At 73.0% G+C, this 115343-nt stretch carries 95 protein-coding genes, 2 tRNA genes and 3 pseudogenes (1 of these 100 only partly in view); 52 read left to right on the top strand and 48 right to left on the bottom strand.

Features of this window, described 5'->3' with window-relative positions; all coding sequences use genetic code 11:
* The first annotated feature begins 213 nt into the window (after positions 1 to 213).
* The 3 genes from fbaA (at position 214) to IH44_RS0101780 (ending at position 2964) form a co-directional block, all read left to right on the top strand.
* Positions 214 to 1236, top strand: a complete 1023-nt coding sequence (fbaA, locus tag IH44_RS0101770) for a class II fructose-bisphosphate aldolase (protein WP_030457555.1) — start codon at positions 214 to 216, stop codon at positions 1234 to 1236.
* 162 nt (positions 1237 to 1398) lie between these two features.
* The gene (locus IH44_RS0101775; protein WP_030457556.1) at positions 1399 to 1824 is read left to right on the top strand and encodes a DUF3151 domain-containing protein; all 426 of its coding nucleotides are present in this window, start codon (positions 1399 to 1401) and stop codon (positions 1822 to 1824) included.
* Positions 1825 to 2124: 300 nt separating this feature from the next.
* Positions 2125 to 2964, top strand: coding sequence for a DUF3152 domain-containing protein (locus tag IH44_RS0101780; RefSeq protein WP_035953559.1), 840 nt, complete (start codon positions 2125 to 2127; stop codon positions 2962 to 2964).
* A 269-nt stretch (positions 2965 to 3233) separates the two neighbouring features.
* Here the strand turns inward: IH44_RS0101780 and IH44_RS0101785 are convergent, their stop codons facing one another.
* A complete protein-coding gene (locus IH44_RS0101785; protein ID WP_157852060.1) occupies positions 3234 to 4961 on the bottom strand; it encodes a hypothetical protein in 1728 nt (575 codons plus the stop codon).
* Positions 4962 to 5095: 134 nt separating this feature from the next.
* Here IH44_RS0101785 and IH44_RS0101790 point away from each other — a divergent pair, with 134 nt between their 5' ends.
* The 4 genes from IH44_RS0101790 to IH44_RS0101805 are packed head-to-tail and all read left to right on the top strand — an operon-like array spanning position 5096 to position 8451.
* Positions 5096 to 5893: a hypothetical protein gene (locus tag IH44_RS0101790; protein WP_063759534.1), complete on the top strand. Its 798-nt coding sequence runs from the start codon at positions 5096 to 5098 to the stop codon at positions 5891 to 5893.
* The gene (locus tag IH44_RS0101795) at positions 5890 to 6837 is read left to right on the top strand and encodes a nucleic acid/nucleotide deaminase domain-containing protein (RefSeq protein ID WP_030457560.1); all 948 of its coding nucleotides are present in this window, start codon (positions 5890 to 5892) and stop codon (positions 6835 to 6837) included. The genes IH44_RS0101790 and IH44_RS0101795 overlap by 4 nt, the downstream gene beginning before the upstream one ends.
* A gap of 37 nt (positions 6838 to 6874) precedes the next feature.
* Positions 6875 to 7567 (top strand): SUKH-4 family immunity protein, encoded by a 693-nt coding sequence (locus tag IH44_RS0101800; RefSeq protein WP_030457561.1) that lies wholly within the window; start codon positions 6875 to 6877, stop codon positions 7565 to 7567.
* 17 nt (positions 7568 to 7584) lie between these two features.
* Positions 7585 to 8451, top strand: coding sequence for a nucleic acid/nucleotide deaminase domain-containing protein (locus IH44_RS0101805; RefSeq protein WP_030457562.1), 867 nt, complete (start codon positions 7585 to 7587; stop codon positions 8449 to 8451).
* 3 nt (positions 8452 to 8454) lie between these two features.
* On the opposite strand, the gene IH44_RS0101810 is transcribed toward IH44_RS0101805, so the two are convergent.
* A complete protein-coding gene (locus IH44_RS0101810; RefSeq protein WP_030457563.1) occupies positions 8455 to 9267 on the bottom strand; it encodes a maleylpyruvate isomerase family mycothiol-dependent enzyme in 813 nt (270 codons plus the stop codon).
* A gap of 485 nt (positions 9268 to 9752) precedes the next feature.
* Here IH44_RS0101810 and IH44_RS0101815 point away from each other — a divergent pair, with 485 nt between their 5' ends.
* Positions 9753 to 10814 carry an iron-containing redox enzyme family protein gene (locus IH44_RS0101815; protein ID WP_107066454.1) on the top strand — a complete coding sequence of 354 codons (1062 nt, stop codon included), beginning with the start codon at positions 9753 to 9755 and terminating at the stop codon, positions 10812 to 10814.
* Between the two features lie 173 nt (positions 10815 to 10987).
* On the opposite strand, the gene purL is transcribed toward IH44_RS0101815, so the two are convergent.
* Genes purL through purS form a run of 3 tightly spaced genes read right to left on the bottom strand, consistent with a single transcriptional unit; the run spans position 10988 to position 14174 of the window.
* Positions 10988 to 13243, bottom strand: a complete 2256-nt coding sequence (gene purL / locus IH44_RS40460) for a phosphoribosylformylglycinamidine synthase subunit PurL (RefSeq protein ID WP_035953562.1) — start codon at positions 13241 to 13243, stop codon at positions 10988 to 10990.
* Positions 13243 to 13920, bottom strand: coding sequence for a phosphoribosylformylglycinamidine synthase subunit PurQ (gene purQ / locus IH44_RS0101825; protein ID WP_030457565.1), 678 nt, complete (start codon positions 13918 to 13920; stop codon positions 13243 to 13245). The genes purL and purQ overlap by 1 nt, the downstream gene beginning before the upstream one ends.
* The gene (purS, locus tag IH44_RS0101830; protein WP_030457566.1) at positions 13917 to 14174 is read right to left on the bottom strand and encodes a phosphoribosylformylglycinamidine synthase subunit PurS; all 258 of its coding nucleotides are present in this window, start codon (positions 14172 to 14174) and stop codon (positions 13917 to 13919) included. Before purS ends, purQ begins: the two co-directional genes overlap by 4 nt.
* Positions 14175 to 14596: 422 nt before the next feature.
* Between purS and IH44_RS0101835 the strand changes: the two genes are divergently transcribed.
* From IH44_RS0101835 to IH44_RS0101865, 7 genes are all read left to right on the top strand, one after another.
* The gene (locus IH44_RS0101835; RefSeq protein ID WP_014136949.1) at positions 14597 to 14914 is read left to right on the top strand and encodes an Lsr2 family protein; all 318 of its coding nucleotides are present in this window, start codon (positions 14597 to 14599) and stop codon (positions 14912 to 14914) included.
* A 151-nt stretch (positions 14915 to 15065) separates the two neighbouring features.
* Positions 15066 to 15138 (top strand) — tRNA-Gly (locus tag IH44_RS0101840).
* 52 nt (positions 15139 to 15190) lie between these two features.
* Positions 15191 to 15266 (top strand) — tRNA-Gly (locus IH44_RS0101845).
* Positions 15267 to 15483: 217 nt separating this feature from the next.
* A complete protein-coding gene (locus IH44_RS0101850) occupies positions 15484 to 16473 on the top strand; it encodes an ABC transporter ATP-binding protein (RefSeq protein WP_030457567.1) in 990 nt (329 codons plus the stop codon).
* Positions 16470 to 17282 carry an ABC transporter permease gene (locus tag IH44_RS0101855; RefSeq protein WP_030457568.1) on the top strand — a complete coding sequence of 271 codons (813 nt, stop codon included), beginning with the start codon at positions 16470 to 16472 and terminating at the stop codon, positions 17280 to 17282. Before IH44_RS0101850 ends, IH44_RS0101855 begins: the two co-directional genes overlap by 4 nt.
* A gap of 47 nt (positions 17283 to 17329) precedes the next feature.
* The gene (locus tag IH44_RS0101860) at positions 17330 to 18571 is read left to right on the top strand and encodes a sensor histidine kinase (protein ID WP_030457569.1); all 1242 of its coding nucleotides are present in this window, start codon (positions 17330 to 17332) and stop codon (positions 18569 to 18571) included.
* Positions 18568 to 19182, top strand: a complete 615-nt coding sequence (locus IH44_RS0101865; RefSeq protein WP_030457570.1) for a response regulator transcription factor — start codon at positions 18568 to 18570, stop codon at positions 19180 to 19182. The genes IH44_RS0101860 and IH44_RS0101865 overlap by 4 nt, the downstream gene beginning before the upstream one ends.
* Before the next feature lie 31 nt (positions 19183 to 19213).
* On the opposite strand, the gene IH44_RS0101870 is transcribed toward IH44_RS0101865, so the two are convergent.
* The 4 genes from IH44_RS0101870 to purD form a co-directional block, all read right to left on the bottom strand.
* Positions 19214 to 20113, bottom strand: coding sequence for a phosphoribosylaminoimidazolesuccinocarboxamide synthase (locus IH44_RS0101870; protein ID WP_030457571.1), 900 nt, complete (start codon positions 20111 to 20113; stop codon positions 19214 to 19216).
* Positions 20114 to 20171: 58 nt separating this feature from the next.
* Complete coding sequence (locus tag IH44_RS0101875; protein ID WP_030457572.1) at positions 20172 to 21713, bottom strand: N,N-dimethylformamidase beta subunit family domain-containing protein; 1542 nt, start codon at positions 21711 to 21713, stop codon at positions 20172 to 20174.
* 163 nt (positions 21714 to 21876) lie between these two features.
* On the bottom strand, positions 21877 to 23367 hold the full coding sequence (locus IH44_RS0101880) for a hypothetical protein (protein WP_030457573.1): 1491 nt from the start codon (positions 23365 to 23367) through the stop codon (positions 21877 to 21879).
* 428 nt (positions 23368 to 23795) lie between these two features.
* Positions 23796 to 25085 carry a phosphoribosylamine--glycine ligase gene (gene purD / locus IH44_RS0101885; RefSeq protein ID WP_030457574.1) on the bottom strand — a complete coding sequence of 430 codons (1290 nt, stop codon included), beginning with the start codon at positions 25083 to 25085 and terminating at the stop codon, positions 23796 to 23798.
* A 485-nt stretch (positions 25086 to 25570) separates the two neighbouring features.
* Here purD and IH44_RS0101890 point away from each other — a divergent pair, with 485 nt between their 5' ends.
* Positions 25571 to 26356 carry an SLATT domain-containing protein gene (locus tag IH44_RS0101890; RefSeq protein WP_030457575.1) on the top strand — a complete coding sequence of 262 codons (786 nt, stop codon included), beginning with the start codon at positions 25571 to 25573 and terminating at the stop codon, positions 26354 to 26356.
* Between the two features lie 19 nt (positions 26357 to 26375).
* On the opposite strand, the gene IH44_RS0101895 is transcribed toward IH44_RS0101890, so the two are convergent.
* From IH44_RS0101895 to IH44_RS0101905, 3 genes are all read right to left on the bottom strand, one after another.
* Positions 26376 to 27023, bottom strand: a complete 648-nt coding sequence (locus tag IH44_RS0101895) for a hypothetical protein (protein ID WP_030457576.1) — start codon at positions 27021 to 27023, stop codon at positions 26376 to 26378.
* 44 nt (positions 27024 to 27067) lie between these two features.
* Entirely contained in the window at positions 27068 to 27964 is an 897-nt protein-coding gene (locus IH44_RS0101900) for a GntR family transcriptional regulator (RefSeq protein WP_063759535.1), read from the bottom strand.
* A gap of 131 nt (positions 27965 to 28095) precedes the next feature.
* Complete coding sequence (locus IH44_RS0101905) at positions 28096 to 28893, bottom strand: carbon-nitrogen family hydrolase (RefSeq protein ID WP_030457578.1); 798 nt, start codon at positions 28891 to 28893, stop codon at positions 28096 to 28098.
* Positions 28894 to 29052: 159 nt separating this feature from the next.
* On the opposite strand from IH44_RS0101905, the gene IH44_RS0101910 reads away from it, so the two are divergent.
* Positions 29053 to 29880, top strand: coding sequence for a maleylpyruvate isomerase family mycothiol-dependent enzyme (locus IH44_RS0101910; RefSeq protein ID WP_030457579.1), 828 nt, complete (start codon positions 29053 to 29055; stop codon positions 29878 to 29880).
* A gap of 4 nt (positions 29881 to 29884) precedes the next feature.
* Here the strand turns inward: IH44_RS0101910 and IH44_RS0101915 are convergent, their stop codons facing one another.
* Together IH44_RS0101915 and IH44_RS0101920 are read right to left on the bottom strand one after the other, a co-directional pair.
* Positions 29885 to 31246, bottom strand: coding sequence for a nitrate/nitrite transporter (locus IH44_RS0101915; protein ID WP_030457580.1), 1362 nt, complete (start codon positions 31244 to 31246; stop codon positions 29885 to 29887).
* A gap of 65 nt (positions 31247 to 31311) precedes the next feature.
* Positions 31312 to 32535, bottom strand: a complete 1224-nt coding sequence (locus IH44_RS0101920; protein ID WP_081966679.1) for a M64 family metallopeptidase — start codon at positions 32533 to 32535, stop codon at positions 31312 to 31314.
* 266 nt (positions 32536 to 32801) lie between these two features.
* Between IH44_RS0101920 and IH44_RS0101925 the strand changes: the two genes are divergently transcribed.
* Positions 32802 to 33068, top strand: coding sequence for a helix-turn-helix domain-containing protein (locus IH44_RS0101925; protein ID WP_030457582.1), 267 nt, complete (start codon positions 32802 to 32804; stop codon positions 33066 to 33068).
* Positions 33069 to 33183: 115 nt separating this feature from the next.
* Here IH44_RS0101925 and IH44_RS0101930 read toward each other — a convergent pair whose 3' ends face one another.
* From IH44_RS0101930 to pdhA, 3 genes are read right to left on the bottom strand one after another with little or no spacing between them, the layout of a single operon-like run.
* Entirely contained in the window at positions 33184 to 34620 is a 1437-nt protein-coding gene (locus IH44_RS0101930; RefSeq protein WP_030457583.1) for a dihydrolipoamide acetyltransferase family protein, read from the bottom strand.
* 13 nt (positions 34621 to 34633) lie between these two features.
* Entirely contained in the window at positions 34634 to 35608 is a 975-nt protein-coding gene (locus IH44_RS0101935; protein ID WP_030457584.1) for an alpha-ketoacid dehydrogenase subunit beta, read from the bottom strand.
* Positions 35608 to 36759, bottom strand: a complete 1152-nt coding sequence (pdhA, locus tag IH44_RS0101940; RefSeq protein ID WP_030457585.1) for a pyruvate dehydrogenase (acetyl-transferring) E1 component subunit alpha — start codon at positions 36757 to 36759, stop codon at positions 35608 to 35610. The genes IH44_RS0101935 and pdhA overlap by 1 nt, the downstream gene beginning before the upstream one ends.
* 311 nt (positions 36760 to 37070) lie before the next feature.
* Between pdhA and IH44_RS0101945 the strand changes: the two genes are divergently transcribed.
* The gene (locus tag IH44_RS0101945) at positions 37071 to 37730 is read left to right on the top strand and encodes a response regulator transcription factor (RefSeq protein WP_030457586.1); all 660 of its coding nucleotides are present in this window, start codon (positions 37071 to 37073) and stop codon (positions 37728 to 37730) included.
* A gap of 58 nt (positions 37731 to 37788) precedes the next feature.
* On the top strand, positions 37789 to 38874 hold the full coding sequence (locus IH44_RS0101950; RefSeq protein WP_030457587.1) for a phosphotransferase enzyme family protein: 1086 nt from the start codon (positions 37789 to 37791) through the stop codon (positions 38872 to 38874).
* 14 nt (positions 38875 to 38888) lie between these two features.
* On the opposite strand, the gene IH44_RS40465 is transcribed toward IH44_RS0101950, so the two are convergent.
* From IH44_RS40465 to IH44_RS0101975, 5 genes are all read right to left on the bottom strand, one after another.
* Entirely contained in the window at positions 38889 to 40592 is a 1704-nt protein-coding gene (locus IH44_RS40465) for a protein kinase (protein WP_051816439.1), read from the bottom strand.
* A gap of 179 nt (positions 40593 to 40771) precedes the next feature.
* Complete coding sequence (locus IH44_RS0101960; RefSeq protein WP_030457589.1) at positions 40772 to 42085, bottom strand: protein kinase; 1314 nt, start codon at positions 42083 to 42085, stop codon at positions 40772 to 40774.
* A 103-nt stretch (positions 42086 to 42188) separates the two neighbouring features.
* Entirely contained in the window at positions 42189 to 42809 is a 621-nt protein-coding gene (locus tag IH44_RS0101965; RefSeq protein ID WP_030457590.1) for a proteasome activator, read from the bottom strand.
* A gap of 120 nt (positions 42810 to 42929) precedes the next feature.
* Positions 42930 to 43898, bottom strand: coding sequence for a hypothetical protein (locus tag IH44_RS0101970; RefSeq protein WP_030457591.1), 969 nt, complete (start codon positions 43896 to 43898; stop codon positions 42930 to 42932).
* Between the two features lie 103 nt (positions 43899 to 44001).
* Positions 44002 to 44994, bottom strand: coding sequence for an NAD(P)H-quinone oxidoreductase (locus IH44_RS0101975; RefSeq protein ID WP_030457592.1), 993 nt, complete (start codon positions 44992 to 44994; stop codon positions 44002 to 44004).
* Positions 44995 to 45220: 226 nt separating this feature from the next.
* Between IH44_RS0101975 and IH44_RS0101980 the strand changes: the two genes are divergently transcribed.
* Complete coding sequence (locus tag IH44_RS0101980; RefSeq protein WP_051816469.1) at positions 45221 to 46279, top strand: NAD-binding protein; 1059 nt, start codon at positions 45221 to 45223, stop codon at positions 46277 to 46279.
* Positions 46280 to 46366: 87 nt separating this feature from the next.
* Here the strand turns inward: IH44_RS0101980 and IH44_RS0101985 are convergent, their stop codons facing one another.
* From IH44_RS0101985 to IH44_RS0102000, 3 genes and pseudogenes are all read right to left on the bottom strand, one after another.
* Positions 46367 to 47599: a molybdopterin molybdotransferase MoeA gene (locus IH44_RS0101985; RefSeq protein ID WP_030457594.1), complete on the bottom strand. Its 1233-nt coding sequence runs from the start codon at positions 47597 to 47599 to the stop codon at positions 46367 to 46369.
* Positions 47596 to 48589: pseudogene (locus IH44_RS47570) on the bottom strand (NTP transferase domain-containing protein). Before IH44_RS47570 ends, IH44_RS0101985 begins: the two are co-directional and overlap by 4 nt.
* Positions 48590 to 48599: 10 nt before the next feature.
* Complete coding sequence (locus IH44_RS0102000) at positions 48600 to 49562, bottom strand: MBL fold metallo-hydrolase (protein ID WP_051816441.1); 963 nt, start codon at positions 49560 to 49562, stop codon at positions 48600 to 48602.
* 200 nt (positions 49563 to 49762) lie between these two features.
* Between IH44_RS0102000 and manA the strand changes: the two genes are divergently transcribed.
* Positions 49763 to 50965: a mannose-6-phosphate isomerase, class I gene (gene manA, locus IH44_RS0102005; RefSeq protein WP_030457598.1), complete on the top strand. Its 1203-nt coding sequence runs from the start codon at positions 49763 to 49765 to the stop codon at positions 50963 to 50965.
* On the opposite strand, the gene IH44_RS0102010 is transcribed toward manA, so the two are convergent.
* A complete protein-coding gene (locus tag IH44_RS0102010; protein WP_030457599.1) occupies positions 50962 to 51513 on the bottom strand; it encodes an HD domain-containing protein in 552 nt (183 codons plus the stop codon). The genes manA and IH44_RS0102010 overlap by 4 nt on opposite strands.
* A gap of 104 nt (positions 51514 to 51617) precedes the next feature.
* On the opposite strand from IH44_RS0102010, the gene IH44_RS0102015 reads away from it, so the two are divergent.
* Positions 51618 to 52829, top strand: a complete 1212-nt coding sequence (locus IH44_RS0102015) for a GNAT family N-acetyltransferase (RefSeq protein WP_030457600.1) — start codon at positions 51618 to 51620, stop codon at positions 52827 to 52829.
* Between the two features lie 27 nt (positions 52830 to 52856).
* Here the strand turns inward: IH44_RS0102015 and IH44_RS0102020 are convergent, their stop codons facing one another.
* Together IH44_RS0102020 and dnaB are read right to left on the bottom strand one after the other, a co-directional pair.
* Positions 52857 to 54284, bottom strand: coding sequence for an acyltransferase (locus tag IH44_RS0102020; protein WP_081966680.1), 1428 nt, complete (start codon positions 54282 to 54284; stop codon positions 52857 to 52859).
* Positions 54285 to 54357: 73 nt separating this feature from the next.
* Positions 54358 to 55899 (bottom strand): replicative DNA helicase, encoded by a 1542-nt coding sequence (gene dnaB / locus IH44_RS0102025; protein WP_030457602.1) that lies wholly within the window; start codon positions 55897 to 55899, stop codon positions 54358 to 54360.
* 520 nt (positions 55900 to 56419) lie between these two features.
* Here dnaB and IH44_RS0102030 point away from each other — a divergent pair.
* Positions 56420 to 57772 (top strand): MATE family efflux transporter, encoded by a 1353-nt coding sequence (locus tag IH44_RS0102030; protein WP_030457603.1) that lies wholly within the window; start codon positions 56420 to 56422, stop codon positions 57770 to 57772.
* A gap of 73 nt (positions 57773 to 57845) precedes the next feature.
* On the opposite strand, the gene rplI is transcribed toward IH44_RS0102030, so the two are convergent.
* The 4 genes from rplI to rpsF form a co-directional block, all read right to left on the bottom strand.
* Positions 57846 to 58292 (bottom strand): 50S ribosomal protein L9, encoded by a 447-nt coding sequence (gene rplI / locus IH44_RS0102035; RefSeq protein ID WP_030457604.1) that lies wholly within the window; start codon positions 58290 to 58292, stop codon positions 57846 to 57848.
* 17 nt (positions 58293 to 58309) lie between these two features.
* Positions 58310 to 58546 carry a 30S ribosomal protein S18 gene (gene rpsR, locus IH44_RS0102040; RefSeq protein ID WP_030457605.1) on the bottom strand — a complete coding sequence of 79 codons (237 nt, stop codon included), beginning with the start codon at positions 58544 to 58546 and terminating at the stop codon, positions 58310 to 58312.
* A gap of 68 nt (positions 58547 to 58614) precedes the next feature.
* Complete coding sequence (locus IH44_RS0102045; protein WP_030457606.1) at positions 58615 to 59211, bottom strand: single-stranded DNA-binding protein; 597 nt, start codon at positions 59209 to 59211, stop codon at positions 58615 to 58617.
* 101 nt (positions 59212 to 59312) lie between these two features.
* Positions 59313 to 59603, bottom strand: a complete 291-nt coding sequence (gene rpsF, locus IH44_RS0102050; protein ID WP_030457607.1) for a 30S ribosomal protein S6 — start codon at positions 59601 to 59603, stop codon at positions 59313 to 59315.
* Positions 59604 to 59840: 237 nt separating this feature from the next.
* Here rpsF and IH44_RS0102055 point away from each other — a divergent pair, with 237 nt between their 5' ends.
* The 3 genes from IH44_RS0102055 (at position 59841) to IH44_RS0102065 (ending at position 62595) form a co-directional block, all read left to right on the top strand.
* On the top strand, positions 59841 to 60161 hold the full coding sequence (locus IH44_RS0102055) for a hypothetical protein (RefSeq protein WP_030457608.1): 321 nt from the start codon (positions 59841 to 59843) through the stop codon (positions 60159 to 60161).
* Between the two features lie 189 nt (positions 60162 to 60350).
* Entirely contained in the window at positions 60351 to 61469 is a 1119-nt protein-coding gene (locus IH44_RS0102060) for a peptidoglycan bridge formation glycyltransferase FemA/FemB family protein (protein WP_030457609.1), read from the top strand.
* A 94-nt stretch (positions 61470 to 61563) separates the two neighbouring features.
* The gene (locus IH44_RS0102065) at positions 61564 to 62595 is read left to right on the top strand and encodes an alanine racemase (RefSeq protein ID WP_030457610.1); all 1032 of its coding nucleotides are present in this window, start codon (positions 61564 to 61566) and stop codon (positions 62593 to 62595) included.
* A 91-nt stretch (positions 62596 to 62686) separates the two neighbouring features.
* Here the strand turns inward: IH44_RS0102065 and IH44_RS0102070 are convergent, their stop codons facing one another.
* The 4 genes from IH44_RS0102070 to IH44_RS0102085 form a co-directional block, all read right to left on the bottom strand.
* Entirely contained in the window at positions 62687 to 64258 is a 1572-nt protein-coding gene (locus IH44_RS0102070) for a glycosyltransferase family 87 protein (protein WP_369794877.1), read from the bottom strand.
* 49 nt (positions 64259 to 64307) lie between these two features.
* Positions 64308 to 64754 (bottom strand): hypothetical protein, encoded by a 447-nt coding sequence (locus IH44_RS0102075; protein ID WP_157852061.1) that lies wholly within the window; start codon positions 64752 to 64754, stop codon positions 64308 to 64310.
* Between the two features lie 68 nt (positions 64755 to 64822).
* On the bottom strand, positions 64823 to 68677 hold the full coding sequence (locus IH44_RS0102080) for an SGNH/GDSL hydrolase family protein (RefSeq protein ID WP_081966681.1): 3855 nt from the start codon (positions 68675 to 68677) through the stop codon (positions 64823 to 64825).
* Between the two features lie 27 nt (positions 68678 to 68704).
* Entirely contained in the window at positions 68705 to 69442 is a 738-nt protein-coding gene (locus tag IH44_RS0102085; RefSeq protein WP_157852063.1) for a hypothetical protein, read from the bottom strand.
* Between the two features lie 608 nt (positions 69443 to 70050).
* On the opposite strand from IH44_RS0102085, the gene IH44_RS0102090 reads away from it, so the two are divergent.
* From IH44_RS0102090 to IH44_RS0102105, 4 genes are all read left to right on the top strand, one after another.
* Complete coding sequence (locus tag IH44_RS0102090; protein ID WP_232794783.1) at positions 70051 to 71376, top strand: peptidoglycan-binding protein; 1326 nt, start codon at positions 70051 to 70053, stop codon at positions 71374 to 71376.
* Entirely contained in the window at positions 71373 to 72068 is a 696-nt protein-coding gene (locus tag IH44_RS0102095; protein WP_030457616.1) for an ABC transporter ATP-binding protein, read from the top strand. Before IH44_RS0102090 ends, IH44_RS0102095 begins: the two co-directional genes overlap by 4 nt.
* Positions 72065 to 73300, top strand: coding sequence for an ABC transporter permease (locus IH44_RS0102100; protein ID WP_030457617.1), 1236 nt, complete (start codon positions 72065 to 72067; stop codon positions 73298 to 73300). The genes IH44_RS0102095 and IH44_RS0102100 overlap by 4 nt, the downstream gene beginning before the upstream one ends.
* 124 nt (positions 73301 to 73424) lie before the next feature.
* A complete protein-coding gene (locus IH44_RS0102105; protein WP_030457618.1) occupies positions 73425 to 73931 on the top strand; it encodes a hypothetical protein in 507 nt (168 codons plus the stop codon).
* A 65-nt stretch (positions 73932 to 73996) separates the two neighbouring features.
* Here IH44_RS0102105 and IH44_RS0102110 read toward each other — a convergent pair whose 3' ends face one another.
* On the bottom strand, positions 73997 to 76498 hold the full coding sequence (locus IH44_RS0102110) for a transglycosylase domain-containing protein (RefSeq protein WP_051816446.1): 2502 nt from the start codon (positions 76496 to 76498) through the stop codon (positions 73997 to 73999).
* 533 nt (positions 76499 to 77031) lie between these two features.
* Between IH44_RS0102110 and IH44_RS0102115 the strand changes: the two genes are divergently transcribed.
* Complete coding sequence (locus tag IH44_RS0102115) at positions 77032 to 77694, top strand: PadR family transcriptional regulator (protein ID WP_030457620.1); 663 nt, start codon at positions 77032 to 77034, stop codon at positions 77692 to 77694.
* A gap of 145 nt (positions 77695 to 77839) precedes the next feature.
* Entirely contained in the window at positions 77840 to 78922 is a 1083-nt protein-coding gene (locus tag IH44_RS0102120; RefSeq protein ID WP_014136999.1) for an inositol-3-phosphate synthase, read from the top strand.
* 223 nt (positions 78923 to 79145) lie between these two features.
* Here IH44_RS0102120 and IH44_RS47100 read toward each other — a convergent pair whose 3' ends face one another.
* A complete protein-coding gene (locus IH44_RS47100) occupies positions 79146 to 79916 on the bottom strand; it encodes a peptidoglycan-binding protein (protein WP_051816447.1) in 771 nt (256 codons plus the stop codon).
* Between the two features lie 163 nt (positions 79917 to 80079).
* Here IH44_RS47100 and IH44_RS0102130 point away from each other — a divergent pair, with 163 nt between their 5' ends.
* Positions 80080 to 81372: an MFS transporter gene (locus IH44_RS0102130; protein ID WP_232794784.1), complete on the top strand. Its 1293-nt coding sequence runs from the start codon at positions 80080 to 80082 to the stop codon at positions 81370 to 81372.
* A 65-nt stretch (positions 81373 to 81437) separates the two neighbouring features.
* On the top strand, positions 81438 to 82178 hold the full coding sequence (locus IH44_RS42325) for a hypothetical protein (RefSeq protein WP_051816448.1): 741 nt from the start codon (positions 81438 to 81440) through the stop codon (positions 82176 to 82178).
* Positions 82179 to 82184: 6 nt separating this feature from the next.
* Here IH44_RS42325 and IH44_RS0102140 read toward each other — a convergent pair whose 3' ends face one another.
* Positions 82185 to 83621, bottom strand: a complete 1437-nt coding sequence (locus tag IH44_RS0102140) for a CCA tRNA nucleotidyltransferase (protein ID WP_030457624.1) — start codon at positions 83619 to 83621, stop codon at positions 82185 to 82187.
* A gap of 263 nt (positions 83622 to 83884) precedes the next feature.
* Here IH44_RS0102140 and IH44_RS0102145 point away from each other — a divergent pair, with 263 nt between their 5' ends.
* From IH44_RS0102145 to trxA, 7 genes and pseudogenes are all read left to right on the top strand, one after another.
* Positions 83885 to 86248 carry a DUF6049 family protein gene (locus tag IH44_RS0102145; protein ID WP_051816449.1) on the top strand — a complete coding sequence of 788 codons (2364 nt, stop codon included), beginning with the start codon at positions 83885 to 83887 and terminating at the stop codon, positions 86246 to 86248.
* Positions 86249 to 86299: 51 nt separating this feature from the next.
* The gene (murJ, locus tag IH44_RS0102150; RefSeq protein ID WP_030457626.1) at positions 86300 to 88705 is read left to right on the top strand and encodes a murein biosynthesis integral membrane protein MurJ; all 2406 of its coding nucleotides are present in this window, start codon (positions 86300 to 86302) and stop codon (positions 88703 to 88705) included.
* A 287-nt stretch (positions 88706 to 88992) separates the two neighbouring features.
* Positions 88993 to 91107 carry a protein kinase family protein gene (locus tag IH44_RS46165; RefSeq protein ID WP_051816450.1) on the top strand — a complete coding sequence of 705 codons (2115 nt, stop codon included), beginning with the start codon at positions 88993 to 88995 and terminating at the stop codon, positions 91105 to 91107.
* Between the two features lie 115 nt (positions 91108 to 91222).
* A pseudogene (gene sigM / locus IH44_RS47575) lies at positions 91223 to 91924 on the top strand (RNA polymerase sigma factor SigM); the annotation flags it as partial.
* Positions 91925 to 92088: 164 nt separating this feature from the next.
* Complete coding sequence (locus IH44_RS42330) at positions 92089 to 93009, top strand: hypothetical protein (protein ID WP_051816451.1); 921 nt, start codon at positions 92089 to 92091, stop codon at positions 93007 to 93009.
* A gap of 153 nt (positions 93010 to 93162) precedes the next feature.
* A complete protein-coding gene (gene trxB, locus IH44_RS0102170) occupies positions 93163 to 94134 on the top strand; it encodes a thioredoxin-disulfide reductase (RefSeq protein ID WP_030457630.1) in 972 nt (323 codons plus the stop codon).
* A 174-nt stretch (positions 94135 to 94308) separates the two neighbouring features.
* Positions 94309 to 94635, top strand: coding sequence for a thioredoxin (gene trxA, locus IH44_RS0102175; RefSeq protein WP_014137010.1), 327 nt, complete (start codon positions 94309 to 94311; stop codon positions 94633 to 94635).
* 210 nt (positions 94636 to 94845) lie between these two features.
* Here the strand turns inward: trxA and IH44_RS49295 are convergent, their stop codons facing one another.
* The 9 genes and pseudogenes from IH44_RS49295 to rpmH form a co-directional block, all read right to left on the bottom strand.
* The gene (locus tag IH44_RS49295; protein WP_030457631.1) at positions 94846 to 95463 is read right to left on the bottom strand and encodes a GNAT family N-acetyltransferase; all 618 of its coding nucleotides are present in this window, start codon (positions 95461 to 95463) and stop codon (positions 94846 to 94848) included.
* A 119-nt stretch (positions 95464 to 95582) separates the two neighbouring features.
* The gene (locus tag IH44_RS0102185) at positions 95583 to 96635 is read right to left on the bottom strand and encodes a ParB/RepB/Spo0J family partition protein (RefSeq protein WP_030457632.1); all 1053 of its coding nucleotides are present in this window, start codon (positions 96633 to 96635) and stop codon (positions 95583 to 95585) included.
* Positions 96632 to 97691: pseudogene (locus IH44_RS0102190) on the bottom strand (ParA family protein); the annotation flags it as partial. The gene IH44_RS0102185 and the pseudogene IH44_RS0102190, both read right to left, overlap by 4 nt.
* Positions 97692 to 97875: 184 nt before the next feature.
* Positions 97876 to 98652: a 16S rRNA (guanine(527)-N(7))-methyltransferase RsmG gene (gene rsmG / locus IH44_RS0102195; protein ID WP_030457634.1), complete on the bottom strand. Its 777-nt coding sequence runs from the start codon at positions 98650 to 98652 to the stop codon at positions 97876 to 97878.
* 139 nt (positions 98653 to 98791) lie between these two features.
* The gene (locus IH44_RS0102200) at positions 98792 to 99313 is read right to left on the bottom strand and encodes a R3H domain-containing nucleic acid-binding protein (RefSeq protein ID WP_030457635.1); all 522 of its coding nucleotides are present in this window, start codon (positions 99311 to 99313) and stop codon (positions 98792 to 98794) included.
* A gap of 56 nt (positions 99314 to 99369) precedes the next feature.
* Positions 99370 to 100536, bottom strand: a complete 1167-nt coding sequence (yidC, locus tag IH44_RS0102205) for a membrane protein insertase YidC (RefSeq protein WP_030457636.1) — start codon at positions 100534 to 100536, stop codon at positions 99370 to 99372.
* Positions 100537 to 100539: 3 nt separating this feature from the next.
* On the bottom strand, positions 100540 to 100854 hold the full coding sequence (gene yidD, locus IH44_RS0102210) for a membrane protein insertion efficiency factor YidD (protein WP_030457637.1): 315 nt from the start codon (positions 100852 to 100854) through the stop codon (positions 100540 to 100542).
* Complete coding sequence (rnpA, locus tag IH44_RS43855; RefSeq protein WP_081966685.1) at positions 100851 to 101279, bottom strand: ribonuclease P protein component; 429 nt, start codon at positions 101277 to 101279, stop codon at positions 100851 to 100853. Before rnpA ends, yidD begins: the two co-directional genes overlap by 4 nt.
* 19 nt (positions 101280 to 101298) lie before the next feature.
* Complete coding sequence (gene rpmH / locus IH44_RS0102215) at positions 101299 to 101436, bottom strand: 50S ribosomal protein L34 (RefSeq protein WP_030457638.1); 138 nt, start codon at positions 101434 to 101436, stop codon at positions 101299 to 101301.
* A 428-nt stretch (positions 101437 to 101864) separates the two neighbouring features.
* Here rpmH and dnaA point away from each other — a divergent pair, with 428 nt between their 5' ends.
* The 10 genes from dnaA to IH44_RS0102265 all read left to right on the top strand — a co-directional run.
* The gene (dnaA, locus tag IH44_RS0102220; RefSeq protein WP_081966686.1) at positions 101865 to 103730 is read left to right on the top strand and encodes a chromosomal replication initiator protein DnaA; all 1866 of its coding nucleotides are present in this window, start codon (positions 101865 to 101867) and stop codon (positions 103728 to 103730) included.
* Between the two features lie 1203 nt (positions 103731 to 104933).
* Entirely contained in the window at positions 104934 to 106064 is a 1131-nt protein-coding gene (dnaN, locus tag IH44_RS0102225; RefSeq protein WP_030457640.1) for a DNA polymerase III subunit beta, read from the top strand.
* A 144-nt stretch (positions 106065 to 106208) separates the two neighbouring features.
* Complete coding sequence (gene gnd, locus IH44_RS0102230) at positions 106209 to 107084, top strand: phosphogluconate dehydrogenase (NAD(+)-dependent, decarboxylating) (RefSeq protein ID WP_030457641.1); 876 nt, start codon at positions 106209 to 106211, stop codon at positions 107082 to 107084.
* A 36-nt stretch (positions 107085 to 107120) separates the two neighbouring features.
* On the top strand, positions 107121 to 108257 hold the full coding sequence (gene recF, locus IH44_RS0102235) for a DNA replication/repair protein RecF (protein ID WP_030457642.1): 1137 nt from the start codon (positions 107121 to 107123) through the stop codon (positions 108255 to 108257).
* A 273-nt stretch (positions 108258 to 108530) separates the two neighbouring features.
* The gene (locus IH44_RS42335) at positions 108531 to 108899 is read left to right on the top strand and encodes a hypothetical protein (RefSeq protein ID WP_051816452.1); all 369 of its coding nucleotides are present in this window, start codon (positions 108531 to 108533) and stop codon (positions 108897 to 108899) included.
* Positions 108900 to 108914: 15 nt separating this feature from the next.
* Entirely contained in the window at positions 108915 to 109427 is a 513-nt protein-coding gene (locus tag IH44_RS0102245; protein WP_030457643.1) for a DUF721 domain-containing protein, read from the top strand.
* A gap of 274 nt (positions 109428 to 109701) precedes the next feature.
* Entirely contained in the window at positions 109702 to 111693 is a 1992-nt protein-coding gene (gene gyrB / locus IH44_RS0102250) for a DNA topoisomerase (ATP-hydrolyzing) subunit B (RefSeq protein WP_232794786.1), read from the top strand.
* A gap of 38 nt (positions 111694 to 111731) precedes the next feature.
* Positions 111732 to 114332: a DNA gyrase subunit A gene (gyrA, locus tag IH44_RS0102255; protein ID WP_030457645.1), complete on the top strand. Its 2601-nt coding sequence runs from the start codon at positions 111732 to 111734 to the stop codon at positions 114330 to 114332.
* 148 nt (positions 114333 to 114480) lie between these two features.
* Positions 114481 to 115119: a DUF3566 domain-containing protein gene (locus tag IH44_RS0102260; RefSeq protein ID WP_063759536.1), complete on the top strand. Its 639-nt coding sequence runs from the start codon at positions 114481 to 114483 to the stop codon at positions 115117 to 115119.
* Between the two features lie 222 nt (positions 115120 to 115341).
* Positions 115342 to 115343 carry a 2-nt sliver of a cyclopropane-fatty-acyl-phospholipid synthase family protein gene (locus tag IH44_RS0102265; RefSeq protein ID WP_030457647.1) on the top strand. 1381 nt of this gene lie beyond the right edge of the window, so only 2 of the gene's 1383 nt are visible here; the start codon is cut by the window's right edge — 2 of its three bases fall inside, at positions 115342 to 115343; its stop codon lies beyond the right edge, outside the window.

Raw genomic sequence — 115343 nt, forward strand, 5'->3', positions numbered from 1 at the left:
GCGGCGCGCGGGGGTTCCACCGGTCGGCCGTCCCAAGTGGCGGGCCGCTGGGTGTGTCCGGAGGGGGAGTCTGGGAGGATGGCCGAGGTGTCCGGCCCGCGGTCGAGCTGCCACCCTCTATCGCTCGTACCGCATCGATGTCGTGAACCACAGGCGTATCGAGCCTTCGGACAGCGTCGTCCGATCGCCCCACACCGACAGGAGCGGATTCGCATGCCCATCGCAACTCCCGAGGCCTACAACGAGATGCTCGACCGGGCCAAGGCGGGCAAGTTCGCCTACCCGGCCATCAACGTCACCTCGACGCAGACCCTGCACGCCGCCCTGCGCGGCTTCGCCGAGGCCGAGAGCGACGGCATCATCCAGATCTCCACCGGTGGTGCGGAGTTCCTGGGTGGCCAGTACAACAAGGACATGGTGACCGGCGCCGTCGCGCTGGCCGAGTTCGCGCACATCGTCGCGGCCAAGTACGACATCACCGTGGCCCTGCACACCGACCACTGCCCGAAGGACAAGCTGGACGGCTACGTCCGCCCGCTGCTGGCGATCTCCGCCGAGCGCGTGGCCCGCGGCGAGAACCCGCTGTTCCAGTCGCACATGTGGGACGGCTCGGCCGAGACCCTGGCCGACAACCTGGCCATCGGCCAGGAGCTGCTGGCCCAGGCCGCCGCCGCCCGGATCATCCTCGAGGTCGAGATCACCCCGACCGGCGGCGAGGAGGACGGCGTCACCCACGAGATCAACGACGAGCTGTACACCACCGTCGCCGACGCGGTGCGCACCGCCGAGGCCCTCGGCCTGGGCGAGAAGGGCCGCTACCTGCTGGCCGCCTCGTTCGGCAACGTGCACGGCGTCTACAAGCCGGGTAACGTCGTGCTCCGCCCGGAGCTGCTCGCCGACCTGCAGGCCGAGATCGGCAAGCAGTACGGCAAGCAGGACCCGTTCGACTTCGTCTTCCACGGCGGCTCCGGCTCCACCGAGCAGGAGATCCTGACCGCGCTGGAGAACGGCGTCGTCAAGATGAACCTCGACACCGACACCCAGTACGCCTTCACCCGCCCCGTCGTGGACCACGTGTTCCGCAACTACGACGGCGTGCTGAAGGTCGACGGCGAGGTCGGCAAGAAGAGCACCTACGACCCGCGCACCTGGGGCAAGCTGGCCGAGGCCGGCATGGCCCACCGCGTCACCGAGGCCGCGCAGCAGCTGCGCTCGGCCGGCAAGCGCATGAAGTAAGGCGCCCGCGCGCCCGCCGCCGGAGCCCCCGCGTCCCCGCCCCGGGACGCGGGGGCTCCGCCGTTCCCGGGCCCGGACCGCCCCACCGCCGCCCGCCCCCGGAGCGGAAGTTCCGGTCGGACCCGGTCGGACCGGCCGGGGCGGGTGGCAGACTGGCACACCATGGAGATGCACAAGAACCTGCTCGACGGCCCCGAGCCGACCCTCCTGCCCGAGGAGGAGCAGCCCTACCGGATGCTCGCCGAGGAGTCCGCCTCGCCGACCCAGGTCGCCGCCGAGTACCCGGCGTTCTGCCTGGCCTGGGCGATGCTCGCGGACGACGCCTTCGCCGCCGGCCGGACGGTGGAGTCCTACGCCTACGCCCGCACCGGCTACCACCGCGGCCTGGACGCGCTGCGCCGCAGCGGCTGGCGCGGACACGGCCCCGTCCCGTGGGAGCACCGCGGCAACCGCGGCTTCCTGCGCTGCCTGGCGGCGCTCGCCCGGGCCGCCGGGGCGATCAAGGAGACCGAGGAGGAGGCCCGCTGCTGGCAGTTCCTGAAGGACAGCAGCGCCGAGGCGTACACCGTGCTCAAGCAGGAGCACTGAGCGACGGCCCCGTGCCGACCGGACGGGCCGCCCCCCACCAGGGGGGCGGCCCGTTCCCATGAGCGGGCCGTTCCGTGGGCGGGCCGTTCCGTGGGCGGGCCGTTCCGTGGGCGGGCCGTTCCGTGGGCGGGCCAAGGAACGATCGGGCAGGCCTCGGCGGACGTTCGGGCAGGCCCCGGCTGCCCGGACGACCGGACCGGGGGCCGGCCCGGAACCAAACGGGGCCATACCGCGTATGTTCTCGATGCGGCCCGCTCCCGGGTGGACCGTCCACACTGTCACCGCCCCGGGGGGAACCAGATGCGCGCAGCCCGCAGGAGCATCCGCCGTCGGCGTGCCCGCCGCCGGGCGGTCCTCGCCGTGGGCTGCGTCCTGGCCTTCGGGGTGCTGGGCACCGCCGGATACGTCGCCCTGCGGCCCGCCGTCGCCGGGCGGGCCGACGACGCGTCCCTGCAGGCCCGTCCCGTCACCCCGCCGCTGACCGACTCCCCCTCCCCCACGCCGTCCCCGACACCGTCCCCGACGCCTCCGCCGAGCGCGTCGCCACCCGCCTCCAGCGCGCCGCCGCAGATCGTCGGGCACGGCAGCGGCGACTTCACCATCGCCACCGCCTCCGGCGGCCGGGTCGGCAGCGGCGCGACCCTGCGCCGCTACCGGGTGGAGGTGGAGGACGGCATCGGCATCGACCCGAACGGCGCCGCGGCCGCCGTCCAGGCCGTGCTCGCCGACCCGCGCAGCTGGACCACCGACAAGCGCGACAGCTTCCAGCTGGTCTCCTCCGGCAGCTACGACTTCACCGTCAAGATCGCCTCACCCGACACCGCGGACGCCATCTGCGCGACCGGCGGCCTCGACACCCGCGGCGAGGTGAACTGCGACGTCGGCAAGCAGGTGGTGGTCAACTCCAAGCGCTGGCTGACCGGTTCACCCGAGTTCGACGGCCCGCTGGCCGACTACCGGGCCCTGATCATCAACCACGAGGTCGGCCACCGGATCGGCCACGGCCACGAGACCTGCCCCGGCAAGGGCAAGCCCGCCCCCGCGATGATGCAGCAGATCTACGGCCTCAAGGGCTGCACCGCCAACGCCTGGCCCTACGACGCCGACGGCAGCTACCTGAGCGGCCCGTCCGTCCCCTGACCGGCCGTCCTCCGGCTTGTCCGCCCGCCGAGAACCGTCCGCCCGCTCCCGCACCCGCCAGGCCCCGAGCCTGGTCGGCAGCCCCAGCTCCCGCTCCCCCGGGCCCAGCACCACCCTCCGGAGCGCCCCGGTCTGCCCGGCCAACGCCGCGCGAACTGCCGAAGCATCATGCGCGCCAAGGGAGTTCGTCACAGCCGGTGGTCCTGTCCCGCGCCCCGCCCGGCACGGCCCCGGACCGAGAGGCCGAGAGGCCGAGAGGCCGACGGTTCTCAGAGCTGGTGCAGATCGACCGCGAGCAGACCGTCGTCGAGGGCGGCCAGCAGGGCCCCGCTGTGGAAGTCGAGGGCGCGGGCGGGTGACCCCAGGCGGAGGTCGAGCGGGCCACCCGGATGCTCGGGGCGGCGGACCCGGACCAGGCCGTCGGCCCAGGCGGCGGCCAGCAGCAGGCCGTCGGGGCCGGTGGCGAGGGCGACGGCGGTCACGGGGGCGGGGCGGCGGTCGACGGGGGCGGCCATCGGCTCCTCGCCGGGCCCCCAGAGCCGGACGGTGCCGTCGTAGCCGCCACCGGCCAGCAGCGGCACCCCCTCCGGGCCGAGGGCGAGGGCCGCGAGGGCGGTGACCGGGCCGGTGTGCAGCGAGGCGCTGTGGACCTCGCCCGCCCCGTACCAGTGGACCGCGCCGACCGCGTCGCCGAGGGCCGGCGCGTCCTCGGCGAGGGCGGTGGCGGCCACCGCGGTGGGCACGGCGGCGGCCGCGCCCAGCCGGGCGAGCGCCTCGTCCAGGGCGTACGGTTCGAGGCCGGGCGCCGGGTGGACGGGGGCGAGGAGTTCGGTGCCGCCCCAGGTGTCGAGCAGGACCAGGGTGCCGCCCGCCGTGACGGTGAGCGCCTGGAGCGGCCGGGGTTCGGCCACCGGGACCAGGCCGACCACGGCACCGGTGGCGGCGGAGTACCGGCGGACGGTGCCGTTGCGGTCGGCGACCAGCCACTCGTCGCCCCGGGTGGTGCCGATGGCCGCGCCCGGCTCCCAGCGGGCCCAGCGGGCCGACCAGGGGGCGGGCACGGTGGCGAGCCGGGCGGCGGCGTCGGGGGCGGTGGTGAGCAACCGGGCCCGCAGGGTGTGGGCCCGGCCCGCGACGTCGGGGAGGTCGATCAGGGCCGGTCCGGCGGCGTCCCACGCGGTGGCGACCGGGTCGGTGCGGCCGGTGAGCGCGGCGGTGACGGCGGCGGGCCGGGCGCGTACGTGCAGCAGCGGGTCGGCGGCGAGCGGGCCGAGGTCGCCGGCCCGGGCGGCGGCGATCCACAGGCCGGTGAGCACGTCCTCGTCGGCGGCGGGCAGGTCGAGCGTGCCGTCGCCGGTGCGCGGCACCCGGGCGAGCAGGCCGGCGGGGTCCGTCGGCCGCCCCGCCGGGAGGCCGACGGCCCGACCGGGGCTGGGATAGCCGGCCGGATCGTGGCCCGCGCGGGCGCACCAGGCGTCGAAGCGTTCGCGGTCGGTCCAGCGCGGGTCATCCAGGTCGAGGACGGCCGGCTCGGCGACGCCGGCGAACGACACCTCCGCGCCGCCGTCCACCACCAGCCGGAAGTGCGGCAGTCCGAGCAGCGGGTCGAGGAGTTCGGCGGCCAGCCGGGCCGGGTCCGGGGCCAGGTCCAGCTCGGGCACGCAGATGACGGTCCGTCGGCCGTCCTCGTCGAGGGCGGCGCACAGTTCCTCGGGGGTGCGGGCGACGTAGCCGAGCTGGCTGCCGAGCAGCCAGAGCGCGCCGCGCACGTCGAGGCCCTCGGCCGGCAGCGCGGCGTGCACCCGCCGCCCGGGCGGGGTGTCCGGGGCGGTGCCGAGCGCCAGCAGCCAGGCCAGCAGGTGGCTCTTGCCGGCCCCCGGGCCGCCGGTGATCCGGCACAGGCGCGGCGCGCGCGGGTCGTCCAGCCAGCCGAGCAGCGCCGTTCCGGCCATCCGGCGTCCGGCGTTCAGCGCCGGTGCTCGACCGTCCGTACTCATGCCCTGCCCCCGTTTCCGAACGACTGCCCGCCGAGAGCGTACCCAGCCGGTAACGGTCACCGGCCGGGAGTTGACCGGCTCTCACATATCAACTGATAGTCGTACGAGCAGAATTCGGGGGAAGGATATTCGACATGGGCGTGGTACTGCCCGACGAACTCGCCTGGGTGCTCGACCTGATCGGCATCAACTGGCCCAACGTCGACGAGGACGAGTACCGCGAGATGGCGGACGAACTCCGCGACCTCGCCACCTCCCTGGCCTCCGACGGCCGACAGATCGAAGGCGCGGCCCAGGAGTTCCTCGGCATCACCGAGGGCGCCGGCGCCGAGGCGTTCCAGGCCCACTGGGACAAGGTCATCGGCACCCACATGCCCCAGGTCGGCCGGGCGATCGAACTGTTCGCCACCGGCCTGGACGGCGCGGCCCTGGTGATCACCGGCGCGAAGATCGCCGCCGTGGTCCAACTCGGCATCCTGGCCGCCGAGGTGATCGCCGCCCAGGCCGCCGCCCCGTTCACCTTCGGCCTGTCCGAGGCCGGCGCGCTCGGCGCCACCCAGGCCACCCGCGTCATCGTCCGGCGCCTGCTCAAGGAGGCCGAGCAGCAGCTGCTCTCCGAACTGCTCTCCCTCGTCGAAGGCCCGGTCTTCGCCGCCCTCGGCAGCATCGCCCAGGACCTCGTCGTCCAACTCGCCCGCAACGCCCTCGGCGCCCAGCAGGGCATCAACTGGGGCGAGGCCGCCAACGCCGGCAAGTCCGGCTTCAAGGACGGCGTCCAACAGTCCGTCGACCAGGTCAAGGGCTACGCGGACGACCCGCTCGGCGCGGCGAAGCAGTTCGGCGAGAACACCCTCATGGGTGCCGCCCAGAACGCCGGCCGACCGGACCGAGCCCCCTCCCACACCCCGAGCACCCACCGGAGCGGGCGATGAGCGACACCGTCAAGCACGACTTCGACGCCGCCGAGACCCTGTCCCGCCAGTTCGACGCGCACTTCACCACCATGAAGGACCACCACGCCCGCACCACCCGGGCCAGGACCCGGGCGGTCAGCGGGCGCGGCGGCGACAAGCTGGGCCAGATCGTCTCCGACATGGCGGACCGAGCCCTCGGCGCGATCGAGACCGCGCTCGACAGCCTGGCCGACCACGCCAAGGACGTCTCCAAGGGCCTCAAGAAGATGAACGAGAACCACCAGGCCCTGGAGAAGAAGCTCGCCGACGACTACAAGAAGATCATCAGCGGCCACGACACCACCCCGGTGTACCTCCTCGACCACAAGGGCGACCTGCACCGCCTGCACGCCGACGGCTCCAAGACCCGGGTCGACAAGGACACCAAGGACGACAGCGGCATCAAGGACTTCATCCCGAACGGCAACCACCCGCGGTTCAAGGTGGACCCGAAGAGCGTCCCGCCGGTCGGCTCGCCCGCGGTGAACTCCCGCAAGGTCCGCACCGGCGGCTCCGAACTGGCCCGGGCCACCGAACGGGCCCGGCAGGCCCAGGGCGACTACGGCACCCCCGTCTCCACGCGGGCCCCTGTGGACAAGGCCCGGAGCAACTACGCCTCGCTCCACTACCAGGACGGCGAACGGAACTTCATCCTGGTCGCCCGCAGCGACTTCATGAAGGCGCACTCCGAGCAACGGATCGCCGCTCCGATCCTGGACCAGCTCCAAGGCCCCAACATCCGCTCCCTGTACACCGAGAGAGCCCCCTGCAACGCGAAGGGCTCCAACTGCGGCGCCTGGATCCACACGACGTTCCCGGGCCTCACGGACGTCAGTCACAGCTTCGACTACAGCGACGACCACACCGACCACACGAACTACCTGGCCCGCCTCAAGCAGCGCCGACGCCAGCTCCACCCATGACGCCCTGGCCCCGGGGCACCCGAGTTAGGGTGGCCACATGACCTCCGCCGTGCCCCTGCCTCCGGTTCGACCCGTCACCCGCGCCGAACTGGAGCAGGTCTACGGCGCCGACGGGCTCCGCCGCGTCCCCGAGGCCGAGCTGCCCGCCGTCATCACCGACCCGGCCGCCCGCGCCTTCCTCAGCGGGATCGGCCTGATCGACGCGCCCAGCGCGATCGTCTACCCCGTGGAGCCGCTGCTCGTCGGCCTGCCCGAGGCGTGCGCGCCGGAGAGCCCCGCCCAGCACTGGCCCGGCCTGCCGGACGACGGCGCCGCCATGGTGGTGATCGGCTCCTCCATCGCGGGCACCTTCGCCCTCGACGGCGCCACCGGCGAGGTGTACGCCCTCGGCGCGCACCAGCCGCCGACCGTCGACGGCCGCCCCGCCCACCGCAGCCTGCACTCCCTGGCCCGCTGCCAACTCTCCTTCGGCGGACGGGAGATGTGGACGGCCGTCGCCCGGCTGGACCCGGAGGACATCGACTGGTGCCGGGCCCACCTGCCGGAATTCGCCGAGCTGTACCCCGCCGCCCTCGACGAGGACGGGTACGAGGAGGACCCCGACCTCGAACTGCCGAGCGACGACGAGGTCTTCGACGAACTGTCCGCCAAACTGCGCGCGGTCGAACCCGGCCTGCTCGACCAGCCGGTCTGGCAGAACATCCTGCACGAATTCCGCTACGGCTACTGAACCGAAACGACGGAGCCATGACCACCGACCTCACCCAGCGCCTGCTCGACCGCTTCGGCCCGTCCGGCCTGCGTCGCCCCGCACCCGCCGAGTTCGCCGGCACTGCCGCGCCGGCGGAGGCGGTCGCGCTGCTGGCCTCCGCCGGGGTGCCGCTGCAGGTGGGGCCGTACTTCAGTGCTGCCCGTGAGGACGAGCCGCTGCGGCTCGCCGACTGGGCCCGCGGCGTGGGCCTCGCGGTGGACGACCGGCCGGAGGCGGGGTGGGCGCGGCTCGGCAACGACCGGGGCGCGGAGCTGTGCCTGGACGGGCAGGGCCGGGTCTGGGCGGTGTACGTGACCTTCCAGGGGCCGTCGGTGCCGGTGAACGGCGGCCTGGCGGCGTTCCTCGACAACCTGTGCGAACTGGACGACAACCTGCGGGCGTTGGGCGCGGCCGGGAACCCGGACGAGGTCTTCCGGCTGTTCTCGGCGGCGGAGAGCCGGATGCGCGGCACCGACCTGCGCGCGTTCGAGAGCGACGAGCAGTGGTGGCCGCGGGTGCTGGAGGACGTCCGGCACACCCGGGGCGTGCCCGGGTACGCGGCGTTCAAGGTGCGCGGCCGGGACGGCGAGCCGCAGATCGTCACCGCCGACGGCTCGCTCGCCCTGCACGCCGAGGAGGCGCTGTGGCACCGGCTCTCGGCCGCCGGCCTTGCCCCGGAGGACGTGCTGGAGGTCTACACCGAGCTGCAGGCCTGCTTCATGCCGGGCCACTACTGCAGCGTGTGGATGGCCCGGACCTTCCCGGCCGCCGAGTTCAGCCACAGTTACGACTACGGTGACACGGCGGCCGAACGCGAGGCGGGCGTCCGCGAGTTGGCCGCCGCGCTCACCGAGGGGAAGTAGCGCTCAGCCCAGCACCGGCAGGTACGCGGAGAGGTCGCTGCGCTCGCCGCTCGCGCTGAGCGCGACGTCCAGCACCGAGGCCCAGGGCACCCGCCCGGTGGCGAGCCGGATCCAGGTCAGCGGGTCGGTCTCGACCACGTTGGGCGGAGTGCCCCGGGTGTGCCGGGGGCCCTCGACGGCCTGCACCACCGCGTACGGCGGGATGCGCAACTCGACTGCGCCACCCGGAACTTGGACGGCGAAGGCGTCGGCGAGCAGCCGGGCGGTGGAGGCCAGCGCGAAGCGGTCGTGCGGGAAGGCGTCGAGGCCCAGCGCGTCGGCCAGGTCGTCGGCGTGCACCACCGTCTCGACCAGCCGGGTGACCAGGAAGTCCGCCAGCGGCATCGGGCCGAACCGCATCGGGATGATCCGGCCGGGCTCCCGGCCCTCGTCGCTGTCCAGGGCCTTCCACAACTCGCCGATCTGCCGGTCGAGTTCGCCGGACACCTGGGCGGCGTCCCCGGCGAACTGCTCGGCCACCAGCTCGACCGCGGTGGCGTCGATGGTGGCGGCCGCGGTGCGGGTCTGCGACGCCCAGTACAGCGGGGTGATCGGGGCCTGCGGCGGCAGCGGGTCGTGCAGGTGCAGCGGCACCCAGCTGGCCACCATGCCGAGGTGGGCGACGAGTTCGCGCACCCGCCACTCCCCCAGCCGGGTGGGGCGGGCGAGCCGCTCGTCGTCCAGTTCCCGGACGGCGGCGGCGATCGCGTCGAGCTGCCCGGTGAGCGCGGCGCGCACCTTCACCGGGTCGTAGGTTCGGGGCTTCACGGTGGGCATGCCCGCAGCGTACAAAACCCCGCGGGGCGGGCGGACCGAATCATCCGGTCCGGCCGCCCGCCGGTGACACCGAGCACCGCGTCACAGACGCCGGGTGCGCGGCGACGGCACGGCCGGTTCGGCCGGTTGCTCCGCCGCCCCGCCCCTCGGACTTCCGGCTGGTGAATCACCCCGGACGGCGGGGAACGGCCCTGGACAAAAGGACACCTTTTTCCAGCGACGTCACCGGTTCCGAAATCAGCCGGACCGGCAAACACGCTGGTCAAGCCGGTTGCAGGCGGCGACAACTCGCCGACTGGAAAGGTCGAAACCCCCTGCGGACAGAACCGCCGCGATATTGCGGCATCGACCGTTCGCCCTAGAAGGATACGCTGACGCCGGATCAACGAGCTCTTTCCGAAGCCTGATCTCCCACCCGCGCCGCCATCGGCGGACCGCGTCGGCCGAGACCGAAACCGAGCACACGACAAGGGGGACGGAACTACATGTCAGACGACTGGAGAGCACTGCTGAACGCGGGCCCGCTCGCGGTCCTGCGCGCATTCGAGAACTGCACCGCCGACGAACTCGACCGGCTGGCCCAGGACTACGCGTTCCGCGGCGAACTCGCCGAAAGCTGCCGGCTGTTGGCCGGCCGGGCGTACGAGGACAGCGACCGCCAGGCGCTGGAGGAACTGCACGCCGTCCTCGCCCGCGTCTACGACCGCGATTTCTCCGCGGCCCCCGTCGTCGGGGTCGACCACGAATGGCAACCCCTGCTGCGCGACGTGGCGGCCCTGCTGGAGCGGGCGATGCTCGACGACCAGCTGCGGCGGATACCGGAGGAGAGCGTTTCCGGCTACCCGGTCACCGGTGTCGAGTACGTGCGCTGGCTCAAGACCATGGTGAGCGAGCACCCGGCCGGCTGGCACCCGCTGTACCACGAGTTCCTGCCCGAGCACGGCGGACGGGAGGAACTGCGCCTGCTGCTCGCGCAGGAGACCAACCTCGACCCCCGCTTCGACGACATCCTCGCCGTCATGCAGATCGGTCGGCACGGCGGCGAGAAGATGGAGATCGCCGCCAACTACTGGGACGAGATGGGCAACGGAGATCCCGCCCGGGTCCACACCCTGTTGTTCGCCCGAGCACTGGCCGCGATCGGTGTCGACAGGGAGTACATCACGCGCACCTTCCTCCCGGAAGCCGGTGTCTCGGGCAACCTGTCGGCCTGCCTCGCCCTGTCCCGCCGTCACTACTACAAGGCCGTCGGGTACTTCGGCGTCACCGAGTACCTGGCCCCGCGCCGCTTCCGCTGCGTGGTGGACAGTTGGCGGCGCGCGGGACTCGACGAGGTCGGCATCGTCTACCACGACCTGCACATCGGCGTGGACGCCGGGCACGCCGCCGGCTGGTTCAAGAACGTGGTCGGGCCGCTGGTCGAAGCCGACCCACAGGTGGGCCGCGAGATCGCACTCGGTGCGGCGATGCGGCTGAACACCTCCCAGGACTACCTCGACGCGCTACTGACCCGGATGCGCGCCGGTTCGGCGCTGGCGGCCGCCTGAGCGACGGACGCGCCGGTCGTCCCCACCCGCACCCGTCGGCTCCGCCACGCGCCTCCACGCACCTGGTGCCGGGGAACGGCTGCCCCGTCACCGGCCCGGAGCGCACCGCTCCGGACACCGGCGGGCGGCCGGACCGAATCATCCGGTCCGACCGCCCGCGGGGTGACGGTGCGTCAGGCGAGCAGCGCCTCGATGACGCCGGTGTGGGCGTCGCGCAGCTCGGCCAGGGTGACGGTGAACTGGCCCTGGACCTCCAGCGCCTCGCCGTCCACCACGCCGATCCGGGTGGCGGGCAGGCCGCGGGCGCCGCACATGTCGTTGAACCGGAGCTCCTCGCTGCGCGGGACGGCCACCACGGCGCGACCGGCGGACTCGGAGAACAGGAACACGAACGGGTCGAGGTCCTCGGGGACGACGATCCGGGCGCCCTTGCCGCCCTTGAGGCAGCTCTCCACCAGGGCCTGCGCGAGGCCGCCGTCGGAGAGGTCGTGCGCGGCGTCGACCATGCCGTCGCGGGAGGCGGCGATCAGGATCTCGCCGAGCAGCCGCTCGCGCTCCAGGTCGACCTTGGGCGGCAGGCCGCCGAGGTGGTTGTGCACGACCTGCGACCAGGCGGAACCGCCCAGTTCGTCGGCGGTGTCGCCGAGCAGGTAGAGCAGCTGGCCCTCCTCGGCGAAGCCGACCGGGGTGCGCCGGGTGACGTCGTCGATGACGCCGAGCACCGCGACCACGGGGGTCGGGTGGATGGCGACGTCGCCGGTCTGGTTGTACAGCGAGACGTTGCCGCCGGTGACCGGGGTGCCGAGCACCTGGCAGGCGTCGGCCAGGCCGCGGGTGGCCTCGGCGAACTGCCACATCACGTCCGGGTCCTCGGGGGAGCCGAAGTTGAGGCAGTCGGAGACCGCGAGCGGCTTGGCGCCGCCGGCCGCGACGTTCCGGTACGCCTCGGCGAGGGCCAGCTGGGCGCCGGTGTACGGGTCCAGCTTGGCGTAGCGGCCGTTGCCGTCGGTGGCGACCGAGACGCCGAGGTTGGTCTCCTCGTCGATCCGGATCATGCCGGAGTCCTCGGGGGTGGCGAGCACCGTGTTGCCCAGCACGTAGCGGTCGTACTGGTCGGTGATCCACGCCTTGGACGCCTGGTTCGGCGAGCCGGCGACCTTGAGCAGCGCGTCCTTCAGCTCGGCGCCGTTCGCCGGGCGGGCCAGCCGCTCGGCGGTCGGGGCGTCGGCCTGCAGGGCGTCCTGCCAGGACGGGCGGGCGAACGGGCGGTGGTACGTCGGGCCCTCGTGGGCGACGGTGCGCGGCGGCACGTCGACCACCAGCTCACCGTGCCAGAAGATCTCCAGCCGCTCGCCGTCGGTCACCTCGCCGATGACGGTGGCGATGACGTCCCACTTCTCGCAGATCTCCAGGAAGCGGTCGACCTTGCCGGGCTCGACGATCGCGCACATGCGCTCCTGCGACTCGCTCATGAGGATCTCCTCAGGAGAGAGCGTGTGGTCGCGCAGCGGGACGGTGTCCAGCTCGATCCGCATGCCGCCGGTGCCGGCGCTCGCGAGTTCGCTGGTCGCGCAGGACAGGCCGGCGCCGCCGAGGTCCTGGATGCCCGCGACGAGGTCTTCCTTGAAGATCTCCAGGGTGCACTCGATCAGGAGCTTCTCCTGGAACGGGTCGCCGACCTGGACGGCGGGGCGCTTGGCCGGGCCGGTCGCGTCGAAGGTCTCCGAGGCGAGCACCGAGACGCCGCCGATGCCGTCGCCGCCGGTGCGGGCTCCGTACAGGATGACCTTGTTGCCGGGGCCGGAGGCCTGCGCGAGGTGGATGTCCTCGTGCTTCATCACGCCCACGCAGAGCGCGTTGACCAGCGGGTTGCCCTGGTAGCAGGAGTCGAAGACGACCTCGCCGCCGATGTTCGGCAGGCCCAGGCAGTTGCCGTAGCCGCCGATGCCCGCGACGATCCCGGGCAGCACCCGCCGGGTGTCCGGGTGGTCGGCCGCGCCGAAGCGCAGCGGGTCCATCACGGCGACCGGGCGGGCGCCCATCGCCAGGATGTCGCGCACGATGCCGCCGATGCCGGTGGCCGCGCCCTGGTAGGGCTCGATGTACGACGGGTGGTTGTGCGACTCGACCTTGAAGGTGACCGCGTAGCCCTGGCCGACGTCGACGACGCCGGCGTTCTCGCCGATGCCGACGAGCATCGCGTCGTTCTCCGGGGCCTTCTCGCCGAACTGCTTGAGGTGGACCTTGGAGCTCTTGTACGAGCAGTGCTCCGACCACATCACCGAGTACATGGCGAGCTCGGCGCCGGTCGGGCGGCGCTCCAGGATCTCCCGGATCCGCGCGTACTCGTCCTCCTTGAGGCCGAGTTCGGCCCAGGGCTGGGCCGCGTCCGGGGTCTGCTCGGCGTTCTTGACGGTGTCGAGGCTCATCAGGCGTTCACCAGCTGCTTCAGGACGGAAGTGAAGAAGCCCAGGCCCTCGGTGGTCGGACCGGTGAGCGGCTCCACGGCGTGCTCCGGGTGCGGCATCAGGCCGACGACATTGCCGGCCGCGTTGGTGATGCCGGCGATGTCGCGGTACGAACCGTTCGGGTTCACCTCGAGGTAGCGGGCCACGATCCGGCCCTCGGCTTCCAGCTCGTCGAGGACGTGCTCGTCGGCCACGAACCGGCCCTCGCCGTTCTTCAGCGGAACGACGATTTCCTGGCCGGCCGAGTAATCCCGGGTCCAGGCGGTGGAGGCGTTCTCGATGCAGAGCTTCTGGTCGCGGCAGATGAAGTGCAGCGAGTCGTTCCGGGTGAGCGCGCCGGGCAGCAGGTGCGATTCGCACAGCACCTGGAAGCCGTTGCAGATACCGAGGACCGGCATTCCGAGCTTCGCCTGCTCGATGATGGTGTCCATCACCGGCGAGAAGCGGGAGATGGCACCGCAGCGCAGATAGTCGCCGTAGGAGAATCCGCCGGGCAGGACGACGGCGTCGACCTGGTGGAGATCCTTGTCACGGTGCCAGAGGGCGACCGGCTCGGCGCCGGCCAGGCGGACCGCGCGCTGGGCGTCGCGGTCGTCGAGGGAACCGGGGAAAGTGACGACGCCGACTCGGGTGGTCACTTGCCCTCCTCGCCCTCGACTCGGACGGTGAAGTCCTCGATCACGGTGTTGGCGAGGAAGGTCTCGGCGGCCTCGCGGATGCGGGCGAGCGCGGCGTCGTCGACCGGCCCTTCCAGCTCCAGCTCGAAACGCTTGCCCTGGCGGACGTCGGCGATCCCGGCGAACCCGAGACGCGGCAGTGCACGCTGCACCGCCTGGCCCTGGGGGTCGAGGATCTCCGGCTTGAGCATGACGTCGACTACGACGCGTGCCACTGGCACTCCCGGTGGTGATTGCGTGAAGGCGGGGGAACTCCAGACTACCTGGGTGGCGGGGGCGTCTTGCGGGCCACCAGCGGCAACGCGCGTAGACCCACACCCCTTACGCCCCAAGGGCCGCGGGCTCCCGCCCCCTACGGGACGCATCCGATTTCGCCGGTTTAATCCCGTCTCCGGCGGACGGGTATCGACCCGGGTATCCGCCTCCGGCGGAAGCACGTGAATATCCCGAAAAAAGGAATCCCCAACTCTACGATTTCACCGGTCCCCGGGTGCAGAATAGGGCGACCGGCAGCCGAACGCGCCGCATCTCGGCGTGGGCTCCCCTGCCCTCCGGCGGATGCCGCGATCCCGGCCCAGCGGACCGGCGGGGCATCCGAGACCCCCGACGGCCGAATTGCCCGAGAGGATTGACACCCATGGCTCAGCGTGTAGTCGTCACGCTCTCCGACGATCTGGACGGCGGCACCGCCGCGGAAACCGTTCACTTCGGCGTGGACGGGAAGTCGTACGAGATCGACCTGTCCGCCGACAACGCGGAAAAGCTCCGGGAGGCCCTCGCCCCGTTCGTCGCCGCCGGCCGCCGGCAGAGCCGCAGCGGAAAGTCCTTCCGCCGCACCGCGCTCACCCCCGACCCGGCCGCCGTCCGCGCCTGGGCCCAGTCCAACGGGCACGAGCTGCCCGCCCGCGGCCGCATCCCGAAGCACGTGTACGAGGCGTTCGCCGAGAGCAACTGACCGTCGCCACGGGCCCGTTCCGGGCCCGCCGGCCTTCCCCGGCCGCGCCGCCGGGGAAGGGTGGGGCGAGCAGGCCGATCGATGTTGTAGAGTAATTCTCGTCGCCGCAACCGGGGGAACCCGAACGGGGCGGCCGGTGCCCAGGCACCGTGCGGACGTGGCTCAGTTGGTAGAGCATCACCTTGCCAAGGTGAGGGTCGCGAGTTCGAATCTCGTCGTCCGCTCGCAGTCAGCGTGAACAGACTGGTGCAGTGCAGCAGTACAACTCCATATCCTGCGGACGTGGCTCAGTTGGTAGAGCATCACCTTGCCAAGGTGAGGGTCGCGAGTTCGAATCTCGTCGTCCGCTCCAGTTCCTAAGGCCCCCCTCCACCGAGGGGGGCCTTAGGCGTTCCCGCCCCGGTTTCCGCCGGCGGATCCCCTGCCCGTTCCCCTGCCCGTTCTCCCGCCTGTTCTCCCGTCCGGCCCGGCGCCCGATGACATTTGTCACCGCCGACCCGTGCGGACGCACCGGCGCCCGGTGACGGCCCGCACTACTGGCGGGCCCCGGCCGCCGGGAGGCTGGAGCCATGACCGACACCAGCCGCCCCCGCCCCGCCGTCACGGCCCGCGGGCTGCACCGCCGCTACGGACCGTCCGGCCCCAGCGGCTTCGAGGCCGTCCGCGGCCTGGACCTCGACGTCGCCCCCGGCGAGCTGTTCGCCCTGCTGGGCACCAACGGCGCGGGCAAGACCTCCACCCTGGAGGTGCTGGAGGGCCTGGCCGCGCCCAGCGGCGGCGAGGTCCGGGTGCTCGGGCTCGACCCGCTCCGGGAACGGGCCGCGTTGCGCCCGCGGATCGGCATCATGCTCCAGGAGGGCGGCTTCCCCGGCGAACTGACCCTGGCCGAGACCGGCCGCTGCTGGGCCGGCCTGACCACCGGCGCCCGGGCCGTCGACGAGGCGCTCGACCTGGTCGGCCTGCTGCCCCGGCGCACGGTCCGGGTCAAGCAGCTGTCCGGCGGCGAGCGCCGCCGGCTCGACCTGGCGATGGCCCTGCTCGGCCGCCCCGAGGTGCTGTTCCTGGACGAGCCGTCCACCGGCCTGGACCCGGAGGCCCGGGCCTCGGTGTGGCGGCTGATCCGCGAACTGCGGGCGGCCGGCACCACGGTGGTGCTCACCACGCACTACCTGGAGGAGGCCGAGGAGCTCGCCGACCGGCTGGCGATCATGCACCACGGCCGGGTGGTCACCGGCGGCACGGTCGCCGAGGTGCTGGCCGCCCACCCCGCCCGGATCAGCTTCGAACTCCCCGAGCGCACCGGCCCGCACGCCGCGCTCGACCTGCCGGTCCTGCCCGGAGCCGTCCCCGAACTGGACGGCCGCCGGGTGCTGCTGCGCACCCCCGACCTGCAGGGCACCCTGACCGAGCTGCTCGGCTGGGCCGCCCGCCACCGGGTCGAGCTGGCCCGGCTGGACGCCCGCAGCGCCTCCCTGGAGGAGGCGTTCCTCGCCGTCGCGGCCTCCGCCGACCCGGCCGCCGCCCCCGTCGCCCCGTCGCAGATCGGACGTGCCGCATGAGCGCCACCGCGCCCGCCCTCACCCCGTTCTCCCGGCTGCTGGCCCTCGGCCTGGCCGAGACCGTGCTGCTGCGCCGCAACCGCACGGCGGTGTTCCTGGCCCTGGTGCTGCCGTTCGTCCTGGTCGGCTCGCTCCGCTCGGTCCTGCGGGCCGCCGCCGAGCGCACCCCCGGGTTCGACGTGAACGGCAACCTCGTCACCGGCTCGATGGGCATCGTCCTGCTGGTGGTCGTCTACACCAACCTGACCACCGCCTACACCGCCCGCCGCAACGACCTGGTGCTGAAGCGGCTGCGCACCGGCGAGGCCGCCGACGCCGAGGTCCTGCTCGGCACCGCCGTCCCCTCGATCGGGCTGGCGCTGCTCCAGTGCCTGCTGCTCGGCGTCGGCGGCTTCGCCCTGATCGGCCTGCGCGCCCCCGCGAACCCGCTGCTGGTGCTGGCCGGACTGGCCCTGTCCGCCCTGCTGCTGACCGGCCTGGCCGCCCTGTCCAGCGCGGTCACCAAGACCGTCGAGACGGCCGGCATCACCACCCTCCCGCTGCTGCTGGCCGCCCAGTTCGGCTCCGGCCTGATGATCCCGCTGGAGTCCATGCCGGACGCCGTGGCGGACGTCTGCCGCCTGCTCCCGACCACTCCCGCGTTCCAGCTCCTGCACATCGGCTGGCTCGGCACCGACGGCACCGGCCCGTCCGAGGGCTTCCTCGGCAGCTGGGGCCCGGCCGCGCTGCCGCTGCTGCTGGCCGCGGCCTGGGCGGGCGCGGCGGCCTGGGCGGCCCGCCGCTGGTTCCGCTGGGAGCCGCGCCGCTAGATTCGTCCGACGACCACCCAGGAACGACGGAGGGCCGCCCCGTGCGGATGAGCAGGCCGCGACCGGTCCGCCGCTGGCGGGCGCTGTCCAAGCCGCAGCGCACCGAGCTGTACGTGCGCTGGTCGCTGTACGCGGTGGCGCTGGTGCAGCCGGTGGTGACGCTCGGCGTGGTGGCCGGGAGCTTCGGCCGCGACGGGGTGACGGACGCCGAGTCGGCGGTGGCCGTGGCCGGCTCGCTGGCGGCGGCGGCGCTGAACGGGGTGCTGGTCCGCGTCGGCATGGCCGCCTACCTGGGGCGGCGGCCCCGCCCGTACGCCTGGGTGACCGTGGCGGGCGCGGCCTCGGCGGCCGTCTCGGTGGCGGAGCTGCTGCTCGGGCCGCCGGTGGAGGCGAAGGGCGCGTCGTTCCCGCTGACGGTCTCGATCCTGACGATGACCTTCTGGATCGCCGCCACCGCGGTCGCCCTGTCGGTCCTGGAGACGGCCGCGGCCGCCGTGGCGGGCCTGCTGCTGGTCGCGCTGCCGCTCCTGCTGACGGGCGCCTCCCCCGGGTTCGTGGCCGGGCTGCTGACCGGTTGCCTGCTCGGGTCGTCGATCGCCGCCTGCACCGCCCGCGGCTCGGCCTGGACCGCGAAGGTGGTGTGGGAGCTGGACGCCGCCCGGGAGACCCAGGCCCGCCTCGCGGTCGCCGAGGAGCGGCTGCGGTTCTCCCGGGACCTGCACGACGTGCTGGGCCGCAACCTGGCCACCATCGCGCTGAAGAGCGAGCTGGCCGTGCAGCTGGCCCGCCGTCAGCAGCCGCAGGCGGTGGACCAGATGACCGAGGTGCAGCGGATCGCGCAGGACTCGCAGCGCGAGGTGCGCGAGGTGGTGCGCGGCTACCGCACCGTCGAGCTGCACACCGAACTGGCCGGCGCCGCCTCGGTGCTGCGGGCCGCGAACGTCGACTGCCGCACCGAGCTGTCCGGTGCGGGCGGCCTGCCCGCCGAGGCGCAGTCGGTGCTGGGCTGGGTGGTCCGGGAGGCGGCGACCAACGTGCTGCGGCACTCGGAGGCCGCCCACTGCCTCTTCCGGCTGCGGGTCTCGGGCGGCACCGCGGTGCTGGAGGTGGAGAACGACGGCGTCCCGGCCGTCCCGCCGCCGCGCGCGGAGGGCGCGGGCAGCGGCCTGCGCGGCCTGGGCGAGCGGCTGGCCGCGCACGGCGGCACCCTGAGCACGGCCGGCAGCGGCCCCGGGCGGTTCCGGTTGACCGCCGAACTACCGATCACAGCAAGGGAACTGGCGTCATGACCGATCCGGTGCGGGTACTGCTCGCGGACGACGAGCACCTGATCCGCGGCGCCCTGGCGGCGCTGCTCGCCCTGGAGGACGACCTGACGGTGGTCGCCGAGGCGGCCTCCGGCCCGGAGGCGCTGGCGATGGCCGCCGCGCACCGCCCGGACGTGGCGGTGCTGGACCTGCAGATGCCGGGCCTGGACGGCCTGGAGGTGGCGGCCGAGCTGCGCCACCGGCTGCCGGAGTGCCGGGTGATGATCGTGACCGGGCACGGCCGCCCGGGCTACCTGAAGCGGGCCCTGGAGGTCGGGGTGCGCGGCTTCCTGCCGAAGACCGTCTCGGCCTCGGACCTGGCCGGGATCATCCGCACCGTCCGGGCCGGCGGCCGCTACGTGGACCCGGAGCTGGCGGCGGAGGCGATCAGCGCGGGCGACTCCCCGCTGACCCCGCGCGAGACGGACGTGCTGGAGCTGGCCGCGAACGGCTCCTCGATCGCCGAGATCGCCGACCGGGCCGCGCTCTCGCCGGGCACGGTGCGCAACTACCTGTCCTCGGCGGCGGGCAAGCTCGGCGCGGAGAACCGGCACGCGGCGGTCCGGATCGCCCGCGAGCACGGCTGGCTGTGAGGCGGCCCCCACGGCCAGCCGTACCGGGAGGTCACTTCCAGTCGAGGCCGGTGAGCTTCTCGTAGGCATCGATGTAGCGCTGCCGGGTGTGCGCGACCACCTCGTCGGGCAGCCGCGGCGGCGGGTTCTCGCTCCTGCGGTCCCAGCCGGAGGCGGGCGAGGTCAGCCAGTCGCGGATGATCTGCTTGTCGAAGGACGGCTGGTCGTGGCCGGGCTCCCACTCGTCGGCGGGCCAGAACCGCGAGGAGTCGGGCGTGAGCACCTCGTCGCCGATCACCAACTCGCCGTCCAGCAGGCCGAATTCGAACTTGGTGTCGGCCAGGATCAGGCCGCGCTCGCGGGCGATGTCGCGGGCCCGGGAGTACACCGCGAGGGTGGTCTGGCGCAGCGTGGCGGCGAGTTCGGCGCCGATCCGGCGGGCGGTCTCCTCGTAGGGGACGTTCTCGTCGTGCTCGCCGACCTCGGCCTTGAGCGCCGGGGTGTAGATCGGGCCGGGCAGTTCGGAGCCGTTGTCCAGGCCCGCGGGCAGGCCGACGCCGCACACGGTCTGGGAGACCCGGTACTCCTCCAGGCCGGAGCCGGCCAGGTAGCCGCGGGCGACGCACTCCACCGGCACCATGTCGAGGCTGCGGCAGACCAGGGTGCGCCCGGCCCAGTCGGCGGGGGCGCCCGCGGGCAGCTCGGTGGAGACCACGTGGTTGGGGACGATGTCGGCGATCCGCTCGAACCACCACAGCGAGAGCTGGGTGAGGACGCGGCCCTTGTCGGGGATCTCGTTGGGCAGCACCCAGTCGTACGCGGAGGTCCGGTCGCTGGCCACCATCACCAGGTTGCCGTCGGCGTCCCGGTACAGGTCGCGCACCTTGCCGGTGTGCAGGTGGACCAGGCCGGGCACCTGGACCGGCTCGGGCTTGGTGACGAATCCGCTCACGGTCAGTCAGTCCTCACAGCTGGGGGGCTCTGCGACCGAGTCTTTCACGCCCGTCCGCTCAGGAGCCGGTGCGCCCCTCCTTGCAGAGGTGGTCGAGCAGGTTGGCGGTGGCGCGCTGGATCCGCTCGTCGGTGTGCCCGGGCCGGTCCAGCGCGGGCGACCAGGCGAACGTCCCGGCGGCGAACACGTACGCGCCGCTGGGCGCCCGGTACAGCGAGGTCTCCTGGTGGCCGGGCCGCCCGGCGGCGTCCCGGTACGGGGAGTGGGCGAGCAGGACGCGTTCGGTGTGCGCGGGCAGCGGGACCTTCGGGTAGTAGCGGTCGGCCTCCCCGGCGACCAGGTCGGGCAGTTCGTCGCCGTCCGCCAGCCCGGTGCCCTGCCAGAGCCAGTGGCCGGTGTTGCGGGCCACCAGCGGCACCGGGGCGGGCACGCTGCCCGCGTACTGGATGCCCAGCAGGTGCTGCTCGGGCTCGCCGGCGTCCCGCCAGAGCGCGGACGCCGCGCCGGGCACCCCGGCGGCGGGGTGGTCGGGCGCGACCCGCTGGCGCTTGCGGCAGTTCAGCAGCCGGGACGGTTCGCCGTTCGCCCCGGCCGACAGCTCGACCCGCCAGTACACGGCGTTCGCGGACAGGAACACCAGCGAGGTGCCGCCGTCCCGGGCCCGTTCGGCGGCCCGCCGCATCGGCTCCGACCAGTACTCGTCGTGGCCGGGGAAGACCAGCGCCTTGTAGCGGGAGGCGTCCACCAGTCCGGCGTGCAGGTCGGTGGCGGTGGCGTAGCCCAGGTCGTAGCCGTAGCGCTCGGCCCAGCGGATGAAGTCGTAGGCGTGCCCGACGTGCAGCGGCAGCCCGGCCCCGGCGTGCGGCCGGTCGAAGGAGACGGTGACGGCCGCCTCCCCCTCCCCCGCCAGGCGCCCCGCGCCGTCCCAGGCGTGGTAGAGGCTGGCCCCCAGGTGCCCGTCCTCGGGGAACAGGTTGTACGCCTGCCAGGTCACGTCGGGCAGCACCAGCAGCAGGTCGGCCGGGTCGAAGTCCCGCACGGTGAACGGGATGTGGCTGCGGTGGCCGCCGTCGGCGGTGGTCAGCACGGCGACGTACGCGCCGGAGCGCCAGTCCGCGGGGACCTGCAGCCGCCAGGACTGCCACCAGTGGTGGCAGGAGACGGTGCGGTCGGCGACCATCGGGGCGGGCTGGGCCAGGCCGGAGATCAGCGGGCTGGAGTACACCTGCCGGGCGCCGTCGCCGCCGTCGTGGCCGATCCGGTAGACGTCGACCTGGAACTCCTGCGGCGGGTTGACCGTGACCCGGAAGTCCACCGCGCCGCCGGGCCGGGCGGTGCCCGCCGAGGCGAAGCCCTTGATCTGCTGGCGCACGTCGTCGGAGTTGCGCGGGCCGCTGACGGCCGGGCGCGGCCGGGCCGGTCCGTCCACCGGGCGCTGCCCGGGGGCGTCCACGCTCACGTACCAGGGGACCACGCCCTCGCCGTCGGCCAGGTAGTGGTCGGGGCTGCGGAGCCAGGGCAGCGGGCCCTGCCCGAACGGGTCGGAGACCCCGTGCGCCAGCGTGCCGGACTCCCACCGGCGGTTGGATTCCGTCCCCACACGCCCTCCCCACCCTTCGCCCATCCACCGAGGGTTTTGGCAATTGCCATGCGGATGTGCGTGCGGTCCAGCACACCACAGTTGGACGGCGAAGCGTCACCCCACCGTAGCAATTGGTACGGATGAAACCGGGTTTCCCCGGGCGGTCCGGAACCGTCCCGGTTCAGCCCGAAAGGCGCACCGGGCGCTCCAGCCCGACCCCGGCCCGTTCCAGCCAGGCGCGCAGCGGTCCGTCCTGCCCGTCCTCGACCGCGCGGGCCACCGCGGGGGCCAACTCGGCCCGGGGGGCGGCCGGGCAGACCAGCACCGGCCCGTCCAGCCAGTCCAGGCCGGGGGTGGCGGTGCCGGCGTCCACGGCGGCGCAGCAGACGGTGGCGGTCAGGTGCTCGACCAGCAGGTCGCGGCCGCTGCGCACGGGGGGCAGCGGGGGCGCGACCCGGGCGGCGCGCGCCACCTGGCCGGCCAGCGCGGCGGACAGCTCCTCGGCCTCGCCGGCCGCCAGCCGGGCCAGCAGCTTGTCCAGCGCCGGGCCGGTGTGCGGGCGGTCGTCGCCGAGCGCGGCCTGCAGCGCGGCGGCCTGGGCGCGCCAGCCGCGGTCGACGACCCGGTGCGGGTAGTCCGCCCAGTCGAGCGGCTGCCAGCCGCCGGCCGGCTCCTCGTGCAGCAGTTCGGCGGCCAGCCGGGACACCCGGGTGTCGACCAGGCCGGGCTCCTCCAGCAGGTCGCAGGCGGGGCGGTCGCCGAGCCGGTTCTCGTAGCCGTCGGCGAGCCGGTCGCGGCGGGAGAGCTCGGTGAGCGCGGAGACCACGCCGGCGTTCAGGTGCGCGGGGTGCAGGCCCAGCCGCCAGGCGGGCAGCGCGACCCGGGTGAGCAGCCGGTCCCAGCCCGCGTAGGCCAGGCCGACCTGGGCCTGGGCGGCGATCCGCGGCCCGTAGTCGACGGCCCGGGCCTGTTCGGAGGCCCAGGCGGCGACGGCGTGCTCGAGTTCGGCGGAGTGCTCGCGGCAGGCGCCGAGCAGGCGGCGGTCGACCGCGCCGGCCAGCGCGGCGGGGCCGCGGCGGCGCTCGCCCAGCGCGGCGTCCAGGGTGCGCACCCAGCGGCGGGCGGCGGCGATGTCGGGGTCGGCGGCCGCGGCGGTGCCGGCCACCACGGGGGCCAGCAGGGCGCGCAGTTCGCCGGCCCGCATCCACCACAGGAAGGGGGAGCCGATCACCAGCACCGGGGCGGCGGGGCCGGTCCGGCGCCCGGCGGGGTGCGGTTCCTCCAGCCAGCTGTCGCAGTCGGGGGTGAGCGCGATCGCGGCGGGCGCCGGCACGTCCAGGCGCTCGGCGAGCTCCTCGATCAGCCGGTACAGCTCGGGGGCGTCGGCCCGGGCCAGCGGCACCGCGGGGGTGACCGGCGGGACGGCCCGGCGGTGGCCCCGGGCGACCAGCGCGGCCAGGGCCAGGGTCAGCGCGGCGACCGCGCAGACCGCCCAGCGGATGCCGTCCCAGAGCGGGGCGTCCGGCGCCCCGGGGGCGCCTATGTGTCCGGTGAACCGCCCGGCCAGCAGCACCACCGCGCAGGCGGCGGGCAGCGCGGCGGCGGCCACGGCCCGTCCGCGCAGACGCAGGACGGCCTGGGCTCGTGCGCGTGCGGTGTCCACTGCAGTCATCGCCGCGGCACCCCCTTCGCAGCCGACTCGACTCGATCAATTCCGGTACGGGAAGCGGCGGGTGCCGAACCCGGTGGTACGACTCGCGTGGCGCTCTCCCGCCAGTCTCGACGCCCCGGTGCGGCCGGGTGTTCCGGAAGTCCGGCGATTCCACCCGTCCTGGTGACACCGCGGCGGGGCGCGCCACGCTCCCAGCATCCCCCCGGCGCGTCGGCGCGACGAGCCGCGTCCGCGCCGGTGCCCCCGCCCCGGCGCGATGCAGCGCACCCTAAGGCCCGCACTCCCGCCCCGTCAGCGGGATGCCCGGGGCATCACCCGAAGGGCTGGTTTTCCGACCGCGGCGCTGACCGCGGCGACCTCGGGAAACGCCGCGGGGCGCTGCGTCCGGACGGGTCGGTCCGGGCGCAGCGCCCCGCGGGCGCGTTCTGCTACGGGAGTTGCTGCCCGGCGGCGGCCGCCGCCGCGATGTCGGTGCGGTGCTGGGCCCCCTTGAAGGAGATCTCCGCGACGCCCGCGTACGCCTTCGCCCGGGCCTCGGCGAGGTCCGCGCCGACGGCGGTCACCGACAGCACCCGGCCGCCCGCGGTCAGCACCTCGCCGGCCGGGCCGGACCTGGTGCCGGCGTGCAGCACGGACGCGCCGTCGGCCTCCGCCGCGTCCAGGCCCTCGATCGGGTCGCCGGTGCGCGGGCTCGCCGGGTAGCCCTCGGAGGCCATCACCACGGTGACCGCGGCCTCCTCGGACCAGCGCAGCGGCTCCAGCTCGCCGAGCGTGCCGTCGGCGGCGGCGAGCAGCACGCCGGCCAGCGGGGTGCGCAGCCGGGCCAGCACGACCTGGGTCTCCGGGTCGCCGAAGCGGGCGTTGAACTCGATCACCCGGGTGCCGCGCGAGGTCAGCGCCAGGCCCGCGTACAGCAGGCCGGAGAACGGGGTGCCGCGGTGGCGCAGCTCGTCGACGGTGGGCTGCAGGACGCTCTCCAGCACCTCCGCGACCAGGCCCTCGGGGGCCCAGGGCAGCGGAGAGTAGGCGCCCATGCCGCCGGTGTTGGGGCCCCGGTCGCCGTCCAGGGCGCGCTTGAAGTCCTGCGCCGGGACGAGCGGGAGCACCGTGGTGCCGTCGGTGATGGCGAACAGCGAGACCTCGGGCCCGTCCAGGTACTCCTCGATGACCACCCTCCCCCGGCCCCCAGGGGGGCCGGGAGGTGCCCCCATGCAGGCCGCGGCGTGCTCCAGCGCGGCGGCCCGGTCCTCGGTGACCACGACGCCCTTGCCGGCCGCCAGGCCGTCGTCCTTCACCACGTACGGGGCGCCGAACGCGTCGAGCGCGGCGGCGGCCTCCTCCGGGGTGGTGCAGACGTAGGAGCGCGCGGTGGGGACGCCGGCCGCGGCCATCACGTCCTTGGCGAACGCCTTGGAGCCCTCCAGCTGGGCGGCCTCCTTGCCGGGGCCGAAGACCGGGATGCCGGCCGCCCGCAGCGGCTCGGCGACGCCGGCCACCAGCGGGGCCTCCGGGCCGACCACCACCAGGTCGGCGCCCAGCTCCCGGGCCAGCGCGGTGACGGCGGCGCCGTCCAGCTGGTCGACCGGGTGCAGGGCGGCGACCCGCGCGATCCCGGCGTTGCCCGGGGCGCAGTGCAGCTCGCTGACGGCGGGGTCTTGGGACAGTGAGCGGCACAGGGCGTGTTCGCGGGCGCCGGTTCCGATGACGAGGACCTTCACGCCTGCCAAGCCTAGTCGGTGGCCGGTTCCGCCCCGTCGGCGGCTCCGGTCGGAAGCTCCACGTGCCGGGGCGGTCGACACCCGGTGATTCGTAGGAAACCACAAGCGGCTCCCCGAACGGCGGCCGCGTCACGTCGACGTCCCCGGCCCGGCTCGCTCGGACGGGTGAAATCCGGCCACCCGGCGCAACCCTCCCACCTCGGCTTCCGGAGGTGAAATCACATAACGATCACTGCGGAAGCGCCCCCACGGTAAGCCATTTGGCGGTAAGAAGTGCTGTTGGACCAGGACCCGGCCCCGCCGCCGGGCACGGCACCATGGGCGGCTCCAGACCCGCGCGCGGCGCCACGGGTCCGCACCGCCACGCAACGAACCGCGGGTTCCGCGCGCCGACGGCCCGACCCGCCGGGCCGTTCGGGTTCCGTACCGTCAGTCCCGGTGCCCGCCGGGCCTCCGCAGTCACCCCGCCACAGGGAGCGCCACAGGTGAGCCAGCCGGAAATGCAGCCCGAGGAGAGCCCCTGGGGCAAGGAGGTCGCCGACGACGACCAGTCCGTCCCGGGTGCCGCCGGACGGACCCCGACCCGGCGCCGCGCCGACCTGAGCGCCCGTCAGTTCCCGCTCGGCGACTGGGGCGAGCCCGCCGAGCGCCTGGAGGAGCTCTACCGCTGGTCGGAGGAGCGCGCGGTCGAGGCGATCGACTGGTACCGCCGGGACCGGGTCTGGAAGCGCCGCTGGGCCCGCCTGCTGCGGTTCTCCGCCACGGTGTTCGGCGTCGGCGGCGTCACCGCCCCGCTGGTCTCCCTCACCGGAGAGCTCCCGCACGCCATGGAGTGGGGCTACACCGGCCTCGCGCTGGCCGCCGCCTCGCTGGTCGCCGACCGCGCCTTCGGCCTCACCTCCGGCTGGATGCGCGACGTCTCCACCTCGCAGGCGCTGCAACGCCGCCTGGAGGCCTTCCAGTTCGACTGGGCCTCCGAGTGCGTCCGGGAGGTCCTGGGCCCCACCGAGGGCACCGCGGGCGAGGCCGCCGAGCGCTGCCTGGGCGTGCTGCGCCGGTTCTGCGAGGACGTCTCCGACATGGTCCGCACCGAGACCTCCGAGTGGATGCTGGAGTTCCGGGCGGGCATGAGCCAGCTGCCCACCCAGGCCCCCGGTTCCTGGGGCGGCCGCAACGAGGGCGGCTCCGGCGCCCAGGTCCGGGTCCTCCCCCCGCCGGGCACCCGCCCCACCATGCCCCGCCAGCGTCCCCCGGAGGGCCCGCTGCGCTGACGGGCCGCCCGGCCGTCCGCTACGCGAAGACGACCATCGAGCCCTGGGTGACGCTGCGGGTGGCCGCCGTGTAGAGGCCGGACCAGGCGTGGCGCTCGCGGGCGTAGGGGTGGAAGTCGTCGATCGGCGGCCCGAAGGGCTGCTCCAGCCGGGTGGGGCCGAGCGGGCGGGTGGGCAGCGGCGGGTCGAGCGGGTCGATGCCCAACAGCGGCGCCACCGCCTGGAGTTCGCGCAGCAGCCCGTAGGAGGAGCCCAACGGGCCGCCCGCAGCGAGGAGTTCGTCGGCGACCAGCGGGAGCTGGAAGTCCACCGGCAGGTACGCGCCCGCGTGGTCGAAGTGCCAGACCAGGTGCGACTGTTCGGCCGTGGTCTCGAACATCTCCAGCAGCTGCTCGTAGTCGCTGCCGAGCGCGTCCACCGGGGTCACCTCGAACCCGGTGAGCCCCAACAGGTAGGCGCGGCGCAGGAAGTGGAGCGAGTCGTAGTCGAACGCGGCTATCGTCTCGACCTCCCCGGAGAAGCCCGGCACGTACGGGTGCACCGGAACCGGCGGCAGCCCGTGCTGGGCGAGCACCGCGTTGTAGCGGTCGAGGTCCTCGCGGAACGGGTTCTCGGGGCTGTGGGAGAGCACGTCCACGAGCGGGACGAGCCAGAGGTCGCAGGCCATGGGCCGGCTCATCCTCTCGGGTGGCGGGGCAACGGGCCCCAACCCTACCGGCCCGCGGCGGGCTCCCCGCTGCCCGGGCGGAACGGCCGGGCGAAGCGCCCGGGCGGCACGAAGCGGGGCATCGGCACCCGGCCGAGGCCGACCGCGGCGGAGGCCGGCCGGGGTGCGGCGGCGGGCGGCCGCTCGGCCGGCGCGGGCGGCGGCGGGATCAGCGGTTCGCGCAGCAGCCGGAGCACCGCGACGCCGTCGAGCGGCTGGCCGAGCCGCCGGGCCAGCAGCTCGACGGTGGCCAGGTTGTAGTCGTTGACGATCCGGTGCGCCCCGGCCCGGTCCCGGGCCTCGATCCGGTCGACCAGCTCGCCGTGCCGGTCCCAGCAGACCCCGGCCAGGTCGCCGCCGGCCCGCAGGTGCGGGGCGGCGAACATCCAGGACTGGATCCGCAGCCAGCCCAGGTAGTCGGCGATCCGGCCGTTGCACAGCACCCCGGCGGCCTCCTGCCAGAACCGCAGGTCGCAGCCGACCAGGACGTCGAGCTGCCCGGCCCGGGCGGCCCGGGCCGCGGCGTCGGCCCGGCGGCGCAGCGAGGCCAGCCGGGACCAGTCGTAGCCGTGCGGCCGGCCCGACAGGTGGCGCAGCGCGTTGTCGGTGAGCAGGGTGCGGGCCTCGAAGATCTCCAGGAAGTCGTGCCAGCTGAACTCGGGGACGGTGAAGCCCCGGTGCGGTTCGCTGACCAGCAGGCCCTGGGCGGCCAGGTCGACCAGGGCCTCCCGGGCGGGGGTGGCGGAGACGCCGTAGATGTCGGCGATCTCCTTGACGGTGAAGTTCCGTCCGGCCGGGAGCCGGCCGGCCATCATCTCGTCGCGCAGGGCGTCGGCGATCTGCTCGCGGAGGCTGTGGCGCCGGATCAGGGCGCGCCCGCCCCCGGTTCCCGCAGCGGTCATGGCCGCCCCCTCTCCGTGCCGCGCGCGCCCTCCTGCGGCCGGGAACCGGCGCGCAAAACGCGCACAGAGTACCCCGGAATGGTCAATCCGGACCAAGGGCACGGAAAATCCGCGCCCCCGTTCCGGCGGGGTCAGCGCTGCACGGGGGCGGGGATGCCGAGCAGCCGGTCCCGGTGGACCGGGAAGTCGGCCCGGCACGCGGCGACCTCGGCCGGGTCGAACTCGACGGTGAGCACCTGCTCGTCCGGCCCGGCCTCGGCCAGCACCCGGCCCCAGGGGTCGACCACGATGCTGCGGCCGGCCTGCTCGACCCCGCCGTGGGTGCCGGCGGTGTTGCAGGCGAGCACGAAGGCCTGCTCCTCGACGGCGCGGGCCCGGGCCAGCAGGTTCCAGTGCTCGGCCCGCCGGGCGGGCCAGGCGGCGGGGACCACCAGCAGTTCGGCACCGGCGTCCAGCAGGGCCCGGAACAGCTCGGGGAAGCGCAGGTCGTAGCAGGTGGCCAGGCCCAGCACGGCGGGGCCGGCGTCCGCGGTGACGATCTCCTGGCCGGCACCCATCGCCACCGCCTCGCCGCTGTCGAAGCCGAAGCGGTGGATCTTGCGGTAGGTGCGGACCAGTTCGCCGTCGGGGGCGAACAGCAGCGAGGTGTTGTAGATCGGCCCGTCCGGGTCCCGTTCGACGATCGACCCGGCGTGCAGCCAGCAGCCGACCGCCTTCGCGGCGGCGGACATCGCCTCCGCGGTGGGGCCGTCCAGCGGTTCGGCGCCGGTCGGCCAGGCGTCGTACGCGAAGCCCCCGACCGGCCACAGTTCGGGCAGCACCACCAGGTCGGCGCCGTCCTGGGCGCGGACCATCGCCGCCGCCCTGGCCCTCCGCTCGGCCGCCGGCTCGGCGTCCGACACGGCGAGTTGGATCAATGAAGCGCGCACAGTACCACCGTCCACGACAAGAGTCCTACGATCGTCACCCGAAAGCGCTGCCCTGCTCTCACCCGGCAGCGTAACGTGCCGTATGCGCGTCCGTGCGGAGGTCTCGGCAGCCCGGGCGACGTGGGACGACGCAAGCCGACGGAGGGGCCGGAGATACCCGTGACGGACAAGCAGACCGTGCAGGCGTACACCGATGCGTGGACGCAGTCGATCGAGTCCATATCCGAGCTGCTCGCCCCGCTGCCGACCGACGCCTGGAACCGGGCCACCGAGTGCCCGGGCTGGTCGGTGCGGGACGTGGTCTCGCACATCATCGGCGTCGAGTCGGAACTGCTCGGCGACCCGCGCCCGATCCACGCGCTGCCGCGCGACCTGCGACACGTCACCGACGACTTCTCCCGGTACATGGAACTGCCGGTCGACAAGCGCCGCTGCTGGACGCCGGTGGAGGTGACCAGCGAGCTGGAGTACACGGTCATCCGCCGCTCCCGGGCGCTGCGCAACGCCCGCCACGAGCCGACCGACCCGGTGCGCTGGCCGGCCGGCCCGCTGGCCCGGGACGTCCCGTACGCGACGCTGCTGCGGCTGCGGGCCTTCGACGTGTGGGTGCACGAGCAGGACCTGCGCCGCGCGCTGCAGACGCCGGGCAACCTGGACTCCCCGGCCGCCGTGGTGACCAGGGACCTGCTGATCTCCTCGCTGCCCAAGCAGGTCGCCAAGCGGGCCGGGGCGCCGATCGGCACCACGGTGGCCTTCGACGTCGCGGGCGCGCTGCCGTTCCACCGCACCGTGCGGATCGGCCCGGACGGCCTGGGCACGGTGGACGACTCGGTGGTGCTGGCCCCCGAGGTGCGGCTGTCGATGGACTGGCAGACCTTCGTGCGGCTGTGCTGCGGCCGGGTCCGCCCGGAGACCGCGATCGTGAACGTGATCGGCGACCAGGAGCTCGGCAACCGGGTGCTCGCCCACCTGACGAGCACCCCCTGAGCCGCTACCGGTCCAGCTTGCGGCGCAGCCGCAGGATCATCACCGTCCCGAGCAGCAGCGGCAGCAGCTGGAAGCAGAACGCCAGCTGGTAGGCGTGCGCGCTGTAGCTGTCGCTGCCCGGCTCGGCGAGCGCGTCCAGCAGGACGCCGATGCCGAGCAGGGTGATCATCGAGCCGATGAAGCCGCCCATGTTGGCGATGCCGGAGGCGGTGCCCATCCGCTCGGCCGGGTTGTACGCGCGGGCGTAGTCCAGGCCGATCAGCGAGGCCGGGCCGTTGCTGCCCATGACCAGCATCAGCACCACCAGCAGCCACAGCGGCGGGTGCCCGTGCGGCCAGGCCAGGGTCGCGGTCCAGCAGAGCGCGGTGACGGCGAGCACGGTGAACGCGATCGGCAGCCGGGAGGCGGCCGAGCGGGACACCAGCCGGCCGAACAGCAGGCCGAAGGCCATCCCGCTGAGCACCAGCAGGCTGAGCATGCCGCCCGCCCCGGCCCGGGACATGCCCTGGCCCTCGACCAGGTAGGGCAGCCCCCACAGCAGGCCGAACGCGGACGCCGGGAACGCCGTGGTGAAGTGCACCCACATGCCGAGCCGGGTGCCGGGCTCGGACCAGGCGGCCCGGATCTGTTGCCCGACCGGCAGCCGCATGCTCTCCTGCCGCACCGGCACCGGCTCCGGCAGCCCGGGCGGGGCCTCCTTGAGCAGCGCCAGCACGGCGACGAAGACCGGCACGCCGGTCAGCGCGATCGCGCCGAAGGTGGTGCTCCACCCGGTGCTGTGCAGCGCCTGCGCGAGCACCACGGTGGTGACCAGGTTGCCGCCGGTGCCGACCAGGCCGGTGAGCTGGGCGACGAACGGGTTGCGGGCGGCCGGGAACCAGCGGGCGGCGACCCGCAGCACGCTGATGAAGGTCATCGCGTCGCCGCAGCCGAGCACCGCGCGGGAGGCCAGCGCGGGCGCGAACGCGGTGGAGAAGGCGAACGCCAGCTGCCCGACGCTCATCAGCCCCACGCCCAGCAGCAGCACCCGGCGCGGGCCGATCCGGTCGACCAGCAGCCCGACCGGAACCTGCATCCCGGCGTACACCAGGACCTGCAGGATGGAGAAGGTGGACAGGGCGGAGGCGCCGATGCCGAACCGGGCGGCGGCGTCCAGCCCGGCCACGCCGAGGCTGGTGCGGTGCACCACGGCGAGGACGTAGACGGTGACGCCGACCGTCCAGGCGAACCAGGCGGCGCGGCCGCCCGGCGGGTGCAGGACGGCGGGCGGGGCGGCGGTGGCCGGGGCGGCGCCGGGGGCGTCGGCGGGCCGGCGGGGAGCGGGTGCGGACAGGGACGGTGCGGTGCGGGCGGGGTCCACGCTCATAGTGGCACCAGGCTAGTCATCCCATGACCTGACCTTTGTCCCGGGGTGCCCCCGGGCGTCCGGTTTCAGCCGGTGAGCGTCCAGCTCTCGGTCCGGGTCATGTACTGGTTGCGGAAGCCCTCGTCGCGGACCCAGTCGGTGGTGTCCCGCACCGTCGCGGTGACGGTGTGCCGGCCGCCCGGCTCCAGCCCCAGCGCCCCGGTGTCCAGCCAGGTGCCGTCCGCGCTGCCGGCGTCCACCGGCCGGCCGTCCAGCGTCCAGCCGATCTGCAGCTGCCGGGGGCCGGTCAGCGCCAGCGGCCGCACGTGCAACCTGGGCCGCCCGGACACCGGGCCGGGGGCCGGCTCGGGCGGGTCGGCCGGCTTCACCCGGCGGTACAGCTGCTCGACGATCGCCTCCCGGGAGGGCAGGTTGTAGCTGCCGCCGAGGGTGCGCATCACCGAGTCCGCGGTCGGCCGGTACAGGCCGTTGGCACTGCGGTAGGCGCCGATCACGCCGCCGCCGTCCGGCGACTGGGTGCCCAGCCAGTGCCACCACTTGGTCTTCTCGCGGAGCATGTCCTCGGCGTCCACCGCGGACAGGTTCGGGTAGTCCGGGTCGTTCGGCGCCGAGTCGTACTCGTCGCCGAGGGTGCCGATGGTGTGGCCGATCTCGTGCTGGATGATCCGCCCGGCGTCCGGGCTGCCGCCGGACAGCGTGGTCACCCCGGTGCCGCCGGCCCCGCCGTACTCGGTGGAGTTGGCCAGCGCGATCAGGTACTGCGGGCCGTCGCCCTGCCCGGCCCAGCGGGCGGTGGCCTCCTCGTCCGCGCACAGCAGGCGGGCGGTGCCCTCGCACCAGAAGCGCATCCCGAGCGGGGTGGCGGGGGACTTCCCGGCGCTCTCGGTCTCCGCGATGCCGGACACCGGGGAGGTCACGTCCACCCGCCGTATGTTGAAGAACCCCTGGTAGGTGCGGAACGGCTCGATCTCCAGCAGCGCCCGCCAGGCCCGGTCCGCCTGCTCGTGGAACAGCTGCTGCTGGGCCGCGGTGTAGCCGTCGCCGAGCAGCACCAGGGTGATCCGGTTGGACGCGTCGCCGGTCAGCCGCAGGTCCACCGAGGGCGCGCCGGGGGCCCGCAGGTCGGGACGGGCGGCGGGCGGCGCGGGCCGGTCCGGGCCGGGCGGCGGGCCTATCGCCGTCGAGGGCGCGGGCGAGGCCAGCTCCACCGCGGCGGGCAGCACGGCGGCGGCCACCAGCAGCAGGGCGGCGGCAGAACGCATCACGGGGCCGGGGGCACCAGTCGGCATACGCGGGGGTCCTCGCTGCGACGGTCACCCGGCCTGGCTGCGCGGGTGGATTGGTCGCACACACGTACCCATCCGGGCCGGGGGCCCGGCGGGGCCGGCGCGAAACTCCCTCGGGCGGCCCAATGCACGACCCGCCCGGCCGCGCTCCGCCCGGCCGCCGCCGCGGCCCCCAAGTGCCGACCAGCACGCCGGAGTTGGAAATCCGACCGGCCGCCCGCCGCGCGGGATACGCTGCCGGACGGGGGAACGACAGGGGGGAACACCGCATGGAGACCCGGCAGCGCACCGACCCGCGCGAGACGTTCGGACGCGCGCTGCGCGGCCACCGGCAGGAGGCCCGGCTCACCCAGCAGGAGCTCGCCGCCAAGGCCGGGCTCGGCGTCCGCACCCTGTCCGACCTGGAACGCGGCGCGGCCGGCCCGCGCCCCGCCACCGCCGCCCTGCTCTGCGCCGCCCTCGGCCTCGGCGCCCCGGACGCGGAGGGCTTCCACGCACTGGCGCTGGCCAGCTGGCACGCCGCCCGCCACCGCTGACCGGCCCCGGAAACGGCCCCGGGAACGGCCCCGGAAACGGCCCCGGAAACGGCCCGGGCAACGACCACGGGCCCCGCTCCGGCACGCGGAGCGGGGCCCGTGGGGCGGGGGCGGATCAGCCCCAGGTGATCAGGCGCTTCGGGTGCTCCAGGACCGCGGCGGTGTCCGCCAGCACCTTGGAGCCGAGCTCGCCGTCGACCAGCCGGTGGTCGAAGGAGAGCGCCAGCGTGGTGACCTGCCGGGGCACCACCTTGCCCTTGTGCACCCAGGGCAGCTCCCGGACCGCGCCGAAGGCCAGGATGGCGGCCTCGCCGGGGTTGAGGATCGGGGTGCCGGTGTCGACGCCGAACACGCCGACGTTGGTGATCGTGATGCTGCCGCCGGACATGTCCGCCGGGGAGGTCTTGCCCTGGCGCGCGGTCTCCACCAGGTCGCCCAGCGCGACGGCCAGTTGGGGCAGCGTGCGGGAGCCCGCGTCCTTGATGTTCGGGACGATCAGGCCGCGCGGGGTGGCCGCGGCGATGCCGAGGTTGACCGCGCCGCGGATGACGATCTCCTGGGCCGCCTCGTCCCAGCTGGCGTTGATCTCCGGGTGCCGCTTGACCGCGGTCAGCAGCGCCTTGGCGACCAGCAGCAGCGGGCTGACCCGCACCCCGGCGCCGAGCTCGCCGCTCTCCTTGAGCTTGCGCACCAACTTCATCGTCCGGGTCACGTCGACCTGGACGAACTCGGTGACGTGCGGCGCGGTGAACGCCGAAGCCACCATCGCCTGCGCGGTGGCCTTCCGGACGCCCTTGACCGGCACCCGGACGTCCCCGGCCGCGGTCGGCACCGGCAGCGCCACCGCGACCGGCTCGGCCACGGGGGCCGCGGGAGTCGCGGGGGCCGCCACCGGCTCGACGACCGCCTCGGCGGCGGTGTTCGCCGCGGCGTGCACGTCCTCGCGGGTGATCACGCCGTTCGGGCCGGTCGGCACCACGGTGCGCAGGTCGATCCCGAGGTCCTTGGCGAGCTTGCGCACCGGCGGCTTGGCCAGCGGGCGCTCCCCCTCGGCGACGGCCGGGGCGGGCGCGGCGACCGGAGCGGGCGTCGCGACCGGAGCCGCAACGGGTGCGGGCGCGGGCGCGGCGACAGCGGCGCCCGCCCCGTTGGTGCGGCGGGCCCGGCGCTGCGCCGAGCCGGTGCGCGGGCCGTAGCCGACCAGCACCTCGCGGCGCTCCGGCTCCGGCTCGGCGGCCGGGGCGGGGGCCTGGGCCGGGGCGGCAGCGGGCGCGGCGGCCGGTGCGGGCGCGGCGCCGGCGACGGCCACCGCGATGATCGAGGTGCCGACGTCGACGGTGGCACCCGCCGGGAAGTGCAGCGCCTCGACCACGCCGGTGAACGGGATCGGCAGCTCGACGGCGGCCTTGGCGGTCTCCACCTCGCAGACCACCTGCCCGTCGGTGACGGTGTCGCCCGGCTTCACGTACCAGGTGAGGATCTCGGCCTCGGTGAGGCCCTCGCCCACGTCGGGCATCTTGAACTCGCGGAGCGAGTGAACGTCAGTGGTCATCTCCGCCCCCTGTTCAGAACGCGAGCGCGCGGTCGACGGCGTCGAGCACGCGGTCCAGGTCGGGGAGGTAGGTCTCCTCGACGCGCGACGGCGGGTACGGGGCGTGGTAGCCGCCGACCCGCAGGATCGGCGCCTCCAGGTGGTAGAAGCAGCGCTCGGTGAGCCGGGCGGCGAGCTCGGCGCCCAGGCCCAGGAAGACCGGGGCCTCGTGCACGACGATGCCGCGGCCGGTGCGCTTGACGGACTCCTCCACGGTGGCGAAGTCGATCGGCGACAGCGAGCGCAGGTCGACCACCTCCAGTCGGCGGCCGTCCTCCTCGGCGGCCTGCGCGGCCTCCTGGCAGACCTTGACCATCGGCCCGTACGCGATCAGCGTGGCGTCGGTGCCGGGCCGCACGATCCGCGCCGAGTGCAGGGGCAGCATCGGGTCCTCGCCGACCTCGCCCTTGTCCCAGTAGCGGCGCTTGGGCTCCAGGAAGATCACCGGGTCGTCCGACTCGATGGCCTGGCGCAGCATCCAGTGCGCGTCGTGCGCGTTGGACGGGCTGACCACCCGCAGGCCGGCGGTGTGCGCGAAGTACGCCTCGTGCGACTCGCTGTGGTGCTCGACCGCGCCGATGCCGCCGCCGAACGGGATGCGCACGGTGATCGGCATCTTGACGTGGCCGAGCGCGCGGGCGTGCATCTTGGCGAGCTGGGAGACGATCTGGTCGAAGGCCGGGTAGACGAAGCCGTCGAACTGGATCTCCACCACCGGGCGGTAGCCGCGCAGCGCGAGGCCGATCGCGGTGCCGACGATGCCGGACTCGGCGAGCGGGGTGTCGATGACCCGGTCGTCGCCGAAGTCCTTCTGCAGGCCGTCGGTGATCCGGAAGACGCCGCCGAGCTTCCCGATGTCCTCGCCCATCAGGACGGTCTTCGGGTCGCTCTCCAGCGACTTGCGCAGGGCGTCGTTGAGCGCCTTGGCGATGCTGAGCTGGCCGGCCATCAGTGGTGCTCCCCACCCTCGAAGGAGGCGGCGTACGCCTCGTACTCGGCGCGTTCCTCGTCGACCAGCGGGTGCGGCTCGCTGTAGGCGTGGTCGAAGATCAGGGTCGGGTCCGGGTCCGGCATCGAGCGGACGCCCTCGCGGACCCGCAGGCCCAGCTGCTCGCTCTCGGCCTCGATCCCGGCGAAGAACGCCTCGTCGGCGAGGCCCTCCTTCTCCAGGTGCGCCTTCAGCCGCAGGATCGGGTCCTTGGCCTTCCAGGACTCGGTCTCCTCGGACTGCCGGTAGCGGGTCGGGTCGTCGGAGGTGGTGTGCGCGCCCATCCGGTAGGTGAACGCCTCGACCAGGACCGGGCCCTGGCCGGTGCGGGCGTGGTCGAGCGCCCAGCGGGTGACCGCGAGCACGGCGAGCACGTCGTTGCCGTCGACCCGGACGCCGGGGAAGCCGAAGCCGGAGGCGCGGCGGTACAGCGGGATGCGGGTCTGCACCGTGGTGGGCTCGGAGATCGCCCACTGGTTGTTCTGGCAGAAGAACACCACCGGCGAGTTGTAGACCGAGGCGAAGGTGAAGGCCTCGTTGACGTCGCCCTGGCTGGAGGCGCCGTCGCCGAAGTAGGCGATCACCGCGTCGTCCGCGCCGTCCTTGGTGATGCCCATCGCGTAACCGGTGGCGTGCAGGGTCTGCGCGCCGATCACGATGGTGTAGAGGTGGAAGTTCTTCTCGTTCGGGTCCCAGCCGCCGTTGTTCACGCCGCGGAACATGCCGAGCAGGTTCAGCGGGTCGACGTCGCGGCACCAGGCCACGCCGTGCTCGCGGTAGGTGGGGAAGGCGTAGTCGCCGGTGCGCATCGCGCGGCCGGATCCGACCTGGGCCGCCTCCTGGCCCAACAGCGAGGCCCACAGGCCCAGTTCGCCCTGACGCTGGAGCGAGGTCGCCTCCGCGTCGAAACGCCGCACCAGGACCAGGTCCCGGTAGAGCGAGCGCAGCTCCTCGGGCGTCACGGTGAGCGGGAATTCCGGGTGCTCGACCCGGTCGCCCTCCGGGGTGAGCAGCTGGACGAGCTCCGGTTCGGCGGTGGAGCCGGCCCGGGCCGGGTCAGGGACGCCGGGGGCGGCCTTCTTGCGCGCCCTCGACGTGCTTTTGACGGTCACGTTCACTCCTCGGTCTGTCCGGCCACCCGGGGTCGCCGGCGGCCGGTCCGGTCGCCCCTCCGACCCGCGCGCGTGGGTGTGCGCACCGGTGCGGACAGGCGGTGTTCCCTTTCCGACGGCGTCCTCACGAGAACGTTACCCAGCGACGCCCTTTGGCGCGCTTGCGCTAGGACGTCCTAGTTGTTCTCCGGTAGGGAAACCGACGGTGTGACGCGGCTTACCCGTTCCGGTCAGGACACCAGCGCACGGTATCCGGGCACGGCCCGCTGCGAAAGGGGGTAACGGGCATCGATTTGTGCGACGCTTTGCAAATGACTGATAACGGACATATCAGGGTGTTTCTCCTCGATGATCACGAAGTGGTCCGACGAGGCGTGCACGACCTGCTCTCCATGGAGGGCGACATCGAGGTGGTCGGCGAGGCGGGAACGGCGGCCGAGGCGCTCAACCGCATTCCGGCGGTCCACCCGGACGTGGCGGTGCTCGACGTCCGGCTCCCGGACGGCAACGGCGTCGAGGTGTGCCGGGAGATCCGCTCCCAGGACCCCTCGGTGAAATGCCTGATGCTCACTTCCTTCTCCGACGACGAGGCGCTGTTCGACTCGATCATGGCGGGGGCCTCCGGATATGTCCTGAAAGCGATCCGCGGAACCGATCTGCTCTCCGCGGTGCGCGATGTCGCGGCCGGCAAATCCCTGCTCGACCCGGTGGCCACCAGCCGCGTGCTGGCCCGGCTCCGCGACGGGGGCGAGAAGGAGGACGAGCGGATCGCGCAGTTGACGAAGCAGGAGCGCCGGATCCTCGACCTGATCGGCGAGGGAATGACCAACCGGCAGATCGGCAACGAGCTGCACCTGGCCGAGAAGACGGTGAAGAACTACGTCAGCAGCCTGCTCGCCAAGATGGGCATGGAGCGCCGCACCCAGGCCGCCGCCTACGTCGCCCGCCGACAGGCCGACCAGCAGCACTGAGAGCAGATTCGCACACGCTGTGTCAAGTCACCATCACGCCGAGTAATAGGCTCGGTGCGTGACGGACGGTCAGACCCTCTCCCTCGCGCCGGCCCGCCCGGACGCCACCGCTCCCCCCGTCGGAACCCTCAGCCCCCCGGTCGCGCACGCCGCCGTGGCCGGGGTCCTGCGCGCCTACCGCACCCCGCCGCCCACGGCGGTCGTACCGGTCGCGGAGGGCCTGCTCAACCGGGGCTACCGGGTCACCACGGCGGCGGGCGCGTACTTCCTCAAGTGCTACGTCGACCGGGCCACCGCCAACCGGCCCGCGATCACCGCCCAGCACCGCGCCACCACCGCGCTGGCCGCCCGCGGCCTGCCGGTGCCCGCCCCGCTCGCCAACACCGACGGACGGACCGTCACCGCGCACGGCGGCCGGCTGTTCGCGCTCTACCCGTGGGTGGCCGGAAACCACCGGCACGGCACCGAGCTGCCCCCCGTCCGGTGCGGCGAACTCGGCGCCCTGCTGGGGGCGTTGCACGGCGCGCTGGCCGACGTGTGCGCCCCGCTGCGGCAGCCCGCCGGGGTGCTCAGCGCCGAGGCCGAGGAGACCGAGCGGATCGTCGCCGAACTCCGCGACCTGGCCCGCGCCCACCGCCCCTACGGCGCCTTCGACCGGCAGGCCGAACAGCACCTGACCCAGCGTCTGGACCTGCTCGCCGCCCACCGCCACCGCCGCCCCGGCCCCGCCGACGCCCCGCCCACCGGCTGGACCCACGGCGACTTCCACGGCCTGAACGTGCTCTACCGGGGCGACACCGTCAGCGCCGTCCTGGACTGGGACAAGCTCGCCCCGCACCCGGTCGCCGAGGAGGCCGTCCGGGCCGCCACCCTGCTCTTCAACGACCGCACCACCGGCGTCCTCGACCTGCCCCGGGTCCGCCACTGGGCCCGCGCCTACCGGGCCACCGGCGCCGCGGACGCAGAACAGGTCGCCCGCGCCGTCCACCGGGTCTGGTGGGAACGGCTGAACGACCTGTGGATGCTGCAGTGGCGCTACCAGCGCCGCGACCACCGCGCCGACCCGCTCTTCCCGGCCGCGGCCGGGCAACTGGCCTGGTGGTGCGAGGAGTACGAGCAGGTCATCGACGCGTTCGCCAACTGACCCGCCCGCACCGGCTACGGATGGACCGGCAGTTCCCCGATCCCCACCGAGGTGCCGGACGGGTTCGGGCTGGGGGACGCGGGCGCGGACGAGGTCGTCGACCCGCTGGGCTTGGTCCCGGTCGGGCTCGCCGACGTGCTCGCCGTCGCCGAGTGCGACGGGCTGGCCGAGGCGGACGCGGACGGGCTGGCCGAGGGCGAGGCGGTCGGCGACGGCGTGCTGCTCGGCGTCTCCTGCTGGTGGGTGCCGCCGCTCGAACTGCGGGTCGGCGCCGCGCTGCTGGGCCGCTCGGACGGCTCGTCGGTGGCGTGGGCGCTGGGGCTCTGCACCGGGGCGGTGGTCTGCTGCTGCTTCTTCGGGTCCTCGGTGTGGTCCTTGTTGGCGGTGATCGCCAGCGCGACCCCGACGGTGGCGGCCAGCACCAGCGCGACCGCGCCCAGCACCCAGCCCCACGGGTTGCGCCGCCGCGGCGGCTCCGGCTCCTCACCGTCGCTCCCGCCGCCGCCGGCCCCGACCGCCGCCGGGTAGGGCTGCGCGGGCGTCCGGTAGGCCGAGGTGGCCTGGTAGGGCAGCGCCTCGGTGGCGGCCGTCCCGGCGACCGGGTTCATCGGCTCGGTGAGCGAGGCGGACCCGGCGGGCGGGGTGCCCTCCCAGGCCCCGGCCGCGGCGGCGGCCGCCAGCCCGGCGGCGCCCGCCGGGTAGCCCGCGCCGGCCGCGCCGTGCATCTGCCGCAGCGCGTGCTGCACGTGGGCGCGGAACTCGTCGGCGCTCTGGAACCGGTCGTCCGGGTTCTTCTCCAGCGCCCGCAGCACCAGCGCGTCCAGCGGCACCGGCACCCGGTCGTTGGCCCGGGACGGCGGCACCGGCGCGTCCTGGACGTGCTGGTAGACCACCGAGAGCGGGGTCTCGCCGACGAACGGCGGCCGCAGGGTGAGGAGTTCGTACAGCATGCAGCCGGCCGCGTACAGGTCGGAGCGGTGGTCGACGGGCTTGCCGAGGGCCTGCTCGGGCGACAGGTACTGCGGGGTGCCCATCACCATGCCGGTCTGCGTCATGGTGGTGGCGCCGCCGGCCAGCGCCCGGGCGATGCCGAAGTCCATCACCTTGACCGCGCCGCTGGTGGTGATGATGACGTTGGCGGGCTTGATGTCCCGGTGCACGATGCCGTGCCGGTGGCTGTAGGCCAGCGCCTCCAGCACCCCGGCGGTGATGATCAGCGCCTGGTCGACCGGCGGCGCCTCCTCGTCCACCAGCAGCTCGCGCACGGTGCGGCCCTCGACCAGCTCCATCACGATGTACGGGGTGGACTCCCCGCCGTGCTGCTCCTCGCCGGTGTCGTAGACCGCGACGATCGAGTGGTGGTTGAGCGCGGCGACGGCGTGCGCCTCGCGGGTGAAGCGAAGCCGGGCGGTGTCGTCCTCGGCGAGTTCCGAGCGCAGCAGCTTGACGGCGACGGTGCGGCCCAGCCGGATGTCCTGGGCGGCGAACACCTCGGCCATCCCGCCGCGGCCCAGCCGCCGGGTCAGCCGGTAGCGGCCGTCGCCGATCGTGGGGAACGGAACGGCGCTGCCGCGTCCGGGAGTTCGGGCCCCGCCCGGGAAGACCTCGGTGGGTCCGGTGGACTCTTCCGGGTGGCCCGCGTCCTCGTCCCGGGCGTCCGCGCCGGGCACCTCCGGCTGCTGGTCCCCACCGTCGTCCGGTCGTTCGCTCTGACCCATCGCTCCTCGCCCCGGGCACCCGCTCGGCGCGCGCTCGCCCTGTCGGTTCTTCCTCAGCACGCTACCGTCTCGGGCCCTCCGACGTGGAACGAGACGGCGCACGCGGGGGTCGGTTCGGGTCGCGCGAGCCCGCCGGCACCCCGGTTCGAGTACCGTGTCGAGCGACTGCGCCCTGTGCCTCAGGAGTTGCCGGCGCTGGCCACCACGACCATCAGGATGACGAACGCCAGCATCAGCACGCCGGCGATCACGCAGATCACGATCGCCGCGGTCGAGCAGCCGTTGCGCTCGTTGGCCCGCGGGGCCGGGTAGGGCACCGCCATCGGCGGCGGGGTGGTCTGCGGGAAGACCGGCGCCTGCGGGAACGGCGGCGGGGTCTGCCCGAGCTGCGGGAACGGCTGCGGCGTCGGCGCGGCCGGCGGGAACGGCTGCGGGGTCGCGTACGGCGGCGGGGTCTGCGGGCCGGGCATCGGCTGGTACGGCTGCTGCACCGACGGCGGGCCGGCCTGCGGGCCGGGCACCGGCGGGAAGTTGGTCAGCGACGGCGCGGCGTGCACCGAGCGCGGCCCCTCGCCGATCACCAGCGGGGTGGACGCCTGCAGCGGGGTGTTGCCGCCGCCCTGCCCCCCGGCCAGGACCCGCTCCACCTCCTCGCGCATCGCCTCCGCGGTCGGGAACCGCTGCGCCGGGTCCTTGCGCAGCGCCCGCTCCACCAGCGCGTCGATCCCCGGGGTGACCGCCCGGTTCAGCGTGGACGGCGCCGGCGGGGTCTCCTGCACGTGCTTGTACGCGATCGAGAAGGCCGAGTCGCCGTCGAACGGCAGCTGCCCGCTGAGCAGTTCGAACAGCATGCAGCCGACCGAGTACAGGTCGGAGCGGGCGTCCACGCTCTTGCCGAGCGCCTGCTCCGGCGACAGGTACTGCGGGGTGCCGACCACCATGCCGGTCTGCGTCATCGAGGTGACGCCGGACTGCAGGGCCCGGGCGATGCCGAAGTCCATCACCTTGACGACGCCCTTGGTGGACACCATCACGTTGGCCGGCTTGATGTCGCGGTGCACCAGCCCCTGGTCGTGCGAGGCCTCCAGCGCCGCCAGCACCGCCGCGGTGATCTTCAGCGCCTGCTCGTTGGGCATCGCCCCGAGCGTGGTCACCTGCTCGTCCAGCACGTCCTTGAGCGAACGGCCCTCGACGAACTCCATCACGATGTACGGCGTGGTCGTCCCGTCCGGTGCGACGTCCTCGCCGGAGTCGAACACCGAGACGATGTTGGTGTGCTGGAGCCGGGCCACCGCCTGCGCCTCGCGCCGGAACCGCTCCTTGAACGAGGACTCCCGCCCCAGTTCGGTGTGCAGCGTCTTCACCGCGACCTGCCGGTCGAGCACCGTGTCGTGGGCCAGGTGGACCGAGGCCATGCCGCCCTGCCCGAGCATCCGCTGCAGCACGTACCGGCCGTGCCCGAGCGCGTACCCCTCGGTGGTGCCCTCAGTCATGGTCCCAGCTCCCCCTCGGCGCGCGGTACTTCCGGACACCGGTCAGGGTAGCGGTTCGGGGCCGCGCCGAAGCGCGGCCCCCGCAAGGCCACCGTGGGTAGGGCTACAGGTACGGACCGGAACGGATGCCGCGGCCCGGGCCGCCCTCCTCCGGCTCGCCCTCCGCCCCGTGCAGGCCCGGCGGGAGCGCCCGCCGCATCTGCTCCAGCTGGGCCCGCGCCGCCATCTGCTGGGCGAACAGCGCGGTCTGGATGCCGTGGAACAGGCCCTCCAGCCAGCCCACCAACTGCGCCTGGGCGATCCGCAGTTCGGCCTCGGTCGGGATCGTGTCGTCGGCGAACGGCAGCGACAGCCGCTCCAACTCCTCGACCAGCTCCGGGGCCAGGCCCAGCTCCAGCTCCTTGATCGAGCTGGCGTGGATGTCCTTCAACCGGGCCCGGCTCGCCTCGTCGAGGGGCGCCGCCCGCACCTCCTCCAGCAGTTGCTTGATCATGCTGCCGATCCGCATCACCTTGGCCGGCTGCTCGACCATCTCGGTCACCGGCAGCTCGCGCGGCTCGTCGTCCCCGTCGCCCCGCCCGAGCCCGCCGGCCGGCGCGGTGCCCACCGCCATCCCGTCCGGTCCGACGATCAGCACCTTCGGGCTGTCCTCTGATCTCCCGCCCGCCGCCTGTGACGCCTGGAAGGGATCCTGGTTCGACCGCTCGTTCATCGGGTTGGTCATAGCTCCTTCATATGCTCCGTCCGCCACGGAGGTCAACGAAGCCGGTCCGCCGATCGTCCCGCCCCGACCGGCCCCGCTCCGTTTCGGTGCCGTCCCCGCCCGTGTTCCGCTCCTACCCCGTCACCGCCGGCGCAGACGCAGCCCGACCAGGCCCAGGCCCAGGCCGATCAGCCCCAGCCCGGCCCCCAGCGGGAGCAGTCGCACGGACGGGTCGCTCCAGTGCAGCGAGGGCACCGCCGGCACCACCGGCCCGGCCGCCAGCACGCCGTCGGCCCCCGCCCCCGCGGGCGCCTCCGGGTCCGCCGCCACCGCGTCCCCGTCCGTCACCGCACCCGGGTCCGCACCGGGCAGCGCCGCGTCCGGCACCGGCAGCCCGTTCACCGTGCCGTCCCCTCCTCCGGCCCCCGCCCCGCTGCCCGTCCCGTCGTCCGAGGGCTCCGGCGACGACGGGAGCTGCGGCACCACCGCCTGCTGGTGCCGCCCGTGCCCGACCGCGACGGGGGCGGGCACCGAGGACGGCACGGGCTCCACCGACGCCTCGGGGGACGCCGAGGGCGAGGGATCCGGGGACGGCGGGGCGGAGCCGGACGGAGACGAGGACGGGGACGGGGACGCCGAAGGAGAAGAAGAAGGGGAAGGGGACGCGGACGGGAGCGGGGACGGCTCGACCGACTCGACCGGGTCCGCCGGCTCCACCGGGGCAACCGGGACCGCCGGGGCGCTCGACGCGGCCGGGGCGGTGCGGGTGGCGGTGGCGGACGGGGGCGTGCTCGCGGTCGGCGCCGAGGGGACGGGCGGCGCGGGCGGCCCGGATATCGCGCCGCCCGGTGCCGGGACCACGGGTACCGCCGTGGCCCCGGCCACCTGCTGCCGCGCGGCGTCCAACTGCGCCCGGGCCTGCTGCCGGGCCGCGTCCAGCTGTGCCTGCGCCTGCTGCCGGGCCCCGGCCGCCGGGTCGGCGGCCAGGGCCGGGGCGGCCAGCAGCAGCGGGACCGCCACCCCGGTCAGCGCCGCCCAGCGGCGCAGCGCGGGCGGGCGGGCGGTGGCACGGGCCGGGACGGCGGGCGCGGGGCGGCGGCGAGCGAGCATGGAAAGCAGGTCCTCCCGACGGCCGCCCGCGGTGGGACGCGGGCGGAGGCGGAACAGCTTGTGACCAGACTCACATACTCGGGCACTCCGGGCATTTCGACCCTCAGCGGGCGGCTCCGGGCACCTCCAGGAGCACCTTGCCGACCTGGGCGCCGGACTCGATCACCCGGTGCGCCTCGGCGGCCTCGGTGACCGGCAGGACCCGGTCGACCACCGGGCGGACGGCGCCCGCCTCGATCAGCGGCCAGACGTGCTCCCGGACGGCGGCGACGATGGCGGCCTTCTCCCCGAGCGGGCGGCCGCGCAGGTTGGTGGCGACCAGCGCGGCCCGCTTGGCCAGCATGGCGGAGAGGTCGACCTCGGCCTTGGTGCCGCCCTGCAGGCCGATCACCACCAGGCGGCCGTTGACCGCCAGGGCGTCCACGTTCCGCTGCAGGTACTTGGCGCCCATGATGTCCAGGATCACGTCGGCCCCGGCGCCGCCGGTGGCCTCCCGGACCACCTCGACGAAGTCCTGCTCGCGGTAGTCGACCAGGACGTCCGCGCCCAGCTCGGCGCAGCGGGCCAGCTTCTGCGGGCTGCCCGCCGTCACCGCGACCCGCGCGCCGACCGCCTTGCCCAGCTGGATCGCCATCGTCCCGATGCCGCTGGCCCCGCCGTGCACCAGCAGGGTCTCGCCGGGCCGGAGGTGGGCGACCAGGAACACGTTCGACCACACCGTGGCGGCCACCTCCGGCAGGCCCGCCGCCGTCACCAGGTCGACGCCCTCGGGAACCGGCAGCAGCTGCCCGAACGGGACCGCGACCTTCTCCGCGTACCCGCCGCCGGCCAGCAGCGCGCAGACCTCGTCGCCGACCGCCCAGCCGGACACCCCGGGGCCGAGGGCGGCGATCCGCCCCGAGCACTCCAGCCCCGGGTAGGGGGAGACCCCGGGCTTCGGGCTGTAGAGGCCCTGGCGCTGCAGGAGGTCGGCCCGGTTGACGGCGGTGGCCGCCACCTCGACCAGGACTTCGCCCTCACCGGGCACGGGATCCGGCACGTCGGCCCAGCGCAGCGCTTCCGGCCCGCCGAACTCAGGAAGAGTCATTGCATGCATGCCCCCGACGCTACTGCGGCCGACCGCGCGGACGGCCGGTTTCCGCGCGGTCGGCGGGGCCCGTCCGCCGCGGTGTCGACGGACACTCCGTCAGGGCGCGCGCGGGCGGCCCGACAGGGTGGCGACACTCCGGCCCCGGCGTCACCCCGGGGCGGGCGGACCCCCCATCCTTGTCCCTGTGCCGACATCCATCCCGCCCCAGGACACCGGTGCCCGACCGTCCCGTCTGACGCTCAGTCGCTTCCGGGACGCGGGCACCGACACCACCGACCCCACCCGCCGGATCGCCCTGCCGTCCCGGCCGACCCGGCCGCCGACCCGCCAGGTGGCCCGCCGGCTGCTGCTCGCGCTGGGCGTGCTGGTGGTCACCACGCTGATCGTGTACGCGGACCGCGCGGGCTACCACGACAGCGCGGACCCCTCGGTCAGCCTCCTCGACTCGGCGTACTACGCCACCGTCACCCTCTCCACCACCGGGTACGGCGACATCACCCCGGTGAGCGACAGCGCGCGACTGGTGAACATCTTCGTGATCACCCCGCTGCGCGTGCTCTTCCTCATCATCCTGGTCGGCACGACTCTCGAAGTGCTCACCGAACGCACCCGCCTGCAGTGGCGGATCGAACGCTGGAGGCACACCGTGCGGGACCACACCGTCGTCATCGGCTACGGCACCAAGGGCCGCAGCGCCGTGGACACCCTGCTCGGGCAGGGCGTCCCGAAGGAGTCCATCGTGGTGGTCGACCCGCAGGCCAAGGCCGTCGACCAGGCCACCCACGACGGGCTGGTCGGCGTGCTCGGCGACGCGACCCGGGCCGCCACCCTGATCCGGGCCGAACTGCCGCGCGCCGCCCAGGTGGTGGTCGCCCCCGAGCGCGACGACACCGCCGCCCTGATCACCCTGACCGCCCGTCAGCTGAACAAGGGCGCCACCGTGGTCGCCGCCGTCCGCGAGGACGAGAACGCCCCGCTGCTGCGGCAAAGCGGCGCGGACGTGGTGGTCACCTCCTCCAGCTCCGCGGGCCGGCTGCTGGGCATGTCGATGCTCAGCCCGAACGCGGGCGCGGTGATGGAGGACCTGCTGACCTACGGCAACGGCCTGGACGTCGCCGAGCGCCCGGTCACCAAGGCCGAGGCCGGGCTCAGCCCGCGCGAGCTGGACGACCTGGTGGTGGCGGTGGTCCGCGGCCGCCGGGTGCTCAACTACACCGAGCCGGAGGCCGCCGTGCTGCAGCTCACCGACCGCCTGATCGTCATCAAGCCGGGCACCCCGGTCACCCACTGACCGGGAAGGACGGCGCGCGAAGGACGGCGGGAGGCGGAACCGGGGCCGCTGGTTCCGCCTCCCGCCGTTCCACGTGGAACATCCCGCTCAGGACAGCGGCAGCGCCAGCACCTCCGCGCACTCCCCCGCCGCCAGGCCGCCGGGCGGGACGACCGCCAGCGCCTCGGCCCGGGCCAGGCCGCGCAGCATCGCCGGGCCGTCGTGCGGCAGCGGGACCAGCCCGGCGGCACTCCGGCGCACCGGGTGCAGCCGGGTGTCGACCGGGTGGCCGGGCAGCGCGGCGGCCAGCGGCTCGGCCGGACCGGCGGCCGGTGCGGTCCGGCCGGACAGCGCGTGCAGCAGCGGCAGCGCCAGCGTGACGGTGCCGGCCACCGCGGCCAGCGGATTGCCGGGCAGGCCCACCAGGTGGCGACCGCCGGGCAGCACTGCCAGCAGCATCGGGTGCCCGGGCCGCACCGCCACCCCGTCCACCAGCGGGTGCCCGCCGGTGGCCTCCAGCGCGGCGTGCAGGAAGTCCACCGGCCCGGCGGCGGTGCCGCCGGTGGTGAGCACCAGGTCCGCGGGCGAGTGCCGGATCGCGTCCCGCAGCAGCCCGAAGTCGTCCCGGACGTAGCGGCTGCCCAGCAGTTCGGCCCCCGCCCCGGCCAGCCAGGGCGGCAGCAGCGGGCCCAGCGCGTCCCGCACCCGCCCCGGGCCGGGCAGGCCCGCCACCAGCAACTCGTCGCCCAGCACCAGCAGTTCCACGGTCGGGCGGCGGTGCACCGCCAGCCGGTCGTGCCCGGCGGCGGCGGCCAGCCCGAGCACGGCCGGCGTCACCGGCAGCCCCGCGGGCAGCAGTTCCTCACCCCTGCCGCACTCCTGCCCGCGCGGCCGGACGTCCTGCCCGGGCACCACCTCGCCGCGCAACTGGGCCGCGCCGTCCGGCAGTTCGGTGAGCGCCCCGTGCTCGCGCCGGAGCACCCCGGTGGCACCGGGCGGCAACTGGGCGCCGGTGGCGATCTCCACCGCCGCGCCGTCCGCCAGCGGCAGGCACGCCTGTCCCGCCAGCACCCGGCCGGACAGCCGCCACGGCCCCGGACCGGCCACCGCCCAGCCGTCCATCGCCGAGGTGTCGAAGGCCGGCAGGTCGGTGAGCGCCGCCAGCGGCTCGGCCAGCGTCCGCCCCGCCGCCGCCGCCAGTTCCACCCGCTCCACCGGCAGCGGCCCCGGCACCGCCGTGCGCGCCGCCCGCCGGGCCGCCGGCCACGGGCAGCCGCGCAGGGTGGCCCCCGCGGAGGTCACCCGGACCTCGTCGGCCGGACCGACCGGAGCCCGGTTCATCGCCCGTCCGCGGCGTCGGGCCCGGCCTCGGCACCGGCCGCCGCGGCGGCCCAGCGCTCGGCCAGCGCCGTCACCTTGGCGTTCGCCTCGGCCACCGCCGCCGCTCCGCCGCCGTTCGCGGCCGCCGCGTAGCCGACCAGGAACGCGGTGAGCGGAGCGGCGGGGCGCTCGACGCCGTGCGCGACCACCCGGGTCATGTCCAGCAGCCCGCGAACGTCCACCGCCAGGTCCAGGCCCAGTTCGGCACCGGCCGCGGTCATCCACTCGTCCAATGTGCGCTCCATGACGCCCATGCTGCCCGATCCGCCCGCCCGCAAGCCGCTTCCCCCGTGAGCGCCACGCGTCGTTTCCCTCACCGCCCGCCCCCGGCCCCGGTGAACGGCCCGCCGCGCCCCGTCAGCCGCGCCCCGCCCGGTCGCGGGCCGCGGCGAGTTCGTCCCAGGTGTCGCAGTCGAAGGCGGCGCCCGCCGGGTCGGGCAGCCGGGTCAGCCGCAGCGGAGCGAGCAGGCCGCGCAGCGGGCGGCCGGCCGGGTCGCCGAGCGCGGTGCGGGCCGCCCGCAGGGGCGCGGTGCGGTAGGCGGCGGCCAGCGGCTGGTCGCAGCCGTCGGCGTCGACCAGCAGGGCCCCGTCCCAGCGGTCGCCCCCGTCCCCGTCGAGCGCGGCCAGCAGCCGCCGCACCGTCGCGGCGTCCAGGAACGGCAGGTCGGCGGCGAGCAGCAGGACCCGGGGCGCGGTCACCGCGGGCAGTGCGGCGGCCACCGCCGCGAGCGGGCCGCCGCCCGGCGGGTCCTCGCGCAGCCAGCGGACCCCGGCCCGTTCGGTGGGCCGCTCGGGGCCGACCACCAGGGTCCGCCGGGCGTCCGCGCAAGCCGCCAGCACCCGGTCCAGCAGGGTGCGCCCGCCGACCGTCAGGGCGGGCTTGTCGGCCCCGCCGAGCCGCCGGCCCGCCCCGCCGGCCACCACCACCGCGTCGTACCCGTCGTCCGTCACCCCGGCAGTATCACTGCTCGCCGTCGACGATCTCCGCGTCGACCACCTCGTCGTCGGCGGCGTCGTCGCCCCGAACGCCCCGAACGCCCCCGGTGCCCCGGTCCGCCGCCCGGCGGCGGGCGACGTTCGCGGCCGCGCCGTGCTCCAGGATGGCCGGCAGGGTCAGGCCGCCGTAGCGCTCGTTCATCGCGGCGGCCAGCGCCTCCGCGTCGTCGGGGTGGTCGTGCAGCGCCTCGTCGAAGTCGCGCAGGTAGCCGGCGGTGAAGGCGAGCACCCGGTGCGCGGCGTCGTCCGTGCCGGGGGCGCGGTGACCGGCGATCACCCGGTCGACGCCGAGGTCGGCGATCCGGCCCAGGTTGTGCGACCACTGGCCGCGGGCGTCCGGATCGGTGTCGGCGGTCCAGACGTGGGTGCCGTTGTAGACGAAGTCGCCCGCGACCACGGTGCGGATGCTCGGCAGGTGGGCGACGGTGGAGCCCGCGCTGTCGCCCTGGCCGAGCTGCAGGATCCGGATCAGCTGGCCGTCGATCATCAGCGGCTGCGGCATCAGCAGCCCGGGCAGCAGCGGCTGGTCCGGGATGTCGTCGCCGTACACCGGCTTCCACTGCGCGACCTTCGCCGCCGCGGTCTGCCCGATGCCCTCCACCACTGAGGGCGCGGCCAGCAGTTGCGCGGCCGGGAACAGCCGCAGCACCTCCTCCGCGCCGAAGTAGTGGTCGGGGTGCTGGTGGCTGACCACGATCGCCAGCAGCTCGCGGCCCTTGCCGGCGATCCACTCGGCGAGCTCGCGCCCGGCGCTGCGGGTCAGCTGGGCGTCGACCAGGATCGCCGTGCGCTCGCCCATGATCAGGCTGGAGGTGGCGAAGAACGCGCTCTCCGGTCCGGTGAAGACCTCGACCTCCAGCGGGCGGAAGGCCGGCGCGGCGCCCGCCCGGTGGCCGTGGGCGCTCTCCTCGGGCAGTGACGCGGTCACGGCTGCTCCCCTGGTCGGTGCGGCGGCGGGCACGGGCCGGCCCGTCCCGTCCAGCCTGGCCGGAAGGCCCCCGCGCCGCCGGGTGGGAGCGCCCAGGAGGGTGATCACCGCAACCCCCCGGCCCGCCACGGGCGTCGACTATTGTCGTGGGTCCCCGCACCGCCGGGCACCTCGTGCACACACCACCCCGGGAGTACCTGATGGACCGGCTCGACAACACCGTCCGCGACTACGCCTGGGGTTCGACCACCGCCATCCCCGAGCTGCTCGGACGGCCCGCCACCGGTACCCCCCAGGCCGAGCTGTGGATGGGCGCCCACCCCGGGGCGCCGTCCCGGGCCGACCGCGGTGGCGGCCCGGTCCCGCTGGACCGGCTGATCGCCGCCGACCCGGTCGGCGAGCTGGGCGCCGCGTCCGTCGAACGGTTCGGGCCGACGCTGCCGTTCCTGGCCAAGGTGCTCGCCGCCGCCCTGCCGCTCTCCATCCAGGCCCACCCGACCAGGGCGCAGGCCCGGGCCGGGTACGCCGACGAGGAGGCCCGCGGCATCCCGCTGGACGCCCCGCAGCGCAACTACAAGGACGACAACCACAAGCCCGAACTGATCTGCGCGCTCAGCGAGTTCGAGGGCCTGTGCGGCTTCCGCACCCCCGCCGGAGCGGCCGCCCTGATGGCCTCGCTCGACGTCCCCGGGCTGGAGCCGCTGATCGACCTGCTGCACACCAAGCCCGAACCGGAGGCGCTCGGCGGGGCGCTCGCCGCGGCCCTGGGCCTGACCGACGACGCGGGCCGCGAGACGGTGGCCGCCGTCGCCCGCGCGGTCACCGCCGCCGCCCCGGCCGACCCGACCGGCGAGCTCGCCGGGTACGCCTTCGCCGCCGCCGAGCACCCCGGCGACCCCGGGCTGGTCGCCGCGCTGCTGCTCAACCACGTCCGGCTGCAGCCCGGCGAGGCGCTCTACCTCGGCGCCGGGCTCCCGCACGCCTACCTGCGCGGTACCGGCGTCGAGATCATGTCCAACTCCGACAACGTGCTGCGCTGCGGCTTCACCCCCAAGCACGTGGACGTCCCCGAGCTGCTGAAGGTGGTCGACTTCCGGGCCGGCCGCCCGGAGGTGCTGCGCCCCGAACCCGGCCCGGACGGCGAGCGGCACTACCCGGTGCCGATCGACGAGTTCCGGCTCTCCCGCTACAAGCTCACCGACCGCCCCGCCACCCTGCCCGGCGACGCCCCGCAGATCCTGCTCTGCACCGCCGGAACGGCCCGCCTCGCCTCGGGCGGCCAGGAGTTGACGCTGCGGCACGGCGAGTCCGCCTTCCTGCCGGCCGACGGCACCCCGACCCTGCTCACCGGCCCCGGCGCGACCGTCTTCCGCAGCACCGTCACGCTCGGCCGGAGCAGCTAGAGCGGGTGGCGCGCCTGGTAGGCCAGGCGCGGGCCGGCGTCCGCGCCGAGGGCGGTGAGCAGTTCGTCCAGGGCCAGGAACCAGGCCCAGCGCTCGCCGCCGCCCGCCCGGGCCAGGGCCTCGACCAGCAGGTCCTCCAGCTCCGGGACGCGCTTGTCCTTCCACACCTTGTCGGCCAGCGCGACCAGCAGGTCCTCGGCGGTGGAGGACGGGCCCCAGTCGGCGTGCCCGGCCGCGAACCGGGCCAGCTCCGGGGCCACCCCCGCCGCCAGCAGCAGCTCCCGGCCGGCCGGCTCGTGCGCCGAGCCCGGGCCGGACAGCTCGGAGCGGTGCACCGCCTTGCCGATGTCGTGGGTGGCCGCCCCGAACAGCACCGCCGGCCGGTCCACCGCCAGCTCCGGGCAGCGCTCCGCCGTCCAGTCCGCCAGCCGCGCCGCCACGTCGTGCACCAGCCGCAGGTGCGCCACCAGCCGGGGCGGCGCCCCCGCCCCGGTCAGCAGCGCGACCGCCTCGTCCGGCAGCGGGAGCAGTTCCAGGTCCTCGTCCATGGCGGGCGACCCTACCCGACCCGGTTAATCGCTTGACCGTGCACCGGCGAGACGGCTGCACTGAACCGGACAGGCGACCGCGACCGCGGAAGGCGGCGGCATTGATCGACATCCGGCCCACCACCGAGCAGGACCTCGACCTGTTCGTCGAGACCATGCACGCCGCGTTCGGGATGTTCGTCGACCCGCCCGGCGAGGGCGGCACCGGCGTCTGGTGGTCGGCCTTCGAGCCGGAGCGCGGCCTGCTCGCCCACGACGCGGACGGCCGGCCGGTCGGCACCGCCGGGGCGTACACCTTCGAACTCACCCTGCCCGGCGGGCGGATCGTCCCGGTCTCCGGGGTGACGGCCGTCGGCGTGCTGCCCTCGCACCGGCGGCGGGGCGTGCTCACCGCGCTGATGCGCCGCCAGCTCGCCGAACTGCGCGGGCGCGGCGAGGTGCTGGCGGTGCTGCTCGCCTCCGAGTCGGTGATCTACCGCCGCTTCGGCTACGGGCCCGCCACCTCCACCCAGAACTACGCCGTGCCCCGGCAGCGCGCCGCGCTCGCGCCGCTCCGGGCCGGGGACGCCGACCCGGGTACGGTCGAACTGCTGCACCGCGACAGGGCGGTGGAGCTGCTGGAGCGGGTCTACGACGAGTACCGGCGGCTGCGCCCCGGCTCGGTCTCCCGCCCGCACCGCTGGTGGGAGCGCGGCGCCGGCCAGCCCCCGATCGCCCCCAAGCCCCGCTACGTCGCCCTGCACCGGGACGCCGCCGGCCGGCCCGACGGCTACGCCAGCTACCACGTCGACGACGACCGCACGCTGCGGGTCGACGAGACCGTCGCCGTCACCGACGCCGCGTACACCGCGCTCGCCCGCTACCTGCTCGGCCACGACCTGGTCCAGCGGGTGGTGTTCCGGCACGTCCCGCCGGACCACCCGCTGCCTTGGCTGCTCGCCGACCACAGCGCCGGCCAGCCCGAGAAGTACACCGACTGGCTCTGGGCCCGGGTGCTGGACGTCCCCGGCGCGCTCACCTCCCGCGGCTGGAGCGCCGACGGGGAACTCGTCCTGGACGTCGACGACCCGTTCCTCGGCGAGCACCACCGCCACCTGCTGACCGTCCGCGGCGGCGAGGCCGCGTGCGTGCCCACCGACCGCGAACCCGACCTCTCGCTCGACGTCAGCGACCTCGGCTCGATCCTGCTCGGCGGCACCGCCCCCAGCACCCTGGCCCGGGCCGGCCACCTCCGCCTCCACCACCCCGACGCCGCCGCCCGCGCCGACGCCCTGTTCCGCGCCGAGCGCGCCCCGCACTGCCTGCACTGGTTCTGAGCACCCCGCCCCGGGAAGGGGCGGCGCTCAATCCGTCCGCGTCCCCCGGCCGCCCGGGGCCGAGCCGGTCAGCGCCGGCTCGGCCGCCGCAGGAGCCGCGGCGGCGGCCGGGACCGGGAGCTGCGCCGGCCGATCCAGCGACTGCGGGGGCCAGCGGCGGTTCATCGCCTTGGTCAGCTTCCGGCCCAGGTTCTGGAACGGCACCTCCACCAGCCGGTACACCACCCAGCAGACCACCAGCAGCACCGCGACGTACCCGGCCACCCACGACCAGCGCTCGGCGAACGGCATCGCGGCCAGCTTGTTGTAGTAGTAGTTGCTGTCCCAGCCGAGCTGCCACAGCAGGAACCGCTTCACCGGCCAGTGCAGCAGGTACACCGAGAAGCTCACCGCGCCCAGCCAGGTCATCACCCGCGGCAGTCGCTTGTTGCGCAGCAGGAAGAACAGCCCGAACGACGCCCACGCCCCCAGGTACGCGTAGGACCAGGCCGGCCAGGTGAAGGTCGCGGTCGCCCGCGCCATCGCGTCCCGGTTGTACATCCAGCCCACCAGGGCGCCCGCCGCCACCACGAACCCGACGGTCAGCCAGGCCTCGATCCGCTCGATCTGCCCGTGCTGCGCGCGGTAGATCACCGTTCCCGCGAACATCGTCGCCAGGATGGTGAAAGTCTCGTACGCGGGCGTCCGGCCGTTGGTGAACACCAGCAGCAGGCCGAGCCCGCCCAGCAGCAGGCCGCCGATCCGGGCCAGCGCCGCGTTGCCGCTGAGCATGCAGACCAGGCCCGCGACCACGATGAGCACGGCCGCGGCCACCAGGTGCTGGAGCTCCGGCAGGGTGTGGGTCAGGCTGTACGACGGAACCCACACGCCCAGGACGAGCGCGATGCCGCCCGCCGTCACCGAGATCATCGAGCTGCGCCGGTGCCAGGCGACCGTGAAGAGGCTGCTGACGAAGAAGTAGAAGAGCATCTCGTACGTGAGCGTCCAGGAGATGCCGAGCGCGTTGACGACGCCGAGCATGTCCGACAGCATCAGGCCGTTGCCCGCCAGCCAGAGCTTGTCGTGCCCGTAGCCGTCGAAGGTGAGCACCTGGTAGTCGTGCGGCAGCAGGAACTCGGCGAGCAGCATGCTCACGATCAGCGCCGGGTAGATCCGGAAGATCCGGCCGATCCAGAAGGCCCGGACGTCACCGCGGCGCTCCAGCGAGGCCGGGATGATGTACCCGCTGACGATGAAGAACGCGATGACCCCGTAGAAGCCGAGGTCGAAGTGCGCGGCTATGGTGCCGCCGTAGGGGATCAGCCGCATGATCTCGAAGTGGTGGGCCGCCACGGCCAGCGCGGCGATCCCCCGCAGCGCGTCCAACCAGCCCAGCCGGCTCCCCGCTGCGGCGGCGCGCTCTCCCCGCCCCGCCCGCCGGGCCCCCCAGCGAGTCAGCAATCCCTTGGTCGTCATTCGCCGGAGACTAACTCATACGAAGCGTCCGCTCCCCGCCGGGGTCGTGCGGCGCGATGCGCGCACCTACAGGTCAGGTCACGTCCCTGGTCATGTCGACGAAGCGCGAGTAGTGGCCCTGGAAGGCGACGGTGATGGTGGCGGTGGGGCCGTTGCGGTGCTTGGCGACGATCAGGTCGGCCTCGCCGGCCCGCGGGGACTCCTTCTCGTAGGCGTCCTCGCGGTGCAGCAGGATCACCATGTCGGCGTCCTGCTCGATCGAGCCGGACTCGCGCAGGTCGGAGACCATCGGCTTCTTGTCGGTGCGCTGCTCGGGGCCTCGGTTCAGCTGGGAGAGCGCGATCACCGGGACCTCCAGCTCCTTCGCCAGCAGCTTGAGGTTGCGGGACATGTCGGAGACCTCCTGCTGGCGGCTCTCGGCCCGCCGCGAGCCGCCGGACTGCATCAGCTGCAGGTAGTCGATGACCACCAGCCGCAGGTCGTTGCGCTGCTTGAGCCGCCGGCACTTGGCCCGGATCTCCATCATCGACAGGTTCGGCGAGTCGTCGATGTACAGCGGCGCCGCGCTCACCTCGGGCATCCGCCGGGCCACCCGGGTCCAGTCGTCGTCCGTCATGTTCCCCGACCGCATGTGGTGCAGGGCCACCCGGGCCTCCGCGGACAGCAGGCGCATGGCGATCTCGTTGCGGCCCATTTCGAGCGAGAAGATCACGCTCGGCAGGTTGTTGTGGATCGAGCAGGCCCGCGCGAAGTCCAGCGCGAGCGTGGACTTTCCCATCGCCGGGCGGGCCGCGATGACGATCATCTGGCCGGGGTGCAGGCCGTTGGTGAGCTGGTCGAAGTCGGCGAAGCCGGTGGGGACGCCGGACATCTGGCCGGAGCGGGAGCCGATCGCCTCGATCTCGTCGAGGGCGCCCTCCATGATGTCGGCGAGCGGGGCGTAGTCCTCGTTGGTGCGCTGCTCGGTGACGGCGTAGATCTCGGCCTGGGCGGCGTTGACGATGTCGTCGACGTCGCCCTCGGCGGCGTAGCCCATGCCGGCGATCCGGGTGCCGGCCTCGACAAGGCGGCGCAGCACGGCGCGCTCGTGGACGATCTCGGCGTAGTACTCGGCATTGGCCGCGGTGGGGACGGAGTTGACCAGGGTGTGCAGGTAGGAGGGGCCGCCGACGCGGGCGAGCTCGCCGCGCTTGGTGAGCTCGCCCGCCACGGTGATCGGGTCGGCGGGCTCGCCGCGGGCGTAGAGGTCGAGGATCGCGCCGTGGATCAGCTCGTGGGCGGGGCGGTAGTAGTCGGCGGGCTTGAGCACCTCGACGACGTCCGCGATGGCGTCCTTGGAGAGCAGCATGCCGCCGAGCACGGACTGCTCGGCCGCCAGGTCCTGCGGGGGGACGCGTTCGAAGCCCTCGCCGCCGCCGAAGCCCGGCTCGCGCTCGCCGTCCCGGTCGCGGCGCTCGCCCTTGCCGGGGAAGCGGTCGCCGCCCTTGCCGCCGTCCCGCCGCTGGAAGCCACCGCCGCCGCCGCTGCCGGAGCCCGAACCCTCGCGGCCCGCCGGGGTGTTCGCCCGGCGGGAGACCGGCAGGCGGTCGCCCGGCACGTCGGGGAAGGAGTCCAGCGGGAAGGCGTCGTCGGACGGCTGCCAGTCGTCCTCCGGCGGCGGGGCGTCCTGGTCGTCGTACTGGGGGCCGGTCACGCGTGTTCCCCGTTCAGCGAGCGGTGCGAGTGGGAGCGGGCCTGTCCGGTGACGTACCGACTTCGGCGCCTGTCCTTCTTACGGTACCGATCCGACAGGGCCCGCCCCGCGCGGGTCGGTGCTGAGCGGCCGCCGGACCGGGCCGGCGGGGCGGTGGGCGGGGCCGACGGGCCGGGAAGGTTATCCACAGGGCATGTGGATAACCGTCCCCAGCCTGTGGAGAACTCCGCCAAAGCTGTGCACAACCCTGTGGATAACCATCCAATCGCCCCAATGTCAACTCGCTGACCTGGGACTACTCCCCGTTTAGCCTGTGCATGAGAAATTCTTCACACGACCAGGACCGCCACCGAAGAGGTGTTCGACACACTCTCCGTCCACAGCGCCAGTAAGTGGCAGAGGACACCTACAGCCATTACCTGTGGATGAGTAGGCTGAGCCCATGCCCGCCCCCGGACCACCCGCCGCCAGACCGCCCGCCGCCGAACGCCGCCGCCACGACCGGGAGATCCTCGCCCTGGCCCTCCCGGCCTTCGGCGCCCTGGTCGCCGAACCGCTGTTCCTGATGGCCGACTCGGCGATCGTCGGCCACCTCGGCACCGCCCAGCTCGCCGGCCTGGGCGTCGCCTCCGCCGCGCTCACCACCGTGGTCGGCGTGTTCGCCTTCCTCGCGTACGCCACCACCGCCGCGGTGGCCCGCCGGATCGGGGCCGGCGACCGGCGGGCCGCCGTCCAGCAGGGCATCGACGGGATCTGGCTGGCGCTGCTGCTCTCGGCCGGCCTGGTGGCGCTCACCCTGCTGCTCGCCCCGCAGGCCGCCCGGCTGCTCGGCGCCTCCGCCACCGCCGAGCCGTACGCGGTCACCTACCTGCGGATCAGCGCGTTCGGGGTGCCCGCGATGCTGCTGGTGCTGGCCGCCACCGGCGTGCTGCGCGGCTTCCAGGACACCCGCACCCCGCTGCTGGTGGCGATCGGCGGGTTCACCGCCAACCTGCTGCTCAACCTCGGCCTGGTCTACGGCGCCGGCCTCGGCGTGGCCGGCTCCGCCTGGGGCACCGTGATCGCGCAGAACGCGATGGCCGCGGTGTACGTCGCGGTGGTGGTCCGCGGCGCCCGCCGGGAGGGCGCGACGCTGCGGCCGGACGCCGCCGGGATCCGCGCCTCGGCCCGGGCCGGCGGCCCGCTGCTGGTGCGCACCCTGAGCCTGCGCGCGGTGCTGCTGCTGGCCACCGCGGTGGCCGCGCACCTGGGCGACGCCGAGGTGGCGGCCCATCAGATCACCATGACCGTCTGGTCCTTCGTGGCCTTCGCGCTGGACGCGGTGGCGATCGCCGGGCAGGCGATCATCGGCCGCTACCTGGGCGCCGGCGACCTGCCGGGCACCCGGGCGGCGACCCGGCGGATGGTCGAGTGGGGCCTGGGCGCGGGCGTGCTGTTCGGGCTGCTGATGGTGCTGGGGCGGCCGCTGTACGTCCCGCTGTTCAGCTCCGACCCGGCCGTCCAGCACCAGTTGTCCACCGCGCTGCTGCTGGCCGCGCTGACCCAGCCGGTGGGCGGGCTGGTGTTCGTGCTGGACGGCGTGCTGATGGGCGCGGGCGACGGCCGCTACCTGGCGTGGGCGATGCTGGCCACCCTGCTGCTGTTCGTCCCGGCCGCGCTGGCGGTGCCCGCGCTGGGCCTGGGGCTGGCCGGGCTGTGGTGGGCGATGAACCTGTTCATGCTGAGCCGGGCCGCGTTCCTGGTCGGCCGGGTGCGCACCGGCCACTGGATGGTCACCGGCGCCGTCCGCGCCTGAACGGCTGGGAGAACGGCCGGAGGGCCGGCCCCCGTGACGGGGTCCGGCCCTCCGGACTGCGTTACTGCTGCGCTCAGGCGGCGACGACGTTGACGTCGAGGTTGGCCTGGACGTCGGAGTGCAGCTTCACCGAGACCTTGTGGGTGCCCACGGTCTTGATCGGCGAGGCGATCGCGACGGCGCGCTTGTCCACGGCCGGGCCGCTGGCGGCCTTGATGGCCTCCACGACGTCGGCCTGGGTCACCGAGCCGAACAGGCGGCCGGCGTCGCCGGAGCGGACGGCCAGCTTGACCTGCAGGCCCTCGAGCTTGGCCTTGACCTCGTTGGCGGCCTCGAGGGTCTGGATGGCGTGGATCTTCCGGGCGCGACGGATGGCGTCGACGTCCTTCTGACCGCCCTTGGTCCAGCGGATGGCGAAGCCGCGCGGGACCAGGAAGTTGCGGGCGTAGCCGTCCTTGACCTCGACGACCTCGCCGGCGCTGCCGAGGCCGGGGACCTCGTGAGTGAGGATGATCTTCATTGTTCGGTCACCCTCTCTTAGCGCGTGGTGGAGGTGTAGGGCAGCAGCGCCATCTCACGGCTGTTCTTCACGGCCGTGGCGACGTCACGCTGGTGCTGGGTGCAGTTGCCGGTGACCCGGCGGGCACGGATCTTGCCGCGGTCGGAAATGAACTTCCGCAGCAGGTTCGTGTCCTTGTAGTCCACGTAAGTGGCCTTGTCCTTGCAGAAGACGCAAACCTTCTTCTTCGGCTTGCGAGCAGGCGGCTTCGCCATTGTGTGCTCCGTTGAGTACGAGATCTGTCAGCGTTTCCGGGCCCGCGGGGGGCCCGGCCAAGCACCGCTTAGAACGGGGGCTCTTCCGAGTAGCCGCCGCCGGAGTTCCCACCCCAGCTGCCGCCACCCTGGTTGCCGGACGAGGGGGCGCTGGACGCCCACGGGTCGTCGGACGGGCCCTGGTTGCCGCCGCCGGAGTTTCCACCCCAGTTGCCGCCGCCCTGGTTGCCGCCGCCGCCGTAGCCGCCGCCACCCTGCTGGCCGCCACCGAAGCCACCGCCGCCGCCGGGACCGCCGGAGCGGTTGGCGCGGGTGACCTTGGCGGTCGCCGAGCGCAGGCTCGGGCCGACCTCATCGACCTCGACCTCGAAGACCGTCCGCTTCTCGCCTTCCTTGGTCTCGTAAGACCGCTGGCGCAGTCGGCCCTGCACGATCACGCGCATGCCGCGCTGCAGCGACTCGGCCACGTTCTCCGCCGGCTGACGCCAGACGTTGCACGTGAGGAAGAGGCTCTCGCCGTCCTTCCACTCGTTGGTCTGGCGGTCGAAGGTGCGCGGGGTGGACGCGATACGGAACTTGGCCACCGCGGCACCCGACGGGGTGAAGCGCAGCTCGGGGTCGTCGACGAGGTTGCCGACGAGGGTGATGACGGTCTCGCCTGCCATGTGGTGATGACCTCTCGGAAAGAAGTTCTGCGGTGCTCGTCAGCGGTGTTCCACGTGGAACACCGGACGCGAGCCCTCCGGCGCGGACGCCGGAAGTGGGCTCAGTGGGTGTCCGGGCGCAGGACCTTGGTCCGCAGAACCGACTCGCTCAGGCTGAACTGGCGGTCGAGCTCCTTGACGACCTCGGGCGTGGCCTTGAGGTCGATGACCGAGTAGATGCCCTCGGACTGCTTGTTGATCTCGTACGCCAGGCGACGACGGCCCCAGGTGTCGACCTTCTCAACCTTGCCGCCGCTGGTGCGGACGACGTTGAGGAAGCTCTCGATCAGGGGGGAGACAGCGCGCTCCTCGACCGAGGGGTCGAGGATGACCATCACCTCGTAGTGACGCATGTGTAACCCACCTCCTTTGGACTCAACGGCCACGGCGTTTCCGTGGCAGGAGGGTTGTGCGCGTCAGCACTGGTCTTCCGGGCATGCGAGCACGCCTCTACACCAGTGCAGAGGTGCCAGCCTACCGGGTCAGCCGACCGGCGGACAAAACAGTTGGCTCCCGGGGTTGTCACTTCGGTCACAACGGTCGCAACCTGGACAGAACGAACGTTCCCTCCCCCCAGGAGGTGGGTCCCCATGGCACAGGCCGCACCCAGGCCGCAGCACCGCCGGCCGCAGTTCACCCTCAACACCGACGGACACCCGCACCCGCGGGAGAACGCCCTGGTCGGCGTGACCGTCCTGCTCGGCGCGATCGCCTTCGTCACCTCGTTCTTCCACAACCTGCACCTCCTGACCTCGTGGACCGGCCTGTTCGGCGTGCTCACGGGGCTGGTGGGCCTGTTCTTCTCGGTGACCACCGCCGAGCGCTTCGCCGTCGTCATCGGCACCGGCGCGGCCGCGTTCGGCCTCTTCCTCGGAGTGGCGCACGGCGGCCTGTTCGGGGGCGTGTGGTGACGGCACCCGGGCGCGGGGCGGGATGAACCCGCCGCCCGGTGCGCAACCCCGGGTGCCCTCCCGGCGTAGTACCTGTACCAGCGGGTGCGAACGGGGGGGCATCATCATGTCGGATCGGTTCCCGGTCGAATCGGACCATTCGGGCGATAGGGTCACCATGGATGGATCCGACGAGGAGGAGCACCGAGCATGAGCCTGCGGCTGCGGACGATCACGCGTGAGGAACACCTGGCTTTCGTGCAGAGCCGGACCTCGGCCAGCCACATGCAGGTGCCCTCCTGGGCCGACGTGAAGGCGGAGTGGCGCGCGGAGAGCCTGGGCTGGTTCGACCAGGCCGGCGAGCTGGTCGGCGCCGGGCTGGTGCTCTACCGCCAGCTGCCCAAGGTGAAGCGGTACCTGGCGTACCTGCCGGAGGGCCCGGTGATCGACTGGTTCGACCAGGACCTCGACCGCTGGCTCAAGCCGATGCTGGCGCACCTGAAGTCGCAGGGCGCGTTCTCGGTGAAGATGGGCCCGCCGGTGGTGGTGCGCCGCTGGGAGGCGCCCACCATCAAGGAGGCGATCGCCGGCCGGCAGGCCAAGCGGCTGCGCGACCTCGAACCCGACTTCACCGAGCCCCGCGCCCTGGAGACCGCCGAGCGGCTGCGCCGGTCCGGCTGGCTGCAGGGCGAGGACGGCGGCGCCGGCTTCGGCGACGTCCAGCCCCGGTACGTGTTCCAGGTGCCGCTGGGCGGCCGCTCGCTGGACGACGTGCAGCGCGGCTTCAACCAGCTGTGGCGGCGCAACATCAAGAAGGCCGAGAAGAGCGGCGTCGAGGTGGTCCAGGGCGGCTACGAGGACCTCGCGGTCTTCCACAAGCTGTACGTGGTCACCGCCGAGCGCGACCACTTCACCCCCCGGCCGCTCTCCTACTTCCAGCGGATGTGGACGTCCCTCACCGCCGAGGACCCGAACCGGATGCGGCTCTACCTCGCCTACCACGAGGGCGAGCCGCTGGCCGCCACCACGATGCTGGTGGTCGGCGAGCACGTCTGGTACTCCTACGGCGCCTCGGCCAACCACAAGCGCGAGGTCAAGCCGTCCAACGCGATCCAGTGGCGGATGATCCGGGACTCCTACGCGCTCGGCGCGAGCGTCTACGACCTGCGCGGGATCAGCGACACCCTGGACGAGGAGGACCACCTGTTCGGGCTGATCCAGTTCAAGGTCGGCACCGGCGGTCAGGCCGCGGAGTACCTCGGCGAGTGGGACTACCCGCTCAACAAGCTCCTGCACAAGGCGCTCGACCTCTACATGTCGCGCCGGTGAACCACCCACCGGTGAACCACCCACCGGTGCGCCGCCCGGCACCGCGCCGCCGCCCGCCACGGCGCCACCTGAAGAACACCACGGGGAGAACGCGATGACCTTGACGATGTACGTGGACACCGACCGCTGGCGGGCGCACCAGCGCGGCCTGCTGGCCGAGTTCGGCGGGCTCGTCCCGGTCGCCAAGGGCAACGGGTACGGCTTCGGCAACGCCCGGCTGGCCGCCGAGGCCGCCCGGCTGGGCGTCCCGATGCTGGCGGTGGGCACCGCGGACGAGGCGGCGGCGGTGGCCGGCGACTTCCCCGGCGACCTGCTGGTGCTCACCCCCCACCGCTCCGGCGAGCCCGCGGTCGAGCTGCCCGCCGGGCGGGTGGTGCGCACCGTCGCGCACACCGAGGCGCTGGCCGCGCTGCCCGAGGGGACCAGGGTGGTCGTCGAGTGCATGACCTCGATGCGGCGGCACGGCGTCGCGGTCGGCGAGCTGTCCCGGCTGCCGGTGCGGCACCTGGCGGTGGAGGGCTTCGCGCTGCACCTGCCGCTGGACCGGCCGGACGGCTCCGACCCGGTGGACGAGGTGTCCGGCCTGGTCCGGGCGATCGACGAGGCCGGGCTCCCCACCGACACCGTCTACCTCAGCCACCTGTCCGCCAAGGACGGGCTGCGGCTGGCCGAACGACACCCGGACACCGGGTTCCGCTCCCGGATCGGCACCCGGCTGTGGCTCGGCGAGGTGGAGGCGCTCTCCTCCCGCGCCACCGTCCTGGACGTCACCCCGGTCTCCCGCGGCGAGCGCTACGGCTACCGGCAGCACAAGGCCCCCTCCGACGGCCACCTGCTGGTGGCCACCGGCGGCACCGCGCACGGCGTCGGCCTGGAGGCGCCCAAGTACGTGCACGGGGTGCTGCCCCGGGCCAAGGGCCTGGCCCGGGCCGGCCTGGCCACCGTCAACCGGACGCTGTCGCCGTACTCCTGGCAGGGCAAGCAGCTGTGGTTCGCCGAGCCGCCGCACATGCAGGTGTCAATCCTGTTCCTGCCCGGCGAGCTCAAGCCGCCCGCGATCGGCGACGAGCTGGCCCTGACCGTCCGGCACACCACCACCCACTTCGACCGGGTGGTCGAGCGCTGAGGCCCCGCCCGGGGCCCCGGCGGACGGAGAAGCCCTGCCCGCCGTGACGGCGGACAGGGCTTCGGTGCGTCCGGGGCCGGAGCGCCCCCGGCTACCTGCCGGGCTGCGGCTCGGCGCCGAGCTCGACCACGGGCTCCGGCTCCTTGCTCAGCCAGTCCCCCTGCGGCGCGTACTCGGCGTACGTCTCCGCCTCGCGCAGGCCGCGGGCCGAGCCGAGCACGAAGCGGTCCGGGGCGCCGTCCAGCACGCCGCCCGACGGGTCGTCGCTGCCGTCCCAGCGGACCGGGTCGCGGTCCGGGTAGAGGATGTCGCGGACCACCATGTAGCAGAGGTACAGGGTGCCGACCAGGTGCAGGGCGATGGCGAAGTGGTACCACTCCTGGTCGATGCCGTGGTGCTTGCCGTCCCCGTTGTAGGCCAGGAACGACCAGACGCCGAGGAAGTACAGCACCTCGCAGGCCTGCCAGATCAGGAAGTCGCGCCAGCGCGGCCGGGCCAGCACGGCCAGCGGGATCAGCCAGAGCACGTACTGCGGCGAGTAGACCTTGTTGGTCAGGATGAACGCCGCCACCACCAGGAAGGCCAGCTGGGCGAAGCGCGGGCGGCGCGGGGCGCTGATCGCCAGCCAGCCGACCGCCAGGCAGCTGAGCACCAGCAGGACCGCGATCCAGGTGTTCAGGGTCTCCAGGTTCTTGCCGTTGCGCAGGCCCTGCATGAGGATCAGCCAGAACGAGCCGTAGTCCTCCTTGCGGGTCTGGCTGAAGCTGTAGAAGGTCAGCCAGCCCTTCCAGTTGGCCAGCATGATCGGCAGGTTGACCACCAGCCAGGCACCGACCGCGCCGCCGAACGCCTGGCCGAACTCCTTCCACTTGCCGGCCCGCAGGCAGAGCACCAGCAGCGGGCCGAGCAGCAGCACCGGGTAGAGCTTGGCGGCGGTCGCCAGACCGATGAAGACGCCCGCCCAGACCGGCCGGGAGCCCGACCAGTAGGCCATCGCCACGGCGGCCAGGGCCACCGCCAGCAGGTCCCAGTTGATGGTGGCGTTCAGTGCCAGGGCCGGGGCCAGCGCGAACAGCAGCGCGTCCCACGGGCGGCGGCGCTGGGCGCGGGAGGTGGCGACCACCGCGACCACGGCGCAGATCATCAGCATGCCCGCGTTGACCATCCAGAACCACTGCTCACGGCTCATCAGGTCGCCGCTGTGGGTGGTCAGCCAGGCCGCGATCTGCATGAACAGACCGGTCAGCACCGGGTACTCCAGGTACTGCATGTCCGGCGAGCCCTGCGGGATCCGGTCCAGGTACGGGTGCAGCCCGTCGGCGAAGCCGCGCCCGGAGAACAGGTGCGGGATGTCGCTGTAACAGGCCTTCGTGTACTGGGTGGTGGCGCCGTGGAACCAGCCGTCGTTGTAGCACGGCGCCTTCTGGAACAGGCCCAGCACGTAGACCGCGATCACGGCCAGCGCGAGGAACTTGGCCGGCGTCCACCAGGACACCCCCAGCAGCGCCCGCCGCCCCGGCGGACCGCCGAACAACTCGCTGCCGGCCTCCGCGACCGGGTCCTCGTCCGCGGGCACCACCACGGTGTTGGGCAGCGGACCGTCGGCCGGCGCGGGGCCGGGCGGCGAGGTCTCGTCACGAAGGCTGGAGGTCATGGCCGACATACTGCCGCACCGTTCCGTGTAGGAGCGAGCGTTGTCGCACAAAGCGCGGTCACTGCTCCCTCGTCCAGCCCGTCGGCGGTTCGCAGTCATGCTGTTCCACGGCGGGCGCCGGCTGCGCGGGCCGCAACGCCAGCCGGTAGCACCGGGTCTCCTCCGCGGTACCGATGGTGCCCGGCCACTTCCGGTAGCCGGCCACGGCCTGGAACAGCACCATCCGTTCGGCGTCGTGGTGCCAGAGCGAGAACACCCCCACCTGGGCCGCTCCCCCGTGCTCCGTCCGGACCCGGTCGGACAGCTGCCGCAGCTCCGCCGGGGTGACCGGCTGCCGGACGTCCGCTTCCGCGACCAGGGCCGCGAAGTCCCTCGCCGCACTCGCACCGGCCGACCGCGCCGCCTCCCGGCGTCCGTACTCGTGCTCCAATTGCACCCCCACCACACCGGCAGCGGTCAGCAGCAGCCCGCCGCTCAGGACCAGCACCACGGTTCGAGCACGCATCGGTTCGGCTCCTCGGACGCCCCGGGACGGCGCCGGAGCACCGTCCCGGGGCGTTGGACGTCGAAGGGTCAGGACATGGCCACCTGGAAGGCCAGCGCGTAGCGGCTGGTACCCAGGCTCTTCGGGTGGTAACTCTCCCTGCTTATGCAACCGGTCGTGCCGTTGGGGCACGGGAAGTCACCGGGGCCGCTGCCGGCCGCCACCACGCCGTTGATCCCCTCGCTCGCATCGCAGAGGCGGTAGCCCTCGAACTCGGTGTTGGCCGAGTAGTACTCCGCGTAGAAGTGGGAGTTGACGACGTCCGACTCCTTGCTGGTGAAGTAGTCGGCCCAGTTGTTCACCAATGCCTGCTGGGCCGGGGTGAGGACCGCCATGCAGGAACTGGCCGAGAACAGCCTCGGGTAGCCGAGCACTACGATCTTGGCGTTCGGCGCCCGGTTGTGGATGTCCGGCAGCACCAGTGCCAAGCGGTCCATGGCCTTGTTGATGTTGCCCTTCACCTCGGCGTCGTCGGGACAGGTCCACAGGGCACAGGACTGCATGATGCCGGGGAATCCGGCGTCGTTGCCTCCTATGGTGAAGGCCACCAGGGTGGTGTTCTCGTCCAGGAAGCCGGAATCGGCCTGCGCGATCTCCCTGAACTGGCCGTCCTGACCCACCTGCGAGGGCACCAGGCCCACCGCGTCGGGATCCATGTTGTACGTGAGCGCTCCGGAGCACGCCACCGAGTGGGCGTCCACGGTCACGTCGAAGCCGTCCGCGAGGGCACCGATGGTGGCGCCTCCGTGACCGGGCAGCACCGCCTTGCGGAACCAGGAGTTGCTGCTCCGCCGACAGGCGTCCCAGCTGCGCAGACCGTAGTCGGCGTCCGTTCCCGTCTCGTAGGCCTGCGCGCCCTCCCCGGACGAGTAGGAGTCGCCCATCTGCACCACGAAGTCTGCCGGCTTGGCCGGCAACGGCACGAAGGCCATCGCGTCCCAGGCGATGTCGTCGGTGCCGTCGCCCTCCCGGGTCAGGTTGTTCAGCTCCACCTTCGGGGCAGCGCTGAACTCGAAGACGCCGAGGTCGACCCAGGCGTTCTTCCGCAGGTACTGATCGGCCTGGATGACCCGGTCCTTCACCGTGGTCCCGGTGTAGATCCGGTAGTGGGCCTGCTGGGTCTGCGAGCCGAAACTGGGCAGGTGAACCACCACTCGGACCCAACCGGGCGCCATCGACGGGGCGGTCCAGGTGCCGGTCACGGTCAGCGGGGCGTAGGCCGTCTGACTCTCGTTCCGGGTGTGGGTGAACCAGTAGTGGCCGCCGAAGCCGCCACCGATCTGATGGGTGTCGATCTTGCCCGGATAGACGTACTGGCCGTTCTGACTGTCGGCGTTGAAGCTGAGCGTGAAATCGCCCTTGCTGGTCCAGCTCTTCGGCAGCGGGCAGCTGTTGGGACCGGTCGTACTGTCCGGCACGTCGTCGACGATCACCGCTCCGGCCGGCAGTCCGCCGGTGCCGCAGTCAGCGGGGTAGGGGTTGCTGGCCAGCGGGCGGGGTTCGATCGTCGCGTAGGTGATCACCTCCTGGCCGCAGACGGTGGCGCAGTCCACCCACGAGGCGGGCTGGTGCCACCAGCAACGCAGCGAGGCCAGCAGGCAGGGCGTCTGCCCCGGAGCGTTACCCGGGGCACCGGTGATGCTCGGGTCGCAGTGATTCCCACTGTTGCAGAAGGTCTCCACCGGGGGCTGCCCGCGTGAGGCCAGACCGCCCGGCCAGTTGCCCTTGGTGAACGCCTGCCGGTACACGTGGTCCACGTAGTCGAGGCGCAGCAGCGGGCTGTTCGCCCAGCCCAGTACCCGCTCCTCGTAGGACCACTTACCCGGCGTCTTGGCGTCGTCGTAGCTGGTGACCAGGAACATCGAGCGGTCGGGCGGGTAGTTCGGGTTCACCGGGTTGTTGCTCCACCCGAGCCCGTACACGGTCGGGTCCGGGTCCTCACCCACCGGGTGGAAGCCGCTGTTGTAGGCCCAGAGCGCGAACCACCAGTTCTCCAGGTACTTGGGGTCGCCGTTGTTGGCGATCACCCCGGCGGACCGGGTCTGGTTCCACTTGTCCTCGAGGATGCCCAGGCCGGCGGCGATGTTGGCCGCGTAGTCGACCGTGACCGCCTTCTGCTGCAGCGTGGTGAGCTGGGTGTCGGTACGGCGCATGCCGTCGGTCACCTGGGAAGCGCCGTACCCGCAGTCCGAGTTGGCCCAGTCGACCTGGTCGATCGAGCCCGAGCGGTTGTAGTAGCCGCCCTGCTCGAAGTTGCCGGCGATGCCATCCGGCGCGTGCGGACTGGCCTGCCACATGTTGGTCTCCTGGGCCAGCACGCCCAGCAGGATCTGGGCCGGAACCCGGCCGCCGCCCGAGAGCGGGTGCTCCGGGAAAAGTGTCTGCGGCGCGTAAGCCGCCAGGCCGTCCCCGTTCCAGTTGGCCGCCCTGGCGGGGAGCATGCCCCGAACAGCGAGGTCGGCCGCCCATTCCATCATCTTCGGAGTGGGCTGGTAGGTCTGGATGCTCGGGTCGTTGCGGGTCACCGCACAGGTGCGATCGGGGTCGGACGGGGTTGTGCTCGGGTCGGTGCCGGCCGAGGTCGAGGCCAGCACGAGCGAGCCATCGGCGCCAGACCCGGACGCCTTCGCCGAGCCCGAGGTCTTCACCGCCGACGCGGCGCCTTCGGCCCCGAGGGCCGGAGAGGCGTCGCCGCCCGAGGAGTTGAGGGCTTCCGGCTGGATGCCGAAGGTCACCTCCTTCCCGGTTGCGACCGCCTTGGCCTCGATGTTCACCGGGACGGCGTCCGTCGGAACCTGTTCGCCGACCGCAGCTCCTGAGGCCTCCCGGCCGCTGGTGGAACTGCTCACCACCAAGTGCCCCTCAGTGGAGACCTCGGCACCGGCCTTGGTGTCCACGGTCGTCCAACCGGACGGCAGCTTACGGCCCTTGGACGAGGCGGTGGCGTGCTCTCCGGTGAGCACGATCGACCCTGCACTGGTCCGGGACAGGGCGAGCGAACCGAGGTCAGCCTGCACGACCGTGGTGTTCCGGCCTGCAGTGAGCTGGTGGACGTCGACCTTCTTGCCGTTGGGCACCGCGTACGCCAGGGACTCGTCCCGGCCGGGGCGGAGTTGGAACGGGTAGCCCTGGCCGGGAACGCCCTTGGCGAGCGGCGCCGCCGCGCCGTGCGCGTCGATGCGGACCACGTCGACCCCCAGTGCGGCCGCGATGGCCTTCTGGTAGGGCACGGCCGAGGTGACCTGCCCGTGGACCTCGACGCGGGAAGCGATCCGGCCTTGGCCCGCGTCCACCGTGAGCAGGCTGGTGGTGCCCTGCCCGTCCTCAGAAGCCCGGTAGCGGGCCAGAACGGCCTGCTCCGAGTCGCCACAGCCCGGAGAGTGATAGGCCAGCGACACCCGCTGGTCCAGCTTGGTCACCCGACCGTTCGTCAGGTCGACCACGGCCGCGAAGCCGCCCGCGTTGAACAGCGCCTCCGAGTTGACGAACTGCCGGGGCGCGTAGACTACGACGGCCTTCGTGCCGGAGGCCGTCACGCAGGACTGGCCGATCCACTGGTCCACGTCGTACCCGGGCTCCGACAGGGTCGCGGCCGTCTTCCAGCCGTAGCCGTCGGACTCGGCCGCGACCAGCACGTGCAGGCCGGTGGCGTCGCCGTCCAGGGTGACCGCCCGGTCACCGGACTGCTGCCAGCCCTTTCCCAGCACCTTGTCGGGATCCGCGAGCTTCGACTTGCCGAGCGGTTTCGGCTGTCCTGGAGCCTCCGGTTGCTGCTGCGCCGTGGCGGTCGGCCCGGGAGCGGCCGCCGCAGATGAGATCCCGACGGAGCCAGGCAGCATCATCGCTACCCCGAACAGCGCCGTACTCCATGTTCGGCGTTTCATGTCTCCCCTCCTGAAGGGTGGAAGCGGTCAACGGCCGATGGTTTCGGCCGCCTTCTTGACCGCGGCCGAGACCCGGTCGCGGACGTCCTTGAGGGCGAGTTGGTTCTGTTCGACGAGCTGCTGCTGAATGACGGACTCGGTCCTGAACCAGATGGCGACCAGGTCGACCTGCTCCTTGCAGTCGATGTCGGCGAGCGCGACCGTGACCTCGTCAGCTGTCCCGCCCGCGCCACCCCGGTCGGTGAGCTTGTAGGCGTCGTACGGCGTATCGACCGAGTAGCCCTTTCCAGCCATGCAGGCGGACCAGTCACGAAGCGCCGCCTGCACCTCGGGCGTCTGTTGTGACCGGTCAGCGGACTCGTGGTCCAGTCGGCTGGCGAGTGTGGTGTCGATGCGGGCGCCGAGCCTGTCGACGCTCTCGCCCTGGCACCCGCCCGCAGGGATGGCCGTCCCCTGATAGGCAGCCGGACCATCGGGCGCACCGGGCCGCATCTCGGTCTTCCCTGTGAGCACCACGGTCTCGGCGCTGCTCAGTGCCGGGAAGGACGGAGCGGGCAGCGACTCGTCGCCCACGCCGTAGCCGTACTTCGCGGCCAGTTCCCGGTCGGTGATCCCGTACCGGCGCGCCATGTTGGTGTCGTCGTAGCTCGGATGGACCGTGCCGGGAAGACGGGGGTTGTAGTCGAAGCCGAAGCGGGCCATGCAGTCGTGCTCCAGGCGCAGCACCGCGGTCTGGATCGCCTGCTGCTCCGGGTAGTTCTCCATGTAGGCGGAGAGTGGGAGCGAGAACCCCTTGGCCAGTCCCCGCTGGGGGACGGCCTGCGGGATCAACTCGGAGGAGGACCCGGTAGGGGTGAGACCTCCAGGAGCGCCGTCCGGTCGATCGGATCCGGAACAACCGGACAACAGGGTGCAAGCCGCAATAACCGCCAGGACCGTGCACGAAGCGCCAATCAAACGCCAGACCGGACGAGACCCGCCGGAAACCATGAAAAATCCCCATTCGCAAAAACGGGAGCCACAGAAAAGGCAGCCCAAGGAATGGAAAAAACCCTCACCCCGATCAGACTCCCCCACCCGCAGACCCCCCACGGCGACGATCGAACCCACTGGGGACCTTGCCGCCACTGACCCGACAGTGTCAAGTGTGATGCACACCACCAAGGGATCCCAATAAAACTCCCCTCTTCGTCCAATCAGCGAAATCTATGATTCACGCACCGGAAGAGGGCCGACCGACTCTCCGGAGATGACACGCAAATCGGACACGAAATCTAGCCGAGGGTTCAACAGATATGGACCGAAAACGGTCTCTTGTCCTATCCGTAGCGATTGTCTCCGTTCTGCTCACCGGCGCCGGAGCCGGCGCAGCGTTGCTCGTCAAGTCCCCCGCTCAGGCGGCGGCCGCCGCCAAACCTCCCGCCGCCGATGTACTGACCGCCCAGGTGGAGCGCCAAGTACTCACCTCCACCGTCGTGGTCCGTGGTCGGGTCACTGCCGGCCAGTCGGTGGACGTGGTCCCCGCCGTCTCAGCCGGAGCGGCCGGAGCAGCCGTGGTGACCAAGCTCCCGCTGAAGGCGGGCGACGAAGTGACCGCCGGAACACCACTGTTGGAGGTCTCCGGCCGACCGGTGTTCCCACTGCAAGGAGGCATCCCGGTGTACCGGGACCTCAAACCCGGCTCCACCGGTGAGGACGTCGCCCAACTCCAGAGCTCTCTACGGGCACTCGGATTCGGGACGGCCCACGACCCTACGGGGACCTTCGGCGAGGGCACCAAGGCAGCAGTCACCGCCCTGTACCGCGCCCACGGCTACGACCCGGTACCGAGTTCACCCGACGGCTCCGATCGGGTCGCTGCTGCCGAAGAGGCCGTGACCGCCGGGCAGCGGGCCCTGGACGACGCACGGGAGGAACTCGCCGCCCAGACCGCGAAGGTGCCGGGCACCGGTGCACCACCACCCGCCGACACCGGGTCGGCGGCCCGGAAGCGGGTGACCCGGGCCACTGAGGACCTCGCCAAGCTCCGTACCAGACTGGCCGCTGCCAAGGCGGCGAGCGGACCGATGGTTCCGGCCGGAGAGATCGTCTACCTGACCGCTCTCCCCGCTCGCGTGAGCACTGTCTCCGGCCGGGTCGGCGCCACCGTCAACGGCAAGGTGCTCAGCGTCTCTGCGGGTGAGCTGGTGATCTCCGGTCAACTCGTTTCCACCGAAAGAGACCTGGTGCATCCTGGCCAGCGGGTGGAAGTTTTGTCCGAAACCAGCGGCTTCCGCACCACTGGAACGGTTTCCACCCTCGGGGATTCCCCCCAACCGTCCGACACCACGGCTGCGGTCGCCGGACGGAACGCACCCGTTCCCGCCGGGCCGGCCGGGTACCCCCTGACCGTTCGGCCCGATGCCGTACTGGCTCCCCAGCTGGAGGGACAGGACGTCCGGTTGACGATCACGGCTGCGTCTTCGGCCGGACCCGTGCTGGTCGTCCCGGTCACCGCAGTGTCGGCGGACGCCAGCGGCCGCACCGTGGTGACGGTCCACGAGGAGGGCCAGCGACACCGGGTCGAAGTGGCAACCGGTATGACAGGCAACGGCTTGGTGGAGGTACGACCGGTCGCCGATGCCGTTCTGAAGGAGGGCGACCGGGTCGTCGTCGGAGTCAAGGACGCCCGCCCGGCTCCTCCGGAAGGCGCCAAGTGAGCTTCCCCGTACTGGAGTTCTCTGGAATATCGCTGACCTATCCCGGTCCGCCCCCGATCCACGCGCTACGTTCCTGCGACCTGGTGGTCGAACGCGGCGACTACCTCACCGTGGTGGGACCGTCCGGTTCCGGGAAGTCCAGTTTCCTCAACCTGGCCGGGCTGCTGGACCGCCCGACCGGAGGCAGGTACCTGCTGGACGGGCTTGACACCGCAGTGCTGACGGACCGCGAGCGGGCAGCCCTGCGCGGACGACGGATCGGTTTCGTCTTCCAGTCCTTCCACCTGCTTCCGCACCGCAGCGCCACCGAGAACGTCGCCCTGGCATCGCTGTACACGGCGGGACGCGGACGCCACGAGACGGCCCACCGGCGCGCTCGTGCATGGGAGGCGCTGGCCCGGGTCGGCCTCGCGCATCGAATGGACAGCCTGCCCACCCACATGTCCGGCGGGGAACGCCAGCGGGTGGCGATCGCCCGCGCCCTGATGGGCGAACCGAGCCTGCTCCTCTGCGACGAGCCCACCGGCAACCTCGATTCGGCCACCGCGCAGTCCGTCCTCACCTTGATCGAGGAACTGAACGACAACGGCATGACGGTCATCCTGATCACCCATGATTTGCAGGTCGCGGCCCGAGCCCACCGCACGGTGGCGATCCGTGACGGCGTTCTGACCGAAACGGTGCCGAGATGAGGGTGCAGAAGGCCGTGAACAGGAGCGAACCATCCCGGCTGCGACTACGCGACCTAGGCTCGGAGGCCCTCGCCGGTATCCTCCAGCGCCCGGCCCGATCAGCACTGACCACGGTAGGCACGGTGCTGGGGGTGGGTACCTTCGTCGCAGTACTGGGGCTCACCGCGACAGCCGAGTCTCAGATCGACTCCCGGTTCAACCTGTTGTCCGCCACCGAGGTGACCGTCGAGGACACCGGCGGGGCCAGGCCCGACCTCGTCCCGCTCTCCTTCCCCCCCGATGCAGACGAGCGGATCCAGCGACTGAACGGTGTGGAGGCCGCAGGGGTCTATTGGAACGTCAGGTTGCCCGACCCCGGGGTGCGGGCCGCTCCGGTCGGTCGGCAGAACGGTGGTGAACAGGTGGCCGTGGTCGCGGCCTCGCCCGGCGTCCTGGCCGCCGCAGCACCGCACCTGGTCCAGGGGCGACTCTACGACACGTGGCACGACAGCACCGGCCAGCAGGTCGCCGTCATCGGTTCCGCACTCGCCGCCCGACTCGGCATCACCACGTTGGAGACCCAGCCCGCCGTATTCATCGACGGACACCCGTTCCTGGTAGTGGGTGTCATGGACGACGTGCACCGCAAGACCGACCTCCTGCTGTCGGTCACTGTTCCCCGGAGCACCGCGTTGCGGCTATGGGGCCAACCCTCCGGCGACCGCGCGAAGATGCTCGTTTCCACCCGGGTCGGCGCCGCACCGCAGATCGCTGCCGAAGCCCCGCTCGCACTGGATCCGCGGCATCCCGAGTCCTTCCGATCCGTGCCACCACCTGATCCGCGGAGCCTGCGCACCAGTGTCTCCTCCGACCTCGACCAACTGTTCCTGTTGCTGTCGGCGATCTGCCTGGTCATCGGATCGATCGGCATCGCCAACACCACGCTGATCGCCGTCCTGGAGCGGACTGGCGAGATCGGGGTCCGTCGCGCCCTCGGTGCAATGGGAAGACACATCACCGCTCAATTCCTCACCGAGTCCGCCTCGCTGGGACTGCTCGGTGGCCTAGTCGGCACCACCACTGGAGTTTTCACCGTGCTCTCGGTGGCACTGGCCCGCTCTTGGACACCAGTGGTCGACCCGGTCACACTCACTGCCGCGCCCGCGATCGGGCTCGTCACCGGGCTGGCGGCCGGCCTCTACCCCGCTTGGCGAGCCGCACGAATCCAGCCCGCCGAGGCGCTCCGGCGGTGACCCGTTTCCTACCGCACCCGCCTCGACCTGAGTCTCCGGTCCAAGGGGCAACGCCCCGGTCGGTGGCGTTGCCCCTTGGACCGGAACAACACCGATCATCCACATCATCCGAGAAGGGGAGACCATGAAGTCCACCATCGGGCGCAGTTCCATGGCCGCTATCGCGGGGATCGCCGCGCTGGCAGCGGTCCTGGTGGTTCCGGGCCAAGCCCAAGCCGCGAACGCCGTCGACTACTACGTCTCGGACAACTGCAACACCCAGTCAAGCTCCGATTGCAGCGCGGGCTTCAACGTCTTGGACGTCTACTACAGCCAGAACGGAGAAGGAGGCCGGGCAAAGTTTCTGGGGAACGTATCCAATTACGACAGCGACAGCTTCTACGAGGGCGCTGTCCTGTACACGTACCACTACCGCTACGCCTACGGCACTTCGAGCGCCGGTGTGAACCAGGGCGTCCGGAACAACGCCGCCTCGGTGAAGGGGTGCAGTTCCGCGGCCAACTACCGCGTCTACTACAGCCCCGCCTACCAAGGAAGCTCGCAGTACATCCCAGGTGACTGGGGCTGCGACAACGTAACGAACCTCGAGTCCTGGCTGCGGAACGAGAACGCTTCCCAGCACTGGAGCTGACCTCACGTCGCACCCGGGGGCGATGGATCGTCAAAGCGATCCGGTGCCCCCGGGTGCGATGGCCGCTAGCCGGTGGTGGTACCGCCGGTCTTGCCGGTGGTGGTCCCGGTGGTGGTGCCGGTGCCGCCGGTGCCGCCGGTGCCGTTGCCGCCCGTTCCGGTGCCGCCGGCCGCCCCGCCGCTCGGGCTGGAACTGGGGCACAGGCCGAGCAGGCAGGACGGGCTGGAGGACGGGCTGGAGGACGGGCGGCCGGTCGGACGGCCGGTCGGACGCTGGGACTCGGTCGGCGACGGGTCCGCCGTCTGGGTCGGCGTCTCGGCCGTCGGGGAGGCTTCCACGGTGGCGGAGGCCGAGGTCGAGGGCGAGGCCGAGGCGGTGGACGGGGCGCCGGAGGAGTCGACCTCCTGGCCCCAAGGGGTCGGTGCGGTGAAGTTCTTCGGGTTGCCCGGGCCGATGATCTTCATGTAGCGGGTGAAGATGTCGGTCGGATAGTCACCACCGTGGACCTCGTTCTTGCCACCGGTGCCCTTGAGGTCGAGCAGCTTGGCCTTGCCCGGTTCCTCCCGCCACATGCTGACCGAGGTGGCCAAGCTTGGCGTGTAGCCGATCCACCAAGCCGACGTGCTGTCGTCGGTGGTACCGGTCTTGCCTGCCACCGGGAAACCCAGCGCCGCCGTTTTGCTGCCGGTTCCGTTCTTCGCCACGTTCTGCAGTACGTCGGTGATGTTGTCCGCGACCGCCGGCTCGATCACCGTCTTCGGCGTCGGCTTGTCGAAGTTCGGCAGGGCCTTGCCGCGGAACTGCACCGCGGTCACCGAGTACGGATCGGTCTGCTGGCCGTGCGCCGCGAACACCGAGTAGGCCGCGGCCATCCGGATCGCGCTCGGTGTCGAGGTGCCCAGTGGAAGGGTCAGCGTGTTGGCCGCCGCCAGGGTGTCGTCGTGCAGGCCGAACTTCTCCGCCATCGCCCGGACCTTGTCACCGCCGGCGTCCTGGCCGAGCTGCACGAACGGCACGTTGTAAGACCACTGCATGGCCGTCCGCAGCGTCACGTACCCCTTCTTCCCGGGGTCGCTGTTGCGCTGGTGGTAGGGCTGGCCGTCGTCGCCGATCGCCTTGCTGCCGTCGGCACGGTAGATCTGCGCCATGTCGTCGGCCAGGTAACGGGAGTCCGGGTTGATCTGGGCCGGCTTGCCGTCCGGGCCGTTCTTGGTGAGGACGCCCTCCTGCATCGCGGTGGCCAGTACGAAGGGCTTGAAGGTCGAGCCGACCGGGACGCCCTTGGCGTCGGCGTTGTTGGTGTAGTGGTTGTTCTCGAAACCCGGACCACCGTAGATGGCCACGATCGCCCCGTCGTTGGGCACCACCGAAGCCGCGCCGACCTGGACGAACTTGTCCTCCTCACGGCTGTCCGGTTTCAGCGTCGCCGCCTCGAAGTCGTCGACGGCTTTCTTCAGCGCGTCGACCTTGTCCTTCTGGAAGGTGGTGTGGATCTGGTAGCCGCCGCGGTCCAGGGCCGCCGTGGTGATGCTCGGTTCCTTGTTCGTCACGTACTGCTTGGCGGTCTCGACCAGGTACGAGATCTCACCGGTGGTCTTGGTGGCGGTCTTCGCGTCGATCGGCTCGGGGAAGTCCTTGCACTTGGCCCGCTCGTCGGCGGACAGCACCTTGGTGGTGACCATCCGGTCCAGGATCCAGTTCCAACGGCCCACCATGCGCTCGTGGTTGGCCGGGCCCAGGCTTGGGTCGAAGAGGCCCGCGCCCTTGAGCAGACCGGCCAGCATGGCGCCCTGGCAGACGTCGATCTTGCTGGCGTCCACGCCGTAGTAGGCCTGCGCGGCGGCCTGGATGCCGGTGGCGCCGCGGCCGAACCAGCTGGTGTTCAGGTAGCCGGTGAGGATCTGGTCCTTGGTCTTCTCACCGTTGACCTTCAGGGTGATGAAGAATTCCTTGGCCTTGCGGGAGAGCGTCTGGTCCTGCGACAGGTAGACGTTCTTGACGTACTGCTGGGTGATGGTCGAACCGCCCTGGGTCTCGCCGCCGGTGGCCATCTTGTAGACGGCGCGGGCGATGCCCTTCGGGTCGATGCCGGAGTCGGTGCGGAAGGTGTCGTTCTCCGCCGCGATGACCGCGTCCTGCGCCGGGCGGCTGATCTGCGAGAGCTCCACCAGCTGCTGGTTCTCGTTGCCGGTGCGGGCCATCTCGGTGCCGTCGGCCCAGTAGAAGACGTTGCTCTGGATCTGCAGCGGGGTCTTCTCGTCCGGCACCTGGACCATCGCGTACGCGGCGCCGACGGCGGCCACGCTGCCGCCGAAGAAGATCAGGAACAGGCTCAGCACCTGCTTCCAGGACGGCATCCAGCGCCGGAAGCCGGACTTGCCGAACCGCGGGTAGTCGATCATCCGCTTCTTGCCCGGGCGGCCGCCCTGCCCGGCGCCGCGGCCGCTCGGCGGCCCGCCCGCGCTGCCGCCGCCGCCCTTGCGGGACTGCTTGCGCATCTCCGCCCGGGTCAGCCGGGGCTGCTCGGCGGTCTCCCGGGCGGCCCGTCGGCCGCCCTGGCCGGGCACCTGACCGGGACCTCCCGGAGCACCGGCGCGCCCGGGACCGCCGGAGCGGCTGGGCGTGGCGGCGCGGCTCGGGGTCGCGGCCCGGCCGGGCCCGGAAGCCCGACCCGGAGCACCGGAACCGTACTCGGGTGCGCCCTCGACCGGGTTCCCGTACGCGTACGGCCGTTCCGGGTCGGGCCTCCGCGGTGGCTGCTGCTCGCCTCCGGGGTTGGCCGACCTGCGCCGGTGTTCGCTCATCTCTCCGCAGCTCCTCGGTCAGGGTGCACAGGCGAAAGAGTACGGCTCCTCGAAAGCCGCCTAATCGGGCATTGGAAGCCAACCAGGACGAACCGACCGGGATTCATTACACGCCCGTTGCCCAGGGGCCTTGTGATTCCAGTTACGCGTGCCCCCCTTGCTCCTGCCGTGACCCAGGGTTACTGTTGCCGATATATCGAGCCGATACATCGGCGCGACACATCGGTTCGGCATACACTGCCGGACCGGGGCCCGCATCCGGCGAGCAGGAACCCTCACGGAAGGAGGAAGGCGGTATGAGCCGACGCTCCGGCGTCCTCGAATTCGCCGTCCTCGGCCTGCTCCACGACGCGCCCATGCACGGGTACGAGCTGCGCAAGCGGCTCAACGTCCTGCTGGGCTCGTTCCGGGCCTTCTCGTACGGAACGCTCTACCCCTGCCTGAAGAGCCTGGTCGCCCAGGGTTTCCTGGTGGAGGACAACCCGGACGTCGAGTACGTGCCGGCCACCGCGCTGAACGGCAAGCGGTCGAAGATCACCTACCGGCTCTCCCCCGAGGGCAAGCAGCGCTTCGAGGAGCTGCTCGCCGACTCCGGGCCGGAGGCCTGGGAGGACGAGCACTTCGGTGTCCGCTTCGCGTTCTTCGGCCAGACCGACCGGGCGGTCCGGATGCGCGTGCTGGAAGGCCGCCGCAGCCGGCTGGAGGAGCGGTTGGAGCGGATGCGCAGCTCCGTCGCCCGCACCCGCGAGCGCTTCGACGACTACACCCTCGAACTCCAGCGCCACGGCCTGGAGTCGGTGGAGCGCGAGGTCCGCTGGCTCAACGAGCTGATCGAGACCGAGCGCGCCACCAGAACCGGACGCAGCGCCGCGTCCCCGCACACTTCGGACGGCCGTGGCCCGGCCGACGGGTCCTCCGACCCGCCCGGGCCACCGTACGACCGCCCGGGGCGCTCCTGACCGGAGCGCTGCACCACCGCGCCGGCCCCGCCGCCCGCGGCGAGGCGTGGGCGCCCCGTGCGCCCGAACAGACAGTCAGAACAGATGTGGAACGAGGCTCCCGCCACAGCACGGCGGGCCTCATGAGATTCAGGGAGCAACCGGAATGGGTTCGGTTCGCGTAGCCATCGTCGGCGTGGGCAACTGCGCCGCCTCGCTGGTGCAGGGTGTCGAGTACTACAAGGACGCCGACCCGGCCGGTAAGGTCCCCGGCCTGATGCACGTCCAGTTCGGCGACTACCACGTGAAGGACGTCGAGTTCGTCGCCGCCTTCGACGTGGACGCCAAGAAGGTCGGCTTCGACCTGGCCGACGCCATCGGCAACAGCGAGAACAACACCATCAAGATCTGCGACGTGCCGCCGACCGGCGTCACCGTGCAGCGCGGCCACACCCTCGACGGCCTCGGCAAGTACTACCGCGAGACCATCGAGGAGTCCGACGAGGCCCCGGCCGACGTCGTCCAGGTCCTGAAGGACCGCCAGGTCGACGTCCTGGTCTGCTACCTGCCGGTCGGCTCCGAGGCCGCCGCCAAGTTCTACGCCCAGTGCGCCATCGACGCCAAGGTCGCCTTCGTGAACGCCCTCCCGGTGTTCATCGCCGGCACCAAGGAGTGGGCCGACAAGTTCACCGAGGCCGGTGTCCCGATCGTCGGCGACGACATCAAGTCGCAGGTCGGCGCCACCATCACGCACCGCGTGATGGCGAAGCTCTTCGAGGACCGCGGTGTCATCCTCGAGCGCACCATGCAGCTGAACGTCGGCGGCAACATGGACTTCAAGAACATGCTCGAGCGCGAGCGCCTGGAGTCCAAGAAGATCTCCAAGACCCAGGCCGTCACCTCGCAGATCCGCGACCGCGAGCTGGGCGCCAAGAACGTCCACATCGGCCCGTCCGACTACGTCGCGTGGCTCGACGACCGCAAGTGGGCGTACGTCCGCCTCGAGGGCCGCGCGTTCGGCGACGTCCCGCTGAACCTCGAGTACAAGCTCGAGGTCTGGGACTCCCCGAACTCGGCCGGTGTCATCATCGACGCCGTGCGCGCCGCGAAGATCGCCAAGGACCGCGGCATCGGCGGCCCGATCCTCTCCGCGTCCTCGTACTTCATGAAGTCCCCGCCGGTGCAGTACTTCGACGACGAGGCCAAGGAGAACGTCGAGAAGTTCATCCGCGGCGAGGTCGAGCGCTGAGCGCAGCGAAGCCTGCTCGCTGTCGGTGCTGAGCGCTGAGCGCAGCGAAGCCTGCTCGCTGTGGGTGCTGAGCGCTGAGCGCAGCGAAGCCTGCTCGCTGTGGGTGCTGAGCGCTGAGCGCAGCGAAGCCTGCTCGCTGTCGGTGCTGAAGCGCCGAGCTGAGTTTCGACGTCGGAGGGCCGTCCCGTTTCGTGCGGGGCGGCCCTCCGGCGTTCGCGTCCGGTCAGGACCAGGCCGCGTTCCAGGTGACCGGGCCGACGATGCCGTCCACGCCGAGGCCGTGGCGCTGCTGGAAGGCGCGGCAGACCTGGGCGGAGGCCGGGCCGTACCAGCCGTCCGCGCTGATCGACCAGCCGCGGGCGGCCATCCGCCGCTGCCACATCAGGACGTCGTCCCCGTGCAGCATCGGCGACTGCACCTTCAGGTACCGGCCGGGCCAGCGCGGCGCCCCGGAGGACGGGGTGGTGGCCTGCGCCGAGGTGCGGGCCGCCGGGATGCCGCCGAGCGCGGGGTCGGCGGAGACCGTCCCCTCCGGGAAGGCCGGGACCCCGTAGCCGTACGGCGAGCCGGGGCCGCGCCGCGGACGGGACTTGAGGTAGACGCCGTCGCCCTCGGTGGAGCCGGTGTCGTTGGTGTTGCCCTCCACGGTCTGGATGGTGTCGGCGTCGTAGGCGTAGACGACGCCGGTGTGGCTGCCGCCGTCGGGGCCGAGGTAGAAGGGGCCGCCGAGGACCGGGTAGTCGGTCCAGCGGTTGTGGTTGCGCCACCAGGCGACGGCCGTGAGGCAGGACGCCGTCATCGGCCAGAGCGCGTCCATGCCGGCCCGGTGGGCGGCCCAGGCTTCGAAGGTGGCGCACCAGGGCTGGCCGTCGGACCACTCCAGGCCGGGGGTCTCGGTGCTGTAGCGCTGTCGGTTGTTCCAGGTGCCGTCGGGGTCTCGGCCTTCGTGCTGGCCGACCTGGCCGAGCAGTAGGGCGGTGAACTCGTCCCGCATGGGAGCCTCCCGTTGTCCGAGGTGGTTCTTCCCTCCCTGGGTGCTCAACGAGCCTGCGGCCGGGAGGTCATCGGTGGTGCGGGAGCGCGCGGGGGGCGTCCGGTCGCCGGATGTTGCCGGATGTTTCACGTGGAACCGACCGGCCTCGTGGCACCCTTGGCGGGTGATCACCGAACGGCCCCCGCGGGAGGCCCCCCTGCTCGGGCTGTTGCGCGGCCGAGGTTTTCGGCAACTGCTGACGGTCCGACTGCTCTCCCAACTGTCGGACGGGGCGTTCCAGGCCTCGCTGGCCGCCTCGGTGGTCTTCTCCCCGGAGAAGCAGTCCTCCCCCGCCGACATCGCCGCGATCGCGGCGGCGACGCTGCTGCCGTTCTCGGTGGTCGGCCCGTTCGCCGGGGTACTGCTGGACCGCTGGCGGCGCCGGCAGGTGCTGCTGATGGGCAATCTGCTCCGGGCCGGGCTCGGCCTGGCGACGGCCGCGCTCCTGCTGGGTGAGGCGCCGAAGTGGGTGTTCATCTCGGCGGCGCTGGTGGTGACGGCGGTCAACCGCTTCATCCTGGCGGGCCTCTCGGCCTCGCTGCCCCGGGTGGTGGCCCCCGCCGAACTGGTCACCGCCAACGCGGTGTCGCCGACCCTGGGCGCGGTCGCGGCGGCCGGCGGCGCGGGCGCCGGTTTCCTGGTGCACCTGGTGGTGCCGGCCGGCCCGCGCGCGGACGCGCTGATGGTCACGCTGTCCGCGCTGCTGTACCTGTCCGCCGCCCTGGCCGCCCAGCGGATCCCGGTCGACCGCCTGGGCCCGGACCAGTTGGACGGGCTCCCCCCGCTGCGCGAGGCGCTGACCGCCACCTGGTACGACCTGCTGGCCGGCCTGCGGCACCTGGTGCGGGACTGCCGCCCGGCGGTGCGCGCGCTGGCCGCGGCGACGCTGACCAAGTTCTGCTTCGGCGTGCTGACCGTCGTGGTGCTGATGCTCTCCCGGTACACCTTCAACAGCGCCTCGGACGAGACCGGCGGCCTGGCCAGCCTGGGCTGGGCGGTGGCGATGTCGGCGGCGGGCATGTTCCTGGCCGCGGTGATCAGCCCGTGGTGCACCCGGAAGCTCGGCCTGAACGGCTGGGTGACGACCTGTCTGGCCGGTTCCGCGGTGCTCGTCCCGGCGCTCGGCCTGACCTTCCGGGAGGCCCCGGCGATGGCCGCGGCGCTGCTGCTCGGCCTGACCACCCAGAGCACCAAGATCTGCGCCGACACCCTGGTGCAGAAGTCGGTGGAGGACGAGTACCGCGGTCGGGTGTTCGCCATCTACGACGTCCTGGTGAACGTGGCGTTCGTCGCCGCGGCCGGCGCCACCGCGCTGGTCCTGCCGCTGGACGGCCGTTCGGCGGCGGTGATGTTGGGCCTGGCGGTGCTGTACGCGCTCGGGGCGCTGCTCTACTTCCGCGCCTCCCGCCGCCCCTGACGGGGGATCGGCCGCTAGGGTACGTGGGCGCACGGCAACCGCCACAGCCGCCACGGGGGGATCATATGAGCACACCGCAGCCGCCAGGGCCCTACGGGCAACCGGCCCCGTACGCCCAGCCGGGCCAGCAGCCGCCACCGCCGTACGGCGGCCCGTCCGGCTACGGCCAACCGCCCGCCTCCGGCTACGGCCAACCGCAGCCCGCGTACGGCCAGCCGCAGCCCCCGGCCCACGGGCAGCCGCCCGCCCCCGCCTACGGACAGCCGCCCGCTTCCGGGTACGCCCAGCCGCAGCCCGCGTACGGCCAGCCGCAGCCCCAGCCGTCGTACGGCCAGCAGCCCGGTTGGGGCCAGCAGCCTCCGGCCTACGGCCAACCGCCCGCCGGGGACGGGCAGTTGCCCGCCTGGGGGCAGGAGCCGCAGCGGGCCCCGGCCAAGCCCGCCGGGCCGGTCACCACCGGCACCAAGGTCCGCCGGGTGGCGCTCGGCGTGGTGCTGCTCGGCATGGTGGTCGGCGGCCTCCTGGTGCTCGCCGCGGCGTTCGGCGCCGGCGACAAGGGGCCGGTCGCCGGGGACTGCCTGACCACCGGGCACAAGAAGGTGTCCTGCACCGCCGCGGACGCCCACTGGCGGGTGCAGTACCGCAAGACCGGCGGCATCCTCTCCTCGCTCAACTGCGGCCGGGACCATCCGGGGACGACCTCCTACGACAGCCAGTACCGGTCGAAGAAGAAGACCACCCGGTACCGGCTCTGCCTGAGCCCGCTGAACGCCGCCCCCGGCACGGTCGACACCACCAAGCACTGAGCCCGGCTACGCCTCCGGCTGCTCCGCCCACCAGGCGCGCAGCGCGGCCACCGCTTCCTCGTGCGCCATCGGGCCGTGCTCCAGGCGCAGTTCGAGCAGGTGCTTGTAGGCCCGGCCGACCGCCGGGCCGGGGCGCAGGCCGAGCAGCTCCATGATCTCGTTGCCGTCCAGCGCGGGGCGGATCGCGTCCAGCTCCTCCTGCGCCTGGAGCGCGGTGATCCGCTCCTCCAGCGAGTCGTAGGTGCGGGCCAGCGCGGCGGCCTTGCGCTTGTTGCGGGTGGTGCAGTCGGAGCGGGTCAGCTTGTGCAGCCGGGACAGCAGCGGGCCGGCGTCGGTGACGTAGCGGCGCACCGCGGAGTCGGTCCACTCGCCGCCGCCGTAGCCGTGGAAGCGCAGGTGCAGCTCGACCAGCTTGGCGACCTCGTTGACCAGCTCGTTGGAGTACTTGAGCTCGCGCATCCGCTTGCGGGTCATCTTGGCGCCGACCACCTCGTGGTGGTGGAACGAGACCCGGCCGTCGGACTCGAAGCGGCGGGTGCGCGGCTTGCCGATGTCGTGCAGCAGCGCGGCCAGCCGCAGCACCAGGTCGGGGCCCTGGGTCTCCAGCGCGATCGCCTGCTCCAGGACGGTCAGCGAGTGCTCGTAGACGTCCTTGTGCCGGTGGTGCTCGTCGCTCTCCAGGCGCAGCGCCGGGAGTTCGGGCAGCACGTGGTCGGCCAGGCCGGTGTCGACCAGCAGGCGCAGGCCCTTGACCGGGTGCTCGGCGAGCAGCAGCTTGTTCAGCTCGGCCTGGACGCGCTCGGCGGAGACGATGGTGATCCGCTCGGCCATCGCGGTCATCGCGGCGACCACCTCGGGCGCCGGTTCGAAGTCCAGCTGGGCGGCGAACCGGGCGGCGCGCATCATCCGCAGCGGGTCGTCGGAGAAGGACTCCTCGGGGGTGGCGGGGGTGCGCAGCACCCGGGCCTCCAGGTCGTCCAGGCCGCGGTGCGGGTCGACGAACTGCCGGCCGGGCAGGTCGACGGCCATCGCGTTGACGGTGAAGTCGCGGCGCACCAGGTCCTGCTCGATCGAGTCGCCGTAGCTGACCTCGGGCTTGCGCGAGCTGCGGTCGTACGCCTCGCTGCGGTAGGTGGTGATCTCGATCAGGAACGAGCCCTCGGCCGTGTCCTTGCGGGCGCCGACGGTGCCGAACGCGATGCCCACGTCCCAGACCGCGTCGGCCCAGCCCTTGACCAGCTTGAGGATCTGCTGCGGGCGGGCATCGGTGGTGAAGTCGAGGTCGTTGCCGAGCCGGCCGAGCAGGGCGTCCCGGACCGACCCGCCGACCAGCGACAGCCGGTGGCCGGCCTCCTGGAAGCGGCGGGCGATCTCGTCGGCGACCGGGGATACCCGCAGCAGCTCCTGCAGGCCGAGGGTCTGCGCCTCGGTCAGCCCCGGCAGGGCGACCCGGTCGGCGGAGCTGGAATGATTGGCGCTGGACGCATTGGCAGTGGACACGGCTCACAAGGGTACGTGCCCGGCCTGCTCCGCCGCCCTCCCGTTTCGCTCCCCCGGTCCGTCCGGCAGCTCCCGGGCCGCAGCACTGCGGACCGGACGGCGTCGTTACCATGCCGGGTGGACGCTCCCGGTGGGGGACCGCCCGGCCGGGTCGGCCGCGGCGGTGCGTGGAGTGATCGAGACGATCGGGAACGGCGAGGACGCGCGTGGACGAGCGGACCGGGCGGAACGCGGCAGTGGCGGCGCGTCGCGGACGGTGGACGGGCCGGCTGGCCAGGGGCACCGCCGCGCTGCTGGCGGGCGGGCTGGCCGGTGCGCTCGGCGCCGCCCCGGCGGCGGCGGCCCCGGGCCTGCTGCCGGCCGCGGCGGCCGAGTACCCGGCGACGGTCCGGATCGACGCCCTCTCCCAGCAGGTGGCCTCCGAGAACAGCACCGTCACCGTCACCGGCACGATCACCAACTCCGGATCGGCGAGGTTCAAGTCGCCGACCATGAAGGTCCGCCAGCCGCAGGCCCGGCCGATGAAGACCCGCAGCGAGATCGAGATGGCGGAGTCCCGGACCACCCCGAGCTCCCTGGACGGCCTCTCGCTGGACAGCCCGGCCCAGCGGCTCCAGGACCTGGACCCGGGGCAGAGCGAGCCCTTCTCCCTGGCGGTCCCGGTCTCCGCGCTGAAGGTCGACGAGACCGGCACCTACGAGCTCGCGGTGGACGTCTGGAGCAGCACCGGCGACGAGAAGGCCCACCCGCTGGGCATCGCCCGGACCTTCCTGCCGTACCAGGGCCGGGAGACCGCCCAGCCCTCGCAGCTGGCCGTGGTCTGGCCGCTCACCCACGCGCCGGTGCTGGTCGCCCAGACCATGGCGGACGCCGACCAGACGCCGGTGCTGCGCGACGACAGCCTGACCGCCGAGCTGACCGGCGACGGCCGGCTGAACCGGATGGTCGAGCTCGGCGCCGACCTGCCCGGGCTGACCTGGGCGATCGACCCGAACCTGCTGGACACCGTGTACGCGATGACCAAGCCGTACCGGGTGCAGAAGCCGGGCACCTCCGGTGAGTCCGCCGGCGAGGAGAACACCGTCCCCGGCACCGGCCGGGACGTGGCGACGGCCTGGCTGGCGAAGCTGCGCACGGCGCTGGCCAAGCCGGGCACCGAGGTGCTGTCGCTGCCGTACGCGGACCCGGACCTGGCGTCGATCGCGCACAACGGCGCGGGGCTGACCGGCATGGACACCGCGCTGCGCAAGGCGGTGACGGCAGGTCAGATCACCACCGAGGCCCGGCTGTCGGTGGACGCCGAGTCGGACGTCGCCTGGCCGTACCAGGGGCTGCTGGACCAGCGCACCGCGGCGGTGGCGGGTGCGGCGGGCGGGCGGATCCTGCTGGTCGACGGCCGGTCGATGCCGGAGTCCGACAAGCTGTACTACACCCCGAACGCGGCCCGCTCGATCGGCAACGGGCAGACCGCGGTGGTCTCCGACTCCGTGCTGGCCTCGCTGTTCCGGCCCGACCTGAACTCGGCGGGCGCCCGCACCCTGGCGGTGCAGCACTTCCTCGGCGAGACCCTGACCATCGCCCACCAGGAGCCGGAGCACCCGCGCGGCCTGCTGGTGCTGCCGCCCCGCACGCTGAGCGTCGGCAGCGCGCAGGCGCTGCACGACGCGGTGAAGGGCGCGGCCGGCAGCGGCTGGGTGGCGCCGACGGTGCTGCGGAAGGTCGCCGAGCAGAAGCCCGACCCGGCCGCGAACGCGTCCGTCCCGGAGGGGTACCCGCGCGAGGCGACCGCCGACGAGCTGTCCGCCGAGGAGCTGGCGGCCACCATGCAGCTCCAGGACGGCGTGGACCAGCTGATGATGATCCTCACCGAGCCGGAGCGGGTGCGCGGCCCGTTCAGCGCCGCGATGGTGCGCGCGATGTCCACCGAGTGGCGCGAGCAGCCGAAGACCGGCACCGAGTACCGGCGCGGGGTGCGCACCTACCTGGACAACCTCAAGTCCGCGGTCCGGGTGCCGAAGAAGACCGTGGTGACCCTGCCCGGCGACAACGCGACGCTGCTGGTCAGCGTGCGCAACGGGCTGACCCAGTCGGTCGGCAACCTGGAGCTGAAGATCACCTCGGCCCAGCCGAACCGGCTGCGGGTCGACTACCCGATCCAGCCCGTGGTGATGGACGCCGGCACCAGCCGCACCTTCCGCTTCCCGGCCGAGGCGCAGGTCAACGGCCCGGTCCAGGTCACCGCGCAGCTGTGGACCACCGGCCCGGACGCCCGGCCCTACGGCGAGGCGGTCGTGTTCACCGTCGACGTCACCTCGGTGGCCAGCGGCGTGACGTACGTGATCGCCGGCGGCACCGTGCTGATGGTCCTCGCCGGCGTGCGGTTCTACCTCCAGCGCAAGAAGCGCCGGGCGGCCGGCGAGGTCGACGAGGACCCGGACCGCCCCGCCGACGGCCCCTCCGACGGCCCCGCGGGCGCGCCGGAGGGCACCGAGCCGCCGTCCGACGCGGACCCCTCCTCCGCCCCGGGTGACACCGATCGGATGGCCGGTGATGAGAAGGTGAACCACTAGGCCGCCCCACCCCCCGGGCGCCCATCCCCCTCTCTGACGTGGATTGGTGGCATGAACGAGCGGAGCGAGCGAGCAACCCAGGACCAGGGCGGAGGCCGACCCCAGGACCGCGCGGGCGGTCCCCGATCCGCCGCCCCCGCGGAGCCGGCCGCCGACTGGTACGTCGCCAACACCTACGCCCACGACCCGTACGCGCCCGAGGCGTTCGGGAGCGCGGACCCGTACGGCGCGATCGACCTGCCGGGCGCCGGGCCCGACGAGACCGACACCCCGGAGGGCTCGGCCGCGGTCCCCGGCCAGAACGACCACGGACCCGAGGCCGCCCTGCAGCTGACCGCCCCCGCCCCGCGCTGGGCGTCGATCGCCGCCGAGGTCGCGGCGGAGGCGGCCGCCGAGGCCCCAGCCGTGGAGGCCCCCGCCGCCGAGGCGCCCGCGCAGGACACGGCTCAGGACACGGCGGCGCGGAGCGCGCCGGCGGGCACCGGCGGGAAGCCCTCCGGCGAACGCTGGAAGGTCACGCCCGCCGCCGAGCCGGCCGACGCCTACGTCGGGGTGGACTCGCTGCTGTCGGAGCCCGCGGACGCGGAGGCCGAGGCGGACACGGGCGAGGACGGGGAGGAGCGCCCCGAGGCGGCGGGCCCGCACCCGTACGTGCCGCCGATCGAGTTCGACCCGCCGCTCTCCGAGGAGGAGGCGGTGATGCGGGCCGACGCGGCCGTGCTGGAGGCGAACGCGGCCGCCGCCGAGGTGGACACCGAGACCGGGACCGAGCCCGAGGCCGAGCCCGACCGCGGCGGCTCGGACGGTGGGGCGGGCCGGGTCGCCGGGCTGCTGAACTCCAGCGCCGTGATGGCCGCCGGCACCCTGGTCTCCCGGGGCACCGGCTTCCTGCGCACCATGGTGATCGCCGCCGCGATCGGCGTGGCCTCGATGGGCGACTCGTACAACGCCGCCAACACCCTGCCCACCCTGCTGTACATCCTGATCGGCGGCGGCGCGCTGAACGCGGTGTTCGTGCCGCAGCTGGTGCGCAGCATGAAGAACGACGAGGACGGCGGCACCGCCTACGCGAACCGGCTGCTCACCCTGGTGGTGACCGGCCTGGCGGGCGTGGTGTTCGTGGCGGTGCTGGCCGCGCCGGTGCTGGTGCAGCTGATCTCGCACGCGCTGATGCGCGACGCGGCGAGCGCCGACACCACGGTGGCGCTGGCCCGGTACTGCCTGCCGACCATCTTCTTCATGGGCGTGCACGTGGTGATGGGCCAGATCCTCAACGCGCGCGGCCGGTTCGGCGCGATGATGTGGACGCCGGTCCTGAACAACGTCGTGGTGATCTTCACCTTCGTGATGTACATCGCGGTGTACGGCACCTTCCAGCACAGCGAGGTCACCCCGCAGTCGATCTCCCCCGAGGGCGTCCGGCTGCTCGGCATCGGCACCATGCTGGGCCTGGCGGTGCAGGCGCTGGCAATGATCCCGTACCTGCGGGCGGCGGGCTTCTCGTTCCGGCCCCGGTTCGACTGGCGCGGCCACGGCCTGGGCAAGGCCGCCCGGCTCGCCAAGTGGACCTTCCTGTTCGTGCTGGCCAACCAGGCGGGCTTCCTGGTGGTCACCCAGCTCGCCACCGCCTCCGGCAAGGCCGCCGAGCAGGACGGCCACCTCGGCGTCGGCCTGGCCGCGTACTCCAACGCGCTGCTGATCTGGCAGCTGCCGATGGCCGTGGTCACCGTCTCGGTGATGAGCGCGGTGCTCCCCCGGCTCTCCCGGGCCGCCGCCGACCAGGACTCCGGCGCCGTCCGCGACGACCTCTCGTACGGCCTGCGCACCTCGGCGGTGGCGATCGTCCCGGCCGCGTTCCTGTTCCTGTCGCTGGGCCCGGTGATCGGCTCCTCGATCTACGGCCTGGGCAACGGCGGCGCGGTCGCCCACGGCACCACCGCGGTCGGCTACATGCTCTCCGCGTTCGCCCTCGGCCTGATCCCGTACTCGGTGCAGTACGTGCTGCTGCGCGGCTTCTACGCCTACGAGGACACCCGCACGCCGTTCTCCAACACCGTCTGGGTGGCGCTCACCCAGGCCGCCACCGCGGTGCTGTGCTGGCTGGTGCTGCCCGCGCAGTGGGCGGTCACCGGCATGGCGCTGGGCTACGGCCTGGCCTACGCGGTCGGCGTGTCCGTCGCGGTGCCGAAGCTGAAGGCGAAGATCGGCAGCCTGGACACCGCCCGGATCACCAAGACCTACGTCCGGCTGGCGATCGCCTCGCTGCCCGCCGCAGCCGTCGGCCTGGTCCTGGAGCTGCTGGCCCTGCAGGTGCTGGACGGCTGGATCGGCAGCGTGCTGACCCTGCTGGTCGCGGCCGGCGCGCAGCTCGCGGTCTTCCTGGTGCTGGCCCGGAAGATGCGGATCGAGGAGCTGAGCGCGCTCACCGGAATGGTCCGCAGGCGGCTCGGCCGCTGAACCTCCCGCGGGCCCCGGGTTGACGTGCCGTCAACCCGGACGAGAACGAACCGCCGGATCCTCAGTACGCTTTCCCTGGGCCGGAGTCGGGGCACACCCCCGATTCCGGCCCATTCGTCTGCTGTTCCACCGGAAGTGGGCAATCGGGCAACCTCCCGCCACTCTCAGAGGTCGTACCTGACGTCCGGTAGTGGGCACAATTGACCCTGCACGGCCGACCGCTCCGGTACGGAGCCGTCGACCGTCCTGGGATTGACCGGGGCGACACAAGGGGAGGCAGGACCACGGTGGCTGACGGCACCAAGGCGATCGTCGACACGTCCGAGGCGGACGGGGCGGCGACCGAGGCCGCACCGACGGACCCGGAGCGCGACGCCGACTCCGAGCGCGGGTCCGCGCCCGGGTCCGACCGCGGGTCCGCCCGCGGCGGGGCCGCCAAGAGCCCGGCGAAGGGCTCCCCGAACGGCGCGGTCAAGGCCGCCGCCAACGGCTCGGCGAAGGCCGACGGCAAGGGCGGACCGAAGAACGGCAACCGGAGCAACGGCAAGGGCAGCGCGAAGGCGGACCCGAAGACCACCCCGCTGCGCGCGGCCAACGCGAAGCCCGCCCCGCCCACCGGCACCGAGACCCCGGACGCCGCCCCGGCCGCCCCGACGCCCCCCGCCGCCGAGGCCACCGCCCCGCTCTCCGCCCAGGAGATCGACGCCGAGCTCACCGCCCAGGGCGCCCGCCCGGAACGCCCCTCCCGCAGCCGCGGGGTGCGCCGCCCGCTGCCGCCGGTCGAGCCGTCCGAACCCGCCCCGCCCACCAGCACCGAGACCCTGGACGCCGACACCGCCACCCTGCCCACCGTGCTGCCCGCCCCGCAGCGGCGCAGCGGCGACAAGATCGGCGCCCGCTACCGGCTGGAGGAGTGCATCTCCGAGTCGGAGACCTTCACCAGCTGGCGCGCCGTCGACGAGAAGCTCCGCCGCGCCGTCGGCGTCCACCTGCTCGCGGCCGGCCACCGCCGCGCCAAGTCGGTCCTCACCGCGGCCCGCAGCGCCGCCCTGCTCGGCGACCCGCGCTTCGTCCAGGTGCTCGACGCGGTCCAGGAGGGCGAGCTGGTCTACGTCATCCGCGAGTGGCTGCCCGGCGCCCGGGACCTCGGCGAGTTGCTGGCGGGCGGCCCGATGGAGCCGTACGACGCGTACCAGATGGTCCGCCAGGTCACCGACGCGATCGCCGCCGCCCACGAGCGCGGCCAGGCGCACCTGCGGCTCACCCCCAAGTGCGTGCTGCGCACCGACGGCGGCCAGTACCGGATCAACGGCATCGCGGTGGACGCGGCCCTGCGCGGCCTGCCCGCCGAGGACGCCGAACTGACCGACGTCCGGGCGATCGGCGCACTGCTGTACGCGGCGCTCACCCACCGCTGGCCCTACCCCGAGGACCGCTACGACCTCCAGGGCCTGCCCAAGGACCTCGGCTGCGTCCCGCCGGACCAGGTCCGGGCGGGCGTCCACAAGGGCCTCGCCGAGCTCGCCGCCCGGATCCTGTGCGACCAGCCCCCGCACCACAAGGAGCCGATCACCAGCCCCGCCGGGCTGGCCGCGGAGATCGCCCGGATGCCGAAGATCCGGCAGCCCGAGCAGCCCGCCCCGCCCGCGCTGCGCGCCCTGCCCGCCGCCCGGCCCCGCTACGCCGGCAACGCGCCGACCCAGGCCCTCCCCCGCGCCGAGGCCGCCCCCGTCCCCGGGCCGGCGCCCGCCCCGGCCCCCGCCCCGCGCCGCGGGCTGCGCCGCCTGCTCAAGTGGACCGCCTCGCTGGTCGCGCTCTCCGCGGTGGCGGTCGGCTCCTGGCAGCTGGCGCAGTACGTCAACAACCGGGACAGCGCCACCGGCAGCCACAGCACCCCCGCGCCCGTCCCGACCGGCAGCGCGCCCGCCCCGGTCGGCGAGAAGCTCACCATCTCCTCGCTCGTCCCGTTCAACGCGTTCGGCGACAACAAGGACGAGCACAGCAACGAGCTGGCGAACGCCACCGACAACAACCCCGCGACCGCCTGGACCACCCAGCGGTACAACGACCAGTTCGGCGGCTCCTACCGCCCCGGCACCGGCCTGCTGATCGACCTCGGCTCGGCCCGCCAGGTCGGCTCGGTGGACGTCCAGTTCATCGGCGACACCAAGGCCGAACTGAAGGCCGCGCCCGCCGGCACCGCCACCGCCCCGTCCCCCGACGACGCCGGCTTCCGCAGCTTCGGCGCCTCGGTCGCGTCCGGCTCCGGCAGCAAGTTCACCCTGAAGCCCGGCAGCCCGGTCACCACCCGGTACCTGCTGCTCTGGCTGACCAACGTCCCGGTCAACGAGGACGGCGGCGGCTTCCGCGGCAAGGTCGCCGAGGTCCAGGTCAACGGCTAGGGCCGGTCTCCGGATCCCGCCGGGCACCGATCACCCCTTGATCCGCTCCGGCGCATCCCCAACGATGTGACCCACGGCCGCCGGAGCGGACGGCCGAACCGCAAGGAGGGGGCGGATGGCCGAGGAGCCCACCGACGCCGAACTGCTCGCCCGGCACACCGCGGGCGACCCGGACGCCTTCGGGCTGCTGGTGCACCGCCACCGGGACCGCCTGTGGGCGGTCGCGGTGCGCACCCTCGGCGACCGCGAGGAGGCCGCCGACGCGCTCCAGGACGCCCTGGTCTCCGCGTTCCGGGCCGCCGCCGGGTTCCAGGGGCGCTCGGCGGTCACCACCTGGCTGCACCGGATCGTGGTGAACGCCTGCCTGGACCGGGCCCGCCGCGGCGCGGTCCGCCGGGCCGAGTCGCTCGACCAGCGGCCGGAGGGCACCGCGGAGCGCGCGCTGGGCCCCGCCGAGGGCGCGGAGAGCCACGCGGTGCGGGCCGAGACCCGGCGCGAGGTGGCCGACGCGCTGACCGCGCTGCCCGCCGACCAGCGGGCCGCCCTGGTGCTGGTCGACATGCAGGGCTACCCGGTGGCCGAGGCCGCCGAGGTGCTCGGCGTCCCGGTCGGCACCGTGAAGAGCCGCTGCGCCCGCGGCCGGGCCCGCCTGCTGCCGCTGCTGCGCCACCTCGGCCCGGCCGCCGCCGCCCGGGGAGCCGGACCGGACGACCGCCCCGCCACCGTTCCACGTGGAACCGCCCCCGCGCCCACCGCCGTTCCACGTGGAACCGCCCCCGCGACCGTTCCACGTGAAACCGGGCCGACCGGCCCCGCCCGAGCGGCGGACGCCCGAACCGCCGGTGTTCCACGTGAAACACCGACCGGACCGGCGCGCGGCGGCACCGACCCGTCCGTCCCCCGGGGCGGGAACCCGAACCCGCCCTCCCCCGTCCCATCCACGGATCCCTCGCCCGCGCTGGAAGGAGATGCGACCCCGCGATGACGCCGCACCCGCCTTCCGAGCACCCCGACCTGGACGCCCTCGCCGACCTCGCCGAGGAGCTGCTGCCGCCCGCGCGGGCCGCCGCCCTGCACGCGCACCTGGCCGACTGCCCCTCCTGCGCCGAGGACTTCGCCGCCCTGAGCGGCCTCCCCGAGCTGCTGGCGGACCTCCCCGCCCCCGCGCTCCCGCAGGACGTCGCGGACCGGCTGTCGGCCGCCCTGGCCGCCGAATCCGCCGCCCGCACCGAGCGCCACCCCCGGCCCGGCCCCGCCGACCCGGCCCGGCCGGCCCCGGCCACGCCCACCGCACCCCACCGCTCCGGCGCACCGCCGTCCGCCCCCGCCGGCTCCCCGTCCGGCGCCACCGGCCCCGGCCGCCCGGCCCGCCGCCGGCGCGGCGCCCGGCTGCTGCTCACCACCGCCGCGGTCGCGGTGGTGGCGCTCGCGGTGGGCCTGGGCGGCTCGCTGCTGGACCGGGGCAGCGACGGGAAGGACAGCTCCACCAGCGCCGCGGCGCCCGCCGACGCGACCGGCCGGCCCTCCGTCGGCGGCTCCCCGGCCCCCGCCACCGCCCCCCACCAGGTCGCCCCGGGCGGCGGCACCGGGGAGGGCGGCCCGGACTTCACCGCCGGCCGACTGCCCGCCCAGGTCCGGCAGTTGCTGGAGGGCAAGTCCCCGCACCAGCTCGGCGCCGCCAGCCCGGACGGCCCGGCGGCGGCCCCGGCCTGCGCGCTGGCCGCCGCCGGGCACCCGGACGAGCAGCCGACCGCCACCGGCCCCGGCCGCTACCAGGGGCGTCCGGTGCTGGCCCTGGTGTTCCGCCCGCCCGGCGGCAGCGGGCCGCTGGACGTCTACCTGGCCACCCCGGACTGCCCCGGATCGACGATCCTGCTGCACAGCACCGTCCCCGCCCCCTGATTCCTCGTCGGCCCGGCCCCACCGCGCCCGGAGTGCGGGCGGTGGGTGCGGCCGGGCCTGGGAATGCGGGAGACTGGTGAGTCGTTGTCCGGGGCGGCGGAGCAGACCGCCCTCCCCCGCGCGAGCGGGACGCCAGGCGAACCAGGAGATGCAGTGAGCGACGTCGTCCGAAACGTGATCGTCATCGGTTCCGGCCCGTCCGGATACACCGCCGGGCTGTACACCGCGCGTGCCTCCCTCCAGCCGCTGGTGTTCGAGGGCGCGGTCACGGCCGGCGGCGCGCTGATGAACACCACCGAGGTGGAGAACTTCCCGGGCTACCGGGACGGCATCATGGGCCCCGAGCTGATGGACAACATGCGCGCCCAGGCCGAGCGCTTCGGCGCCGAGCTGGTGCCGGACGACGTGGTCGCGGTCGACCTGACGGGCGAGATCAAGACCGTCACCGACTCCGAGGGCACCGTGCACCGCGCCCGCGCCGTGATCGTCGCCACCGGCTCGCAGCACCGCAAGCTCGGCCTCCCGAACGAGGACAAGCTCTCCGGCCGCGGCGTCTCCTGGTGCGCGACCTGCGACGGCTTCTTCTTCCGCGACCAGGACATCGCGGTGGTCGGCGGCGGCGACACCGCCCTCGAAGAGGCCACCTTCCTGTCCCGCTTCGCCCGCAGCGTCACGGTGATCCACCGGCGGAACTCGCTGCGCGCCTCCAAGGCGATGCAGGAGCGCGCCTTCGCCGACCCGAAGATCACCTTCGCCTGGGACAGCGCGGTCGAGGAGATCCACGGAGACCCGAAGCTCTCCGGTCTGACCCTGCGCGACACCAACACCGGAGACCTGCGCGAGCTGCCCGTCACCGGCCTGTTCATCGCCATCGGCCACGACCCGCGCACCGAGCTGTTCAAGGGCCAGCTGGAGCTGGACGCCGAGGGCTACCTCAAGGTCGACGCCCCCTCCACCCGCACCAACCTCCCCGGCGTCTTCGCCGCCGGCGACGTGGTGGACCACACCTACCGCCAGGCCATCACCGCGGCCGGCACCGGCTGCTCCGCCGCGCTGGACGCCGAGCGCTACCTGGCCGCGCTGGCCGACGCGGACGAGGCCCCGGCCGCCGTCCTCGCGGTCTGACCCCCTCCGCAGCACCACCCGGCCGCACTCACCACACACCCGCGGCCCCCGCAGCACCCGGCGGAACGGGTGGGCCTGACACCGCGTCAGGCCCACCCGGGCGGGAGCAGAAACAGATCCGCCCCCGCCGTTGTTATCACCGACGCACCTCTCCTCCGACCCCAAGGAGTTCCCGTGGCCGGCGCCACCAAGGAAGTAACCGACGCCACCTTCGACGCCGAGGTCCTCAAGAGCGACAAGCCCGTCCTCGTCGACTTCTGGGCCACCTGGTGCGGCCCGTGCCGCCAGGTCGCCCCGGTCCTGGAGGACATCGCGGCCGAGCACGGCGACAAGCTGACGGTCGTCAAGCTCGACGTGGACGCGAACCAGGAGACCGCCGCGGCGTACAACGTGATCTCCATCCCGACGCTCAACGTCTACAAGGGCGGCGAGCTGGTGAAGACCATCACCGGTGCCCGTCCGAAGGCCGCGCTGCTGCGCGAGCTGGCCGAGTACCTGTAGGCCCCACCGTCGCCGAGGCGGCCCTGGCGGAGACCTCCGTCCGGGCCGCCTCGGCGTTTTCGGGCCGGCCGAGGCTTCGTCAGGAAGCCCCGAGAGCCGGGCCGCCCACCGCCCGTCCTCACCCCCGGCCTCCCGGAGGCTTCTCCCAGAAGCCCTGAGCGCGGCGGCGGCCGCCCGCGGACGGCCGCCCCGGAGCGGAGAACGGCTCCCTCAGAACGGCCGCAGCGCCGGTTCCTTCCGCCGCCCGCCCAGCAGCCGCTCCAGCGCGCCCTCCACGTCCCCCTTCCAGGACAGCGTGGTGCGCGCCTCCAACCGCAGCCGCGGGTACCGGTGGTGCGGCCGGACGGTCTTGAAGCCCACCGCCAGCAGGTGGTCGGCCGGCAGCACGCAGCTCGGCACCTCCCGCCCCTGCGCGCCGAACGCCTCGATCGCCCGGAAGCCGCGCCGGATCAGGTCCTTGGCCACCGACTGCACCAGCACCCGCCCCAGGCCCTGCCCCTGGAACTCCGGCAGCACCCGGGAGACCATCAGCTGCACCGCGTCCGGCGAGATCGGGCTGGTCGGGAAGGACTGCCCGCGCGGCACGTAGGCGGGCGGGGCGTAGAGCACGAACCCGGCCGGGCGGTCATCCACGTAGGCGACCCGCCCGCAGGAGCCCCACTCCAGCAGCACCGCGGAGATCCAGCCCTCCTTCTCCAACTCCCCCTTGCCGGCGTCCTGCGCGTCCCGCCCGCTGACCGGGTCGAGCTCCCAGAAGACGCAGGAGCGGCAGGGGTCAGGCAGATCCGAGAGGTTGTCCAGCGTCAGCGGAACGACCCTTCGTCCCACGCCCGCACCTCCTCCTCCAGGCCGAAACGGTCCAGACCCCCAGTCTGCTCCGGACAGCACGACGGGTGCACGTTTCACGTGAAACATGCACCCGTGGTTCGCTGTTCGGAGCCGCCCGGTCAGGCCAGCGGCAGACCCCGCTCGCCCGGAGCCAGGCTGTCCAGGATCCGGTTCAGGTCCTCGACCGAACCGAACTCCAGTACCACCTTGCCCCGGCCGAACTTGCCGCCGTTCTGGGCGACCTCGACCTTGACCCGGGTCTCGAAGCGGTCCGAGAGCCGCCCGGCCAGCTCGTCGAAGGCCGGGGTGGGCAGCGGCTCGGCACGCGGGGCCCGCTTCTTCGGCTCGATGCCCGCCAGCAGCTTGGCGATCTCCTCGGTGGCCCGCACCGTCAGGTGCTCGGCCACCACCCGGGTGGCCAGCTTCTCCTGCCGCTCGGCGTCCGGCACCATCAGGATCGCCTTGGCGTGCCCGGCGGTGACCTCCCCGGCCGCCACCTTCAGCTGCACCGACACCGGCAGCTTCATCAGCCGCAGCGTGTTGGAGACGTGCGGGCGGGACTTGCCCACCCGGTCGGCCAACTCGTCGTGCGTGCAGCCGAAGTCGCGCAGCAGCTGGTCGTAGGCGGCCGCCTCCTCCAGCGCGTTCAGCTCGGCGCGGTGCAGGTTCTCCAGCAGCGCGTCCAGCAGCAGCTTGTCGTCATCGGTGGCCCGGACGATCGCCGGAATGGCGTCCAGCCCGGCGAGCCGGGAGGCCCGCCAGCGGCGCTCACCCATGATCAGCTCGTAGCGCTCCGGCCCGGTCTGACGCACCACCACGGGCTGGAGCAGGCCGACCTCCTTGATCGAGGAGACCAGTTCGGCGAGCTTCTCCTCGTCGAACACCTCCCGCGGCTGGCGCGGGTTGGGGCTGATCGACTCCAGCGGCAGCTCGGCGAACCGGGCGCCGTCCACCGGGGCGAGCGCCGCCTCCAGGACGCTGCGGCGCTGGTCTCCGGCCAGCTCCCGCAGGCTCTCCGCGGCGGCCTTGGCGGCCACCGTGCCGCGGTCGGTCGGCACCATCGGCACCGCCGCGACCGGCACCGCCTCGGCCGGGGCTCCCCCGGCGGCCGGCTGGGTCGCCGGGATCAGCGCTCCCAGTCCCCTGCCCAGACCCCTGCGCGTGCCACTCACCGATTGCCCTCCATCGAACTGTGCTGTGCCGTCGGCGCGGACGTCTCCCCGCCGCTCTGCGACGGAACGACCGCCGCACCCGCCCGGTGCCGCCCGACCGTCGTCTTGGCGACCTCGGCCCGCAGCGCCAGCTCGCGGGCCGCCTCCAGGTAGGAGAGCGCGCCGGTGGAGCCGGGGTCGTAGGACAGGACGGTCTGCCCGTAGCTGGGAGCCTCGGAGATGCGCACCGACCGCGGGATGGCGGTGGCCAGCACCTCCTTCTCGAAGTGCGTCCGCACCTCCTCGGCGACCTGCGCGGCCAGCCTGGTCCGGGCGTCGTACATGGTGAGCAGGATGGTCGACACGTGCAGCGACGGGTTCAGGTGCGCCCGCACCAGCTCCACGTTGCGCAGCAGCTGGCCGAGGCCCTCCAGCGCGTAGTACTCGCACTGGATCGGGATCAGCACCTCCTGGCCGGCCACCATCGCGTTGACGGTCAGCAGCCCCAGCGAGGGCGGGCAGTCGATCAGCACGTAGTCCAGCGGCTGCTCGTACGCCGCGATGGCGCGCTGCAGCCGGCTCTCCCGGGCGACCAGCGAGACCAGCTCGATCTCGGCGCCCGCCAGGTCGATGGTGGCCGGGCAGCAGAACAGCCCCTCCACGTCGACCACCGGCTGCACCACGTCGGCCAGCGGCTTGCCCTCGACCAGCACGTCGTAGATCGACGGCACCTCGGCGTGGTGGTCGATGCCGAGCGCGGTCGAGGCGTTGCCCTGCGGGTCGAGGTCGATGACCAGCACCCGCAGCCCGTGCATGGCCAGCCCGGCGGCCAGGTTGACGGTGGTGGTGGTCTTGCCCACCCCGCCCTTCTGGTTGGCGACCACCATCACCCGGGTCGCGGCGGGCCGGGGCAGCGCCTCCCCGGCCTGCCCGACGACCGGGACGGCGGTGTGCGCGGCCCCTGCGGCGGGGGTGTCATCCACCTGATCGACGATCTCCGACTCCTGCATGGGGGTCAGTGTTTCACGTGAAACCGGAGCCGCGACAGTCACCTCGGGGTGACGGTCTGGCGTCCGATTGAGTCCTTGGTCAAGTACGCCGGAGAGCAGGAAGCGACGTTTCACGTGAAACACGATGCCCGGAATGCCGGAATCCGCCGGCCCGACACTCCGGGTTCGCGCCGAACGAAACGGGGCGGGCGGCCTCCCGGCCACCCGCCCCGAACACCAGTTCCGGAACCGGACTCGCGTCCGCCCCGGGCTCAGCGCCGCCCGCGGCTCCCGCCCCGCCGGCCCGCGCCCTCGCCGCCCTTGCCGCCACGGCCCGCCCGGGCCGCCTTGGCCCGGCGGGTGGCCGCCTTGACGCCGCCGGGGCTCTCCCCCGCCTCCACCCGGACCACCCGGGTCGGGGTCACCAGCACGCCCTCGCCGACGCCGATGACCGACCACTTCACTGCGCCGAGCCGGGTCAGCGCCGCCCGCGACTCCGCCAGCTCCTGCTCGGCGGTGTCGCCCTTGAGCGCCAGCATCTGCCCGTACGGGCGCAGCAGCGGCATGCCCCAGCCGGCCAGCCGGTCCAGCGGCGCGACCGCCCGGGCGGTCACCACGTCCACCCCCAGCTTGCCGACCATCTCCTCGGCCCGGCCGCGCAGCACCGTGACGTTCTCCAGGCCGAGTTCGCGCACCACCTCCTCCAGGAAGGTGGTACGCCGCAGCAGCGGCTCCAGCAGGGTCACCGACACGTCCGGCCGGGCCAGCGCCACCGGGATGCCCGGCAGCCCGGCGCCCGAACCGACGTCGCACAGCGAGACCTCGGCGGGCAGCAGCTCGGCCAGCACCGCGCAGTTGAGCACGTGCCGGTCCCACAGCCGGGGCACCTCGCGCGGGCCGATCAGCCCGCGCTGCACCCCCGCGGTCGCCAGCAGCTCGGTGTAGCGCACGGCCAGCGGCAGCCGATCGCCGAAGATCCGCCCCGCCGCCTCCGGCGCCTGCCCCGGCCCCTCCAGCGGCGCCTCGGGCTCCGTGCCGTCCCTGTCCATCTCTGCCTCTCCGCTCACCGTCGAATCCACCCGCCGTACCAGCACTGTTCCACGTGAAACACCACTCCGCCGCAGAGCCGACGACCCCGCCCGCGCGAGGCGGGCGGGGTCGGACGCCGGAACGGCAGCACCACCGGCGTCAAGCCGGCAGCACGACCACGCAGCGCTGGGGCTCCTCGCCCTCCGACTCGCTGCGCAGCCCCGCGGCGGCCACCGCGTCGTGCACCACCTTGCGCTCGAACGGGGTCATCGGCCGCAGCTTGACCTGCTCGCCGGTGCTCCTGACCCGCTCGGAGGCCTCCGCGCCCAGCTCCGCGAGCTCGGCCCGCTTGCGCGCCCGGAAGCCCGCGACGTCCAGCATCAGGCGGCTGCGCTCCCCGGTCTCCCGGTGCACGGCCAGCCGGGTCAGCTCCTGGAGCGCCTCCAGCACCTCGCCGTCCTGGCCCACCAGCCGCTGCAGCGCCCGGTCGTCGCCCTCGCCGACGATGGAGACCAGCGCCCGGTCCCCCTCGACGTCCATGTCGATGTCGCCGTCCAGGTCCGCGATGTCCAGCAGACCCTCCAGGTAGTCGGCGGCGATGTCACCCTCGTGCTCCAGACGCGAGAGGACGCTCTCACCGGCCGGCGCGGTGTCGACGGCGGAGGTGGTGCCATCCGTCACAGGTGGACTCCTTCGGAAACGAGGCCCTCGGGTGGGGCCGAGAACGAGGGTGGGGACTACTTCTTCTTCGGCCGCTGGCCGCCCTGGCCACCGCGCCGCGGCTGCTGACGCTGGCCCTGGCCCGGCTGGGCCCCCGGCTTCGCCCCGCCCGCCTTCGGACCGGACTTGCCGGTCGACGCGGCCCCGGCCGGCGTGGCCTCCGCCTCGTCCGTCGTGGCGTCCGACGCGTCCGCGTGCTCCGCGGAGTGCGCCTGGTGGGCCCCGGCCGCCTGCCGCTGCGCCTTGCTCTGCTTGCGCGGCTGCTGCCGGCGCACCTGCACGCTCTCCTCGACCGCCGCCTGGGCGTCGGCCGCCGCGCCCTTGGAGCCGCCCTTGAGCATGGCCGCCAGGCCGACCTTCTGGATCGAGCCGTCCGGGTTGATCCGGCCCTGCTTCTTCAGCCGGACCTGGCGCTCGTCCCACGCCTTGCTGCCCGGCGTCGGGTTGTTGCGGATGACGATCAGCTGCTGGCCCATCGACCAGACGTTGGTGGTCAGCCAGTAGACCAGCACACCGACCGGGAAGTTGATGCCCATCACGGCGAACATCACCGGGAAGACGTACATCAGCATCTTCTGCTGCTGCATGAACGGCGTCTTGACCGACAGGTCGACGTTCTTGGTCATCAGCTGGCGCTGGGTGATGAACTGCGACAGCGACATCAGCACGATCATGACCGCGCAGACGATCTGGATCTGGATGCTGTCCGCACCGACGAACTTGGCCGACAGCGGGGCGCCGAAGATGTGCGCCTGCTTGGCGCTGTCCAGCAGCGGCTTGTCGATGACGCCGATCGTCTTGTCGTTGGCGATCGAGGCGAGCACGCCGTAGAGGGCGGTGAAGAACGGCGCCTGCACGAGGATCGGAAGGCACGAGGAGAACGGGTTGGTGCCCGCCTCCTTGTACAGCTTCATCATCTCTTCGGACTGGCGCTGCTTGTCGTTCTTGTAGCGCTCCTGGATGGCCTTCATCTTCGGCTGGATCGCCTGCATGGCCCGGGTCGACTTGATCTGCTTCACGAAGAGCGGGATCAGGCAGATCCGGATGACGACCACCATCATCACGATGGACAGACCCCACGCCAGGCCGCCGTCCGGGTCGAAGACGTGGCTGAACAGCGAGTGGAACTGGACGATGATCCAGGACACCGCTGTGTAGAGGGGACTCAGAAAACCGAAGGTCACCGGTCAGACTCCTTGGGCATCGGGCTTCGCCACCGGCTCCGGCTCGGCGGTCCCGCTCGTGGGGTTCAGCAGATTGCGCAGCCGGCGGTGCCACACCGGGTGCTTTCGCGGCGGAACATGGTCGACCCCACCGGGAGACCAAGGATTGCAGCGCAGGATGCGCCAGACGGTCAGCCAACCGCCCTTGATCGCGCCGTGGACGCGCACCGCCTCGTACCCGTAGCGGGAGCACGAGGGGTAATAGCGGCACACCGGACCGAGCAGCGGACTGATCGTCCACTGGTAGAGCCTGATCAGGCCCATCAGCAGGTACTTCATCGCCCTGTTCCCGTCGGGGCACTGCCGGTCGGTTCCGACCTGAGCAGGCGGCGCAGGGCCGCGTCCAGGTCGTGCTCGAGGTCCGAGTACGGGGCCGTCGCCGCAGCCGGCAGCGCCCGTACCACTATCAGGCTACCTGCGGGCAACCGGGACAGGCGTTCGCGGACCAGGTGACGCAGACGACGCTTGACCGCGTTGCGGACCACGGCCGGCCCCACGGCCTTGCTCACGACGAAACCCGCACGCGCCGAAGGAAGCCCCTCGGCGACGTGCGGGTGGAAGTCGCTGTTCCGGTCGGCTCCTCCGTCGGGCGCCGCCTCTCTGTGGAGGTGGACCACCAGCAGGGGCCGACCGGCACGCCGACCGCGTTTCACCGCGGTCGTGAAGTCCTGGCGCCGCCGCAGCCGATTCTCGGTGGGCAGCACTGCAGACCCTCTGCGCGGATCAGGCGGACAGGGCGCTGCGGCCCTTGGCGCGGCGGTTCGCCAGGATGGCGCGGCCGGCACGGGTACGCATGCGCAGCCGGAAGCCGTGGGTCTTGGCGCGACGACGGTTGTTCGGCTGGAAGGTGCGCTTGCTCACTCGGGGGCTCCTGGGGTGAATCGTAGGATGACGGGCGGTCGCTTGGCCGTCACCGTGCGTCCGCGCGATCTCCCCTTGCACTTGGGAAATCCGGTCCCGGACCCAGATCTGCTGGGCTGAGGAACACCACGGCGCCCGTGCTGCGCGCGTCATGGAAGCGGGCGGACCCGCGGACATGCGGCAGCGGCCATCGACAACTCGACCTGGTTACGGTACGCGGGAGCGGGTCCGAGGGTCAAACCAGGTGGCCGCCACGCCGTTGCCCACAGCCTGTGGACAGAAACTTGAATCAGCTCTGCGCGCTGACTACCGTTGCAGGACTTGTCTCTTTTGTTCTGTGCCCGCGGCCGCCCCGCCGCCGCGCCACCCGAACCCCTCCTTGACCTTGCCTGGCTCCCCCTGCTCGGGGAACGAGAAAGCGTGTACCAGTGGCTGATGTCAACAGCGATCTCGTCCTGATGTGGTCGAGGGTCGTCGAGCGACTGGTCAGCGACAGCGATGTCGTGGAGAAGGACAAGAACTGGGTCCGCCGCACCCAGCCGATGTGGATGATGCACGACACCGCCCTGCTCGCGGCGCCCAACGAGTTCGCCAAGCAGGTGCTGGAGGGCCGGCTGCTGCCGCAGCTGACCGACGCCATCTCGCAGGAGTTCGGCCGGCAGGTCCGGATCGCGGTGATGGTGGACGCCAACGCCGCCCCGGCCGGTGAGCCGGACCCGGAACCGGAGCTCGACCCCGAGCCCGTCCCGGAGTGGCCGCACCCGCGCCCCGAGCCGTCCTACCCGGCGCACGCCGAGCAGCCCTACCCCGTCCGGAACGAGCAGCCGTACCCGGGCGGGCCCGGCTACCCGCAGCCCGGGCCGCCGCCCGGGAGCTGGCCGGGCCGGGGCGGGGACGACTACCAGCGCTCGCCGTACCCGTCGGGCTACCCGGCGGCCGAGCCCTACCGGACGCCCGCCCAGGCCCCGTACCGCGACCACCAGCCCGGTGCGGAGGCCGGCGGCTGGGGGGAGCCCGCGCCGATGCCCGAGCGGCGGCCGGACCCGGCCCCGCGGCGCTCGCACCGGCCCGGGCCGGACTCCGCGCAGGGCGACCTGTTCGGCGGGGCGCTCGGCTCCCCGGACGAGGACCGGCCGCGCCAGGGCGGCTCCCGCCGCGGCGCCCGGCCCGCCGCCCCCTCCCACGCCCCGGTCGAGCGCGCCCCCGGCGTCCCGGCCCCGCCCGGCGCTCCCCCGGCCGGCGGCCCGCGCAAGGACGAGCCGAACGCCCGGCTGAACCCCAAGTACCTGTTCGACACCTTCGTGATCGGCGCCTCCAACCGCTTCGCGCACGCCGCGGCGGTGGCGGTGGCCGAGGCACCGGCCAAGGCGTACAACCCGCTCTTCGTCTACGGCGAGTCCGGGCTCGGCAAGACCCACCTGCTGCACGCCATCGGGCACTACTCGCGCAGCCTGTTCCCGGGCACCCGGGTGCGGTACGTGAGCTCGGAGGAGTTCACCAACGAGTTCATCAACTCGATCCGGGACGGCAAGGCGGACGCGTTCCGCAAGCGCTACCGGGACATCGACATCCTGCTGGTCGACGACATCCAGTTCCTGGCCAGCAAGGAGTCGACGCAGGAGGAGTTCTTCCACACCTTCAACACCCTGCACAACGCGAACAAGCAGATCGTCCTCTCGTCGGACCGGCCGCCCAAGCAGCTGATCACCCTGGAGGACCGGCTCCGCAACCGCTTCGAGTGGGGCCTGATCACCGACGTCACCCCGCCGGAGCTGGAGACCCGGATCGCCATCCTGCGCAAGAAGGCGATCCAGGAGCAGCTGAACGCCCCGGCCGACGTACTGGAGTTCATCGCCTCCCGGATCACCCGGAACATCCGGGAGCTGGAGGGCGCGCTGATCCGGGTCACCGCCTTCGCCAACCTGAACCGGGCCCCGGTCGACCTGGAGCTGGCCGGCATCGTCCTGAAGGACCTGATCCCGGGCGGGGACGAGGACGCCGGGCCGGAGATCACCGCGCAGGTGATCATGCAGCAGACCGCCGCGTACTTCGGGCTGGGCGTGGAGGACCTGTGCGGATCCTCCCGCAGCCGGGTGCTGGTGACGGCCCGTCAGATCGCCATGTACCTGTGCCGGGAGCTGACCGACCTGTCGCTGCCGAAGATCGGCGCCCAGTTCGGCGGCCGGGACCACACCACGGTGATGCACGCGGACCGCAAGATCCGCTCGCTGATGGCCGAGCGCCGGTCCATCTACAACCAGGTCACCGAGTTGACCAACCGCATCAAGAGCTAGCTAACAAAAGCCGGACGCCGCCGGGAGCACCCGCGCGGGGATCGGCACAACGGCTCAAAAGCCTTGAGCAGCACGGCAGTTGACGCATCGAAGGGGGGTCGGACCGAAGCGGTCCGGCTCCCCTTCGGCATGCTCCGGGCGTTACCCGGACGAGTGGTGCGGCTGCGACGCGGAGCACTCGTCCGGGTGCCCGGGACGGGCTTCGGCGGACTGCCGCGGGGGGCCTGTAGTAGAGGGCGGCCGGTCGAACGCGGAACGGGCCGACGGGTGGCCGGATCCGTTCGGTCCGGGCCGGCCGGACGGCCCGCGGGGGTGTGGACCGGCCTCCGACGGGGCAGGAATCCGCGGAACGGCGCCTTCTCCGGCCCGGCCGCCGCACCGAACGTCTGCGCAGACAATCGAACGGTTCGGGTCCACACTCCGGTTGTCCACAGGAACGGGTGGGTTTTCCCCGTCCACAGGGTGCACGGGCCCCGGTTATCCAGAGGTTCCTCCACAGCCCGATCGGGGCTACGCTCTTCCGCGCAGGTCAACCCCCTGTGGACTTGTGCACAACAGTTATCCACAGCCTGTGGAGAACTGAGGGCCCGTCAGCACGTCCACAGAGTTATCCACCGGCTGTCCACAGGAATGGGTGGGTTATCCCCAGGTTTTCCACAGCTGCGTCCACAGTTCGGCAACATCAACTTCCCCGTCACCCCTGCGTGTGAAAGGCGTCACGCGAAGTTGATCCGGGCCGGTGGATAACTCCCCCGTTTTCTGTGGAAACAACTGTGGATAACCTGTGGATACTCAGCGTGCCCTGTGGATTACTCTCCGCTGTCCACAGGAGGGCCTGGTTGTCCACAACCGCCATCCACAGGTCCTGTGGACAAAATATGGCCGCTGACCTGCGGAAACGGGGTTATCCACGGTATCCACAGGCCCTACTACTACTGCTACACATAGAGAGCTCGGAGCATGATCAACAGTGGGGGTGGCCCGAATCTGTGGACAACCGGGCCCCGACATTTGTTCGGTCCGCTTGTGCCCATCTGCCCCGGCTGTCAGCCGAGTACGTCAGACTGTCCTTCGGCAACCGGAAGCAGGACGGGGCGGAGCTGATCCGCCCGGCCGGTCGCCCGACGAGGATCAGACGATCAACAGCACGGATCGGCGGTACCGGCCGACCGTGCGGCGACAGCAGCCAGGAGGCGGTTACCGGTGAAGTTCCGGGTGGAGCGTGATGTCCTCGCGGAGGCGGTGGCCTGGGCTGCCCGCAGCCTCCCCGCGCGGCCGCCGGTGCCGGTGCTGGCCGGCCTGCTGCTGACCGCGCAGGAAGGCACCCTGGCGCTGTCCGGGTTCGACTACGAGGTGTCGGCCCGGGTCGAGCTGGAGGCGGACGTCGAGGAGGCCGGCACCGTCCTGGTCTCCGGCCGCCTGCTGAACGACATCTCGCGCAACCTGCCGAACCGCCCGGTGGAGATCTCCACCGACGGCGCCCGGGTCAGCGTGGTCTGCGGCACCTCCCGCTTCACGCTGCCGACCCTCCCGGTCGACGAGTACCCGGCGCTGCCGCAGATGCCGACCGCCACCGGCACCGTCCCGGGCGACGTGTTCGCCTCCGCGGTCAGCCAGGCCGCGGTCGCCGCCGGCCGCGACGACACCCTGCCGGTGCTCACCGGCGTCCGAGTCGAGATCAACGGCAGCGGGATCACCCTGGCCGCCACCGACCGGTACCGCTTCGCCGTCCGCGAGCTGCTCTGGAAGCCCGAGCAGGACGACATCAACGCGGTCGCGCTGGTCCCCGCCAAGACCCTGCAGGACATCGCCAAGTCGCTGGGCAGCGGCGACCAGGTCACCATCGCGCTCTCCACCGGCGGCGCCGGCGAGGGCCTGATCGGCTTCGAGGGCGCCGGCCGGCGGACCACCACCCGCCTGCTGGAGGGCGAGTTCCCCAAGTTCCGGTCGATCTTCCCGACCGAGTTCTCGGCGGTCGCCGCGGTGCAGACCCAGCCCTTCCTGGAGGCGCTCAAGCGCGTCTCGCTGGTGGCCGAGCGCAACACCCCGGTCCGGCTGAACTTCGAGCAGGGCGTGCTCACCCTGGAGGCCGGCTCCGGCGACGACGCCCAGGCCACCGAGCGGATCGACGCCGACCTGGAGGGCGACGACATCTCGATCGCCTTCAACCCCGGCTACCTGGAGGAGGGGCTCAAGGCGATCGACGCCGGCTACGCGCAGCTGAGCTTCACCACCCCGACCAAGCCGGCCCTGCTCACCGGCAAGCCCGCGGTCGACGCGGAGCCGGACGAGGCCTACCAGTACCTGATCATGCCGGTCCGCCTCTCCGGCTGACCGGGCACCGACCACCAGGGGCGCGAGGGGCGAACAGCCTCCGCGCCCCTGTGGCTGCCCGGCGCGCCCTCGGCGTCGGCGTAGGCTCAGTGGGTGCGGCAACGGCGCCGCCATCAGGCACGACACCACAGTGAAGGACTTGTCATGGAGCTCGGCCTCATCGGTCTCGGCAAGATGGGCGGCAACATGCGCGAGCGCATCCGCCGCGCCGGCCACACCGTCATCGGCTACGACCGCAACCCGGACCTCGCCGACGTCGACAGCGTCGAGCAGCTGGTCGCCAAGCTGGAGGCCCCCCGCGTGGTGTGGGTGATGGTCCCGGCCGGCGGCCCGACCCAGGAGACCGTCGAGCACCTGGCCGAGCTGCTGGCCCCGGGCGACGTGGTGGTCGACGGCGGCAACTCCCGCTGGACCGACGACGTCAAGCACGCCGAGCTGCTCGCCGAGAAGGGCATCGGCTTCGTCGACTGCGGCGTCTCCGGCGGCGTCTGGGGCCTGGAGAACGGCTACGCGCTGATGTACGGCGGCGACGCCGCGCACGTGGCCAAGGTGCAGCCGGTCTTCGACGCACTCAAGCCCGAGGGCGACTTCGGCTCGGTGCACGCCGGCAAGGTCGGCGCCGGCCACTTCGCCAAGATGGTCCACAACGGCATCGAGTACGCGATGATGCAGGCCTTCGCCGAGGGCTGGGAGCTGCTGGAGGCCGCCCCCGAGGTCACCGACGTGCGCGAGGTCTTCCGCAGCTGGCAGGAGGGCACCGTGATCCGCTCCTGGCTGCTCGACCTGGCCGTCCGGGCGCTGGACGACGACGAGCACCTGGCCAAGCTCAAGGGCTGGGCCGCCGACTCCGGCGAGGGCCGCTGGACGGTCGAGGCCGCGATCGACCACGCGGTGCCGCTGCCCGCGATCACCGCCTCGCTGTTCGCCCGGTTCGCCTCCCGCCAGGACGACTCCCCGCAGATGAAGATGATCGCCGCGCTGCGCAACCAGTTCGGCGGCCACGCGGTCGAGTCCAAGTAAGCAGCCCCGGACAGAAGGCGAGCGCAGTCCACCGTCATGCACGTCGCGCACCTGTCGCTCGCCGACTTCCGTTCCTACGCCCGGGTCGAGGTCCCGCTCGACCCGGGCGTCACCGCGTTCGTCGGGCCCAACGGGCAGGGCAAGACCAACCTGGTCGAGGCGATCGGCTACGTCGCCACCCTGGGCAGCCACCGGGTGGCCACCGACGCCCCGCTGATCCGGCTCGGCGCCGAGCGGGCGGTGATCCGGGCCAGCGTGGTCGCCCAGGGCGGCCGCTCCACCCTGGTCGAGCTGGAGCTGACCGCCGGCAAGGCCAACCGGGCCCGGCTGAACCGCTCCGACAACGTCCGCCCGCGCGACGTGCTGGGCGTGCTGCGCACCGTGCTGTTCGCCCCCGAGGACCTGGCCCTGGTCAAGGGCGACCCGGCCGAGCGCCGGCGCTTCCTGGACGAGCTGCTGACCGCCCGGGCCCCCCGGCTGGCCGGGGTGCGCTCCGACTACGAGCGGGTGCTCAAGCAGCGCAACGCCCTGCTGAGGACCGCAGCGATGGCCCGCCGGGCGGGCGGCGGCAAGTCCGCCGACCTGGCCACCCTGGAGGTCTGGGACGGCCACCTGGCCCGCGCCGGAGCAGAGCTGACGGCCTTCCGGATCCAGCTGGTGGCCGCGCTGCAGCCGCTGGTCGCCGAGGCCTACCGGCAGCTCGCCCCCGGCGCCGGCGACACCGTGCTGGAGTACCGCTCCTCCTTCGAGGGCGAGCTCCCCACCAGCCGCGAGCAGGCCGAGCAGCAGCTGCTGGAGGCCCTGCGGGCGACGCGCAGGCAGGAGGTCGAGCGCGGCCTGACCCTGGTCGGCCCGCACCGCGACGAACTGCTGCTGCGGCTCGGCCCGCTGCCCGCCAAGGGCTACGCCAGCCACGGCGAGTCCTGGTCCTACGCGCTGGCGCTGCGGCTGGCCTCGTACGAGCTGCTGCGCTCCGAGGGCGGCGAGCCGGTGCTGGTGCTGGACGACGTGTTCGCCGAGCTGGACGCCCGGCGCCGGGACCGGCTGGCCGAGCTGGTGGCCGGCGGCGAACAGGTGCTGGTCACCGCCGCCGTCGCCGAGGACGTGCCGAAGGCGCTGCACGGCGCCCGGTACGGCGTCTCGGGCGGCACGGTGGACCGACTGACCCCGTGAGCCCCGGCGGCCGCGTACGGGGGGCCTGACGGGCGCCGACCGGAACGCGGTCTTCCTGGCGTCTCGGGGCTTCCGGGTGGACGCCGTCGACCTCTCCCTCGACGCGATCGCCTGGACCGGCGACCGGGCCCGCGAGGCGGCGGCCGAGGTCGGCCCGCACGGCGGCGGCGCGTTCCGGCCGACCCGGGACGAGCTGGCCGGCCCCTACGACCTGGTGGTCTCCATCACCTGCCGCTGCACCGCAGGATCAGCCACCTCCGGGCGCTGGACCGGGTGCTCGCGGTCGGCGGCCACCCGGTGCTCGCCGCCTTCACGGCCCGGGCGCCGGGCTCCGGATCGCCCGTCCCGGACGCCGGGCTGTACCGGGAGGGCAAGCCGTACGACGGCCCGGCCCACACGCCCCAGGACCCGCGCTGGATCTTCGAGGGCCTCACCGAGGGCCTCACCGAGGGCCTCACCGAGGCCGAGGTGCGCGCGCTGCGCGAGCAGCCGGCCGACTCCCCCCACTACGGTCCCCCGTTCCTGCTGGGCGGTCTGTTCCGGCGCGAGGAGGGCCCGCCTGGACCGGTGGGTCCCGCGCCCCTCCGGTTCTCCGGAGGCGCGTACCCGTACCCTGGACGACTCACCGTCGTCCACCGGTAGGGAGGGGAGCGCGCCGTGTCCGAGGAGCCGGGGCTTTCGGGCGTGGACCTGGCCCGGGTCGCGCTGCGCGCGGCCAAGGAGCAGGCCAGGCAGCGCGGCGAGCAGGTCCGCGAGCGGCGGGAGGCCAAGCGGACCGGGCTGCGCAGCGGCGCCCGGGCGGACGGCCGGGACCCGGTGCCGCTGGGGGCCGCGCTGAACCGGCTGATCACCGAGCGGGGCTGGGAGGCGCCGGCCGCGGTCGGCGGGGTGATGGGCCGCTGGTCGCAGATCGTCGGTCCGGACATCTCCGCGCACTGCGAGCCCAAGTCGTACACGGAGGCCGACGCGGTGCTCACCGTGCAGTGCGACTCCACTGCGTGGGCGACTCAACTCCGGCTGCTTGCACGGCAGTTGGTGGCCCGGCTGAACCACGAGCTGGGGCACGGGACGGTCCGGGTGATCAAGGTGCTGGGCCCGGACGCCCCGGTGCGCGGCTACGGGCGGCTGCGGGCCCCCGGGAGCAAGGGGCCGGGCGACACCTGGGGCTGAGCCCGGTGGAGCGGACCGCGATCTTCCGGAATCGCTGGCAGCCCTACCAGGCGCTCTGAGCCCCCCTGGCGAGTATCGGGACATGTCCCGAGGGGATTCAGGGCGGCACATCTGCCCTCAGGGGCTGCCAAACGCCCCTCTCTGTCGGTCGTACCGGTAGACTGAAGCGCAAACACCGTTGCTACTGAGCAACAGAGTCGAAACGCCGTGGTCGCACACCTGCCCGGGCAAGCGGGGAGGGGCGCGGCCCGCGCTGTGCCAGAGAGGGCGCTTCGTGGCCGATTCCGGCAACCCCAGCCAGACCCCAGACCCGTCCGACCGGAAGGCCTACGACGCCAGCGCGATCCAGGTGCTGGAGGGGCTCGACGCAGTCCGCAAGCGCCCGGGCATGTACATCGGCTCGACCGGTGAGCGCGGCCTGCACCACCTCGTGTACGAGATCGTCGACAACTCGGTCGACGAGGCGCTCGCGGGCCACGCCGACACCATCGGCGTCACGATCCTGGCCGACGGCGGCGTGCGGGTGGTGGACAACGGCCGCGGCATCCCGGTCGGCATCATGCCGGGCCAGGACAAGCCCGCCGTCGAGGTCGTGCTGACCGTCCTGCACGCGGGCGGCAAGTTCGGCGGCGGCGGCTACGCGGTCTCCGGCGGTCTGCACGGCGTCGGCATCTCGGTGGTGAACGCGCTCTCCACCCGCCTCGCGGTGGACATCAGCACCGACGGCGCCCGCTGGACGCAGGAGTACAAGTCCGGTGCCCCGGTCGCCCCGCTGGCGCGGCACGAGGAGACCGGGGAGACCGGCACCACGGTCACCTTCTGGGCCGACCCGGACATCTTCGAGACCACCGTCTACTCGTTCGAGACGCTCTCCCGGCGCTTCCAGGAGATGGCCTTCCTCAACAAGGGCCTGACCATCGCGCTGACCGACGAGCGCCCCGAGCACCTGGACGAGGAGGGCAAGCCGCTCTCCGTCACCTACCGGTACGACGGCGGCATCGCGGACTTCGTGGCCCACCTCAACTCCCGCAAGGGCGAGGTGATCCACCCCTCGGTGATCGACTTCGAGGCCGAGGACAAGGACAAGCGGATCTCCGCCGAGATCGCCATGCAGTGGAACTCGTCCTACACCGAGGGCGTGTACTCGTTCGCCAACACCATCCACACCCACAGCGGCGGCACCCACGAGGAGGGCTTCCGCGCCGCGCTGACGGGTCTGGTGAACCGCTACGCGCGCGACAAGAAGCTGCTCCGCGAGAAGGACGACAACCTCTCCGGCGAGGACATCCGCGAGGGCCTGACCGCGATCATCTCGGTCAAGCTCGGCGAGCCGCAGTTCGAGGGCCAGACCAAGGACAAGCTCGGCAACACCGAGGCCAAGACCTTCGTGCAGAAGGTGGTCAACGAGCACCTGGCCGACTGGCTGGACCGCAACCCCAACGAGGCCGCGGACATCATCCGCAAGTCCGTCCAGGCCGCCAGCGCCCGGGTCGCCGCCCGCAAGGCCCGCGACCTGACCCGGCGCAAGGGCCTGCTGGAGTCCGCCTCGCTGCCCGGCAAGCTCTCGGACTGCCAGTCCAAGGACCCGGCCGAGTGCGAGATCTTCATCGTCGAGGGCGACTCGGCCGGCGGCTCCGCCAAGCAGGGCCGCGACCCGCGCACCCAGGCGATCCTCCCGATCCGCGGCAAGATCCTGAACGTCGAGAAGGCCCGGATCGACAAGGTGCTGCAGAACACCGAGGTCCAGGCGCTGATCTCGGCCTTCGGCTGCGGCATCCAGGAGGACTACGACGCCGAGAAGCTGCGGTACCACAAGATCGTGCTGATGGCCGACGCCGACGTCGACGGACAGCACATCCGCACCCTGCTGCTGACCCTGCTGTTCCGCTTCATGCGCCCGCTGGTCGAGGCCGGGTACGTCTACCTGGCGATGCCCCCGCTGTACAAGATCAAGTGGGGCCGGGACGAGTTCGAGTACGCCTACTCCGACCGCGAGCGCGACGCGCTGATCGCGGCCGGCGTGGAGTCCGGCCGCCGCCTCCCCAAGGACGACGCGATCCAGCGCTTCAAGGGCCTCGGCGAGATGAACGCCGAGGAGCTCCGCGTCACCACCATGGACGCCGCGCACCGCCTGCTGCTCCAGGTCACCCTGGAGGACGCCGCCCGCGCCGACGACCTGTTCTCCGTCCTGATGGGCGAGGACGTCGAGGCCCGCCGCTCCTTCATCCAGCGCAACGCCAAGGACGTCCGCTTCCTGGACGTCTGACGTCCCGCCAAGGATCGTTGAAAGGAAACTGACCACCAGTGGTCGACGACAACCGTCCCGACGGCGGCGAACAGCCCGAGGACAGCACCATCCCCGCCCAGAGCGGCCACCGGGTCGAGCTCATCGAGCTCGAGACCGAGATGCAGCGCTCCTACCTCGACTACGCGATGAGCGTCATCGTCTCGCGCGCCCTGCCCGAGGTCCGCGACGGCCTCAAGCCGGTGCACCGCCGGGTGCTCTACGCGATGTACGACGGCGGCTACCGGCCCGAGAAGGGCTACTACAAGTGCGCCCGCGTGGTCGGCGACGTGATGGGCAACTACCACCCGCACGGCGACACCTCGATCTACGACACCCTGGTCCGCCTCGCCCAGCCCTGGTCGATGCGGATGCCGCTGGTGGACGGCAACGGCAACTTCGGCTCCCCGGGCAACGACCCGGCCGCGGCGATGCGCTACACCGAGTGCAAGATGATGCCGCTGGCGATGGAGATGATGCGCGACATCGACGAGGAGACCGTCGACTTCGCCGCCAACTACGACGGCCGGCAGCAGGAGCCGACCGTCCTGCCCTCGCGGATCCCCAACCTGCTGGTCAACGGCGCCACCGGCATCGCGGTCGGCATGGCCACCAACATCCCGCCGCACAACCTGCGCGAGGTCGCCTCCGGCGCGCTCTGGGCGCTGGAGCACCCCGAGGCGTCCAACGAGGAGCTGCTGGAAGCCCTGATCGAGCGGATCAAGGCCCCCGACTTCCCGACCGGCGCGCTGATTGTCGGCCGCCGCGGCATCGAGGAGGCCTACCGCACCGGCCGCGGCTCGATCACCATGCGCGCGGTGGTCGAGGTCGAGGAGATCCAGGGCCGCCAGTGCCTGGTGATCACCGAGCTGCCGTTCCAGGTCAACCCGGACAACCTCGCCCTGAAGATCGCCGACCTGGTCAAGGACGGCCGGATCGCCGGCATCGCCGACGTCCGCGACGAGTCCTCCTCGCGCACCGGCCAGCGCCTGGTCATCGTGCTCAAGCGGGACGCGGTCGCCAAGGTCGTGCTCAACAACCTGTACAAGCACACCGACCTGCAGACCAACTTCGGCGCCAACATGCTGGCCCTGGTCGACGGCGTGCCGCGCACCCTCTCGCTGGACGCCTTCATCCGGCACTGGGTCGCCCACCAGATCGAGGTCATCGTCCGCCGGACCACCTTCCGGCTGCGCAAGGCCGAGGAGCGCGCGCACATCCTGCGCGCCCTGCTCAAGGCGCTCGACCAGATCGACGCCGTGATCGCCCTGATCCGCGCCTCGGAGAGCGCCGACGCCGCCCGCACCGGCCTGATGCAGCTGCTCGCCATCGACGAGCTGCAGGCCAACGCCATCCTCGAGATGCAGCTGCGCCGGCTGGCCGCCCTGGAGAGCGCCCGCATCCTCAGCGAGCACGACGAGCTCCAGGCCAAGATCAACGAGTACAACGCGATCCTCGCCTCGCCCGCCCGGCAGCGCGAGATCGTCTCCGAGGAGCTCACCGCGATCGTCGAGAAGTACGGCGACGAGCGGCGCTCCACCCTGATCCCCTCCGACGGCGACCTCTCGATCGAGGACCTCATCGCCGAGGAGGACATCGTGGTCACCATCACCCGCGGCGGCTACGTCAAGCGCACCCGCTCCGACCTCTACCGCTCGCAGAAGCGCGGCGGCAAGGGCGTGCGCGGCGCGCAGCTGAAGCAGGACGACATCGTCGACCACTTCTTCGTGACCACCACCCACAACTGGATCCTGTTCTTCACCAACAAGGGCCGGGTCTACCGCGCCAAGGGCTACGAGCTCCCCGACGCCGGCCGCGACGCCCGCGGCCAGCACGTCGCCAACCTGCTGGCCTTCCAGCCGGAGGAGCACATCACCCAGGTGATGGCCGTCCGCACCTACGAGGACAAGCCGTACCTGGTCCTCGCCACCCGCGGCGGCCTGGTCAAGAAGTCCCCGCTCAAGGACTACGACTCCCCGCGCTCCGGCGGCCTGATCGCCATCAACCTCCGCCAGGACGAGGAGGGCCGGGACGACGAGCTGATCGGCGCCGAACTGGTCTCCGCCGACGACGACCTGCTGCTGATCTCCCGGAAGGCCCAGTCGATCCGCTTCAAGGCCACCGACGAGGCGCTGCGCCCGATGAGCCGGGCCACCTCCGGAGTGAAGGGCATGTCCTTCCGCGAGGACGACGAACTGCTCTCGATGAACGTGGTGCGGCCCGGCACCTACGTCTTCACCGCCACCGACGGCGGGTACGCGAAGCGGACCTCGGTTGACGAGTACCGTGTCCAGGGACGTGGTGGTTTCGGTATCAAGGCGGCGAAGATCGTCGAGGGCCGGGGCTCGCTGGTCGGCGCCCTGGTCGTCGAGGAGACCGACGAGATCATGGCCATCACGCTGTCCGGCGGCGTGATCCGGACCAGGGTTTCCGAGGTGCGTGAAACCGGACGTGACACCATGGGCGTCCAACTGATCAACCTCGGGAAGCGCGACGCGGTGGTGGGCATGGCCCGCAACGCGGAGGCCGACGAGGAGGAGGGCGCGGACGAGACCGTCGACGGGACGGAGTCCGCGGCCGCCACCGAGCAGGACGCGAACGGCGCGCCCGACCAGGGCTGACGCGCGGACGCGCACCGTGGTGCCCGCCCCGCCGCACCGGCGGGGCGGGCACCACGGCTGACCGCGGGCCACCGGGGCCCGCGGTGCAGGAGCACAACACGGACCAGGACGGTGCGATCGCCCTGGCGGACGGTTCGGGAGGACCACGGTGAGCGGAGCCACGGGTGCTGGAGGTGCCACGGGCGGCCTGGCGGGCGGGCCGGGCGGAACCGCCCAGCAGTCCTACGGGGGCCAGACCCCGCCCCCGCCGAGCGCCCCGCCCACCGCGGGCGGCGGCTTCTCCCAGCCCACCACCTACGCCAAGGGCCAGCCCACCCCGCCGCGCGGCACCCGCGTCCCCGGCGCCCCCGGGCAGTCCGGCGGCCAGCCCCGCCGCCCCGGCCCGTCCGCCGGCGGTGGCGGCACCGGCCGGACCCGCAAGGCCCGGCTGCGGATCACCAAGGCCGACCCGTGGTCGGTGATGAAGGTCAGCTTCCTGCTCTCGCTGGCCATCGGCGTGATCATCATCGTGGCCGCCGCGGTGCTCTGGATGACCCTCGACGGCCTCGGCGTCTTCTCCTCGCTGAGCGGCACCCTGAAGGACGTCACCGGCAGCGGCGGCGACAGCTCCAGCGCCTTCAACCTGATGGACTACATCGGGTTCGGCAAGGTGATGCTCTTCACCGTCCTGATCGCACTGGTCGACATCGTCCTGATGACCGCCCTGGCCACCCTCGCCGCGTTCATCTACAACTCCGCGGCGGGCTTCACCGGCGGCATCGAGCTGACCCTCGCCGAAGAGGACTGACCCGGCGTCAGTAAGGCGGAATTCCCGGGGCCCCGGAGGCTGTTGAAGCTTCCGGGGCCCTTCGCCGTCCCCGGCGCAATCGGGTGACCGCCCGGCGCGCCGGGATTGGCGTTCCGGCCCGCAGTGCACAGATGGAAGAACGGGAACGGTCAGCGGGCCGCCCGGCCGCTTCCGGCGGTCACCGGGCGTCCCGGACGGGAACGACTGGTCGGAAGGTCCGTCAT

Source organism: Kitasatospora sp. NRRL B-11411 (assembly GCF_000721345.1).
Lineage (GTDB): Bacteria > Actinomycetota > Actinomycetes > Streptomycetales > Streptomycetaceae > Kitasatospora > Kitasatospora cineracea.

Excerpts from the sequence above, each read along its gene's own strand:
- fbaA (WP_030457555.1), top strand. The coding sequence starts at position 214 with ATGCCCATCGCAACTCCCGAGGCCTACAACGAGATGCTCGACCGGGCC.
- IH44_RS0101775 (WP_030457556.1), top strand. The coding sequence starts at position 1,399 with ATGGAGATGCACAAGAACCTGCTCGACGGCCCCGAGCCGACCCTCCTG.
- IH44_RS0101780 (WP_035953559.1), top strand. The coding sequence starts at position 2,125 with ATGCGCGCAGCCCGCAGGAGCATCCGCCGTCGGCGTGCCCGCCGCCGG.
- IH44_RS0101785 (WP_157852060.1), bottom strand. The coding sequence starts at position 4,961 with ATGAGTACGGACGGTCGAGCACCGGCGCTGAACGCCGGACGCCGGATG.
- IH44_RS0101790 (WP_063759534.1), top strand. The coding sequence starts at position 5,096 with ATGGGCGTGGTACTGCCCGACGAACTCGCCTGGGTGCTCGACCTGATC.
- IH44_RS0101795 (WP_030457560.1), top strand. The coding sequence starts at position 5,890 with ATGAGCGACACCGTCAAGCACGACTTCGACGCCGCCGAGACCCTGTCC.
- IH44_RS0101800 (WP_030457561.1), top strand. The coding sequence starts at position 6,875 with ATGACCTCCGCCGTGCCCCTGCCTCCGGTTCGACCCGTCACCCGCGCC.
- IH44_RS0101805 (WP_030457562.1), top strand. The coding sequence starts at position 7,585 with ATGACCACCGACCTCACCCAGCGCCTGCTCGACCGCTTCGGCCCGTCC.
- IH44_RS0101810 (WP_030457563.1), bottom strand. The coding sequence starts at position 9,267 with ATGCCCACCGTGAAGCCCCGAACCTACGACCCGGTGAAGGTGCGCGCC.
- IH44_RS0101815 (WP_107066454.1), top strand. The coding sequence starts at position 9,753 with ATGTCAGACGACTGGAGAGCACTGCTGAACGCGGGCCCGCTCGCGGTC.
- purL (WP_035953562.1), bottom strand. The coding sequence starts at position 13,243 with ATGAGCCTCGACACCGTCAAGAACGCCGAGCAGACCCCGGACGCGGCC.
- IH44_RS0101835 (WP_014136949.1), top strand. The coding sequence starts at position 14,597 with ATGGCTCAGCGTGTAGTCGTCACGCTCTCCGACGATCTGGACGGCGGC.
- IH44_RS0101850 (WP_030457567.1), top strand. The coding sequence starts at position 15,484 with ATGACCGACACCAGCCGCCCCCGCCCCGCCGTCACGGCCCGCGGGCTG.
- IH44_RS0101855 (WP_030457568.1), top strand. The coding sequence starts at position 16,470 with ATGAGCGCCACCGCGCCCGCCCTCACCCCGTTCTCCCGGCTGCTGGCC.
- IH44_RS0101860 (WP_030457569.1), top strand. The coding sequence starts at position 17,330 with ATGAGCAGGCCGCGACCGGTCCGCCGCTGGCGGGCGCTGTCCAAGCCG.
- IH44_RS0101865 (WP_030457570.1), top strand. The coding sequence starts at position 18,568 with ATGACCGATCCGGTGCGGGTACTGCTCGCGGACGACGAGCACCTGATC.
- IH44_RS0101880 (WP_030457573.1), bottom strand. The coding sequence starts at position 23,367 with ATGACTGCAGTGGACACCGCACGCGCACGAGCCCAGGCCGTCCTGCGT.
- IH44_RS0101895 (WP_030457576.1), bottom strand. The coding sequence starts at position 27,023 with ATGGCCTGCGACCTCTGGCTCGTCCCGCTCGTGGACGTGCTCTCCCAC.
- IH44_RS0101900 (WP_063759535.1), bottom strand. The coding sequence starts at position 27,964 with ATGACCGCTGCGGGAACCGGGGGCGGGCGCGCCCTGATCCGGCGCCAC.
- IH44_RS0101915 (WP_030457580.1), bottom strand. The coding sequence starts at position 31,246 with ATGAGCGTGGACCCCGCCCGCACCGCACCGTCCCTGTCCGCACCCGCT.
- IH44_RS0101920 (WP_081966679.1), bottom strand. The coding sequence starts at position 32,535 with ATGCCGACTGGTGCCCCCGGCCCCGTGATGCGTTCTGCCGCCGCCCTG.
- IH44_RS0101925 (WP_030457582.1), top strand. The coding sequence starts at position 32,802 with ATGGAGACCCGGCAGCGCACCGACCCGCGCGAGACGTTCGGACGCGCG.
- IH44_RS0101930 (WP_030457583.1), bottom strand. The coding sequence starts at position 34,620 with ATGACCACTGACGTTCACTCGCTCCGCGAGTTCAAGATGCCCGACGTG.
- IH44_RS0101935 (WP_030457584.1), bottom strand. The coding sequence starts at position 35,608 with ATGGCCGGCCAGCTCAGCATCGCCAAGGCGCTCAACGACGCCCTGCGC.
- IH44_RS0101945 (WP_030457586.1), top strand. The coding sequence starts at position 37,071 with ATGACTGATAACGGACATATCAGGGTGTTTCTCCTCGATGATCACGAA.
- IH44_RS40465 (WP_051816439.1), bottom strand. The coding sequence starts at position 40,592 with ATGGGTCAGAGCGAACGACCGGACGACGGTGGGGACCAGCAGCCGGAG.
- IH44_RS0101960 (WP_030457589.1), bottom strand. The coding sequence starts at position 42,085 with ATGACTGAGGGCACCACCGAGGGGTACGCGCTCGGGCACGGCCGGTAC.
- IH44_RS0101965 (WP_030457590.1), bottom strand. The coding sequence starts at position 42,809 with ATGACCAACCCGATGAACGAGCGGTCGAACCAGGATCCCTTCCAGGCG.
- IH44_RS0101970 (WP_030457591.1), bottom strand. The coding sequence starts at position 43,898 with ATGCTCGCTCGCCGCCGCCCCGCGCCCGCCGTCCCGGCCCGTGCCACC.
- IH44_RS0101975 (WP_030457592.1), bottom strand. The coding sequence starts at position 44,994 with ATGCATGCAATGACTCTTCCTGAGTTCGGCGGGCCGGAAGCGCTGCGC.
- IH44_RS0101985 (WP_030457594.1), bottom strand. The coding sequence starts at position 47,599 with ATGAACCGGGCTCCGGTCGGTCCGGCCGACGAGGTCCGGGTGACCTCC.
- manA (WP_030457598.1), top strand. The coding sequence starts at position 49,763 with ATGGACCGGCTCGACAACACCGTCCGCGACTACGCCTGGGGTTCGACC.
- IH44_RS0102010 (WP_030457599.1), bottom strand. The coding sequence starts at position 51,513 with ATGGACGAGGACCTGGAACTGCTCCCGCTGCCGGACGAGGCGGTCGCG.
- IH44_RS0102020 (WP_081966680.1), bottom strand. The coding sequence starts at position 54,284 with ATGACGACCAAGGGATTGCTGACTCGCTGGGGGGCCCGGCGGGCGGGG.
- IH44_RS0102030 (WP_030457603.1), top strand. The coding sequence starts at position 56,420 with ATGCCCGCCCCCGGACCACCCGCCGCCAGACCGCCCGCCGCCGAACGC.
- rplI (WP_030457604.1), bottom strand. The coding sequence starts at position 58,292 with ATGAAGATCATCCTCACTCACGAGGTCCCCGGCCTCGGCAGCGCCGGC.
- rpsR (WP_030457605.1), bottom strand. The coding sequence starts at position 58,546 with ATGGCGAAGCCGCCTGCTCGCAAGCCGAAGAAGAAGGTTTGCGTCTTC.
- IH44_RS0102045 (WP_030457606.1), bottom strand. The coding sequence starts at position 59,211 with ATGGCAGGCGAGACCGTCATCACCCTCGTCGGCAACCTCGTCGACGAC.
- rpsF (WP_030457607.1), bottom strand. The coding sequence starts at position 59,603 with ATGCGTCACTACGAGGTGATGGTCATCCTCGACCCCTCGGTCGAGGAG.
- IH44_RS0102055 (WP_030457608.1), top strand. The coding sequence starts at position 59,841 with ATGGCACAGGCCGCACCCAGGCCGCAGCACCGCCGGCCGCAGTTCACC.
- IH44_RS0102060 (WP_030457609.1), top strand. The coding sequence starts at position 60,351 with ATGAGCCTGCGGCTGCGGACGATCACGCGTGAGGAACACCTGGCTTTC.
- IH44_RS0102065 (WP_030457610.1), top strand. The coding sequence starts at position 61,564 with ATGACCTTGACGATGTACGTGGACACCGACCGCTGGCGGGCGCACCAG.
- IH44_RS0102070 (WP_369794877.1), bottom strand. The coding sequence starts at position 64,258 with ATGTCGGCCATGACCTCCAGCCTTCGTGACGAGACCTCGCCGCCCGGC.
- IH44_RS0102075 (WP_157852061.1), bottom strand. The coding sequence starts at position 64,754 with ATGCGTGCTCGAACCGTGGTGCTGGTCCTGAGCGGCGGGCTGCTGCTG.
- IH44_RS0102080 (WP_081966681.1), bottom strand. The coding sequence starts at position 68,677 with ATGAAACGCCGAACATGGAGTACGGCGCTGTTCGGGGTAGCGATGATG.
- IH44_RS0102085 (WP_157852063.1), bottom strand. The coding sequence starts at position 69,442 with ATGGAGAACTACCCGGAGCAGCAGGCGATCCAGACCGCGGTGCTGCGC.
- IH44_RS0102100 (WP_030457617.1), top strand. The coding sequence starts at position 72,065 with ATGAGGGTGCAGAAGGCCGTGAACAGGAGCGAACCATCCCGGCTGCGA.
- IH44_RS0102105 (WP_030457618.1), top strand. The coding sequence starts at position 73,425 with ATGAAGTCCACCATCGGGCGCAGTTCCATGGCCGCTATCGCGGGGATC.
- IH44_RS0102115 (WP_030457620.1), top strand. The coding sequence starts at position 77,032 with ATGAGCCGACGCTCCGGCGTCCTCGAATTCGCCGTCCTCGGCCTGCTC.
- IH44_RS0102120 (WP_014136999.1), top strand. The coding sequence starts at position 77,840 with ATGGGTTCGGTTCGCGTAGCCATCGTCGGCGTGGGCAACTGCGCCGCC.
- IH44_RS47100 (WP_051816447.1), bottom strand. The coding sequence starts at position 79,916 with ATGCGGGACGAGTTCACCGCCCTACTGCTCGGCCAGGTCGGCCAGCAC.
- IH44_RS42325 (WP_051816448.1), top strand. The coding sequence starts at position 81,438 with ATGAGCACACCGCAGCCGCCAGGGCCCTACGGGCAACCGGCCCCGTAC.
- murJ (WP_030457626.1), top strand. The coding sequence starts at position 86,300 with ATGAACGAGCGGAGCGAGCGAGCAACCCAGGACCAGGGCGGAGGCCGA.
- IH44_RS42330 (WP_051816451.1), top strand. The coding sequence starts at position 92,089 with ATGACGCCGCACCCGCCTTCCGAGCACCCCGACCTGGACGCCCTCGCC.
- rsmG (WP_030457634.1), bottom strand. The coding sequence starts at position 98,652 with ATGGACAGGGACGGCACGGAGCCCGAGGCGCCGCTGGAGGGGCCGGGG.
- yidD (WP_030457637.1), bottom strand. The coding sequence starts at position 100,854 with ATGAAGTACCTGCTGATGGGCCTGATCAGGCTCTACCAGTGGACGATC.
- gnd (WP_030457641.1), top strand. The coding sequence starts at position 106,209 with ATGGAGCTCGGCCTCATCGGTCTCGGCAAGATGGGCGGCAACATGCGC.
- recF (WP_030457642.1), top strand. The coding sequence starts at position 107,121 with ATGCACGTCGCGCACCTGTCGCTCGCCGACTTCCGTTCCTACGCCCGG.